Below are 112048 nucleotides of genomic sequence, written 5' to 3'. Positions count from 1 at the left end.
ACGGGCGGCTGGAGCGGCATGTCGGCGCGCAGCCCGCTGTTCACCGCGCACTGGACGACCGCGTCGAGCCCGACCATCCCCAAGGGCTTCCCGTACTGGACGTTCTGGCAGTACACCGACTCCGGTTCGGTGGGCGGGATTTCGGGAGCCGTGGACCGCGACCGGTTCAACGGTGACTCCACCCGGCTGCTGGCTCTGGCCAACAACACCTGAGACACCGGCCGGTAAGAGGGCGGCCACAGGGTGCGGGCTCCGGCCCGCCCCCTGTGGCCGCCCTTCCGTCTCAGCGGGTCCCGGCGAGCCACTCCTTGTACGAGGTGGGGGCGATGCGCGCACCGGGCCCCGCGATCAGCACATCGCCCTCCACCTCCGCGAACATGCCCGCCCGGTCGTCCGTGACGACGGTGCGGCGGTCGCCCCGAGCGGCCAGCGTGAGGCGCCCGAGCTCGTCGAGGGGGTAGACGTCGGGCCCGGCCACGTCGACCGTCCCGTTCAGGGGCGCGCCGGTAGCGGTGTCCGCGAGGGCGGCGACCACGTCGGCCGTCGCGATGGGCTGGACGCGTGTGGCGGGGAGCCGGACGGTTTCCTCGTCGGAGGTCCACGACATGACGGCGTCCATGAACTCGAAGAACTGCGTGGCCCGCACGATGGAGTACGCGGCGGGCCCGTTGCGCAGCAGCTCCTCCTGGAGCGTCTTCGCCCGGTAGTAGTCCAGTTGGGGCACCCGGTCGACACCGACGATCGACAGTACGGCCTGGTGCCGTACGCCGGCCTGCTCACCGGCCGTCAGCAGGTTCCCCATCGTCGTGCGGAAGAAGTCGTGGGACGCCGCGTCGAACGTGGGCGAGTTGGTGACGTTGACGACCGTCTCCGCGCCGGCGAGCGCCTCATCCAGGCCCTTGCCGGTGAGCACGTCGACACCGGTCGACAGGGAGGCGGGTTCCGCGGTGTGCCCGGCCTCACGCAGCCGCGACACGAGCTGGGAGCCGATCAGTCCGGTACCGCCGATGACCGTGATCTTCATGGACGAGCCTTCCGTGAGCCAGGGGTGGCCGGCCGCCACCGTAAGCCCCGGAGTCCCGGCCGCACGTGCCGTAACCCGGCCGTCCGGCAGCTCATGACCCGTACGGCTCAGCGCAGGATGCCGGCCTGCCGGGCGGCCCGCAGCCAGGACGGGAACTCCGACAGCAGGCGGTCGTACAGCTCCTGGTCGGAGACCTGCTCGATATCGTCCACGGCGAAGAAGCCGACGTTGTCCACCCTGCGGCCGGGCATGGTGTCGAACCGCTCCAGCACTCCGTACTGCGCCTGGCCGAGGCCGATGAACTGCCAGAAGACGGGCTCCTCGACCGCCGCGCGCAGCTCGCGCTCGATCTCGTCGTTGCGGTACACACCGCCGTCGGAGAAGAACAGGACGAGCGTGGGTGCGGGCACCGGATGGGCGCGCACGAAGTCCCGGACCTCGGCGATGACCTTCTGCTCCTCGTTCTGGATGCCGACCGCGCGCATGTCCACCTGCCCGGGGACCAGTCCCTTCGGGGACCTCTTCCGCCCGAAGAGGCTGATCTGGCCGACCCGCACGTGCAGCCGCAGCCACTCGGGCAGTTCGCCGATGGTCAGGTCGGGCAGCCGGGCCGGGTTCGACGCGAAGGTCCACGCCTGCATCTCGCCGTCGTCGTCCAGCTGCGCGGCGACCGCCGCCATGCGCTCGGCGACACCCGCGACGGTGCCGCGCGCGTAGAGGGTGCTCATCGAGCCGGAGGCGTCGAGGACGAGGATCACCCGGGCGGTCAGCCGGTCCAGGCCGTGCTTGCCGAGGCTGACGGCCACCTGCTGCTTGCGCAGCGAGAGGCGCTTGCGCATGTCGACCGGCAGGTGCTCCTCGCCCCTGGTGAGGCGCGGCGCTCCCCCGCCGGCAGGAGCGGCGGCCGGTGGCGTACCGGGTTCGTCCACGGTGATACCGAAGTCCGTGGCCAGGCCGGCGAGCCCGCTCGCGTACCCCTGGCCCACGGCCCGGAACTTCCAGCCGCCGGCCCGCCGGTAGAGCTCTCCGCACACGAAGGCGGTCTCCGGGCCGGCCGCCATGTCGAACCGGGCCAGTTCCGCCCCGGGACCCGCGTCCAGCAGCCGCAGACGGAGACCGGGCACCTGCCCGAACGTGCCGCCGTCCGCCGAGGCGCACAGGGCGATCCGGTCCGCCTCGGGGCCCAGCGCGGCCAGATCGGCCTCCAGCGTGTCGGAGCCGGCCCCCTTGCCCAGGTGGCGGACGGTCCCGGAGACGTGCCGGGGCTGGTTGTAGAAGACGAAGTCGCCGTCCGAGCGGACCCGGCCGTCCGCGCCCAGCACCAGCGCGGAGGCGTCGACGTCGGGCACGCCGGGCCCGGCCGTCCAGCTCAGCACGGCCCGGACGGCGGATGGGGCCACGGGCATGTTGGCGCCCTTGCTCAGTGTCGTCACGACGCCCAGTCTGCCTGCCGGTGCTCCGCGCGGGTAGCCGCGGGCTGCGACGGAGGGAGTACGGGCGTTCAGCCGGCGAGGGCCGCGTGGATCTGGCGGGTCGTCTGCGCGGCGACACGCGGATCGGTGGCGGAGTGGAAGGTGTAGGCGTTGAGCCCGGTGGCCAGGGCCCAGCCGCGCCCCCGCGTCCAGGTCGCGTCGTCCGGGCCGAGCGCCGCACGGAAGGCGGCCCGGCTGTCCGCCGACAGCAGGGTGTGGGCGATCATCATGTCGCAGGCCGGGTCACCGAGGCCGAGTCCGCCGAAGTCGATGACCGCGCTGAGGCGGCCGTCGCGGGTCAGCAGGTTTCCGGTGTGGAAGTCGCCGTGCACCCAGACCGGGGGCCGGTCCCAGGCGGGGGCGTCCAGTGCCGCGTCCCACACCTTCGTCATGGCCCCGGCGTCGAACACACCGTCCAGCGCGGCGATCGCCGCGCGCGTCGCGTGGTCCCGGCTGCGCAGGGGCTCGGTGCTGCGGTCGATGTCGGAGGTGAGCGGGAACCCGCCGGGCTCGAAGCGTTGCAAGGCCGTCAGGAATCCGGCGAGCGCCGCGGCGGCCTCGCGCGAGTCGCCCAGGGCCTCGGCGGTGGCGGGCTCGCCGTCCAGCCAGCGGGTCACCGCCCACGGCCACGGGTACCCGAAGCCCGGCTCCCCCACCGCGACCGGCGCGGGGACGGGCAGCGGGAGGTGCGGGGCGAGCCGGGGCAGCCAGGTGAGCTCCTTACGGGCCTGCCCGATCGCACCGGCGTAGCGCGGCAGCCGCACGGAGAGCTCGCGGCCGAGCCGGTGGATCACATGGTCCGAACCGGCCTGCGCGAGCTGTTCCAGCGGCAGTCCGGCCCATTGCGGGAACTGGCTGTCGACCAGCCGCCTGACCAGTGGGGTGTCGATCGCGGGGCGGTCGCTCGTGGATGCCAACAACGGTTCCCTGTCCTCGGCCCACTGCGCGCGGCGGGCGGTCCGGACCATCACACGGCCCCGCACGCCGGACTGTCGAGCCGTTTTCCGGACCGGCCGGGCCGCGCCGCCCGGCTGTTTCCGGTCAGGGTGTCAGAATCGCGCCATGGCTCAGCACGCATCGGATCACGGCTACCTCCTGGACAACCAGCAGTCGGAGGCGGGCATCCGCTTCGGCGCGCTCTCCGAACTCTTCGACCCGGTGACGTTCCGCCATGTCGACCAGCTGGGCATCGGACCCGGTATGCGGTGCTGGGAGGTCGGTGCGGGCGGGCCGTCGGTGCCGCTCGGTCTGGCCGAGCGGGTCGGCCCGGACGGGGCGGTGGTCGCCACCGACATCGACGTGTCCTGGACCGAGGGGGTCGCCGGCGCCGTGATCGAGGTGCGGGCCCACGACGTGGCCGCCGACCCGCCGCCGGAGGGCGGCTTCGACCTGGTGCACGCGCGGTTGGTCCTGGTGCACGTCACCGACCGCGCGGAGGCGCTGCGCCGGATGGCCGGGGCGCTGCGGCCGGGCGGCGTGCTGCTGCTGGAGGACGCGGACCCGGGGTTGCAACCCCTGCTCTGCCCGGACGAGTCGGGGCCCGAGCAGCGGCTCGCCAACCGGCTGCGCTCGGGCTTCCGGTCGCTGATGGCCGGGCGCGGCGCGGACCTGGAGTACGGCAGGACCCTGCCCCGGCTGCTGCGCGAGTCGGGTCTCGAGGACGTCCGGGCGGACGCGTACTTCCCGATCACCTCGCCGGCGTGCACGGTCCTGGAGGCGGCGACGGTGCGGCAGATCCGTGGCCGGCTCGTGGGCGCGGGGCTGGCCACCGACGAGGAGGTCGACCGCCATCTGGCCAACGTCGAGACCGGCCGCCTCGATCTCGCGACCGCGCCGATGATCTCCGCGTGGGGGCGCCGTCCGCGGCAGGCGTGACCCCGCTGCGGGCGCGTCAGGCGGCCGCCTCCGCGCGCGCCAGGAGAGCCGGGAGCCCGGAGAGGAGCGGGGCCTCGCCGCATGCCGACGCGACGACCACCTCCTCCAGCGCCCACAGGTGCGCCCTGATCCTGGGCGGCGGGAGGTAGGCGGTGTCGGCGGTGAGCATGACGGCGAGGACGCCCTCCTCCTCGGTGACGTGCACGCAGTAGCGGCAGCCCAGCTTCTCCTCGGTGGCCGGGAAGCCGAAGGCGGTACGGGCCCGTGCCGCGCGCAGCTCCTCCGCGCCCGCCGGCGGGCCCTCGTCCGGCGGGCGTACGTGGAGCCGCTGGTCGTTGTAGCAGCAGTACGGGTGTACGGCGGTGCCGCGCTCCCGGCCGACCCGTTCGCGCAGGGCCTCCCAGGCGACCGGGTCGTAGGACGCGGCCCGGTAGCCCGCCAGGGCGGCGCGCCACGCCACGGGGAGGAGGTCCGTGAACCGTTCGGCGCCGGCCGTGTCGAGCAGGAACGGCGCGTCCTGGGAGAGCATCGCGACCAGGTCCCGCCGGTCCTCGGCGGCCCGGTTGGCGACGATGGGCATCATCGCCGCGGCCGGGTGTCCGCCTTCGGCCGCGACCAGGGCGGCCAGGGCGGTCATGAGGACCGTCGATCCGCTGATCCGGTGCGCGGCCGCGAGCGTGTCCGTCGCCCTCATCAGCGCCTCGGACACCAGCCGGCCGCTCCAGAACCGGGGTGTGCGGGGTGCGGCGGTCTGCCGGGGGAACATCGTCGGCGGCATGGTCCGGTAGAAGCTCTCCCAGTGGGCGAGGGCCCGCTCGCTGCGGCGTACACCGGCCGGCCCGTGCTGGAACCGGGCGAGGTCGAGGGGGTTGGTGCGCGGGGGCCGCCCGGCCGAGCCCCGGCGCACCAGCAGCCGCAGGTCGCGTACCACCTGCCCGGCGGCGTGGCCGTCGGCCGCGAGGTGGCAGAGCACGAGGGCCGCGTGCGTCACCCGGCCCCGGTGGCAGACGGCGCCGACGCGCAGCGGCCACTCCCGCGCGTAGTCGAAGCGGGTGGCGGTCATCTCGTCCAGCAGAGCGCGTGCGGTGGCCTCGGCCCGGTCGGGGTCGGGCTCGTCCACCACGGTGACCGGCAGGGCCCCGCAGTCGGTGAGCGACTGGCGGGGAGCGCCGTCCTCGCCCTCGTACAGCCGGGTGCGCAGCGCCTCGTGGCGTTCGAGGAGGGCGGTGAGCGCGGTGGCGAACCGGGGCAGGTCCGTGACCCGTCCGCGCTCCCCCAGCGGGAGAAGGCGCCCGATGTTGAAGTAGACGTCATTGGGCGCGGTGCGCAGAATCGCGTTCCAGATCGCGCGCTGGCCCCAGGTGAGGGGGGCCGTGCCCGCTCTGTCGCCCGCGAAGGGGATGTGCAGGGTGCGGGCGGTGGCGAGACCGTTCATCCCGTCACCAGCCTGGCCGCCAGAGTGTCGACGCTCTCCTGGTAGAACGCCGGGTCGGCCAGGTCGAGTTCGATGCCGTACTCCTCCTCCAGGGTGTCGGCGAGCCGGAGGAACGCCAGGGAGGTGACGCCGAGTTCGGTGAGGGTGCCCCGGGCGGTGAGGATCTCGGCCGCGGCGAGCTGCCCGTCCATGGCGTCGCTGATCAGCCGGGCGAGCCGCGCGCGTTCTTCGGTGGCCGGGTCCTGGGCGGTGCTCAACTGTCCTCCTCGCCGGCCAGCCGGCGGCGCAGGCTCAGGGGCCTGATGTCGGGCCACACCCGGTCGACGTGGGCCACGCACTCGTCCTCGGTGCCGGTGAACCCCTCCGGTCGCCAGCCGGCGGGCAAGGGGGTGCCGGCGGGCCAAAGGGCGTGCTGTTCCTCGTCGTTGACCGCCACCAGATAGCGGAGGGAAGGCGTGTTCACTGGTTCTCCTCGATGAGTGCGGCGACGCACGCGGCGACGCCGTGGACGGTGGGGCTGTCGAAGAAGACGTCGAAGGGCACGGCGACGCCGTACTCGTTGCGGATGCGCCCCGCGATGGCGGTGATGGTCAGGGAGTGGCCGCCCAGATCGAACAGGTCCTCGTCCGGGCCGAGGTCGTCGAGGTCCAGCACCTCGCGCCAGATGGCGAGGACGGTGGCGGTGACGCCCTCGTCGGCTCCCTGGGCGGGCGTTTCACGGGTCGTGGCCCGTTCACGCGGTGGTTCGGGCAGGGCGGACCTGTCGAGTTTGCCGTTGGGGGTGAGCGGCATCGCGTCGAGGAGCGCGTACGCGTCAGGCAGGGCCGCCGCGGGCAGCTTGCGAGCGAGGTGGTCGCGCAGGGCTTCGGGCGTCGGCGGTACGCCGGCCGGCGCGGGCACCACATAGGCGACCAGCCGTCCGGGCCCGCCGTCCGGGGCTTCCCGCAGCACCGTCACCGCCTGCGCGACCTGCGGGTGGCTGCCGAGGGCGGTGTCGATCTCGCCGAGTTCGATGCGGTGGCCGCGCACCTTCACCTGGGTGTCGGACCGGCCCGCGAAGGCGAGGCGGCCGTCGGCGGTGAGCCGGACGAGGTCGCCCGTGCGGTAGAGGCGGGCGCCGGGCGGGCCGAACGGGTCCGGGACGAAGCGGGAGGCGGTGAGTCCGGGGCGGCCCCGGTAGCCGTGGGCGACACCGTCGCCGCCGATGTACAGCTCGCCGGTCAGCCCCTGCGGCAGCGGTTCGAGGCGGGCGTCCAGGACGTAGGTGCGGGTGTTGGCCAGCGGGCGGCCGATGGTGACGGGGTCATCGGGTCCGAGCTCGGTGGCCGTGGACCAGACCGTCGTCTCGGTCGGACCGTACACGTTGACCAGCCGGCCGACGGCGGTGCGCAGTTCGCGGGCGAGGGCGTCGGGCAGGGCCTCTCCCCCGGTCAGGGCCACCAGGTCCGGTGCCTGGAGCCCGGCGGCGAGCATGGTGCGCCAGCCGCTGGGGGTGGCCTGTACGTGAGTGAGGCGGTGCCGTGCGACGAGTGCGGTGAGCGCGGTGCCGTCGCGGTGACGTCCCTCGGGGACGAGGACGACGGTGCCGCCCGTGACCAGGGGGAGGAAGAGTTCGACGGTGGAGATGTCGAAGGACAGCGAGGTGAGTCCGAGCCAGCGGCTGCCGGTCCCGGTGCCTGTGGTGTCCCGCAGGGCCGCGAGGAGGTTGGCGAGCGCCGCGTGCGAGACCTCTACGCCCTTGGGCACACCGGTGGAACCGGAGGTGTACAGCACGTACGCGGGGTCCGTGAGAGAGGGCGGCGCGGGCGCCGCCGGGACGTCGGGGAGCCTTTCCAGGTCCTCCCGTCCCGGGTCGGAGGCGGTCTCCAGAGTGATGCCGGAGTCGGCGCGGAGGAACGCCAGGCGCTCCGCGGGGTGGTCGGGGTCCAGCGGCAGGTAGGCGGCACCGGCGGTGAGCGTACCGAGGGCGGCGACGATCTGGGCGGCCGAGCGGGGCAGCGCGATGCCGACGAGGGCACCGGGGCCGGCCCCCTGGGCGCGCAGCCGGTGGGCGCGGCGGCGGACGGCCGCGTCGAGTTCGGCGTACGTGAAAGCGGTGTCGCCCTCGATGACGGCGACGGCGTCCGGGGTGGCGGCGGCCTGGGCGGCGAACATCTCGGGCAGGGTGGCGGGAGCGTTGCCCGGGGCGTGGGTGGTGTCGGCGAGCAGCGTCGTGCGTTCCCGGGGCGGCAGGACCGGCAGGCGGCCGAGGGCGGTGTCCGGTGCGGCCAGGGCCCCGTCGAGGAGGGTGAGGAAGTGCTCCAGGACGCGGGCGGGCGCCTCGCTCTCGAAGGCGGCGGTGCGGTGCTGGAGGCTGCCTTCCAGGCTGTCGGGGGCGTCGACCAGCTGGAGGTGGGCGATGTTGCGGGCGGTGTGCGCGAAGCCGGTCCACTCGGTGCGCACATCGAGGCCGGGGCCGAAGTCGGCGGGCCGCGAGGTGTCGCGCCGGCGGTAGCTGAGGGAGACCGCGCAGAGGGCGGTGCGGGGGGTGAGCCCGCGCACCGCACGACTGAGGGGGACGGTGCGGTGGGGGTAGAGGGCGCGCAGCCCGGCCCGGACCGCGTGGGCGAAGTCCGCGAAGGCGAGTTCCGGGCGCGGGTCGGTGAAGAGGGGCAGTTCGTTGACGTGCAGGCCGGTCTGCCGGGGCCCGCCGGGCACGCGGGTGGAGAGTTCGATCGCGGTGGCGGGGGCGGTGTTGCCGTACCGCAGCAGCAGGGTGTGCCAGGCCGCCGCGAGGAGTTCGAACCGGGTGACGCCGAGCGTCGCGGCGACGGTCACCAGGCGGGCGTGCCACTCCCCGTCGCGCCGGAATCCGCGGGCGCTGCCGGGGGCCGGGGCGACGGGGTCCGCGTGGTGGGCGGTGAGGCCGGGGAGGGCGGGCGCGGGGCTGTCGTGCCAGCGGCCGGCCCAGAAGCGGGCCGCGTCGTGGACGGCCGCCTCGGAGACGGGCGGCGGGGGTGCCGGCGCCTCGGCCGCGGAGAGCGGCCGGCCCTCCCCCGTCACCGCCCGGTACGCCCGGGCCAGCCCGGTGACCAGGAGGTCCTTGGACTCGCCGTCGAAGACGAGGTGGTGGGTGACCACGAGCAGCAGATGCCGGTCCGGGGCGGTGGTGAACAGCGTGGCGCGTACCAGGGCCTCGCCCGGCCCGAAGCGGGCGGCGGTCTCCTCGTCGCGGAGTTTGCGGAGGTCGCCGGGTGTGGCGGTGACCGGCCGCAGGGGCGGGACCTCGCCCGGGAGCAGGTTCGGCCCGGCCGGGTCGGTCCGGGATGCCAGCACCGGGGTGGCCCGCACGTATGCGTCCCAGGCCGCCGCCAAAGCCGCCGGGTCCAGGGTGCCTTGGAAGTGCAGGGCCAGGCTGAGGTGGTACGCCGTGCCGGTGTCGAGGGTCTGCTCGGTGACCCAGAGCCCGTGCTGGGCCGGGTCGAGCGGAGCCGGTGCTTCGTAGGAGGGGGTGGTCATGGGGTCGCCTCGTCGTCCAGGAGCCGGTGGAGTTCACGTTTGAGGACCTTGCCGCCCTCGTTGCGGGGCAGGGTGTCGCGGAAGAGGATCCGGGCCGGCAGTTCGTGCACGGCGAGCCGGTCGAGCAGGAAGGACCGCAGCCGGGGCAGGTCCGGTTCGCCTTGCCGGGGCACGACGACGGCGGCGACCACGCTGCCGAGTACGGGGTGCGGGATGCCGAAGGCGGCCGCGTCGGCGATGTCCGGGTGGGCGTGGAGCGCGTTCTCGACCTGGATCGTGGACACCTTGTGGGCGCCGGACTTGATGACGTCGCGCTCCCGGTCGAGCAGGTGCAGGTAGCCGTCCGCGTCGAGCCGCCCGATGTCCCCCATGCGCACCCACCGGCCCCGGAAGACCTCGGCGCCCGCGTCGGGGGCGCCCAGGTAGGCGCGGGGCGCGGTGGGTGAGCGCAGCCAGATCTCGCCGGGTTCGCCGGGGGCCGCCGGGCGCCCTTCGGCGTCGGTGACGCGCAGGTGGTCGAGTGAGGCGGGCCGGCCGGGTGAGTCGGGGTGTGCGGGGTCGTAGAGCAGGGTGATCTGGGCGGGCGCGGCCTCGGTCGAGGTGTAGTAGTTGACGATCTGCGCCCCGGGGAACGTCTGCGACAGCCGCAGCGCGACGGGGTGCGGGAGTGCGGCCGCCGTCGAGCCGACCAGCTTGACCGTGCTGAGGTCGCGGCGGGTGAGGGCGGTGGACGCGAGCAGTTCGATGGCGGTGGCGGGCACCAGGAAGACGCTGCCGACCGCGTGCTCCTCGATGAGCCGGGCGAACCGCAGCGGGGTGAACTGCGGGGCGGCGACACCGGTGGCGGCCGTGTCCAGGCAGTTCACGAGCATCGTCTGTCCGGCGTTGGTGCCGATCGGGAAGGCGTGCAGGAAGGTGCGCGAGTGGCGCAGGGGCCGGCGGCGTTCGTCCAGGGTGCAGCCGTGGGCGAGGTTGGCATGGGTGGCCCGGACGCCCTTGGGGAGGCCGGTGGTGCCCGAGGTGTAGAGGTACTGCGCGGGGGCGGACGGCTCCGGCAGCGGCGGTCCGTCCCCGGCACCGGTCCCGATGTCCTCGACAGTGGCCCGCCACACCTGTGCCGGCAGCCGGGGCGGTCGCCCGCCCTCGGCGTGCAGGACGCCCGCGCACCGGCCGTCCTCGACGATGTGTGCGGTGGCGGCCGGGGCCAGCCGGTCGGACAGGGGTACGGCGATGCCGCCCGCCCACTGCACCCCGCAGTAGGCGACCGCGTATTCGGTCCACTCCGTACTGCCGTAGCGCAATCCGACCGGCTCGCCGGGTCGCAGGCCACGGGCGAGCAGGCCATGGGCGAGGGCGGCGGCCCGGTCGCGCCAGGTGCCGAAGTCCAGGGCGCGCGGCCCGTTGCGGAGGGCGACGCGGTCCGGGTGGAGGGCGGCGCGGTGGACCAGCAGCTCGATCAGGGAGCGCGGGGGCGCGGCGGGGCTCACCGGTCCGCCCCCGCGGGAACGGGCGCGGAAGCGGCGAGGGCGGCGGCGCGCTCCCGGAGGCCGATGAGGTCGTCGGGCTCGGCGTCCGGCACGTCTCGGTCGAAGCGGGCGAGGACCGGCAGCCGGAGGGCCAGGGCGACCAGCGCCAGCATGATCACGCAGCACAGCAGGTACATCAGCCCGATCCCGCGCCCCGGCCCCGTGCCCAGCACCCGTCCCACGCTGCCGGCGAGCGCCCCGTCGTCGGCCAGCAAGGGGTCGAACAGCCGGGCGCCCAGGGGCGCGACGAGGCCGTGGCCGATGGGCAGGGTGGACCAGGCGACCATGGTGTTCAGGGCGAAGACGCGGCCGTGGAAGCGCTGCGGGACCTTCACCTGGACGATGGTCGAGTACACCCCGTTGACGAGGGCGATGGCGCAGGACATCCCGAAGGCCCCGGCTCCGATGACCCAGAGGTCGGCCCGCAGCCCTGTCACCGCCCCGGCCAGGGCGAACGCCCCGGCCAGCGCGAGCATACCGCGCACCCGGTGTCTGCGGGGCCCGCCCCACACCCCCATGATCAGCCCGCCCGCGACGGCCCCGGCCCCGCCCGCCGTGGCGACGGCCGCCGCCCCGTCGAGGGTGTCGAAGGACAGCACCAGGGGCGTCACCAGCAGGAACAGCGGCGACAGGAAGAGGTTGAGCGCGGCGAACCACAGGAGCATCGAACGGAAGCCCCGGTGGCGCCAGGTGTAGGCGAAGCCCTGTTTGATCTCCTCGACGACCGGTTCCCGGCGGGTCCAGGGCAGGGTGCGGGGGAACCTGACGCAGACGAGTACGACGACCGCGACGACGTAACTCGCGATGTCGAGGATGAGGATGCCGCGCAGGCCGATGCCCGCCATCAGCGCAACCGCGATCAGCGGTACGACGAACTGGGCAGCCCCGAAGGCGAGTTGGACGATCCCGTTGGCGTGGCCGAGATAGCGCTTGGGGACGAGTTGCGGGATCGCCGAGCTGTACGCCAGTCGCTGGAAGGTGAGCGCGACCGAGAGGCCGCCGAGCAGCACGTACAGATACCAGGTGTCCAGTGCACCGCCGAGCAGCAGGCACAGCATGGCCACCTGGCTCAGCCCTGCCGCGACGTCGCCCGCGAGCATGACCCTGCGCCGGTCGAACCGGTCCACGACGGCACCGGCCAGCGGGCCGACGAGGATGCCGGGCAGCATCGCCACGACGGAGTACAGGGCGAACCGGGCCAGGGAGCCGGTCTCCAGCAGGATCCAGATGGGCAGGGCGAACTCCGTGAGCGCGGATCCCACGATCGACCCCAACTGCCCGATCACGACGGCGAGGAACCGCGCGGCACCCGGCGCGGGGGCGCCCGGGGCCGGCGTCTCGTCGCCGTCCGCCGGGTCCGCCCCGGTGCCGTCCGGCGGTCCGGTCTCGGCGTGGAACCACCAGGCCGCGTCCGGGGAGCGGCCGGGCAGCGTCTCGGTGGTTCCCGCGCGGATCGCCTCGTGGACCTGCGTCACCGCCTCGGCGACCTCGGCGGCCCGGTACTTCACGAAGAAGTGGCCGCCCTGGTCGATGACCGCGACCGCCGAGCGCTCGGCGAGGAGCAGCCACTCCCGGTAGCGCTCCTGGTAGAAGTCGGCGGCCGGATCGCGGTCGCCGACGAGCGACACCAGCGGGGCCCGCAGCTTCGGGGCGCCGGCCTCGACGTCCGCGATCGCCCCGGTGAAGTACTCCTCGGCGGCCTGGCTGTCGCGGCGCATGTTGCCCACGATGAACTCGGTCTGCTCCCGGTCGAGCTGGGAGGTGTCGACGCCCATCCCGGTGAGCCAGTTGACGTACACCCGGTTGCCGAGCAGTGATTCCAGGGACGCCACCTTGGAGAGGGCGCCGAGCACCCGTCCGCGCGGCTTGGCGAAGGGGAACTGCGCCCCCGCGTACACCGCTTCGAGCTCGCGGCCCGACGCCTCCAGCAGACGGGCGGTCGCCACGGCCAGCGCGGTGCCGACACCGCAGTGCCCGTACACGATCAGTGGGCCCCGGACCCGCTCGCGTATCTCGGCGGCCAGGCTCTCCGCGAGTTCCCCGAACGGCAGGTGCTCCTCCGTCACGCCGACGTCATGGCCCGGGATGGCGACGGACCACAGCTCGTAGCCCTCGGGCAGGAGATCGGCGACGGGCTGGTACACGACCGCGCTGCCGCCTCCGTACGGGACGCAGACCAGGGTGGCGCGCAGGCGTCCGGCCGGGGCCTGCGGGGTGAGACGGTGCAGCAGCCTGCGGGGGCCCCGGGCGTCCTCGGGAGTGTCCGCCAGAGCGGCGAGATCCCTGACGGTCCGGCAGGTGAACAGGTCCATCACGCTGACCGGGCGGGCGCCCGCCTCCGGGAGCAGCTTGCGGGCGCGGGCGACGACCTGGGTGGCGAGGAGCGAGTGGCCGCCCAGGTCGAAGAAGTCCTCGTCCACACCGACCTCGTCCAGCCCGAGCACATCGGCCCAGACCGTGGCGAGCACCCGCTCCGCCGGGGTCCCGGGCGCACTGGCCGCGCCGGACGTCCGGTGGATCTGCGGGGCGGGCAGCGCTCGGCGGTCCAGCTTCCCGTTGGGCGTGAGGGGAAGGGCGGGCAGGACGGTGAAGGAGGCGGGCACCATGTAATCGGGCAGCACCTGCTTGAGCGCGGTGCGCAGTTCCTGCGGGTCGGGTGCGGGCTCCTCCGCGGCGGTGACCAGGTAGGCCGCGAGGCGCTTGTCGCCCGGGGTGTCCTCGCGTACGACGACGGCCGCCTCGGTCACCGGGGGCAGGGCGCGCAGGGCCGACTCGATCTCGCCGGGTTCGATGCGCAGACCGCGCAGCTTGACCTGCTGGTCGATGCGGCCGAGGTGTTCCAGGGCCCCGTCGGGGCGGCGTCTGCCCAGGTCACCGGTGCGGTAGAGCCGTGAGCCGGGCGGGCCGTACGGGTCGGGGACGAACCGGCAGGCGGTGAGCCCCGGTCGCCGGTGGTAGCCGAGCGCGACCCCGGTCCCGGCGATGTGGATCTCACCGGGTGCGCCCGGGGGCACCGGCCGCAGTGCCCGGTCCAGGACGTAGAGGCGGATGTTGTCGACCGGGAAGCCGATGGGGACCGCGTCGGACGGCCCCTCGCACTCCCAGGCCGACACGTCGACCGCTGCTTCGGTGGGCCCGTACAGGTTGGCCAGGGAGCAGCCGGGCAGCGCTTCGTGGAAGGCGCGCGCCGTGTCGGGCGGCAGCGTCTCACCGCTGCACACGACGCGGCGCAGGGCCGTGCACCGGCCCGCGCCCTCCTCGGCGAGGAAGAGCGGCAGCATCGAGGGGACGAAGTGGGCGACGGTCACGGGCGCGGAGCGGATGAGTTCAGTCAGGTAGGCGGCGTCCTTCTGGCCTCCGGGACGGGCCAGCACGAGGCGCGCGCCGGTCATGAGCGGCCAGAAGAACTCCCAGACGGAGACGTCGAACCCGGCCGGCGTCTTCTGGAGCACGGAGTCCTCGGGGCCGATGGGGTAGCTCCGCTGCATCCACAACAGGCGGTTGACGATGGCGCGGTGGGTGTTCGGCACACCCTTGGGCCGGCCGGTGGAGCCGGAGGTGTAGATGAGGTAGGCGGGATCGTCGGGTGCCGGAGTGCTCAGCGATGCCGTGGGAGCGCTCCCGCGATGCGGATCGTCGTCTTCGAGGAAGAGGACGGCAGCCCGGCAGTCCTCGGGGACGGGGATGGAGCGCTGGGTCAGGAGCACCCGTGCGCCGCTGTCGTCCAGCATGAACGCGAGTCGTTCGGGCGGGTATTCGGTGTCGAGCGGGGTGTAGCAGGCACCGGTGCGCAGGACGGCGAGGAGCGCGGCGACCAGTTCGGGGGACCGCTCCGCGCCGACGGCGACGACGTCGCCGGGGCCGGTGCCCGCCGCGACGAGCCGGGCGGCGATTCGGTCGGCGGCGGCGTCGAGTCCGGCGTAGGTAAGGCTGCGGTCGCCCGCTGTCACAGCGGTGGCGTCGGGGGTGCGCGCGATCTGCTCGGCGATGAGGGAGACCAGGGTGGCGTCCGCCGGGACCGGCATCTCCGTCCGGTTGAAGCCCTTGGTCTCCAGGGCGAGTTCGTGGTCCGAGAGCAGGTTGATTCCGGACAGCGGCACCTCCGGGCGGTCGGCCACCGCGTGCAGCAGCCGGTCGAGGTGGGCGGCGAGCCGGGCGATGTCCTCCTCGGCGAAGAGGTCGGTGTTGTAGTTGAAGGCGCCGCGCAGCCCGTCCGGCCACTCCATGAGGAAGAGTTCGACGTCGAAACGGGTGCCCGAGGCGCGCAGGCCGTAGGCCTCCACAGCGAGCCCCGGACCGGCGGCCGCCTGGCGCCCGGTGGCATAGTTCTGGACGGCGAGCACCGCCTGGAAGACCGGGGAGCGGGAGACGTCGCGTTCCACGTGCAGCTCGGTGACCAACTGCGCGAACGGCAGTTCCTGGTGGGCGTACGCCTCCAGGCAGGTCTCGCGGGTGCGTTCCAGCAGCTCGGCGAAGGTGGGGTCGCCGTCGAGCCGGGCGCGCAGTGCCAGGACGTTGACGAACATGCCGACCAGGCCCTCGAGTTCCGGTTCGGGGCGGCCGGCGACGGGTGACCCGACGGCGAAGTCGCGCTGGCCGCTGAACCGGGCCAGGAGTTCCTGGAAGGCGGCGAGCAGCACCATGTGGATCGTGGCGCCGTGTGCCTTGCCGAGCGCGGCGAGCCGGTCGAGGAGTTCACGCTCCACCCGGAACCCGTAGCCGGCCCCGTCGAAGGTCTGCCGCGCCGGGCGGGGCCGGGCGGTGGGCAGGACGAGCGGTTCCACGCCGGCGAGCTCACCGGCCCAGTAGGCGACTTCGGCGCTGAGCGCGTCCCCGCTCAGCCGGTCGCGCTGCCACTGGGCGAAGTCGCCGTACTGAACGGGCAGTTCGGGCAGCAGGCAGCCGTCTCCCGCGACGCGGGCCGCGTAGCAGCGCAGGAGCTCGGAGATCAGGATCTCGCTGGACCAGCCGTCGCTGACGCTGTGGTGGACGACGAGCAGCAGGATGTGGTCGCGGTCGGCCACGCGTACCAGCAGGCTGCGCAGCAGCGGGCCGACGGCCAGGTCGAAGGGCTCGGCCGCCGCCTCGTCCACGAGCCGGGCCGCGTGCTCCTCGTCCCGGGCCTCCACGACGGGCAGCGGCGCGGGCGCGGGCTCGGCGATCTCCAGCACCGGGCGGCCGTCGTCGGTCACCGGGTAGCGGGAGCGCAGCGTCTCGTGCCGGGCGATGACGGTGTCCAGGGCGTGCGCCAGCGCCTCCTGGTCGAGGTCGCCGCGCAGCCTGCGTGCGACGGGGATGTTGTACGCGGCGGTCCCCGGCGCGAACTGCTCCATGAACCAGAGGCGTTCCTGCGCGAAGGAGAGCGGCGGCACGGCGCCCTCGGGTCTCCGGGGCACGGCTGGGCGGGACGCGGCGGCGCGGCCTGCCGTGAGCCGGCGGCTGAGCAGGGCGCGCTTGGCGTCGGAGAGGCCGGCGGGGGGCGTGGTGGTGTCGCTCATGACGGCGTACCGGTTCCTTCCAGGGTGGCGCCGTCCGAGGCGAGGAGGGCGGCTGCCTCCTCCTCCGACAGGGCGTCGATCTCGGCCATCAGGGCGGCCTCCACGGCCTCGGCGAAGGCGGCGACCGTGCGGTGGGTGAAGAGGGTGCGCAGGGGGACGGTGAGTTCGGCGGCGGCCCGGACGCGGGCGACGACCCGGGTGGCAAGCAGGGAGTGGCCTCCCAGGTCGAAGAAGTCGTCCAGGGCGCCGACCCGGTCGATGTCCAGCACGTCGCGCCAGATCTCGGCGACCAGCTCCTCCGCCTCGGTGCGGGGGGCCAGGTAGCTCGCGCGGAGTTCGGGACGCTGCTCGGGAGCGGGCAGGGCCGCGCGGTCCAGTTTGCCGTTCGGGGTGAGCGGCAGCCGGTCCAGCACGAGGACGGCGGCGGGCACGAGGTGGGCCGGTAGGAGCGCTCCCACGGCGCTCCGCAACTCCCCCGGATCAAGCGGCCCGGCAGCGGGAACGACGTATCCCACCAGCGTGTCGCGGTGCGCGACGACCACTGCCTCGGCCACCCCGGGCTGCGCGAGCAGCGCGCCCTCGGTCTCGCCGGGCTCGACGCGGTAGCCCCGCACCTTGAGCTGGCCGTCCAGCCGCCCCAGGAACTCCAGGGCGCCGTCGGGCCTGCGGCGCACGAGGTCGCCGGTCCGGTAGCGCCGGGAGCCGGGCGGGCCGTACGGGTCGGGGACGAAGGCGCGCGCGGTGGCGCCGGGCCGGCCGGTGTAGCCGTAGGTCACCCCGGTACCGCCGAGGAGGAGTTCGCCCGGGGTGCCGGGCGGGACCGGGCCGCCGTACTCGTCGCACACGGTGGCGGTGACGCCGCCGATCGGGGCGCCGATGGGCGGCCGGGCGCGGGTGTCCGCGTCGCCGAGGTCGGCGGTCGTGGCGATGACGGTGGTCTCGGTGGGACCGTAGGAGTTGACGAGGCGTACCCGGTCGCCGAACCGCTCGCGCCAGGCGCCCACGGCGGCGGCCTGGACCTGGTCGGCGCCCAGGATCAGCAGGCGCAGCCCGTCCGGCCAGGCGACGACGTCCGGGTCGCCCACCAGGTGCTGCCAGTACGGGGTGGGCAGGTCCATGACGGTGACGTCGGCGGTGAAGTCCTCGGTCAGCTGGTCGGGCAGGGTGGCGCCGGCGCCGGCCACCACGAGGGTGGCACCGGCCGACAGTGCGGGGAACAGCTCCTCGGCGCAGGTGTCGAAGCTGAGCGAGGCGCAGTGCAGGACGCGGTCCCCGGCGGTGATCCCGTACCCGTCGCGCATCCAGCGCACCCGCTCGGCCAGCGCCCGGTGCGGGACGACGACGCCCTTGGGCTTGCCGGTCGAGCCGGAGGTGTAGACGAGGTACGCGGGGTCGTCGGGGTGGGGCGCGGTGGGGCCGGTGGGCCTCTCCCCCGCCGGTCCGGTACCGGCGGCGTCCTCCACGTACAGCGTCCGGACGCTCCCGGGCAGCTCGGGCGGCGCGGTGTCGCGGCGGGCCAGGACGGTGCGGGCGCCGCTGTCGGCGACCATGTACGCGATCCGGGCGGGCGGGTAGTCGGGGTCCAGGGGGAGGTAGGCGGCACCGGCGCGCCAGGCGGCGAGCATCGCCACGACGGCCTGCGGTCCGCGCGGCAGCAGCACGCCCACGGTGTCCCCGCGCCGCACCCCTTCGTCGGTCAGCCGTCCGGCGAGCCTGCCCGCGCCGTGCCACAGCTCGGCGTACGAGAGCGAGTCGTCGCGCCCCCGCAGGGCCTGGCCGCCGGGGCGTTCGCGTACGGTCCGGGCGATGGCGTCGTGCACGGTGGACGGGCCCTCGGGCAGGGCGGGGCCCCGCCCTGCCGCGTCCAGGGCGGCGCGCTCGGGCTCGTCCAGCAGCGGCAGGAGGTGGACCGGGGTGTCCGGGCCGTCCGCCGCTCCGCGCAGCAGCGTCTCGAACCAGCGCGCGAGGCGGGCCACCCGGTCCCCGTCGAGGAGGTCCGTGCGGTAGCCGAAGACGGCGACCACGTCCTCGCCGTCCCGCCGCACGTCCAGGGTGAGGTCGAACTTGCAGGCCCGTATGGCGGGGTCGAGTTCGGTGCAGCCGAGACCGGCGAAGGACGCGTCGCGCAGCAGGCCGGCGTCCTGGGTGTGCACGGTGAGCATCGTCTGGAACAGGGGGGTGCGCCCGGGGTCCCGGTCCAGGCGCAGGGATTCGGCCAGTTCCTCGAAGGGGACGCGGTCGTGGGCGAAGGCGCCGAGCACCGTGGTGCGGGCCCTGCGGAGCAGGTCGGCGAAGGTGGGCGTCCCGGAGAGGTCGGAGCGCAGGACCAGGGTCCGCGAGAAGTAGCCGATGGCCTGTTCGGCGTCGGGGCCCGAGCGGCCCGCCGTGGGAACACCCACGCAGAAGTCGTGTTGTCCGGTGCAGCGGTGCAGGGTCGCCTGGTAGGCGGCGAGCAGCACCATGAACGGGGTGCAGCGCCGGGCCCGGGCCAGGGCGTCGATCACGGGCCCGGCGCCGGTGAGGAGCTGGGTATGGAAGGCGCCTTCGGGCGAGGGGTGTTCGGGGCGGGGCCGGTCGAGGGGCAGTTCGAGGGCGGGCGTGCCGTCCAGCCGTTCCCGCCAGTAGGCGAGGGCTTCGCGCGCCTGAGCCTCGTCCGCGTCCCGCTCCTGCTCGGACGGGGGCCCGGGCGGTGCGGGCAGGTCGGCGGGGCCGCCCCGGAGGTGCGCGCTGTAGTGCGCCGCCAGTTCGTCGCGCAGGACGTTGAGGGACCAGCCGTCGGCGACGATGTGATGCAGGACCACGCACAGGACGTGCTCGGTGTCTCCCGTACGGAACAGGGCGACGCGCAGCAGCGGACCCCGGGCGAGGTCGAAGGCCCGGTTCGTGCGCTCGGCGATCAGCGCTTCGAGCCGGTCGCCCGCACCGCGCAGGTCGCGGCATTCCAGGTCCACCGGGCCCGGCGCGGCCACCAGCGCGGCCGGCTCGCCGTCCTCGGCGGGGAAGCGGCTCCGCAGCGCCTCGTGCCGGGCCGCCACCGCGTCGAAGGCCGCGCGCAGGGCGGGTTCGGACAGTTCTCCGGAGAGACGAAGGACGAGAGGAATGTTGTACGAGGCGTCGTCGGGGTCCATCTGGTGCAGGAACCACAGACGTTTCTGGCCACGCGTCAGGTACGACTGGACGGCCTGGGTACTCATCCGACTCCCTCGGCGCGCACGCCGAGCGGCGTGGTGTGCGGTTGCTTCAGGTCAATGGGGACGTGCGGAGCATGTGGGGGACGGAGCGACGCGACGGCACGGGGATACCGCGGCGGCCGAACGGTCTCGCCGACGGCGAGATCCGGTCATTCACGGCTTCAGGTGTTGCGATGTTATGAACAGCACACGCGTCCGTCAATGCAAGATCTGTACACACAAACGGAGTTGTGAAATCCGACCCCTCGTCGGCTCCCGGCGGAGGAGACCACTCCCGTCCCCGGCCGGGCGTTCATCCCTTCGGCTGGATCTTGGGCACACTGTGCGCCTTTCGCGCCCTTCCGGGTGGTGAATGGGGGCGTGCGACAGCAAACCCCGGCCCGAGGAGTGTGGACCATCATGAACAACGCGGACACTGCGTCACAGAGCGTACAGACGATGTATGCCGAGCGCTTCGCCACCGATCTCACCGACAACCGTGCGGAGCAGAGGGAGCTCACCGCACAGATCGAGCGGCTGCGGACCCGCCTGGAACAGCTCAGGGCGGACGAGACCTGGCTGACCGGGATGCAGGCCGCGCTGCCGGGAGAGACGGCGCCCCCTCGGCAGCGTCGCGCGCCGCGCACCGGGGAGCAGCCCGCGGAGGACGACACCCCCGCCGGCACACCCGTCCCGGGCCCCCGGCCCGCCGGACGCGCGAAGGCGAGGCCGTCCCGGGCCAGGGCCGGCGGCAAGAAGGCGGCGCCCTCGGCCGGCGCTCCCCTGCACCAGCTCATCCGCGCCCTGATGCCCCTGGGCGAACCGCGCCTGGTGCGCGAGGTGCACGCGGATCTGACCAAGACGCACCCGGAGCGCGGCACCTCGGTACAGGTGGTGCGCAACACCCTGGAGACCCTGGTGAAGCGGGGCGTCGTGGGCAAGGGCATCCAGAAGGGCACGGCCATGTACACCGCGACCGCGCCGGCCGCGTCCCAGGGCGACGAGGCACCGGTGGCCGGCTGAGCGGCACGGGGACGTGACACACGTCCGGCCCCCGGGGAGCACGCTCCCAGGGGGCCGGACGGTGGTACTGCGGCGTCAGGCGGCCGTGATGTTCTCCGCCTGCGGGCCCTTCTGGCCCTGCGTGATGTCGAAGGTCACCGCCTGGCCCTCCTGGAGCTCACGGAAGCCGGTGGCGTTGATGTTCGAGTAGTGAGCGAAGACGTCCGGCCCGCCGCCGTCCTGCTGGATGAAGCCGAAACCCTTTTCGGCGTTGAACCACTTGACGGTTCCGCTGGCCATGCCGGTGCCTCTCAGTCGATATCGGGAGCCGCACCACGCGGTCCCATGGGTGTCCTGACCCGCCCCCTGCACAGCAAGGCGCCCGCGCCGGAGCACGGGCGGTTTCGGCGAACCACGACTTCCGGCTGTGACGCTACATGGCGAAGCCCCTCTCCACCAGAGAGCAACGACTTCGCGTCGCACCGGATGCGGGGGAAAGCCGCTGATGGGGCCGTACTCACCAGGCACCTGGGGCGGTGGTGGCGTCCGCGGCGGCGTCACCGTACCGGAGCACCGCGCCGGGACGGTCCGGCTCCGGATGGAGCAGTGCCCCCCGGGATGAAAATGGTGCGGCCGGCAGGGGGGCTGCCGACCGCACCGAGTACCGCCCCGCCTCGGCCCGGGAGACCGAGGTGGGTGGCGGAAAGAGCCAGATCAGCGGACCGTGCCGGACCGTCCGCCCCGCCAGGGGCGAAATACGGTCTGCTGGTCAAGCCCTTCCCGCCACCGTTCTGAACGGGTGCGGAATTCCGGCTGCGAACATTGCCAGGAGAGGACAGCAGGAAGACCGCACGTCAGGCGCGGGCCCACCGCCCCGAAGAGCCGCGGTCCGCTGCCTCACGCGGTCCAGCATGGAAGGTAAACAGACTGTTTTCTACGTCTAGTTTTTAGCGCTAAGCCACGTAGCGCCAATTAGGCTCACGCCCGCGCAAGCGGGCCCATACGCGGGGGATTTGATCGCATGACCAACACCGACAAGACGGCACTGCGGACACTGCTCAGAGTCCGACGTGCACTCATCGACCCCACCGGACACGGTTTCCACCGTTCGTCCCGCCAAGGGCGGCGCGCACCCGGGCTGTCGCAGCACCAGGTCGACCAGTTGCTGCACCGCACACCAGGCACCTACCGCCGGCTGGAGTCCGGCGCCTGGCCGAGGCCGGACACCGGATTCCTCCGCGATGTCGCCATGCTCTTCGCCCTCAACGAGCAGGAGTGGGTGTCACTGTGCCGGTACGCCGGGATAGGCGACCCGCCGGGCCCGCTCACCGCCCGCTCGGGCAAGGAGGTGCCGGGTGTGTGGCAGGAGGCCATCGACGGGATGACCCACCCCGCGTACATCACCGACGCCTCCTGGGAGCTCATCGCGCACAACGACGGGTTCGCGCGGCTGTTCCCCGCCGGGGGCGTTCCCACGAACACCATGCGGTGGATGCTCCTCGAACCGCAGGGCCGCGAGATGCTCATCGACTGGGACACCGCCTGGGCCCCGCTGGTCGTGCCGCAGTTGCGGGCGGCGCTGGCCAGCCGGCCCGACGACGAGGTGCTCCGCCGGCTCGAGAAGGACGTGCTGGCCGATCCGCAGTGTGCGCAGATCTGGGAGTCGGGCGGCGCGCACATCCATCCCGACGGCGACGAACGGCCCATCCGCCACGCCGTCGACGGTCCGGGGTGGGTGACGATGTGCGCGGCACAGCCCATGGCGGCCCCCGGGGCGCGCATGATCGTTCTCGTCTTCCACGCGGGCGCGCGGCGTGCGCACACGCGCGTTCCGGTCCTGCGCGCGCCGTGAACACTTCCCTCCGGCGCTCCCGCGGTGGTGTGATCAGGGCGGAACGGCCGTTTGTGGCTTAGGTTGTGGCCACCCCCACATCGCCGCCGCACCGTGCCCGCCGGAGGATGTCGTGCCTGCCTACATAGCCCGCCCCACCACCGTGTTCCCCGCCCACAAGGTGACCACCGGGGAGATCGCGGACGATATCCGCGCCCATCATCCGGACCACCCGCGGCTCGCCGCGGTCCTCCGCATCGTGGCCAACACCGGGGTGCGCAGCAGGTACTTCACCCGGCCGCTGGCGGCTCCGACCGTGTCGGGGGACGCCGGTGTCGCGGCCCGGGGGGCGGCGGCGTTCTCCGACGCGCTGGACATGGCGGAGCAGGCGGCACGGGGGGCGCTCCGGGCGTACGGGCTGGAGCCGGGTGACGTGGACGCCGTCATCACGACGCATTCGACCGGCTGGTCCGTCCCGAACATGGACATCCACCTCATCGACCGCCTGGGTCTGCGGCCGGAGGTCCGCCGGATCGCCCTGACGACGCTGGCCTGCGCGGGAGGCACCCAGGCGCTGATCCGGGCCGTCGACCTGGTGACCGCGAGACCGGGCGCGACGGTCCTGGTGGTCGCCGCCGAGGTCATCTCCGCCGTGTACAACCACCAGGACGACGCCGTCGAGCACATGATCTACAAGGTGCTGTTCGGGGACAGCGCTGCGGCGACCCTCGTCACCGACGCCCCGCTGGGCCCCGGTTTCCGGGTGGGATCCCCGGCCGACACCTACGAGCACGTCCTGCCGGACAGCCTCACCCGGTACGCCGGCCGCGTCGATCCGGCCGGATTCCACTTCGACAGCACCAAGGAGGCGCTGAGCGCGGCGGACGACGTGCTGCCCAGTCTGCTGGACTGGCTGGGCCGGTCCCCCGTGGACTTCGGGGTCATCCACCCCGGCAGCGCGCGCATCATCAGCGACACGGCGACGGCGCTCGGCCTCGACGCCCACGACACCCGGCACTCCACCGCCACCCTCGCCGACGAGGGCAACCTCGGCGGTGTCTCCGTGCTCCGCATCCTCGAGCGCACCCACGCCGAACCGCCGCCGGCCGGCGCCGCCGGGATCACCGTCGCGTACGGGCCGGGCTTCGCCACGGCCGCGCTGCGGGGGACCTGGACCGCCTGAGCGGCCGGGGCCGGGGCAAGGTGTGCGGGCTGCCCGGGATGTGACAGGGCCTGAGTCCCGGGGCCGCGCGGCAGGTAGGCTGCCCGCCGGGGTGGGCCGTAGCGCAGAGGTCGTCGCGCCTTCACGTCATGTAGGAGCACGCCGGTTCGAATCCGGTCGGCCCGCCCCGTCCTGACGCTGCGACCTGTGTCTCGCCTGACGGCCCGGCACGCACCCGGGGCCCGCCGTTCCGCTCGGCGGGCCCCGGATTCCGCGGAAACCGTCAGGCGGTGTGGAGCGTCAGCCCGTAGCGGTTCAGGATCTCGTTGATGGGCTGGTGCCAGGTCTCGCCGCCGGAGCTGCAGTCGCCCCAGCCACCCGAGGTGACACCCTGCGCCTGGTCGCCGCTGATGAAGGAGCCTCCGGAGTCACCGCCCTCCGCGCACACGCTTGTCTTGGTCATCTGGTAGACCGCGCCCTGGGCGTAGTTGACCGTGTCGTTGGTGGCGAGCACATTGCCGCAGTGCCAGTGCGAGGTGGAGCCGGAGCGGCAGATCGAGGCGCCGATCGGGGCCACGTTGGAGCCCCGGACCAGTTGGTCGGAGACGGTGCCCCAGCCGAGGACGACGGGAACAGTCCACCAGCCGCTGCCTACGCTGACCCAGGCGTAGTCGTCGCCGGGGAACGACGAACCCTGGAAGTTGCCGATGAACGAGCCGTCCCAGCCGCTGACCCCGGCACCCGCCCGGCCGCAGTGGCCGGCCGTGACGAAGCCGCCGTGGACGGAGAAGCCGATGGAGCATCGTACGTTCCCGGTGTAGTACGGGTCACCGCCCACGGTCCCGGCCGAGAAGGTGCGCGGCGCTTCGGCGGTCTGCTCGACGGTGACCGGCCCGGCCGCCCTCGCCTTCCGCACGAATGCCTGGACATCGTTGTCAGAACGCTGCGAGGCGACGACGTCCACCACGACCGAGTTGGTGCGGGGATCGACGTGCCAGCTGCTGACGCCCTGCGGGGCGTCCAGCTTGTCGAGCTTCGACTTGACCGAGTCGAGGCGCTTCTCGGTGTACGTCACCATCCGCACGGCGGCACCCGTGGCCCGTACGGCGTCCGCCTGCCGGGCGTCGGTGACGGCGACGGTGAGACCACCGGTCGCGGGGTCGAACCAGGAGCCGCCGTACGCGGCGCCCGCGGCGTGGCGCGCCATCGGCTGGAGCGCGGTGGCGGTCTTCTCCTGGGCGATCCGCGTCTTTGCCTGGCTTGCCGTCAGGCCGAGGTCGCGCTGCATGGCGGTGAGCAGGCCGTCGGATGCGGGCGCGGGTGCGGGCGTGTCGGCGGCGGAGGCCGAGGGAAAGCCCGCACCCGCCCAGGCTCCGAGGAGGAGTACGGCGGAGAGTGCGGTCCTCAAGGCTGTGGAGCGTCTCAAGGTCTTGGCCCTTCTGTTGTTCCGGCTGGGTGGGGGAGGAACAGCAGGCGTCCGAGGCGCCCTCCGTGAGAGCGCTCTCAGAGTGTGCCGTTCCGGACTGTAGCGGAGATGCTGTTAGCAGGTCCATGCCAATGACAGGGGTGACCGTACGGGCCGCCCGCCGAGCTGCCGTACTCATCCCTTGAGGGTTACGTCCTTCACCACGAGGAGCCCGACGGGTCACGTCGCGCCTGGGCGACCGGGCCGCCGCCGGCCACCGGCCTCGACGGCGGGCTGCCGGAAGAGCCCCGGGAGGTTCAGCAGGGTCCGCGAGGGCCGGGGCCGCCGCGACTGCCCCCGCCGTGCCCCCTCACGGCCGGCGCCGCGTCAGGAGCGGGCCGGCCGGTAGGTGTACGTGTCCCACAGCGCCCGCACCGCGTCGCTGTCCCGCCAGTGTCCGGAGGCCGCCGCGCGGTCCGGCGTCCCCCAGACCCTGATGCGTCCGGCGCCCGGCTCCCAGCCCGGGTCACCGGTGGCGGCGAACGCGGCCCAGGCCGAGGTCATCCGGTCCGCGAGGGCCCGGTCCTCGGGCGTCGGCGCGGCGCCGCCGATGAGGAACCGGGTGCGCTCGTCGTCCACGTTGCCGAAGGCGAAGGGCACGTCGGCGCAGTGCCAGGCACGCACTCCGCCGCCCCTGCGGTCGAACCGGGAGAGGTGGGCGCGGCCGCCCGCCGCCGCGTGGGCCTCGGCGAGCCGGGTGCTGTACTCGCCGAACATCAGGTCCCCGTACACGGCGAGGTGGACGTCGTGCGGCCCGGCACCCGGCATGAGCGCGCGGTACCCGTCGACGAGCCCGGACGGCAGGCCGAAGTCGGCGGCGAAGCGGTGCAGCCGCTCGTCCGTGGGGACCGGGACGCTGCTGCCGACGGCGTCCATCAGCCAGTACTCCTCGGTCGTGTGGCAGACGAGCAGGCCGACGTCCCGGGCGGCTCCGGAGGCGAGGAGGGCCAGCGGGTCGTCGCGCAGGAGGTGTCCGTCGGCGACCGGGCCGTAGATGACCGGGTCCCAGTGCAGCGCCCCCGAGCCGGGGTCCTCCCGGTAGTCCCCGACGACCCGGTCCGAAGCCTGCAGCAGTTCCTGCGGGGCGGCCACGGTCAGGGGTTTCCCCACGGCGGCGGCGACGCGGGCCGTGACCTGCTCGGCGAGCTCCTGGGCGAAGACGGGGCCGACCGCACTGTGCGCGATCACCCGCCGGAAGAGCCCGCGGGCGCGGTCCATCACCATCAGGCAGACCGCGGACGTCGCTCCGGCCGACTGTCCGGCCAGGGTGACGTCGCCCCGGTCTCCCCCGAAGGCGGCGATGTTGTCGCGGACCCATTCGAGGGCGGCGATCTGGTCGAGCAGGCCCCGGTTGGGCGGGCAGGCGTCGTCCGGGAGGTGGCCGAAGCCCTCGAAGCCGACGCGGTAGTTCAGGGTGACGACGACGAGGCCGGTGCGAGCCAGCGCCGTGCCGTCGAAGTCCGGTTGCGCGCTCGATCCGAAGGTGTAGGCGCCGCCGTGGATCCAGACCAGTACGGGCAGCGGGCCCGCCGCCGCGGCGGGGGTCCAGATGTTGAGGCTCAGGACGTCCTCGTCGCCGGGTGACCAGGTGGGGGCGCCGGGCAGCTCGGCGGACTGGGGCGGAACGGGCCCGAACTCCGTGCAGTCGCGGACACCGGGCCACGGGGCGCGCGGGCGTGGGGCCCGGAGGCGGTTGTCGCCGAACGGCGGCTCGGCGTAGGGGATTCCGAGGACCGCGACGACGTCGCCGTGCGGTGTACGTCCGCGTACCCGACCGCTTGCCGTCTCGTACACACCGCTGTTCGCCAACGCGTCCCGCCTGTCCTTCGATCGCGGCTCCCGGGCCGGGAGCGATGATCAGGATGGCCCACTCCCTGCGTCGACGCGATGGAATTCGACGGAAGTGATCAAGGAGTTGGTCAGCCGGCCTGTCCGATGGCGCTGCGGAGCATGGCCACGGTGGTCGCCGCCGCGGCCCGCTCCGCCTCGTCCTCCGTGGCCCGCACCCGTTCCTCCAGCAGCACCACCGCCGCCTGGAGTACGCCGACGCGCACCGGGACGGACCGCATGGCGGTCAGTACGGCCGCCGCCTGTTCGGCCGGTGTGGCCTGCGCGGCCTGCGCGGCCTGCGGAATGAGGGTGGTGATGCCGCGTCCGAGCGCGCGGTCACGAGGCGGCTGGGCCGCGGGTGTGGTCACCGGGGAATTCTGCCGCACCCGGCGCCCCGATCGGGTCAGCGACCTGGCCGCACCGGGCCGTTCTCCCGCACCCCGTCATGGACGCGGAGCAACAGGGCGGCCAACTGGGCGCGTTCATGGGCTGCCAGGGGCGCGAGGACATCGTCCTGCACGGCCAGCGCCTCGGCCTTGAGGCCGTCCAGCAGGGCCCGGCCGGCCGGTGTGACGGTGACCGTGACGCGGCGCCGGTCGGCGGTGTCGCGGGCCCGCTCCACCAGGCCGGACGCGCCGAGCCCGTCCACGATCTTCACGACGTCGCTCCGGTCGATCGAGAGCCGCGCGGCGAGTTCACGCTGCACATGGGGGCCGAAGTCGGCCAGCGCGGCGAGCACCGCCATGTGCCAGAGCCTCAGCCCGCGTTCGGCGAGGCGGTCCGCGAGCCTGCCGCGCGCCGCCTTGCCGGTCTTGGACATGAGGTACGTGGTGAGGCCCAGGAGACTGGGAGGGGTTTCGTTCATCAGGTATATCGTAGGGCCTACCCCATGATGGGTGTGCACCTACTGAAGGAGACTCCGTGGACGCGCTGCATCCCCGCCTGCTGGTCGACCGGTTCACCGACTGCTTCCGGTTCTACGACGCCGTGCTGCCGGAGCTGATCGGTGCGGTACGGGCCAGCGGCAACGCCTCGGGGCCGTACGCTCATTGGGACGTCGAGGGCCAGGGCGTGCTGGTGCTGTTCGACCGGAGCGCGATGGCGGCGGTCGCCGGTACGACCCACCTGCCCGCGGACCCGCCCCCGGCGCAGGACCGGTCGATGCTCGTCCTGCGCGTGGCGGACGTCGACGCGGGTCTGGCCGTCTGCCTCGGTCATGGCGCGGAGCCGGCCGCACCCGCGTGCGACCGCCCGGAGTGGGGGCCGGGGCTGCGCACCGCCCATGTACGCGACCCGGAGGGGATTCTCGTGGAGCTGCAGTCCTACTGACCGGTGGCGGCCGAGGTCACTTCCGCGCCCAGGCGCGCATGGCGGAGCGGGATGAGAAGTCGGCGACGTCCTTGTCGAGCGGCCGGTCGGTGTACTGGTGGATGCGCCACGACGCCTTGATGCGCGGATGGCCCGCCTTCACGTAGTCGGCGATCCAGAGCCCGTCCCCGGCGTACGACGTGGTGTCGTGGTTCAGCCAGAAGTACCGGTTGCAGTACAGCAGGACCCGGTGGTGCGGCCGCAGGCGTTTGACCTCGCGGATGAAGCGGTCCTTCTCGGCGTTGCTCGGCCGGGTGCCCTCGCCGTTCTGTTCCCAGTCGACGGCGAGCAGGTCCCCGGCCTTCTCCGGCGCCTTGCTCAGGAAGTACTCGGCCTGCGCCGTGATGTGTCCGGGCCACAGGAAGTGGTAGAAGCCGACGACGCATTCGGCGTCGCGGGCCCGTTTGGTCTGGTCGGTCAGGCGTGGATTGACGTACGAACGGCCCTCGGTGGCCTTGATGAAGACGAAGTCCACTCCGTCCGTGTCGAACGAGGACTGATGGGCGCTGACATCGACACCGTGCAGCATGGGCGCCACCTTTACAATCGGGGTGCTCTGTTCCGCTTACTTTCCCTGATCACCCGCTTCCCACCCTCACGCGAAGCACGAATGCGCGTGTGTGCCGGGGCGCGCGCTCCGGCACACACGCGCGGGCGGGCACACGCCCGTCGGCCGTCAGACGTCGAAGCCGGTGGAGCGGCTGACCTTCTCCCAGGCCAGTGTTTCGGCGCGGGAGGCGTCGAGCGCGCCGAGCACGGCGTCCGTCGCGTCGTTGCCGAGCGGCAGCCGCAGCGGGGTGTTCTCGGCGTCCAGGGCGGTCAGGATGGCGTCGGCGGCCTTGGCGGGGTCGCCCTCCTGCTTGCCGTCCGAGTCGGGCAGGCCGTTGCGGACCGGGCCGACGGTGTCGGCGTAGGCGTCCAGCGGCGCGGACTGACGCAGGGCGCCGCCGCCGGCGAATCCGGTGCGGAAGGAGCCGGGTTCGACGATGAGGACCTTGACGCCGTGCGGGGCCACCTCGGCGGCCAGGGCTTCGGACAGGCCCTCCAGGGCGAACTTCGTCGCGGAGTAGCCGCCGACGCCGGGGAAGGTGAACCGGCCGCCCATGCTGCTCATCTGGACCACGGCGCCCGAACCGTTGCGGCGCATGTGCGGCAGCACGGCCCGGACCAGGGCCGCGGGGCCGAAGAAGTGGAGGTCCATGAGGTCGCGCAGCTCGCGGTCGCTGGTCTCCTCGACCGCGCCGATGAGCCCCATGCCCGCATTGTTCACGAGCACGTCGATCCGTCCGTACCAGAGCACGGTGTCCGCGACGACGTCGGCGATGCGGGCGGTGTCGGTGACGTCGAGCCGGACGGCGACCGCGCGGTCGGGGTGCGCGGCGACGAGGGCGTCGAGCGCCTCGGGGCGGCGGGCCGTGGCCACGACGGTGTCGCCGGCAGCGAGGGCGGCCTCGGCGATGGACCGGCCGAAGCCGGAGGAGGCGCCGGTGATCAGCCAGACGCGGCCCGGGGCGTTGTCGCGGGCGGGGGTGGCGGGTGCGGCGTCCATGTCCAACTCCGTTTTGTCGTCGGCGCGTTGCGGTGATTCATTTATGTCATCCGCGTTCGCGAACGGTCCAAGACATGGATTCTTCGGAGCGATAAAGACGACTTATGATCTCGCCATGGAACTGCGCCAGCTGCACTACCTCACGGTGATAGCCGAGGAGGAGAACCTGGGCCGGGCCGCCCGCAGGCTCTACGTCAGCCAGCCGGCGCTCTCGTACGCGCTCAAGAGTCTGGAGACGGAGCTCGGGGTGAAGCTCTTCGACCGCCACGCGGGCGGGGTCTCAGCCACCTCGGCGGGGCGCGATGTGATCGCCGAGGCGCTGCTCACCCTGCGCCAGGCCGAGCGCGTCACCGCGGCGGCCGAGCGGCACACACGGGGCGAGACGGGTGTGCTGCGGGTGGGCTTCGAGGCGAGCGGGGCGGGGGAACTGACCACCAGGGCGCGGGCGGAGTTCGCCCGCCTCCATCCCGGGGTGCGGGTGGCGCCCAAGCGCTACGACTGGGGGCAGGAGGCCGACGCACTGCGGGACGGCCTCGCGGATGTGGCGTTCGTCTGGCTGCCCAACGACCTGACCGGGCTGACGTACGAACCGGTGCACACCGAGCCCCGCGTCGTCGGCCTGCCCACGGGGCACCCCTTGGCGTCCCGCGACGGCGTCTCCGTCCTGGAGGTCAAGGACGAGCCGCTGCTGTGGACGCGGCGGGCGCCCCGGCCGTGGGTGGACTGGTGGGCCGTCAACCCGCGCCCCGACGGGTCGGCCCCGGTCTGGGGGCCGACCAACGACAACGTCGAGGAGATGCTGGAGCAGGTGGCGCAGGGGTCCGCGATCTGCTTCGCACCCGAGAGCATGGCCCGCTACTACGCGCGCCCCGACCTGTCCTGGGTGCCGCTCACGGACGTCGAGCCGCTGCGCGTGGTCCTGGCCTGGGCGGACGGCGCGGACACGGCGCTGGTGCGGGGCTTCGCCCGCGTAGTGCGCGAGCTGGTCTCGGAGGCGTGACCGCTCAGTCCGCCTCGGGGGCGGCCGGCAGGCTGTCCATGAAGGAGCTGACGGAGAACACCGCGTTCCCCGCTCCGGGCGGGCCGTAACCGGGGGGCGAGCTGAGACCGAACTCGTCCATCGTCGCGCGGTACGACTCCAGGAGCCGGATGTGGTACTCCAGGGGCGCCCCGTCCGGGTTGGTCCTGCCGAGCGGGGTCGTCGGCTCCGGGCACCAGGTGGTGAAGCGCGGGGTGATGCCGTGCGACATGAAGAAGCGCAGGCCCTCGGTGGTCGAGTCGATGGCCTCCTTCACCGTGGTGAAGCCGAACGGCTCGGCCATCTCCACACCGGCCACGAAGTTCGGGATGACATTGCGCGCACCGAAGACGTCGGCGGAGTCGAGGATGCGGCGGTGCCACTCGTCACGGCCGACGTAGCGCTCCTTGCCCGGGCAGTACAGCTCGAACAGCCGCCGGTCCCACACCTCGTAGTTGGGGTGGTAGATCTGCACCCCGTAGTCGTGGAAGCGCTGGACGTCCGCCTTGGGCAGGGCCTGGGCGACGACCTTCCCGATCCAGCGGCCCGGGAAACGCTCCTCGATGGCCTTGGCGTACTGGCCGTAGAAGTCCGCCTCGTCCCGGCCGCCGATGTGCGAGGTGATGGCGCCGCCGGTGAGGGTGTACGCGGTGGAGGTCTTCGCCGTGTCGTACCGGTCGATGATCTCCAGCGCCTCCAGCACCTCCTCGACGGGCTTCACCCCGGTGTAGGGCCGTCCCGCCGCCTTGTGCTGGCGCCAGTTGTGGTTGATGTCGCAGTACTGGCACTCCTCCTTCGCGCCGAAGTACTGGCAGACGCGGAAGACCGTGAGGTAGACGAGGTAGCCCCACTGGATGGTCGGGGCGACCTCCATCACGGACTTCCCGTTGGCGAGCGTGTGCCGGTAGTAGTCGGGCATCGGGGGCAGGCCGACGTCGGAGATGCGCCTGCCGTCGAGGTAGAGCCCGAGCATCCCGTCCGCGTCCGCCGCGACGCGGTACGGGGACGCGGGGTTGACGCGCACCGAGACGACGGTGCGCCGCAGCTCGTACGGGCCGCCGGTGAGCACGATCTCCTCCGGCGGGCGGCGCAGGGCGGCCGCGCCCAGCTCGGGCAGGGTGCCGTGGTCGAAGGAGAAGATGAAGTACGACTTCGGCTTGACGTCACCGCCCTCGTTGTCGCTGAGCGCGGACTCGTCGAAGGCGACGCCGCCGCGCAGCAGGTCCTCCTTGATGACGGCCTCGCGCGGCACGTGGGGGAACTGCTCCATCAGCCGTTCGACGAGCCGGGTGCGGTCTGCGGTGCCGGGCTCGGTGCGGCTGGGATCGGTACGGCTGGGCATGTGCGGGCTCCTCGGTCGGTCGTCGACGTGTTCCGGATGCGACGTCTGTGCAACGAACCACGGCCGCGGAGCGTTCTCGTCCCCGCTGCCGGATGCGTCACTCCCCGGTACCGGATCCTATGTGACCGGTCAGTAAGGTGTGGGGGCGGGAGCCCGTCGGCCGTGCGGCCGGTCCGACGCCCGGCGTGACCGCAGCCGGCCGCGGAACGGAAGTGCTCCATGCCCCGCACCATGTCCGTGTCGGACAGCATCGTCGTGCACGCCGGTCCGCTGGAGGTGTACGCCCGGCTGAGCGACCCCACGGCCATGGGCCGCTGGAGCCCGGAGAACCTCGGCGCGCGGGTGCGGGGAGACCGCCGGGAGGCCTACGTCGGCATGGTCTTCGACGGCCGCAACAAGCGGGGGCCGGTGAGCTGGACGACGCGGTGCACGGTGACGGCGGCCGATCCGGGCAGCCGGTTCGCGTTCCGGGTCCATGCGATCGGTGCGCGGCGGCCGTTGCTGCGCGGGCCGATCGCCACGTGGGAGTACCGCTTCGAGGCGGTGGAGGGCGGCACCCGGGTCACGGAGACCTGGACGGACGACCGCCGCGCCTGGCCGGACGTCGTGGCCAACGCCTTCGACCGGGTGGCCACCCGGGGGCACACCTTCGCCGTGTTCCAACGCCGCAACATCCGCACCACGCTCGAACGCCTCAAGGCGGCACTGGAATCCCCGGAAGGCTGACGGGTCACACCGCCCAGTGCGCGGGGCGCCTCAGCGACGACGGGAGCCGGGTGGTGCCGCTCCCCCGGGCGGCGTTCACCTGCGCCTGCGTCAGGAACAGCGCCCCGGTCAGGTCGGCGCCCGACAGGTCCGCGTCCCGGAAGTCCGCGCCGATGAGGTCCGCGAGGCGCAGGTCGGCGCCGCCGAGGTCCGCCGCGATGAGGTAGGCGCCGCGCAGATCGGCGCCCCGCAGGTCCGCCTTCCTGAGCCGGGCGCCCATGAGGTCGCCGCCCCGGTGGCTGCGCCGCTTGCGACCCGGGGCCGTGGCGCGCACCAGTTCGCTCACGCGTCCGAGGAGCACGGCGACCTCGCCCCGGTGGGCGGCCACGTCGAGCTCCACCAGGGCGGGGGCGTCGAGGCGGGTCAGGGCTTCGGTCGCTTCGAGGGTGCGCCGGATCTCGCCGCGCAGGGGGCGGGCGGGGGCGAGGGCGGCCGCCTCGGTCAGGTACCAGAGCAGCTCGTGGAGTTGCCGGACGACCGGGAAGACGTCGAACATCTGCTGCGCGGTCTCCGGTGCGGCGCGCCAGTCCCGGCCCCCGAAGATGTCCACCGACACCTTCTGACCGGCCCCGAAGCAGTCGTAGACGGTGCAGCCGGGAAAGCCCTCGGTGCGCAGCCGGGTGTGGACGCCGCAGCGGAAGTCGTCCCGGAGGTTTCGACAGGGCGTGCCCGCCGCCTTGTTGACGGCGAAATCTGCGGAACGCGTGAGCGTCAGCGCGACACAGCACAGGGCGAAGCAGCTGCCGCAGTCGGCACGCAGGGTGGCACGGCCGTCTCCGTCCTGGCGTTCGGTGCCGGAGGGTCGGTCGGTGTCGGGCACGGTGGGTGGATCCTTCGGGTGCGGTCTTCGTGAGCAGCACCGGAGCCTATCGGCTTCGCGTGCGGTCCGCCGTTGTCGGTGGGGCGGCGCACACTGGCAGGAGCGCGGTACGGCGAGGAGACGGAGGGGCGCGGATGGGCGGCGGGGAGGAGAGCGGGTTCGAACCGGCGACCGGGGACGGTCCGCCGGCCACCGGGGAGGCTGAGGCGCGCGCCGCTTCGGTGCGGTCGGCGTTGGCCGGGCTGCGGCAGATCAGGCGGCTTGCGAACAGCGGCCGGGCCGACCCGGAGTCCGTGCCCGCCCCGTGGGAACTGCACCGTCCGGTACGGGCCGTGGCGCTGGCCCTGGAGGCCGCGGGGTTCCCCGCCTCGGCCGTCGGCCCGTCAGGGGAGCGTATGGCGAAGGGTTACCGGGTGACGGCGGGGGCATCACCGGGCACCGTCCGGGTGGAATGGCTGGGGCCGGCCGGGAGCGGGGCGGCGTACGAGGAGGACGGCGAGCTGCCCAGGTGCGCGGCGGCGTTGCGGGAGTTGGGCTGGACGGCGCTGCTGTACCGGGGACCACGCGGTCGCCGGTTTCTGGAGGTCGAGCCGCCGGCGGGTCGGCCGGACGGCCGATAGCCGCCGTGCCGTGACCGCTCGCCGGACGACGTTGTCAGACCCATGGGGGATGCTGGTGGGGTCCGACACCTCTGATCTGGAGATGCTGAGATGCACAAGGACGAACTCGCGGCGGCGCAGGCGTACGTCCGTTTACTGGAGGCCACCCGGGCGGCCCTCTCCGACCCGGACGACGCCCCGCTGTACCTGCCGTTGCTCACGTCACCGATGGAGGAGGCGGACGGGGCGCTCCGGCGCGCCGGGTTCGCCGGCAACGAGACGCGGTTCTTCGAGCTGGTCGGTTCGCTCCGGCAGAGTCTGACGGGCAGCGGCCACTGAGGGGTGCGCCGGGGCGGGCCCGCCGGCGATGCCTCAGCCTGCCTCGGGAAGTGGTGCGAGGCCGAGTTCACGGTCGCCGAGGGGCGCGAAGTGGCGGGCCACGTCCTCGGCGGTGACCTGGGCGAGTTCGGAGGGCTTCCACCGGGGGTCGCGGTCCTTGTCCACGATCTGGGCGCGGACGCCCTCCACCAGATCGGGGCCCGCGAAGGCGGCGGTCGAGACGCGGTACTCCTGGTCGAGGACCGCTTCGAGCCCGCCGAGGCGGCGCGCCCGGCGTACGGCTTCGAGCGTCACCTTGAGCGAGGTGGGCGCCTTGGCCAGGATGGTCGCTGCGGCCTGCTTGGCGGCCGGGTCCCCGTGGCCGGCGAGGCGGTCGACGATCTCCTCGACCGTGTCCGCCGCGTAGCAGGAGTCGATCCAGGCGCGGTGCGCGGCGAGCCGGCCGCCGGGGGCGGGGCGGGCGTGGTCCTTCACGGTCGCGGTGACGGCTTCGCGGGTCGTGCACCGGGCGAGGGCGGCGACGAGGTCGGCGAGCCCGTCGGCGGGCACGAAGTGGTCGGCGAGTCCGCAGAGCAGCGCGTCGGCCGCGCCGACCGGCTCACCGGTGAGCGCGAGATGCGTGCCCAGTTCTCCGGGCGCGGCTCCCAGCAGATACGTTCCGCCGACGTCCGGGACGAACCCGATCCCGGTCTCCGGCATGGCGACGCGTGAGCGCTCCGTGACGATCCGGACGGAGCCATGGGCGGAGACTCCGACACCGCCGCCCATCACGATGCCGTCCATGAGGGCGACGTACGGCTTGGGGAAGCGGGCGATCCGCGCGTTGAGCCGGTACTCGTCCCGCCAGAAGTCCAGCGAGGCGCTCCCCCCGGCCAGGGCGTCGTCGCGAACCGCTCGGATGTCGCCGCCCGCGCACAGGCCGCGGTCCCCCGCACCGGTGAGCAGCACGGCGACGACGGCCTCGTCGCTCTCGGCCGTGTCGAGCGCGTCGGCCATGAGCCGCACCATGGCGTGGTTGAGCGCGTTCAGGGCGCGGGGCCGGTTGAGCGTGAGGTGGCGGACGCGTCCCTCCGTGTGCAGCAGGACGGGGTCCTCGTGGTTCATGCGTGCGCTCCGCTCAGCCCGGGTGCCGTGCCGTCCACCCGTCGGGGGACGGTCTTCCGCTGCCATTGTGCGCGGGCCCCGGAGGGGCGGGCGGTGCGGGGTGGTCTCCGCTGTGGCAGGCGTGCCGGACCGGCCCGACAATTGAGGCACGCCGTACGGCGGACCCGCCGGACGATCCCCGGAGCTGGCATGACCGATCAGAACCGGCCACCGGTCGTCCCCGGACCGGACGGCCGGCCGGAGGGCAGGACGCCGGCCGGCGAGACGGGTACGGCGGAGCGGCTCGCCCTGAACCGGACGGGCAGTTTCGAGTGGGACCTCGAAACCTGGACCCTGGACGTGGACGAGGCCGGTCTGCTGGTCTTCGGTCTCGACCCGGACGCGTTCGACGCGCGCCCGGAGTCCCTGGCGCAGTTGCTGCACCCGGAGGAGCGTGCCCGGCTGGCCGTGACGACGGACGAGGCGCTGAAGGGCGCGGGCAGTTCTTACAGCGTGCACTTCCGGATTCCGCTCGCCGACGGCCGGGACCAGTGGACACATGTCCAGGGGCGCATCCTGCGCGATGAGCACGGGAAGGCCCGCCGCGTAATCGGTCTGGTGCGGGACGCCACGGCCGAGGTCACCCATGCGGACTTCGTGCTCGAGCTGGAGAGACGCCGGCGCCGCCAGACCGACATAGTTGAACGTACGACGAGTGCCTTGTCGCGTGCGGTGACGGTGGACGATGTGACCGCCGCCCTGACCGGTCCCGGGGGGCTGGCGAGGCTGGGCGCGGACGGGCTGGCGCTCGGGCTGCTGGACAACGCGGCGCTCGATGTCATCGCGCTGAGCGGTGAGTCCCTGGAGATCCTGGAAGACCTGAGTCCGGGCCGCCTCGACCCGAGGTTTCCGCTGGCCGACACCGTGCTCAGCGGGCGCCCCCGCTTCGTCGGCTCGCCGGCGGCGCTGACGCGGCGCTACCCGGCGCTGGAGCCGTACGTGGGCCGGCTGAAGTTCCAGGCGGCGGCCTACCTGCCGCTCGTCGCCCAGGCAAGGACGCTCGGCTGTCTGGCCCTCTTCTACCGACAGCGCACCGCCTTCACGGCCGACGAGCGCAATCTGTGCCGGGGGCTCGCCGCCATCGTCGCCCAGTCCCTCCAGCGGGCCAAGCTGTTCGACGAGGAGCGCGAGTTCGCGACCGGGCTGCAGTCCGCGATGCTGCCGCGCCGCATCCATGACATCAAGGGCGGCGAGATCGCGGTCCGGTACCACGCGGCGTGGAGCGGCCGCCAGGTCGGCGGTGACTGGTATGACGTGATCTCCCTGCCCAAGGGGCGGTTCGGAATCGTGGTGGGCGACGTCCAGGGGCACGACACGCACGCGGCGGCGATCATGGGACAGCTGCGGATCGCGTTGCGCGCGTACGCCGCCGAGGGGCATCCGCCCTCGACGGTGCTGGCCCGTGCCTCGCGGTTCCTCGCCGAGCTGGACACGGATCGGTTCGCCACGTGCGCGTATGCACAGGTCGATCTGGAGACCGGCACCGTCCGGGTCGTGCGCGCCGGCCATTTCGGGCCGCTGATCCGGCACATGGACGGCCGGGTCGGCAGCCCTCGGGTCCGCGGCGGCCTGCCGCTGGGCATCTCGACCGACTTCGGCGACGAGGAGTATCCGGAGACCCGGCTCGACCTGGTGCCGGGCGAGACGCTGGTGCTGTACACGGACGGGCTGGTGGAGGAGCCGGGCGCCGACATCGACGCGGGTGTGCGCACCCTCATCACCGAGGTCAGCGCGGGGCCGGCGGGCGCCGAGGCGCTGGCCGACCATCTGTCGGACCGGCTGTGGGAACGGTGGGGTTCCGGTGACGACGTCGCCCTGCTGGTGCTGCGCCGCAGCCCCGACCCGGGATCGCCCCGGGCGCCGAGGCTCCACCAGTACATCCACCAGGCGGACCCGGAGGGGCTGTCCGAGGCCCGGACCATCGTGCGCCAGGCCTTGACCGACTGGGACATGGCCGAACTGGCCGACGACGCCGAGCTGGTGACCGGGGAGCTGCTGGTGAACGTGCTGCTCCACACGGAGGGCGGGGCCGTCCTGACCCTGGAGGTGCTGCCGGAGCCGGTCCGCCGGGTGCGGCTCTCGGTGCAGGACCGCTCCAGCGCCTGGCCCCGCCGCCGGTCACCGGGCGAAACCGCGACATCGGGCCGGGGGCTGCTGCTGCTCGACGCCGTCTCCACGCGCTGGGGCATCGAGCCGCGGGGCGAGGGCAAGGCGGTGTGGTGCGAGATCGGACCGGGCGCGCCGCCCACCTCGCCACCCGTGCACCGGCACGCCGCGCTGCCCCCCGGGGTGCGCGGTGGAGGCACCCAACGGTGAGGGGCGCACCGCCACGTCGCGCGTGACGGTACGCCCCCCTGCCGCCTCACCCGGCCGCTATGCGCGTCCGGGTGAGGCGGAGTGCGTCAGTGCTGTGCGGTGCGGCGCTTGCGCACCGACCACATGATGCCGCCGCCGGCCAGCAGCACGGCGATGGCCGCACCACCGATGATCGGCGTGGACGACGAGGAACCGGTCTCGGCGAGGTCCGGCGAGCTGGGGCTCGGCGTCGCCGCGGCGGGCGCGGCCGACGACGGAGCGGACTCGCTCGGCTTGACGCTCGGAGCGGGGGACGCCGTGGTGGGCGTCTCGGACGGCTTCGTCTTGGACGGGCTCGGCGTCGGCTTCGACGGCGGGGTGCCCTCGCACACCGGCGCCTGCTTGATCTCGTCCTTCGAGTAATCCTCACCGTCCCCGGCCTTGACGACGAGTCGCACGTTCAGTGGCTGGTCGTGCTCCGGCAGCGCGAGCTTCTTGTCGAAGCCCTCGCCGAACTTCTCCGTCGGCAGCAGGTCCTTGCCGTCGACGGTGACGGTCACCTCGTTGGTGACACCGGCGTTGTACTGAGTGAGGTGCAGGTTCACTTCGTCACAGGTCACGACCCAGGTGGGGGTGTGAGCTGCGGCCGGACCGGCGGTGAGGACCGCGCCGGAGAGGCCGACCACCGCGGCGGCGACGAGAGTACCCGCTGCGCGCCACGATCTCCTGGGTATGGTCATGGATATTTCCTCCGCAGATGTTTCGCGCCCGTGTGGGCGGTGCAGCGCACAGTACTGCCCCCTTCCCCGCTGTGTGCACCCGCCCCACAGTCGTTTCCGCGCCCCAACCGCGCCCACACCGTCGCCGGTTGGGACATGCCGGACACGCACCGGTGCCGCGCGGCCGGTCCCGGCTCCTCGCCCCGCCTTCAGAGGCGGCGGTGCATGATGTGGAGCCCCACGAAGCCCTCGACCGGGTGGTCGAATCCTTCGGGCAGGGTGCCCAGGATGTCGAAGCCCAGCGAGCGGTACAGCCTGACCGCGGCGGTGTTGGTCTCCACCACCGCGTTGAACTGCATGGCCCGGTACCCGGCCGTGCGCGCCCAGTCGATGGTGTACTCGCACAGGGCGCGTCCGACCCCCTTGCCGGAGTGCCGGGGAGCGACCATGTAACTGGCGCCGGCGATGTGCGATCCGTTGCCCATGTGGTTCTTGTTCATCTTCGCCGTGCCGAGGACGGTCCCGTCGTCGTCGACCGCGACGACGGTCCGGTTCGGCGGCTCGAGAAGCCACCAGCCGGCGGCGTCTGCCTCCTGGAGGTCGAGGGGGTAGGTGAAGGTCTCGCCGGCGGCGACGATTTCGTGGAAGAACGGCCAGATGGCGGGCCAGTCCCCGAAGGTGGCTTCCCTGATCAGCATGGCGCACACGATGCCCGGCCCACGCGCCGATCACCAGCCATTATCCGGAGCGCCCCGCACCGGTCCGCCCTCCGGCCCGCCGGCGCCGGCCGGGCCGCACCGCACTCGGCGCGCCGCCCTGCCGCGGCGGGCGGAATCCCAGCTTCCGGGCCGCCCGCCCCCGCAGCCGGGCCAGCAACCCCGGCGGGCCCTCGGGCCGGACACGCCTGGCGGGGGACGGCGGTGCCGAAGCCTCCGGTCCGGACCCGGCAGGCTCGCCGGGCGTCGCCGCCCCGACGGGCACGCGCTGCCCCGCCGGGGCCGCCGGTCCAGCGAGCGCCCCCTCCGCCGCATCCGCCCATCCGTCCCCCGGCCGTGGCGCCGGCCGCGCCTCGCGGGCTGCGTCCAGCTCCGCGATCAGGCTGATCCGGCGCCAGAGGATCTCGTCCGGTTCGTCGGCCGCCATCAGCCGCGCCATCGTCTCGCGGCCGGCGACCGATCCTCGTCGCCCGAACACCGCCTCCGGCCTGACCCGGGTGAAGTGGGCCCGCTCGTACGGGTCGTCCACCACCTCCGCCAGCTGGACCGGGTCCAGGCCCTGGGCGACGATCGCCGCGCGGACCCACGGATCGTCGGCGAGGGCGAGCAGGCGTTCGATCCGGCGGGAGCGCCAGTTGCGCGGCCGCCGGTCGGCCCCGGCGTCCAGTCGGCTGCGCAGCCAGGGAGGGCTGTTGCCCACCAGGAGCTCGGGCGATCGGGCGGCCATCTCTTCGAGCTCCTGGGCGAGATAGACCCACACCACCGCCCGGTAGCGGTTGAGGTAGAAGGCGACGGGCGTGAGGCATCCGGCCCGGGCGAGCCGGGTGAACCGGACCGGGCTGATCTCCAGCAGCCGGGCCCCCTCGGCGGTCCCCACCGTGCGCACCCGTTCACGCAGCACGTCCGGGAAGCCGTCCTGGGCCCGCAGGCGCTCGATCTCGGCACGGCCGATCCTGGGCCGGCCGTCCGGCCCGCTCCTCACCCGGACCGCTCCCAGAAACACGGCGAGGTCGAACTCGTGCCGCTTGAGGCCGAGTTCCGTAGCGGCGCGGGCCGCACCGAACGTGCCCCCGGCTTCGTCACGCACGGTGTCGGGCTCAGGCGCCCCTCCAGGGCCCGGATCGGCCCTGAACGCCCCGTTCTGCAGCTGATTCGTCGTCGTCATGACGCCACTCCCCCGCGACTCGCGCTCACTCTCTGCAATCAGAGTAGTCCGGGGCGGTCAACCGCCGCCGAGCCTGTGGATAACTCCACCGACCCGGCGGCGGCCGGAGTGCGTCGGGCCTGGGGCCTGCGGTCAGAGCCTGTCGCCTCCCCCGCTCCCGTCCTGCCGTGAGCCCACGCCGAGGTGCTGCCCCACCCGGTTGACCAGCAGCGTCATCTCGTACGCCACCTGACCGACGTCCGACTCCGCCTCACTGAGCACGCACAGACAGCTGCCTTCCCCCGCCGCCGTCACGAAGAGCAGTGCCTCGTCGAACTCCACCATGGTCTGCCGGGCCTTTCCGGCCCGGAAGTGCCGGCCGGACCCACGGGCCAGGCTGTGCAGCCCCGACGAGACGGCCGCCAGGTGCTCGGCGTCCTCACGGGCCAGCCCGGTGCTCGCACCGGTCACCAGACCGTCGTTCGACAACACCAGGGCGTGCCGTATGTGCGCCACCCGCTTGGTGAGATCGTCCAGGAGCCAGTCGAGTCCCCTGTCCATCGCCATTGCGTTTCCTCCCCGTTCACGCGTTCCCCGTGCCTCACTCGTGGGCAAGCCTTGCGCACGGGTCACGTACGGGCAAGCACCCAACTCCCGCCACCGGCAGGGAAGCAGCCACCGCCGTTCAGCCGTAGGAGAGGTTCTCGCACGGGTCGTCGTCCGCCGACCTGGCCTCGTCGGCGATCGCGGCCGGCACCTCCGGGGTCGCGGACGCGGCGTCGGGTGCGGCCGACGGTTCGTCCGCGTAGTCCTGTCCGACGGTGACCTGGATCCCGCTTCCCGCGCCGCCGGACTCGGTGATCCGCGCACCGGGGAAGAGCCCGGCCGTGGTGCGGGCCTCGTCCCGCAGGCCGGGGCCGTACGCGACGACGGTCCCGGAGCGGGTCTGGTCCTGGGCGGTGGCCGTGCGGGTGACGGTGAAGCCGTGTGCGCGCAGGAGCCCGGCCGCCCTGGCCGCGAGTCCGGGCACCGTGGTGCCGTTGTAGACGGCGACCTGGACGCCCTTACCCGAGACGGGGGACCGCGAAGGCTTGGGAGACGCGCCGGCGCCCGCCTCGGCGTCGAGGGGACGGTCGGCCTTCAGCGCTGCCCAGAGGGCGTCGGCGTCCGGCTCCACGACCGCGACGCGCTCGCCCTCGTACCGCCAGGGGACGGTCACGAACTTGGTGTTGTGCAGGTCGATGTTCTTCATCGAGAGCGCGAAGGAGAGCAGCTTGTCGGCCGAGCCGAGCCCCGGGTCGACGGTCATCGCGTCGGTGGCGGCGTCGGCCAGCGGCAGGAGGGTCGTGGGGTTCATGCCGCGCGACTTGATCTTCTTGACCAGGGAGGCGACGAACGCCTGCTGCCTCTTGATCCGCCCCATGTCGGAGCCGTCACCGATGCCGTGGCGCAGCCGTACGTAGTCGAGGGCGCGTTGGCCCGAGACCGTCTGCGGGCCCTTCTCGAAGACGAGGGTGCCCCGGGTCGCGCGCTTGGGGTTCAGGTCGCGCTGGTACACGTCGTTCGGCAGGCACACCCGCACTCCTCCGACGGCGGAGGTCAGCGCGGAGAACCCCGCGAAGTCGATGACGACGGTGTGGTCGACGCGGAGTCCGGTCAGGTGCTCGACGGTGTTCTGGGTGCACGCCGGGTTGCCCTCGGCGGTCTCGCCCACCGAGAACGCCCCGTTGAACTGGCTGTGCTCGCGCGGGGCGGTCCAACTGCCGTCCGGTTTCCGGCAGGACGGGATGTCCACCATGGCGTCGCGGGGAACGGACACGGCCACAGCGTGTCTGCGATCGGCGTAGACATGCAGGAGGAGCACGGTGTCGGAGCGGCCGACCTCGCCGGTGGCTCCGCCCAGTCCCTTGTTCTTGCCCGACCGGGTGTCCGACCCGATGACGAGGACGTTCTGCCCGCCGGAGGAACCGGGGGGCCGGTCGCCGGAGACGCCGTCGGCGCTGAACGTGTCGATGCTGCCGGTCAGTTTCAGATACCCCCAGCCGATCCCGGCGACCAGCAGGACGAGGAAGGACAGTGCGGACACCGCCGTCCGCCGCAGACGGCTCCCCCTCCCCCCCGCCCCTGTCGCTCTGTTCCTGCTTGTCATGGGCCACCCCGTTCGTACGGCTGCCGCAGCGGCCCGCCTCCCGGCGGCGCCCGTACGGCCGTGCAGTTGTGCGGTTTTCTGGTCGTGACGTGCGGTGGCTTCGTGTGCCTCCGGTCCCGACCATCGTCAGTCGGATCCCCTCTCCCCACAGCGCCACCGGAAACATTGACCGGAAGACACCGGGAGACGGCGGGGTGAAGGGCGTCTGCCCCGCCCGCCCCGCGATGAATCGGGCCGGACGCCGCCGGCGCCCTGGGCAAATCCTCGCGTTTCCTGAAGAGTGAGGGGACAGCCGCCGTCCGCTCCGGGCGGCGGCCGGACCGCGACCGGCCGGCACGCGCGGATGGCGGTCGGTGAACCACTGGATCATTGGAGGAAGTTCATGGGTGTGACCCTGGCCAAGGGCGGCAACGTCTCCTTGTCGAAGGAGGCGCCCGGCCTGACCGCGGTGACGGTCGGCCTGGGCTGGGACGTACGCACGACGACCGGGGCCGACTACGACCTCGACGCCAGTGCGCTGCTGTGCGCGGATCACGGAAAGGTGGTCTCCGACCTGCACTTCGTCTTCTACAACAACCTCAACAGCCCTGACGGCTCCGTCCAGCACACCGGGGACAACCTGACGGGTGAGGGCGACGGCGACGACGAGTCCATCAACGTGAATCTGTCGGCGGTCCCCGCCGACGTCGCGAAGATAGTCTTCCCGGTCTCCATCCATGATGCGCAGAGCCGGGGGCAGAGTTTCGGCCAGGTGCGCAACGCGTTCATCCGCGTCGTGAACCAGGCCAACGGTGTGGAGCTCGCCCGGTACGACCTCAGCGAGGACGCCTCGACGGAGACGGCGATGGTGTTCGGCGAACTGTACCGGCACGGCGGCGAGTGGAAGTTCCGCGCGGTCGGCCAGGGGTACGCCTCCGGTCTGGCCGGCATCGCGAAGGACTACGGCGTGAACGTCTGAGGGTGACCGCCCACCGGCCCGGCTCCGCGTCAGCGGTGGCCGGGCCGGCTTCGTCCGGGCGGGCCGTCAAGCGGACTGCGCCGGCTGCCCCGCACGCCCGGCCCGGCTGATGACACTCGGCCACCACGCGCCGGGCCCGATGTCCACGACCAGTGCGGGCGCCAGCAGCGAACGGACCACCAGCGTGTCCAGCAGGACGCCGAAGGCCACGATGAAGGCGATCTGCGCCAGGAACGCGAGCGGGATCACGATCAGCGCGGCGAAGGTGGCCGCCAGCACCACGCCCGCCGACGTGATGACGCCGCCGGTGCTCACCAGGCCCCTCAGCATGCCCTGACGCGCCCCGTGCTCCAGCGCCTCCTCGCGGACCCGTGACATCAGGAAGATGTTGTAGTCGACGCCGAGTGCCACCAGGAACACGAATCCGTACAGGGGCACCGAGGCGTCCGTACCGCTGAAGCCGAAGACGTGCTCGAAGACCAGGGCCGAGACGCCCAGGGTCGCCAGGAAGTTGAGACCGACGGTGGCCACCAGCAGCACCGGCACCAGGACCGACCTCAGCAGGCCCATCAGAATCAGCAGGATGATGACGAGCACCACCGGAACGATGATGTTCCGGTCGCGCTCGGCGGTGCGCTGGGTGTCGTACTGCTGTGCCGTGTAGCCGCCGACGAGCGCGTCCGCCCCGGGGACGGCATGGACGGCGGTACGCAGCCGCTTCACCGTCTCCGTCGCCCCGTCGCTGTCCGCCGCGTCCTTCAGGGTGACGTCGACGCGGACCCGGCCGTCGACCACGAGCGGCCGGCCCCCCCCGGGCCGGCCCGAGGCCGTGACGGGCGCGGCGGAGGCCACACCGGGTGTCGCCCCGGCTGCCTCGGTGACCTCGCCGGCCCGGTCGGCGTCGGCGATGACGACGGCCGGGTTCCCGGCACCGCCCGGGAAGTGCTTGCTCAGCGTGGCCTGGGCGGAGACGGAGGGGGCGTCGTTCACGAAGGTCTCGTCCAGCGGAACGCCGTGGGACTTCAGAGTGGGGGCGAAGGCGGCGCACGCGACCAGGAGGACCGCGCAGGAGAGCCACACCTTGCGCGGGGCCCCGTCGACGCGCGCGGCGACCCGGCGCCAGATCCCGTGCCCGCCGGCCGCCTCGTCCGCGGGGCGCGGTGCGGCCGGCCAGTACGCCGCCCGCCCGCACAGGACCAGGACGGCGGGCAGGAAGGTCATCGTGCTCAGCACCGCGCAGACGATGCCGATCGCGCCGACGGGCCCCAGGGCACGGTTGTTCGTCAGGTCGCTGAGCAGCAGCGCGAGCAGCCCGAGTGCCACCGTGGCGGCGCTCGCGACAATGGCGCCGAAGGAACGGCGGAGCGCGGCCAGGGCGGCTGTCGTCCGGTCGCCGCGGAGCGCCAGCTCCTCCCGGAAGCGCGCGGTCAGCAGGAGCGCGTAGTCGGTGGCCGCACCGATCACGAGGATGGACAGGATGCCCTGGACCTGGCCGTCCACGCGGACGACGGCGTGCTCCGCGAGGACGTAGACGACGGCGCAGGCCAGCGCGAGGGCGAAGACGGCGCTGATGATGATCAGGAAGGGCAGCAGCACACTGCGGTAGACCAGCAGCAGAATCACGAGGACGGCGGCGAGCGCCACCCCGAGCAGGAGCCCGTCGATACCGGCGAACGCGTCCTTGAGGTCCGCCTGGGTGGCCGCGGGTCCGGCGATCTCGGCGCTCGTGCCCGCCACCGAACCGGCGGCGTCGCGCACCCGGTCCAGCGTGTCCGGTAGTTCGTCGCCGAGGTCGGAGCGCAGTTGCACGACGCCCGACAGGGCCTCGCCGTCCTCGGACGGCAGCGCCGGTGACGGGGTGCCGACCACGCCGGGCTTCCCGGACAAGGAGGCCAGCGCACGGGTCGCGGACGCGCGGGCGCCGTCCGGGAGTGCCCCGTCGTCGCCGGTCCAGACGACGATGGCGGGGACGGTCCCGGCCCGCTGGAACTCCTTCTGCTCGTCCGCGACCTGGGTCGACTCGGCGCTGCGCGGCAGGAACGCCGCCCGGTCGTTGGTCGCCACCTCGCCGAGCTTTCCGGCGTACGGGCCGAGTGCCCCGCCGATTCCGAGCCAGACGACAAGCAAAGCTACGGGGACGAGCCAGCGCACTACGCGGTACCTCGGTGGGGGCTTCATCGCTTCCTCAGGGGTCGACACATGACACACATGGCCCGAAGTCTCTCTGCCATTCATTATCTCAATGATCGAGAGATATTACTGTAGAGGCATGCGCACCGCAGACGAGAGCCCGGACAGAGGCACGGACGACGGGCCCACGGGCCTCCAGTCGTTCGCTGTGCTGCTGCGCCGTATGAACAGCGAGTTCAACCGCATCGCACATGAATTCGCCCAGGCCCAGGGTCTGCACCCGACGGATGTGCAGGCCCTCGTCGCCATCCTCGACGCGGACCGGGGGGAGGGCGGCCGCACCATGACACCGGGGCGGCTGCGTGAACAGCTGGATCTCACCTCGGGGGCGGTGACTGCGTGCCTGGACCGGCTGGAACGCGCGGGACACATCCGGCGGGTACGGGACAGCAGCGACCGGCGCGTGGTGCACGTGCACTACGCGGCCGCCGCGAAACATGTGGCCCGTGACTTCTTCAAGCCGCTGGCGGCGGGCACGGAAGCGGCGCGGAGGCAGTTCGCCGACGATGAGCTGCGTGTCGTGCTCCGCTTCCTTGAGGCGATGAACGAGGAACTGGCCCAGCTGCGCCGCACCGAACCGCGCGCGTAGGGCCGGCGCCCGCGGTCACTCCGCGACGGTCTCCGGCCGCTCGAGATCACGGACCGGGCAGCCGCGCACCCCGGGGGTGGGGAACGTCCCCAGGGCCGCCACCTCGTATCCCCCGGGGTAGCCCTTGATCTCAGGATTCTGCCGCGCGTAATGCGGCGTCGTGCGCGGCGGCAGCAGGCGTACGGCGCGTGCGCGCAGTCGCAGCGCGCCCCGGGTCAGGCTCCGGGCCACGGGCGCCGGACGCTCGTAGCGGAAGGCGCGCAGCAGCGGGTCGTCCAGGAGCGCGAGACTGGCGCCGCGAACGAGCGGTGCGAGGGGGCGGGGATACCAGGAGGCCATCAGATCCAGCGTGGCGTCGGAGACCGAGCGCGCGCCCTCGTCCCAGCCGAAGTGGGCGTCCTCGTAGGTGTCGAGGGTGCGCTCGAAGTCCTCGTACGTCTGCGGCAGGTCCTTGATCCCCATGCGGGCGCCGAGCGTCCTGTAGTACGCGGCGAACGCGCGCAGCTCGTGGTCGCACAGCCGGCGCCAGCCGTAGGCGTCGAGCCACCGCTTCGGGGTGACGACGAAGGTGCACAGGACGTAGCGCATGTCGTCGTTGCTGATGTCGTAGGCGGCGTGCATCCGGTTGATCCGGCGCAGGGCGGTGCGCCCCGGGTCGCTGTCGAAGCCGTGCTCGACGACGGTGTCCAGGAGCAGAGCGGTGTCGTCGTAGCGCTTCTGCGAACGGCCCGTCAGTTCGGCTGTTTCGGCGAGGAGTCGGCCGATGCTGGGGACGGCATAGGTGCGGTAGAGGGCGAGTTCGAGGGCGCGGGTGATGTCCCAGGGGAACTCGTAGGTGACGGTGATCCGGTAGATCTCCAGGAAGTCCCGCTCCGGATCGAGGCGTTGGATCTCCTTCAGCCGGTCGTAGCGCTTCACCGCACCGTCCCCCTTGTCCAGGTCGAGTGTCCCAGCCTACGTCCGGGGGCAGGACGGTGAGTACGCGCGACGCACGCGCGTTGACGTGTTGACGGAAGGCGGGGTCCCCATGACCGCGATATTCGGCGTTCTGCGCAGAGCCGTGACCACGGGCCGCCGGGCCGGCCGCCCCGGGACAGTCCCCGTGGCGGCCGGGCGCAGGCAGCACAACCTCTTCGAGGCGGCGGCCGTGTTCGTCGCGGCATCGGCCGAGGACGACGAGGAGCGGATGGACGAGGCGAGCGGCTGGGTGTCGCCCGAGCAGCTCTCCTTCGGTGTCAGCGAGCTGGCCTGCCGGGCGGTGATCGCCCTGGCCCGTGCACGCGACGCATCGCCGCAGGTGGTGGCACGAGAACTGCTCGGCCTGTCCGACGCCTGATCCGGGCGGAGCGGAGGGGACGCCCCGTGGGACATCCGTCCTCGTCAGGGCCTCGACGGCGGGGTTACCCACTGGTTAGGGTGCGCCGACGGAAATCATGACGGACGAGGAGAACGCAGTGACCGGGACGGACGACGCAGTCGCCGACGACGACGCGCTGTATGTGCTGACCGCGGTCCTGCTGACGCCCGCGCAGTTCCCGAGCGTGCTCGGCGACGACTATCCGGCGGCGTGCGCGGCGCTGGGCCTCGAACCGTACGCGGAGGGGTTCGGGCTGGTCCTGGGCCAGGACTCCGACGGCGCCCGGTGGACCGTCGTCGTGGACGACGTCTCCCTGGTGGCGGTGGCGATCGCGTCGTGGGACTGCGGGATGGAGTACGACCTGTCGCCGGACGACGAATCGGTGGTCTGCGCGCTCCCCGGCTGGCCGCTGGCCGTGGCCGTCGCCGCGCCCGGGGTGCCGGCCCCGCACGACCCGGACCCCGATCCGGAGGCCGACGGGGAGGACCCGGTCCCCCTGTCCCCTCCCGACACCGATGTCTGGGGGCCCGCCCAGCGCCGCCTGGGCGCGGACGCCATCGCCTCGCAGTGGGCCGCCTGGCGCGAACAGCTGGACGACGCGCCGGGTTCCGCCCCGGAGGGCGGGGAGGCCGGGGCGGCCGCGGAGGGGAACGACGCGGAGGCCGCGGGAGAGACCACGGCTCCCGGCACCGAGGCGGCGGAGGCCGGCATCGCCCCGGACGGCGCATCGCGGTCGGCGGCCCCCGTGGGGCACCCCGGCATCCGGCGGGCCCTGGCCGAGGCGCGCGGCTATCTGGACGATCCGCCGCCGCCGGGCCGCGTCCGGTCCTCGTTCGCGCCCGGGGACGCCCGGATGATCCGGGCCGACGGCCCCGGCTGGTCGATGGTGGCCAGGACCGACGACCTGGCCTTCCTGCTCCTGGACGACGTCCCAGGCGAGATTCTCCCGGTCAGGCGCGGGCCCGAACTGCCCGGTCTCCTCACAGCCCTGGACGCCCTCGCCGTACGCCCCGTCTGATCCCGCCGACGGGACGACCGCCGGCGGAGCAAGACCGGGCCGAGCGGGATCAGACGCGATCGAGCGGGCGGTGCGGCTCGGCAGGAAGCTCGGCCGTGACCGGGTCTCCGGGCCTTACCACGCCGCCGGCCTTGACGACGCTCATGATGCCGGCCTTGCGGACGATGTTCCCCGCCTCGTCCCGGCCGACGACCTGCTTGAGGAGGCCGCCCTGGAAGTTGTCGATCTGGGCGCACGGATTGCGCAGCCCGGTCACCACGACCACCGCCTCGTCGCCGAGATGCAGCAAGGTGCCGACGGGCAGGCCCAGCAGATCGATCCCCCGGGTCGTGATGTTCTCCCCGATGTCACCGGGCGCCACCTCGAAGCCCAGCGCACGGACCTCGTCGAACAGCTCCTCCTGGATGAGGTGGACCTGGCGCAGATTCGGCTGCGTCGGGTCCTGGGCCACCCGGGAGCGGTGCTTGACCGTGACCCCCGCGTGCACGTCGCCCTCCACGCCGAGGCCGGCGAGCAGGGTGACGCTGTCGCGGTTGGGCTTGGTGAAGCTGTAGGTCTCGTTCCTGCTGACGGCGGTCACGGTGCCCATCACGGCGGATACCCCTCTCAGCGGTCGGCCCTCAGCGGCCGATCTCCTTGCGGGTGATCCTACGGAGCCGTCGGCGCTGGCGGGGGTCCAGGGCGAGATACGCGAGCGTGGGAACGCCGACGAGCACGAGCAGGGACAGCCAGAACCCGATGAACGGCATCAGGACGACCGCAACGACGACTCCCCCGATGGCGATCTTGGCGCTGTTCGACATCGTCCGTACCTCCTCCGCGGCCCGTGGCCGCCTCTGATGGTGAGAACGTCCGCGCGCCCTCATCGGTTCCTGTTTCCCGCTCCCTCCTGCGAGGAGCGCCCGGTCACCGCAGCGGCGCACCGACCTCGTGCATATGGGTGAGGGCCTGCCGGTAGGACTCGACGAGTCCGGTCTCCGTGTACGGCAGGCCGATGGCCTCGCAGTGGGCCTTGACCAGGGGCTGGACCAGGCGCAGGTGCGGCCGGGGCATGCTCGGGAAGAGGTGGTGCTCGATCTGGTAGTTGAGGCCGCCGAGGAACCAGTCGGTGAGGACCGCTCCGCGTACGTTGCGCGAGGTGAGGACCTGGCGCCGGAGGTGGTCCCAGCGGTCCCCGTCGGGGTCGGGCATCTCCATGCCCTTGTGGTTCGGGGCGAAGGCCATGCCGAGGTGGAGTCCGAAGAGCGCGTGATGCACGAGCGCGAAGACGACCGCCTTGCCCGGGGACATGACGGTGAGGAGGAGGGTGGCGTAGAGGCCGAGGTGCGCGGTGAGCAGGAAGGCGGACAGGGCGCGCTCGCGCAGGGGCTGCCGCTTCAGGTACTGGAACCCGGAGACCTTCAGCGCGATGCCTTCGAGGAGCAGCATCGGGAAGAACAGCCGGGCCTGGTTGCGGGTGAGCCAGCGGGCGAAGCCCTCGCGCTGCGCGGCCTGCTTCTGGGTCCAGACGAGGGCGCCCACACCGACGTCGGGGTCCTTGTCGATGTGGTTGGGATTGGCGTGGTGGCGTACGTGCTTGTCGTTCCACCACGCCTCGTTCATGCCGAGCAGCAGGTTGCCGTGGAAGAGGCCGATCACACGGCTGACCTTGCGGTTGCCGGTTATCTGGGCGTGCCCCGCGTCGTGTCCCACGAATGCGGTACGGGCCCAGAGGAGCGCCAGGGGCAGGGCCAGCGGCAGCACCCACCAGGTGTTGCCGAGGAGGACGATGCCGGTGACCACGGCCGCCAGGGCGAGCAGGTTGACGGTGATACCGGCGGCGTACCAGCCGGTGCGCCGTTCGAGGAGTCCTTGCGCCTTGGCGTCTCGCAGCAGCGGCGCGAAGTCGCTTCCTGGGCTTCGGGCGCCGTCACGCGTGCGTTCCGCTGCGGCAAGGGTGGCCGTGGCCTGTGGCATGGTGTCTCCGGTCTCGAATCCGCTCCGACCTCAGGAAACGTACGGTTCACGGGGTGCTCGGAGCCATGGCGCCACCACCCGGGGCATGGTGGTGCCAGCACCCGCCCGGAGTGGGGGGCCGACTGCACCGGCAGCCGCGGCCGTACCACGGCGTGGCGCACCTCACACGAACCAGCGGCTCCCGGGCGCGGAAGTTGGGGTACCCTCGGCGACCTCGGTCGGCTAGTCAAATTTGAGGAATCTGACATCGCTGTGCACAGCCCCTCCTCCGCTTCCCTCTCCGAAATCTCCCCACTCGCCGGCTGTTCCGTGGTCTTCCTGCCGGGGGACCCCTCCCGCACCGGACACCTCGCTTTCTGGCACCCCGACGGCAGCGGCCCGCCCGAAGGCCCCGGCGAGCCCGGCACGCTGACGGTCGCCGACCCCGACGGACTGCCGTACGGGGTGCCGGCGCGCGTGCTGTCCGTCATCGACGGGCTGCCCCTGCTCACGCGTGCGCGGGCGGCGGCGCACGCCTCCTCGGCGGTGGCTTTCTGGGGCGCGGCCGGGCTTCTCGCCCTGCAGTTCGCCGCCCGGGGCCTGCTCCTTCCGGGGCTGAGCGCGACGGACCACGACAGTTGGCGGTCCGGGCCACTGACCCCCGACGACCTGATGCGCGTCCGTACCCTGGCCGCCTCCATGCCCCCCACCGCCCACGCCGTGCCCGTCGACGCGGCGGCCCGGCCGCTGCTCCTGCCCGAACCGGAAAGCCTGGTACGGGCGTTCCTCGACGCGGTCGCCGACTCGCTGCCCAGGACCGCCGCCGCGCCGCTCGCCGCTGGGGGGCCGGCGTTCACCGCGTGGGAGCCGCAGCGTCTGCCCGGCCACCGGGCCTGGGCCGCCGATGTCGCGGCGGGCCACGATGCGGGGGTCCGGCTGTCGCTGCGCGTGGAGGTGACGGGGCTCGACCGGGGCGAGGGGCCGGGTACCGGGCCTTCGTTCCGCGTGGTGCCGCAGATCCACAGTGTCAGCGACCCCGCCGTGGTCGCCGACGCCGCCGAGGTGTGGGCGGGCGGTGGCCCGGCCGCGGAGGCGTTCGGGCAGCGCGCCCGGATGGACACCCTGCTGATGCTGCGCCGGGCCGCCCGGGCCTGGCCGACGCTCACTCCGCTGCTGTCGGCGGCCGTGCCGGACGCGGTGGAGCCGGCCGACGAGGAGATCACCGAACTCCTCGGACCCGCCGCACGGGCGCTCGCCGCGACGGGCGTCCAGGTCCACTGGCCCCGGGAGCTGACCGCCCGCACGCTCACGGCGCGCGCGGTGATCGGACCGGACGGCAAGGAGGCGGACGCCGACGCGCCCAGGGGTCTCGCGCGTACCGCGTCGGATGCCGCGCCGCTGCTGTCGTCCGATGCGCTGCTGACCTTCACCTGGTGGTTCGCCCTCGGCGACCAGCAGCTCAGCCGTGAGGAGCTGGACCGGCTGGCCGAGGCGGGCCGGCCGCTGGTGCGGCTGCGCGACCAGTGGGTGCTCATCGACCCCGACGAGGCGCGGCGGGCCCGGGAGACGCAGGACCGGAAGGTCTCCCCGATCGACGCGCTGGGCGCGGCGCTGACCGGTTCCGCCGAGGTGGACGGGCGGCGGGTCGAGGTCCGGGCCACCGGCTGGCTGGAGCGGCTGCGCGAGCGCGTCGCCGACCCGGCCCGGCCGGACGGCGGCGGGGAGCCGGCGGTCGGTCAGCCGGCCGCGCTCACCGCGACCCTGCGGGGCTATCAGCTCCGGGGTCTGAACTGGCTGCACACCATGACCTCGCTCGGGCTCGGCGGATGCCTCGCCGACGACATGGGGCTCGGCAAGACGATCACCCTGATCGCGCTGCACCTGCACCGCCAGACCCTTGACGGAGGTGCCGGGCCCACGCTCGTGGTCTGCCCGACCTCGCTGATGGGCAACTGGCAGCGCGAGATCGAGAAGTTCGCCCCCGGCACCCCCGTCCGCCGCTTCCACGGCGCGGCCCGCACCCTGGACGACCTGGCACCGGACGGGTTCGTACTCACCACGTACGGGACGATGCGGCTGGACGCGCCGAAGCTCGCCGCGGCGCGGTGGGGCATGGTCGTCGCGGACGAGGCGCAGCACGTGAAGAACCCGTACTCGGCGACGGCCCGGGCGCTGCGGACCCTCGGCGCCGGGGCGCGGGTGGCCTTGACGGGCACCCCGGTGGAGAACAACCTCTCCGAGCTCTGGGCGATCCTCGACTGGACGACACCGGGGCTGCTGGGGCGGCTCGGCACCTTCCGCACCCGGTACGCGCGGGCGGTGGAGGGCGGGGACCCGGCGGCGGCCGAGCGGCTGGGCGCGCTGGTCCGGCCGTTCCTGCTGCGCCGGCGCAAGTCGGACCCCGGCATCGCGCCGGAGCTGCCGCCGAAGACGGAGACGGACCGGGCGGTGTCGCTGACACCCGAACAGGCGGGGCTGTACGAGGCGGTGGTGCGGGAGACGCTGGTGGCGATCGCCGAGGCCGACGGCATGGCCCGGCGCGGCCTCGTGGTGAAGCTGCTGACCTCGCTCAAGCAGATCTGCAACCACCCGGCGCAGTACCTCAAGGAGGACGAACCGCGCATCGCCGGCCGCTCGGGGAAGCTGGAGCTGCTCGACGAACTCCTGGACACCATGGTGGCGGAGGGCGCCGGGGTGCTGGTCTTCACCCAGTACGTCGCAATGGCCCGGCTCCTCGAACGGCATCTGGCGGCGCGCGGCATCGGCACGCAGTTCCTGCACGGAGGAACACCGGTCACCGCTCGGGAGGACATGGTGAACCGGTTCCAGGCGGGCGAGGCACCGGTGTTCCTGTTGTCCCTGAAGGCCGCGGGCACGGGACTCAACCTGACCCGGGCCGCTCATGTGGTGCACTTCGACCGCTGGTGGAACCCGGCGGTCGAGGCGCAGGCCACCGACCGCGCGTACCGGATCGGGCAGACGCAGCCGGTCCAGGTCCACCGGCTGATCGCCGAGGGGACGATCGAGGACCGGATCGCGGACATGCTCGCCCGCAAGCAGGGGCTGGCCGACGCGGTGCTCGGCTCCGGCGAGAGCGCCCTGACGGAACTCAGCGACGCGGAGCTGGCGGATCTGGTGGAGCTTCGAGGGGGGACGCGATGAGGGACGGATACGAGGCCGAGGAATTCGCCGACGGCGGCGGCGAACGGGAGGACGGGGCAGCCCAGGAGCGCACCTTCGCCGCCCTGCCCCCGGCGCCAGGACGCGGCTTCGCCGCTTCCTGGTGGGGGAAGGCGTGGCTCAAGGCGCTGGAGGACACCGCTCTGGACCTCCGGCAGCTGAAGGCGGGGAGGCGCGTTGCCCGGGAGGGCGGGGTCGGCGCCGTTTCCGTGCGCCCCGGCCGTGTCACGGCCGTGGTGCGTGAGCGGGACGGGAGCACCTACCGCAGCGATGTCCTGCTCCAGGAGCTGGACGAGCAGAAGTGGGACCGTTTCCTGGGCATGGCGACCGAGCGGACGGGGCACATCGCGGCGCTGCTCGACCGGGAGATGCCGCCGCACCTGGTCGAGGACGCCGCGGCGGCCGGCGTGGATCTGCTCCCGGGGATCGGCGACCTGGAACCACGGTGCACCTGCGAGGCGTGGGACCACTGCCCGCACACCGCCGCCCTCTGCTATCAGGTGGCGCGGCTCCTGGACCAGGACCCGTTCGTGCTGCTGCTGATGCGGGGGCGCGGCGAACGGGTGCTGCTGGACGGGCTCCAGGAGCGGATCGCGGTGGCGGCCGGGGCGCCGGACGTCACGGCCGGGGCCGGGGACCCGGCGCCGGACCCGGGCACGAGCGGCGTACCGGCGGAGCAGGCGTACGCCACCGGCTGCATCCTGCCCGCACTGCCGGCTCCTCCGGCGCTTCCGGGCGAGCCCGGCCCCGCCCCCTCGCTGGACACGGAGACGGACCCCGAGGCGGGCGTGGACCCGACGGCGCTGGAGATGCTGGCGCGGGACGCGGCGGCCCGGGCGCACCGGATGCTCGCCGACGCCCTGGCGCCCGGTCATGAAGGTCGCGCGGTGCCCGAGGGACTGACGGTGCGCCAGGACGCGGTCAGGCTGGCCGCCGAGGCGCGCCCGGAGCCGTGGATCGCCCACCGGCTGGCGAGCGGCGCGGGGACGACGCGCGCCGGGCTCCCCGCCGCGGTCGCGGCCTGGCGGTACGGTGGGGCGACCGCGCTCGCCGTGCTGGACGAGGACCGGCCCCTGGACGGCGAGGCGCTGGCCCGGGCCAGGACTCGGCTGGCCGAGGCGTGGGAGGAGGACGAGGCGCCCCGGCTGCGGGCCGAGCGCAACCGTTGGACATCGGCGGACGGCGGCCTCCAGCTCCGCTACGGACCGGACGGGCGCTGGTATCCGTACCGGAAGGAGCACGGTCAGTGGTTCCCGGCGGGTCCGTCCGACGACGATCCGGCAGCCGCCTGGGCGGAGACCCAGGGCGCCTGACGGCGTGTCGGCTGCACCCGAACGTCCCCTGCATGGCAAGGATTTGGGCGTCTGCCGTCTTTCGCGGCATGCGCGGCGCCCGTACGGTGGGGCCCGCACTCGGCGCCGCGCCTTCCGTATTCCTGCCCCTCTCACCCCCCACAGGAGTTCGCATGGAACGCAGAAGAATCCTTCAGGGCGCCGCGATCGCGGCGGCGGGAGCGCTGCTGCCCGCCTCTGTCCGCGCCGCTGCCGCGACGACGGGTGCCACGGATTACCCGGAGGCGCACTGGGTTCCCGCTTCGGCGTCCAACTACACGGCCTCTTCGCGCCCTTCGGCGTACCCCGTGCAGTACGTCATCGTCCACGTCACCCAGGAGACGTTCTCCGAGACGCTGTCCATCTTCCAGAACCCGGCGAAGCAGGTCTCCGCGCACTATGTGGTGCGCTCGGGCGACGGGTACGTCAACCAGATGGTGCGCGAGAAGGACATCGCCTGGCACGCGGGGAACTGGGACTACAACACCCGCAGCATCGGCATCGAGCACGAGGGGTGGGTGGACCGGCCCGTGTACTTCACCGACTCCATGTACGAGCAGTCGGCGCTGCTCACGGCCAATATCTGCGACCGCTACCGGATTCCCAAGGACAGGGCCCACATCCTCGGTCATGCCGAGGTGCCGGGCACCGACCACACCGACCCGGGCCCGAACTGGGACTGGGTCCGCTACATCCGCCTGGTCAATCTCCTCGGCGCGGGCTGACCGGGCTGCGCACGAAGAGGATCCCCTGCACGTCGCCGTCGGGCGCGCTGTAGACATGGGGTGCGTCGGCCCGCCACCGGGCCGATGCACCGGGCCCGACGGTGCCGAGGTCGTCGGGCGGCCCGACGACGGCGGTGCCGGCGAGGACCATCAGGCTCTCGGACGTGCCCGGCACATGGGCCTCCGACTCCTGCACCGCGCCGGCACGGATGGTCACCCGGAACACGTCGGTGACCGCTTCCCCGTCCTCGTACCGCTCGATGAGCACGGCGGTGACGGCGCTGCCGGAGACGCGCGCCGGCTGCCGGGAGGAGACTCCGTCCGGCGACGGGTCGCTCAGGACCGCGCTGAGGGGGCGGCCGAGGGCGGTGGTGAGGGCGTACAAGGTCTCCAGCGTGGGGTTGCGCCGGCCGCTCTCCAGCTCCGAGAGCGTGCCCTTGCCGACCCCGGAGCGCCGCGAGAGCTCCGAGAGCGACACGTCCATGCCGTGCCGCAGGGCTCGCAGCCTGCGCCCCACGTCCTCGTTCAGCCCCATCGCCGTCCGCCCGCTCGACCATCCGGTTGACGGGCACCGGCCCGCGTCTCTAGTGTTCCACAAACAGAACGTTCCGTATACGGAACGCCCGGCAACTCCCCCGGAAGTGGCTCACTGATGTCCGCGTTGACCCGCATACGTTCGGCCGCGCCCCCCTCCGCCGTGGTGGCCGGGCTGATCGCCGTGATGGTGGGGGTCACCAGCTCCGCCGCCCTGGTCTTCACCGCCGCCAAGGCCGCGGGGGCGGACGCGCGGGAGATCTCCTCCTGGATGCTGGCGCTCGGCGTCGGACTGGCATGCACCTGTGCCGGTCTGTCGCTGCGCCACCGGGCACCGGTGGTGACCGCCTGGTCGACGCCCGGCGCGGCCCTGCTGACGACCGGTCTGAGCGGGGTGTCCATGGCGCAGGCCGTCGGCGCGTTCATCTTCTCGGCGCTGCTCATCGTGGTGAGCGGCGTCACGGGCTGGTTCGCCCGGGTCATGAACCGCATCCCCGTGCCGCTCGCCGCCGCGCTGCTCGCCGGGGTCCTGCTCAGGTTCGGCACCGGCCTGTTCAGCACCATGCACCAGAGCTTCGCGGTCGCGTTCCCGATGTTCGTGATCTACCTGCTGGGCCGCCGCCTGCTGCCGCGGTACGCGGTGCTGCTGGCGCTGGCCGCGGGGGTGGCGGCCACCCTGTTCACCGGCGGCTGGCGGACCGGCGAGGTCCAGCTGTCCCTGGCCACACCGGTCTTCACCGCGCCCGAGTTCGACTGGAAGGTGCTCGTCAGCGTCGGCGCGCCGCTGTTCGTCGTCACCATGGCCTCGCAGAACCTGCCCGGCGTCGCCGTGCTGCGCGGTTCCGGCTACGACGTGCCGGTTTCCCCGCTGATGACATGGACCGGCGCGGCCAACGCCGTGCTGGCGCCCTTCGGGGCGTTCGGGCTCAACCTCGCCGCCATCACGGCCGCCATCTGCACGGGCGACGAGGCGCACCCGGACCGCGACAAGCGCTATCTGGCCGCGGTGTGGGCGGGGTTCTTCTACCTGTGCGTGGGGCTCCTCGGTGCGACCGTCGCCTCGCTGCTGACCGCCATGCCGCACGAACTCGTCATGGCGATCGCGGGGATCGGGCTCCTCGCGACGATCGAGTCCTCGCTGGCCACCGCGCTCGCCGACAAGGCGTCGCGCGAGGCGGCCCTCGTCACCTTTCTCGCCACCGCTTCGGGCCTGACGCTGCTGGGGATCGGCTCGGCGTTCTGGGGCCTGCTGGCCGGCCTCGTCACCAGCGCGATCGCCGCGGTGGCGCGCCCCCGGAGCGAGGAACCGGCACCGGAGCGGCGGCCCAGCGGACTCCCCGTGCGCTGACCGGTCCCGTGCCGCTGGGGCACACTGTCCCGTACGTGGAACACAGTTGCCCCGGGCACCGGTCGCGGGTTGGGATGGTTCCATGCAGAAAGCGGTATCCCCACCCTCCGCCGAATCCCTGGCACCCTTCGACCACCTGGACCACCGCTACCGCGGCGAACACCCGGTCCGCACCCTCGCGCTCCTCTTCCGCCCGGACCGGGGGCGACTGGCTCTCGCCGTCGTCCTCTTCACCGTGAAGCACAGCCCCATATGGCTGCTTCCCCTGATCACCGCCACCGTGCTGGACGTGGTGGTCCAGCACGGCCCGGAGTCCGAGCTCTGGAAGGCCACGGGCCTCCTGCTGTTCATCCTCGTCCTGAACTACCCGCTCCATCAGTGGTACGTGCGCTGCCTCGGCGGCAGCATCCGCCGCATGGGCATCACCCTGCGCTCCGCGCTCTGCCGCCGGATGCAGCAGCTGTCCGTCGGCTACCACGCCCGGGTCAGCTCAAGCGTGCTCCAGGCCAAGGTGGTCCGTGACGTCGAGGCCGTCGAGCAGATGGTGCAGCAGAGCGCCGACATGGGGCTCGGGGCCGTCGTGACGCTGGTCGGCGGGCTCGTCGTCATCGGCATCCGGGTCCCCTCGTTCCTGCCCGTCTTCCTGGTCGTCGTCCCCGCCGCCGGGTTCCTCGTGATGAAGCTGAGGGGCAGGCTCCGCAGCCACAACGAGTCCTTCCGGCGCGAGGTGGAACAGCTGTCGTCCCGGGTCGGTGAGATGACCACCCTCATCCCCATCACCCGCGCCCACGGCCTGGAGCGGACCGCGCTGGGGCGCGTGGACGGCTCCCTGCGGCAGGTGTTCGCCGCCGGCCTGCGCCTGGACATGCTCAACGGCCGGTTCGGCTCGCTGGCCTGGGTCCTGCTCAACACGCTGGGCGTGCTCTGCCTGACCGGGTCCGCGCTGGTGGCGTACCACGGCTGGCTGGCCGTCACCGCCGGTGACGTCGTCATGCTGAGCGCCTTCTTCACCGTCCTGACCGGATCGGTGACCACGCTGCTCGGCCTCGCGCCCATTCTCACCAAGGGCCTGGAGTCGGTCCGTTCGGCGGGCGAGGTCCTCCAGGCACCCGACCTGGAGCACAACGCGGGCAAGGCCCAGGTGGAGCAGGTCACCGGGCGCATCGACTTCGAGGCGGTCTCCTTCGCGTACGAGGACGAGCGGCCCGCCGTCGAGGGGTTCACGCTCTCCGCGCGGCCCGGCGAGACGATCGCCCTGGTCGGCGCGTCGGGAGCGGGCAAGTCGACGGTCCTCAATCTGCTCATCGGGTTCATCCGGCCCACCGCGGGGCGCATCCTGCTGGACGGCACCGACATGGCCGGGCTCGATCTGCGCAGCTACCGGCGGTTCCTCTCGGTCGTGCCGCAGGAGTCGATCCTCTTCGAGGGCAGCATCCGCGACAACGTCACGTACGGGCTCGGGCACACCGACGAGGCCACGCTGCTGAGCGCCCTGGAGGACGCCAACGCCATGGAGTTCGTCCGCCGCCTGCCCCAGGGCCTGGACACGGTGGTCGGTGAGCGCGGCGCCCGGCTCTCGGGCGGCCAGAAGCAGCGGCTCGCGATCGCCCGGGCGCTGATCCGCGATCCGCGGGTCCTGGTGCTCGACGAGGCCACCTCGGCGCTGGACAACCGCTCCGAGGCGCTGGTGCAGGAGGCGCTGTCCCGGCTCGTGCACGGCCGCACCGTCTTCGTCGTCGCCCACCGCCTCTCCACCATCCAGGGCGCCGACCGCATCGTGGTCATGGAGGGCGGCCGGATCGCGGAGGCCGGCACGCACGAGGAGCTGCTGAACCGCCACGGCGTGTACGCGGGCCTCCAGCCGGCGTTCCCGTGATCACGGAAGGGGCCCGGCCGCTCCCGGGCCCCCCGTTCACCAGTCGTGGACGGTCCCGTCCCGGAGCCGGTTGACGGGCAGATAGGTCTGCTCGTACGGGTGGGCCGCCGCGAGCTCCTCGTCCAGTTCCACACCGATTCCCGGGGCCTCCCCGGGGTGCAGGAAGCCGTCGGTGAAGGTGTACGCGTGCCGGAACACCTCCTCGGTGAGGGCGTTGTGGCCCGAGTACTCCTGGATACCGAAGTTGTGGACGGCGAAGCCGAGGTGGACGGCGGCGGCCATCCCGACCGGGGAGATGTCCTCGGGCCCGTGGACCGCGCTCTTGATCTGGTACTGGGCGGCGAAGTCGAAGAGCTTGCGCAGCGGGGTGACCCCGCCGAAGTGGGTGACCGCGCTGCGCACGTAGTCGATCAGCTGCTCGGTGATCAGCGTCTGGTAGTCGTACACCGTGTTGAAGACCTCGCCGAGCGCGAGGGGCGTCGTCGTGTGCCGGCGTACGAGCCGCAGGGCCTCCTGGTTCTCGGCGGGGGTGCAGTCCTCCAGCCAGAACGGGCGGTACGGCTCCAGGTCCTTGCCGAGCCTGGCCGCCTGAACGGGCGTGAGCCGGTGGTGGGCGTCGTGGAGGAGCGGTATCCCGGCGCCGAACTCCGCACGTACCGCTTCGAACACGGCCGGGGTGTGGCGCAGGTAGGCGTCCGTGTCCCAGTCCTCGACCAGAGGGCGCGCCTGCTGGTGCACGACGGGCGCGCCGTGCTCGTCGGTGGCGTGCACCCCGTAGACGGCCTTGAGACCGGGGATGCCCGTCTGGATGCGGACGGCGGGGTAGCCCTCGGCCAGCCGCTGCCGCACGGAGTCGAGGAGTTCGGGGATGTCGCGGCCGTTGGCGTGGCCGTAGGTGGCGAGGCGGTCGCGCGAGGCGCCGCCGAGCAGCTGGTAGAGCGGCAGCCCGGCGGCCTTCGCCTTGATGTCCCACAGGGCGACGTCGACGGCGGCGATCGCGGCCATGGTGACGGGGCCGCGCCGCCAGTACGCGCCCCGGTACAGGTACTGCCAGGTGTCCTCGATCCGGTGCGGGTCCAGGCCCGTGAGCAGGGGTACCACATGGTCGGTGAGGTAGCTGACGACGGCGAGCTCCCGGCCGTTGAGCGTGGCGTCGCCGAGACCGGTGAGACCTTCATCGGTCGTCAGTTTCAGCGTCACGAAGTTGCGGCCGGGGCTGGTGACGACGACCTGTGCGTCGGCGATCCTCATGGTGGCTCTCTTTCGGGCCGGCGGACGGCCGCCCGTCGCCCTGACCGGGGGCCGCCCGCTGCATAGAGTGACGTGCGTGATGGAGCGTGAGGATACGGGACGGACGGACGGGCGCCGGGCGGGCTATCCGGCGGCTGCGGTGGTCTTCGCCATCGGCATGGCCGGCACCACGCTGCCGACCCCGCTCTACGGGCTCTACCAGAAGGAGATCGGCTTCTCCGAGCTGATGGTGACCGTCGTCTTCGCCGTGTACGCGGTCGCGGTCATCTCCGTGCTCCTGGTGGCGGGCAACTACTCGGACAAGGTGGGCCGCAAGCCGGTGCTGCTGGCCGCCATGGGCCTGTCCGCCGCGAGTGCGGGGTGCTTCCTGCTGGAGAGCGGGCTGCCCCTGCTCTTCGCCGGCCGGGTGCTGTCCGGCGGCGCGGCCGGGCTGCTGAGCGGCGCGGCGACGGCTGCGGTCATCGAGCTGGCGGGCCCGGGGCAGAAGGCGCGCGCAGGGTTCGCCGCGACGGCCGCCAACATGGGCGGCCTGGGCTGCGGCCCGCTGCTCTCCGGCGTGCTGGCCGAGTACACGCCCTGGCCGCTGTCCCTGCCGTTCTGGGTGCACCTGGGTCTGGTCGCCGTGGCGTGCCTCATCACGTGGCGGCTGGCGGAGACGGTGGCCGAGCCGCGCCGGTGGCCCCGGCTCGAACCGCAGGGCGTCGGGGTGCCCGCCGAGGTGAAGGGCGTGTTCGTGCCGGCCTCGCTGGCCGCCTTCGCCGGTTTCGCGCTGCTCGGCCTGTTCACGGCGGTCGCGCCCAGCTTCGCGGCCCGAACGCTGGACGTGCACAACCTGGCGGTGACGGGCGCGGTGGTGTTCTCGGTCTTCTGCGCCTCGACGGTCGGGCAGTGGCTGGCCCCGCGCGTCGGGGCGCGTCGCGCACTGCCGCTGGGCTGCGCCGTGCTGATCGCCGGACTGCTGCTCGTCGCCTCCTCGTTGCTCGCGAAGTCGCTGGTGCTGCTCGTCCTGGGCGCCGTCTGCGGGGGCATCGGGCAGGGGCTCGCCTTCCGGGCCGCGCTGACGCTGGTGAGCGAGGCGGCCCCCGCCGAGCACCGGGGCGGCACGATCTCGGCGTTCTTCGTCGTCGCCTACACGGGGATCTCCCTGCCGGTGGTGGGGGTGGGCGCGCTGGCGACCGCGGTCGGGCTGCGGGATGCCGGGCTGGTCTTCACAGGCTGCGTGATGCTGCTGGCGGCGGTGTCGGGGACGTACGCGGCTCTGCGCACGCCGTCCGAGGGCTGACGGGCGGCGCGGACGCCCACCACGGAACGGACGAATTCCCCCATTCGGGCTATATTTATATTTTCTTAGACTATTCCCTTCACTGGGCTCGGGGATCCGTTCCGACCACGAGGAAGGTGCGTCCGATGACCGCTTCCACCCGAGTCCGCCGCCTGCTGGCCGGCGCCGCAGCGACCGGCCTGCTCGCCGGCGGAGCCGCCCTGGGGACCGCCGGGACGGCGCAGGCCGCCCCGGCCCCCGCACCGGCCGCCGTATCCGCCGCGACCCACCACCACGGCCATTGCACCTGGCAGGAGGGCCACTGGCAGAAGCAGTGGGTCAAGGGCCACTGGGCGAAGCAGTGGCACAAGGGCCACTACGCCGACCACAAGGTCTGGCACCCCGGACACTACGACCGGCACGGGCACTGGAAGCCCGGTCACTGGACCCACCACACCCAGTGGGTCAAGGGCCACTGGACCAAGGTCTACGTCCCCGGCCACTGGGACACCCACTGGGTGAAGGGGCACTGGAACTGCCCCGGGTGAGCGGCCTCAGCCGCACTCCTTCCCGTTCAGCGTGAAGGAGTCCGGATCGGCGGCCGGCGCGCCGTTCGCCTGGAACCCGAACGAGGCGCTGCCGCCCGCCGGGACCGAGCCGTTGTGGCCGGCGCTCTTGACCGTGACCCGGGTGCCGCTCTGCGTGGCGGTCGCGTTCCACGCGTTGCTGACGCTCTCGGCGCCCTGGAAGTCGAAGGCCAACTGCCATCCGTCCAGCGGCGTCGACCCGATGTTCTTCACCGTCACATCGGCGGTGAAACCCGTGCCCCATGCCTGGCTGACCCGGTAACTGACGTCACAGGCCCCCGGCTCGGGGTCCGGCGTGTCCGTCGGACCGGGCGTGTCCGTCGGATCGGGCGTCGGGGAGGGGTCGGGGGTCGTCGTCGGGTCGGGCGTGTCCGTCGGGTCGGGGTCCGGCCCGGGGTCCGTGCCGTCGGGTGCGCTCCCCCACTGGGGCGCCGAACCCTCGAGCAGCACCATGTGCGGGGCGTCGACGGGCGTGCCGCCCGGGGTCGTCGCCGTCGACGGGTAGGACCAGTCGTTCGACGGGTCCCAGGCGCCGGCGGAGCTGATCCGGAACTGCACCTCCTTGCGGTATGCGGACTGGCCGGCCGGCGCGATGTCCGTACCCGAGCAGTCCACCGCGGCGTAGTAGACGTCGCCCGCCACATGCGTGGGGCCCGTCACCTCGCCGCACTGGTTGTAGTTGGTGGTGAAGCTGATGTCGTCGGGTGCGACGCCCGGCTCCAGCGTGAAGTAGTAGCGCACCGAGGCGTCGGTGAGCGCGCGGGCGGGCCAGGCCGACCGGTTGATCAGGTACGCCTTGATCTCGGTGAAGTTGGCGCCGGTCGCGTTCACCGACGCCTGGACGGACATCTCCGGCCCGTCCGGCTCCTCCGGCTGCGGGAAGTTCGCGAGCGGGGCCCCGCCGTACTCCGCGTAGAGCCGGGCCAGCGCTCCGGTGAACGCGGCGTTGTAGTCGGTGGCGACCTCGTTGTTGACGTAGTTGCCGCGGTCGTCCGTGTAGGAGTCGTCGGGAGCGCTCGGGCCGCCCACCAGCGCCCCGTACAGCGTGTGGCGGCTCTCCACCGGGTTGTTCATCTGGTCGGTCCACGAACCGTGGGCCGTACGGTGGTGCGGCTTGGTCGGCGGGTTCTCGCCGAAGCCGACCACGTAGCTCGATCCGCGCGGGTTGTCCCCGAGCGCGTAGTTGATCTGGCGGACCGCGAAGTCGTGGTACCTGGCCTTGCGGGTGGTGTCACCGGTCAGCCAGTCGGAGTAACTCAGCGCGGCGAAGGCGGTGTTCGCGGCGTACCTGAGCGAACCCCAGCTGTCCAGCACGGCCTGGCCGCCGGGTGAGTAGGGCACCCGCTGCCCGTTGACGCCGACCGTCCACCAGTCCAGCCAGCGGTTCGCGTCGTCGATGTACTTCTGCTTGCCCGTCAGCTGGGCGAGCAGCACGTAGGCCCCGTAGGAGGTGTCGTCCCAGGAGAGCGTCCAGCGGTAGGACCGGGTGCTGGACTGCGGCTCGGTGGAGAGGCTGTCGTAGTACGACTCGGCCTTGGCGAGGTACGTGGTGTCGCCGGTCGCCTTGTACAGCCAGATGGCTCCCCAGACGAGCTCGTCCTTGTACCCGCTCCAGGAGTTGTAGTAACTCTGCGCGTCGGTGATGCAGTCGCTGTACTTGCCCCGGTAGGTGTCGGCGAAGGTGTACAGCTGCTTCGCGTGGGTGAGCAGCTTCGCCGCGTACGCCGGGTCACTGTCGGAGAACACCATCGAGGAGGAAGCCAGGGCCGCGGCCGTCTGACCGGCCAGGTCGCTTCCGGGGCACGAGGCGTCGATCTTGTACGCCGGGCGCTTCATCGGCATCACCTCGGCGGGGCCCCACCACTTGTGGTCGTCGCCGCCGTTGCCGACCTGCCCGTACAGCACATTGGGCGAGGGGTGGGCCTTCAGGAGGTAGTCGTCCACGAAGCGCAGGTTGTTCCGCAGGTACGGCAGCTGGCCCGAAGCCTGGTAGGCCGCCCTCTGCTCCGTACCGCCCCAGGCGAGCATGGTGGCCGAGTAGGCCATGGGGAGGCCGAACTTCACATGGTCCCCGGCGTCGTACCAGCCGCCCGTCAGGTCCAGGCCGGCGTCCTTGCCGTCGTCCAGCGCGGAATCGCCGCGCCAGGAGACGCGGTTGGTGTCGGGCAGCCTGCCGGACTGCTGGGCCTCGTAGAAGAGGACCGACTTCTGCAGCGCCTCGCCGTAGTCGAAGGCGGGGGCGGCCGCCGCACCGGCCGGCAGGGACAGTGGGAGCAGGAGGCCGGCGCCGACGGTGAGTGCCAGGGCGACGGCTCCGAGGGGGCCTGGTCTTCGGGACCGCCTTCGCAGGGCGGGGAGGGTGAGCGAGCGCAACGGACTTTCCCTTCGTCACGTCGGTGGGGGTGCCGGGTGTGTGCGGGGTGCGTGCGTGACCCATGAGGCGTGGGAGCGCTCCCAAGGGCGTTGCTCATGAAGCCAGTTCCGGCGGGAACTGTCAACGGTTGCGGCACGCCCGCTTCAGCGTGAGGGCCGGCCCGAAACACCGCATCGGCCATGAGCGCGACGGACACGCCGGCGGATCTGCCAAAGGCCCCGGCACGCACCGCCGCCGCGGAGCGCCCGGCAGCACAGCCGATCAGCCGGCCGGCACCCGCTCCGACGGCCACGGCGGCGGTGGCGGGTCTGCGGGCGCCGAAGAGCCGCGGTGCCTCATCCACGCACCGGACGAGAGCGACGGCCCGGCGGGGATCGAGCACATGGCCCCTGCGGAGGCCCGACAGCTCCCGGCCCCGCGGGGCCGGCCGTCCGGGGTCAGATGCCCGGCACGTCCCCGCCGTCGGCCGGGGCGGCCTCGTTCAACGCGAACCAGGCGGTCTTCCCCTCCGGCTCGGGCCGTACGCCCCACTGGTCGGCGAGGATGTCCAGCAGGAGCAGGCCGCGGCCCGAGGAGGCGAGCTCGCCCGGGGTGCGCTGGTGGGGCAGTTCGTCGCCGCGGTCCATGACCTCGACCAGCAGTCGGCGCGAGCCGGTCTCGCCGGACAGCGTGGCGTTGAGGGCGCCGTCCTGGTCGGTGTGCACGAGGACGTTGCCGAGGAGTTCGGTCGCCAGGAGCACGGCGGTGTCGATCTGGTCCGGGCGCGCCCAGTCGTGCAGCAGCGCCTTGAGCTCGGCGCGGGCCTCGGCCAGCCCCTCGCCCTGGTCCTGGCCGACGGTGAGCATCAGCCGGCGCTGGCTGACGTCGGCGCGGGCGTGGATGGCGTCGCGGCGCAGCAGCAGAAGGGCGATGTCGTCACCGTCGCGTGCGACGGCTTCCTGCCGGGCGCCGGGGCCGGGCTCGACGACGGCCGCCATGAGCCGGTCGGCCATGCCCTCCAGGTCGTCGGCGGGGCCGGGCGAGAACGCGTCGCGCACCCGTACCCAGCCGGTGTACATGTCGTGGCCGCCGTTCTCGATGAACCCGTCGGTGCACAGCATGAGGATCTCGCCCTCGTGCAGGCGCACGACGTCGACGGGGTAGTCCTCCTCGCCGGGCATCAGTCCGAGTGGCAGCCCGCCGCTGACGTGTTTGAGGACACACGTGCCGTCCGGCATGCGCAGGACGGGGTGCGGGTGGCCCGCGCGGGCGATGAGCAGGTCACCGGTGGACGGGTCCGCCTCGATGTAGAGGCAGGTCGCGAAGCGGTCCTCGTCCAGGGTGGTCAGGAAGCGGGAGGCGCGTGCCAGGACCGCGTCGGGGCCGTGGCCCTCGGCCGCGTACGCGTGCACGGCGGTACGCAGCTGGGCCATGAGCCCCGCGGCGTGCACGTCGTGGCCCTGCACGTCGCCCATCACGACGGCCATCCGGCCGTTCGGCAGATCGATGGTGTCGTACCAGTCACCGCCGACCATGAGGCCGCCGCCGGTCGGCACGTAGCGGGTGGCGACGCTGAGCCCGGTCAGGGCCGCGCCGGCGGTGTGCATGCTGCGGCGCAGGCCCCGGGAGAGTTCCAGTTCGGCACGGCTGGCCCGGGCCCGCTCGAGGACCTGGGCGATCATGCGTCCGGTGACGGTGAGCAGGGCGCGCTCGCTCGCCGTGAAGTCGAGGGGGGCGCGGAAGGCGGCCAGCCAGACCCCGACGACCCGGCCGGCGGTCACCAGGGGCAGGAAGGCCCACGCCTCACGTCCCTTGCGCGCGGACAGGTGCCAGGTCGCCGGGAATCGGCGGCGGTAGTCCTGTGGGGAGCCCAGGTAGACGGCGCGCCCGGTCCTGGCCACCTCGGCGGCCGGGTAGCCGGTGTTCATGGGCATGCGGAACCCGCGGCCCGCACCGCCGGGCCGGAATCCGTACTGCCCGATGGCGGTGAGGTTGCCCTCGGCGATTCCGAAAACGCACTGGCCGTCCAGCGGGAAATCGGGAGCGTAGAGGCCGGCGGCGAGTTTCAGGGCCTCGTCGAGGGTGTCGGCGGCGGCGACCGCGTGTCCGGCGGAGAGCAGCAGGGAGTCGCGGCGTCTGGCCTCTTCCGGCGTTCCGTCGGCCCGGGTCGCGCTCTCGGGCCCCGGGGGGAGCGCTGGATCGGGGCCGGGCGCCTGCATCCGGTTCAGCGCCTCGATCTGGTCCAGCTCGGCCTCGAACGCGTCGGTCGGTGGCTCATGCCGTTCACCACCCATCCGGCTTCCCTTCGTCCCGATCTCGTCGGCGGCTGTTCGTTCCATGCTCCGACGGGAGAGCCGGGTCCGCAGTGCGAGACGTCCCGCGCCGCCCCCGGAGTGTGCCGGACGGGTGGTGCGGGTCGGGCCGTCCGCGCGGACCGCCCGGGGTCGCCGGCGGGTCGGGAAGCGGTCGGACGTAAGCCCTGGCCGGGACGGTTCGTGGGCTAGCGGTACGCCGGTGACCTGCGGATATCGCTGAAGTCGATGGCCCGGTCGGCCTCCCGCATGGTCTCCTCAGCCACCCGGCGCACCTCGGCCGGTACATCCCCGTGCTCCTCCACGAGACCGGCGTAGATCGGTGCGTCGGTACTGTCTGTGAAACTCACGTCGAACTGCCTCAATCGGTTGTGTCTGCCGTGGTCCGGCCGGAAACAGGGGCCGATTCTACGCAGGTCCGCTGCCGGGCCCGCACGGGGCACCAGAAGTTTGACCTCAAGTTCGCTTGAGCTTCTAGCGTTCTCCTCACACCCCGGTCCGCACCGGCGCCGGGGCCGTACCGATCCGTCCTGCCCCGGAGGCACCCGTATGAGCATGGAAGTCACTGCGTGGTCGTCGCTGCACAGCGCGATCAACGCGCAAGCGGACCGCCGCCCCTTCTCCCGGGCCACCGTGCGCCGGATCGCCTCGTTCGCCCGCCCGCGCCGGCGTCAGCTCTACCGGTTCCTGCTGCTCAGCGTGGTCACCGCGCTGCTGGCCGTGGCGACGCCGATGCTGGCGGGCCGGGTGGTCGACGCGATCGTGCAGGGGAAGGAGAGCGGCACGGTCGTCCGTCTCGCCCTGCTGATCGCCGTGATCGCCGTGGCGGAGGCGGGGCTCGGGCTGCTCACCCGGCTGCTGTCGGCCACGCTGGGCGAGGGGCTCATCCTGGATCTGCGCACGGCGGTCTTCGACCATGTGCAGCGCATGCCGGTCGCCTTCTTCACCCGGACCCGGACAGGGGCGCTGGTGAGCCGGCTCAACAACGACGTGATCGGCGCGCAGCGGGCGTTCAGCAACACCCTGTCCGGGGTGGTCTCCAATGTGGTCACGCTGGTGCTGACACTCGCGGTGATGCTGACGATCTCCTGGCAGATCACGCTGCTCGCTCTCGTGCTGCTGCCGGTGTTCGTCGTGCCGGCCCGGCGGATGGGTTCGCGGATGGCGCGCATGCAACGCGAGGCGGCCGGGCACAACGCGGCGATGAGCACCCAGATGACCGAGCGGTTCTCGGCGCCGGGCGCGACCCTGGTGAAGCTCTTCGGCCGGCCCGCCGACGAGTCCGCCGAGTTCGCGGCGCGGGCAGGGCGGGTACGGGACATCGGCATCCGTACGGCGATGGCGCAGTCCACGTTCATCACGGCGCTGACCCTGGTGTCCGCGCTGGCCCTGGCCCTCGTCTACGGGCTGGGCGGCTACTACGCGCTGCACGGCAGCCTGGAGCCGGGCGCGGTCGTGACGCTGGCGCTGCTGCTCACCCGGCTCTACGCCCCGCTGACGGCGCTGGCGGGCGCCCGGGTCGAGGTGATGAGCGCGCTGGTGAGCTTCGAGCGGGTCTTCGAGATCTTGGACCTCACACCACTGATCGCCGAGAAGCCGGACGCCCGTAAGGTGCCCGAGGGGCCGGTGTCCGTGGAGTTCGACGGGGTCTCCTTCGGCTACCCGTCCGCCGACAAGGTGTCGCTGGCCTCGCTGGAGGAGGTCGCGACGCTGGACTCCCGGGGCGGCTCGCGGGTGCTGCACGACGTCTCGTTCCGGGCCGAGCCCGGCCGCATGGTCGCCCTGGTCGGCTCGTCGGGCGCCGGCAAGTCGACCATCGCCCAGCTGCTGCCCCGGCTCTACGACACCGACGAGGGAGCGGTACGGCTGAACGGCGTCGACGTACGCGATCTCACCGCCGAATCGATCCGTGAAACGCTCGGCATGGTCACCCAGGACGGACACCTCTTCCATGACTCGGTGCGCGCGAACCTCCTGCTGGCCAGGCCCGGTGCCACCGAGGACGAGATCTGGGACGCGCTGCGGCGCTCCCGGCTCGACGGTCTGGTGGCGTCGCTCCCCGACGGGCTCGACACGGTCGTGGGCGAGCGCGGCTACCGGCTCTCCGGCGGTGAGCGGCAGCGGCTGACGATCGCCCGGCTGCTCCTGGCCCGGCAGCGGGTGGTCATCCTGGACGAAGCGACCGCGCACCTCGACTCCACGTCCGAGGCGGTCGTGCAGGAGGCCCTCGCCGAGGCCCTGGAGGGCCGCACCGCCGTGGTGATCGCGCACCGGCTGTCGACGGTGCGGGCCGCCGATCTGATCCTGGTCGTGGAGGAGGGCCGGGTGGTGGAACGGGGTACGCACACCGCGCTGCTGGAGGCGGGGGGCCGGTACGAGGAGCTGTACCGGACGCAGTTCGCCTCGCCGGAGGCGACGGGCGATCAGCAGGAGCCCGTCGGGTCGGCCTGACACGAACGCCCCCGGTCCGAGCGGACCGGGGGCGTTCGGAGCGGGAGGCGCTCAGTCGTTGTCGGTCTCCTGGTGGGTGACCGAGCCGTTGGACGCGTCGATGTCGAAGGTCGTCTTCTTCCAGTCCTTGGTCACGACATCGGTCTTCCAGACGAGGGTGCCCTGGTCGTCGTCGTCCAGATCGAGGGAGGTCACCGTCCCCTGCTGCTTCGCGGTGGCGGCCTTCGCCGCCTGCTGCGCGGTCTGCTTCGCCTGGGTGATCCGCTTGGCCGTCTTGGCCTTGTCCGAGGTGCTCTGGTCGGTGTCTTCGGACGAGCTGACGACCTTGCCGGAGACGGCGTCGATGTGGACCTTGTGCTTGGTCCCGGTCTTCGCGGCGACGGTCGCGACCCACTGCGGGGCGCCGGTCGCGGCGCTGCCCGTCGGCGAGGGACTGCCGGTCGGCGAGGGACTGCCGGTCGGCGAGGGGCTGCCGGTGGGAGACGGGCTTCCCGTGGGAGAGGGGCTGGGGCTCTCGTCGTCGGCCGCGTCCTTGGCGCTCTTGAGTTCGAGCTCGACGAGCTTGCCGCCCTTGACCTCGCCCTCGGCCGTGGTGATGGCCTTGTCGTAGGTGACCTTGGTGGCGGAGACCAGCTCCTTGCGTTCCTGCTGGTCCTCGGTCAACTGGCCCGGCGAGGAGCTGCCGGTGGGCGACGGACTCTTCGTGGCCTCGGGCACGGCGCGGGCCGCCTCCGAGGTCTTCGTGCTCGCGGACGTGCTGCCGCCGTCCTGGCCGCAGCCGGTCAGCAGGGCCGCGGTGACCACGACGCAGGCGACGCCGGCGGCGCGCACGCGGTGGGCTCGGAGGAATCCGGTGTTCTTGGAGGGGGAGTCACATGTCATGCCCGCATGCTTAACCGCCACGCGGCCCCGGCATGTGGGATCAACGGGCAGTGTCACCCGATCGACCGCCATCCCGGCCCGGCCCCGCGTGTCGTCGGGGATCGGGGGGATTTCGTGCACGCCGGGCGAAGATGCGACGACAGTCCGAATTCCCTGGTGACGCGGGTCGCGATCCGGCCGCATCGGTGCGAGCCTGGATGCATGACCTGGGCGTCCTGGACAACACGCGGAGTGTATTCGGGGCACGGCGGCGTGCTCACCGAGGAGGTCGGGCCGCTGTCCGGTGACCTGACCATCCACACCACTTGGGCCGAGGGCACGGCACAGATCACCGTGCAGTACACCGATGCGGCCGACTGGTTCACCATGGCGGGCAGCCCCGTGCCCTGTCCGTCGGAGGAGGCGAGCCGCGCGTTGCACGCGGCCGCCGTCGAGGCGGTCCGGCAGGGTTCGGCGGCGACGGTCCCCGTACCGCAACCCGGCCCCGAACAGGCCGCGGGCTCGGAGTGACCGGCCCCGTACGGGTACGGGACCGGTCACCGAGGTGTTCCGCGCGTACGGTCAGGGCCTGATGCCGCTGACGACGTCGGCGGTGGCGGTGATGCCGTCCTGGATCGTGGGGGCCATGCTGGTGCCCGCGAGGAGGAATCCGAGCATTCCGCACACCAGCGCGTGCGAGAGCTTCATTCCGCCGTTGCGGAGGAAAACCACCGCGAGAATCAGCAGAAGCAGCACCACTGAGATCGAAACTGCCATGGCCAACCTCCTCCGCCGCGCCTGATTTGCGGCATTCGGCGTCAGTGTGGCGCAGGGCGCGGGCCGTCCGGCGCATCAGCGTGTCCGCCAAACGGGTAGGTCTTGGGTCGGGGCCGCCGAAGCGGGGAAGAGGGGGGCCGCGCAGGGGGACGCGGGACTTCCCGCGCCCCCCTGTGGTGAAACCTCAGGGCGCCGGCAGTTCCATGAGCACGGCGACGGTGTCCCGGTGGCGGCCCGCCGTGCCGTACGCGGTCGCGTCGGCCTTGGCCCGCTTCAGATAGAGGTGCGCGGGGTGCTCCCACGTCATCCCGATCCCGCCGTGCAACTGCACGCACTCCTCGGCGGCGTGGACCGCGACCTTCGAGCAGTACGCCTGTGCGACGGCCACCGCCAACGGCGTGTCGGGACTGCCCGTGGCCAGGGCGTCGGCGGCGTTCCGAGCGGCGGCCCGGGCCGAGACGACCTCCAGCCAGAGCTGCGCCATGCGGTGTTTGAGCGCCTGGAAGGAGCCGATGGGCCGGTTGAACTGGTGGCGCTCCCTGGTGTGCCGCACCGTCTCGGTGAGGCACCACTCGGCGAGTCCCAGCTGTTCGGACGCGAGCAGCCCGGCCCCGGCCAGCAGCCCCCGGTCCAGCGCGCGCCTGCCGGCCCCGGCGTCCGCGAGTCGGGTCCCGGTGGCACCGTCGAGCGTGACGGTGGCGAGCGGGCGGGTGAGGTCGAGCGCGACGAGCGGTTCGACGCGTACGCCGGGCTCGTCCGTGGCGACGGCGTACAGGCCGTCCGCCGCGGGGACCAGGAGCACGTCGGCGACGGCCGCGTCGGCGACGGGGCCGAGCGTCCCCTCCAGGGCGCCGGTCGCCGCGGACGCCCGCACGCCCGCCGAGTCCGCCGAAGCGGCCGCGAACGGCACGGCCACCACCGCGACCCGGCGTCCCTCGGCGAGTGCGGCGAGGAGTTCCGCGGCCGGCCCGTCCTGCGCGCCGAGCGCCAGCAGCGTCTCGGTGGCGACGACGGAGCTGGTCAGGAACGGCGCGGGCGCGACGCTGCGGCCCAGCTCCTCCAGGACGACGGCGGCCTCGCGGTGCGTGGCGCCCTGGCCGCCCAGCTCCTCGGGCACGAGGAGTCCGGCGGCGCCGATGCCGGTGGTGAGCGCCTTCCACAACTGCGGGTCGTACGGCGTGTCGGACTCGGTGCGGGCGATCACCGACGGCGCGTCGGCCCGGTCCGCGAGCAGGGAGCGGACCGCGGCGCGCAGGTCCTCCTCGGCCTCGGAGTAAAGGAGGTCGGGGGCCTGGCCGGCTTCGGTCTGTGCGGTCATCGGGAGAGGTCCTTCCAGGCGACGTCCTTGTCGTTGCGGGGCTCGGAGGGGAGACCGAGTACACGCTCGGCGACGATGTTGAGCAGTACCTCGCTCGTACCGCCCTCGATCGAGTTGCCCTTGGAGCGGAGGTAGCGGTAGCCGGCGTCGCGGCCGGTGAAGTCGACCAGCTCGGGCCGCCGCATGGTCCAGTCGCTGTAGAGCAGGCCCTCGTCGCCGAGGAGTTCCACTTCGAGGCCGCTGATCTCCTGGTTGAGGCGGGCGAAGGCGAGCTTCATCCCCGAGCCTTCGGGTCCCGGCTGCCCGGCGACGAGCTGCTGGCGCAGCCGCTCTCCGGTGAGCCGGGCGACCTCCGCCTCGACCCACAGGGTGAGCAGGCGCTGGTGCAGGTCGTGGGTGCGCAGGCCGGGCCGTTCGCGCCAGGTCCTGGCGACCGGGCCGATCATGCCGCCTTCGCGGGGGATGCGGGAGCCGCCGATGGAGACCCGCTCGTTCATGAGGGTGGTCCGGGCGACCTTCCAGCCCTCGCCGACGGGCCCGAGCCGGTGGCTGTCGGGGATGCGCACCCCGGTGAGGAAGACCTCGTTGAACTCGGCCTCGCCGGTGATCTGACGGAGTGGCCGGACCTCGACGCCGGGGTCGGTCATGTCGCAGATGAAGTAGCTGATGCCCCGGTGCTTGGGCGCGTCGGGATCGGTGCGGGCGATGAGGATCGCCCAGCGCGCGAGGTGGGCGCTGGAGGTCCACACCTTCTGCCCGTCGACCGCCCAGTCCTCGCCGTCGCGTACCGCGCGGGTGCCGAGGGCCGCGAGGTCGGAGCCCGCCCCGGGTTCGCTGAAGAGCTGGCACCAGACCTCTTCCCCCACCCACAGGGGACGGAGGAACCGCTTCTTCTGCTCGTCGGTGCCGAAGCCGAGGATGGTCGGGGCCGCCATGCCGAGCCCGATGCCGATGCGGCGCGGGTCGTTGTCGGGGGCGTTCGCGGCGGCGAGCTCGGCGTCGACCACGGGCTGGAGCGAGCGCGGGGCGTCCAGGCCGCCGAGCCCGGCCGGGTAGTGCACCCACGCGAGTCCGGCGTCGAAGCGCGCCTTGAGGAAGTCGGTGCGCTCGGTCGTCGCCGGGGGGTGCGCGGCGAGCAGTTCGCGGGTGCGGCAGCGCAGTCCGGCGGCGTCGGGTGCGGTCATCGGGCGGCTCCTGACGGGAGGACGACGATACGGCCGGTGCTGGTGCCGTCGGCGACGCGCTGGACGGCGGCCGCCGCCTCGTCCATCGCGACCCGCTCGCTGATCAGCGGTTTGATGACGCCTTCGGCGGCGAGCCGGGTCAGCTCCCGGTGGCAGTCGCGTACGGCCTGCGGGTCCTTGGTGTTGTAGAGGCCCCAGTGGAGCCCGAGAACGGAGTAGTTCTTCACTAGGGGGTGGTTGAGCGCGGGGCTGGGAATCGTGCCGGAGGCGAAGCCGACGACGACGATGCGTCCCTCGAAGGCGATGCACTTCACGGACTTGGCGTACGCGTCGCCGCCGACCGGGTCGTAGACGACGTCGGCGCCCCGGCCGCCGGTGAACTCCTTGACCGCCGCGACGATGTCCTCGGTGCGCCGGTCGATGACCAGGTCGCAGCCGAGCGCGACGGCGGTCTTCGCCTTCTCGGGTCCGCCGACGACTCCGATGACGGTGGCCCCGGCGGCCTTGCCGAGCTGGACGGCGGCGCTGCCGACCCCTCCGGCGGCAGCGTGCACGAGCAGGGTTTCCCCCGCCTGCAGCCGGGCGCGCCGGTGGAGTCCGAACCAGCCGGTCTGGTAGCCGATGTGCAGGGCCGCGGCCTCCGCGTCGTCCAGCGAGTCCGGGGCGTCCAGCAGGGCCGCCTCGTCGGCGACGACGTACTGGGCGAGGCCGCCGTGCGGCAGGGCGGGGGTGGCGAGCACCCGGCGCCCGTCCTCGGTGCGGCCGCAGATCTCGACGCCCGGGGTGAACGGCAGCGGCGGCCGTACCTGGTACTGGCCCCGGCAGAGCAGCGCGTCGGGGAAGTTGATGTTCGCCGCGAGCACCTCGACGCTCACCTGCCCGTCGCCGGGCACCGGCCGGTCCGTCTCCTCCAGCCGCATCACCTCACTCGGCTCGCCGTTCCGGTGCACTCGCCATGCCTGCATGAGGGGCCTCCACAACACTGTCGGCATTACCACTGCTCCGGCGCATACTAAGCGGTCGCTTGCCCCTGTGGGAACTACCTGCGGACAACGGTCCCGAACACGGTCGTGCGCCCGGCGGCGTCGATGGCGGTGTACGCGCCGTGCGGCGCGCCCACGGTGGGCCAGGCGCCGTACGCAACTGGATGTCGGCGGCGCTCTCGGGAGCCGGACGGCCGCAGCGCCGTCACCGAGCCGACCGGCCGCGCGGCAACGAGGTCCACCACGAGCGGCTCATCGTCCCCGGCCGCACGCGCGCCCCGGTACACGGTGCCAGGGTCGCCGTCGGCCGCCGCGCGCGGCGAGGAGCCGGTGGCGGCGGGCGGGTTGCCGGTCACCGCGCCGTCCGTGGTCGCGACCTGGAATGCGCGGACCACGACCCAGCTGCTCTGCCCGGCCGTCGCCCGGGCCCGCGCAGAGCGCGCCTTCGTCCCGGCGGGCGGGGCCGCCAGGACATCGGGCCTGCCGGAGAGGTCCGCGAGCGTCTGACAGGTCCTGCGGTCCGCCGAGTACTCCCGGACGCCCTCGTGGACGTGTTCGTCGGTGCTGCCCGGCTCGGATGTTCGTCTTGTGCTCGCCGTAGTGGTCGAGCTGGTCGACCTCCAGGGTGTTTCCTGTGCGGCAGGGCCTGGCGCAGGGTCTGCGCGGCGTAGCAGGTGCCGGTGGTGTCCTTGCCGGCGAGCACGATCCGGCCCGCGACGATCCCGAGGGCGTAGCCCTCGGCGGGCAGTGCGGCGGCCCCGTCGGGCTTCTGCGCGGCGAGGGCGGCGTCACCGGCGTACACGGTGAGTCTGCCGGGGGCGGGTGGCTTGGCGCGGACGACGTGTTGGGCGCCCGCCTCGCGCAGGGCCGTCTCCACCACGTCGAGCCCGTCCCCCGTCCCGCCGGCGACGAGAGTGACGACAACATCACTGCGCGGACCTGCGGTTTTGCATCCGACTCCCGTGAACGACTACCGGGCGAAGAGTTCGAACGGGACGGCCGGACGCCCTCCGAAACGGTCTGCGGCGGCTTCGGCGTTGCCGGTGAGGAACGTGCGGCAGTACGTCTCCGGGTCCTCGTCCGTGAGGACTTCGATGTACGTGCGGTGGGCCAGGAGGGACTGCACCGACCGCTCCAGACCGGCCGTCGCGTCCACCGCGTGGGTGGGCGCGGACGACCCCGCCACGGCCACCCAGCGCACGCCGTCCCACGGTTCGAGACCCTGCTCCGCCAACTCCGGGAAGATCCAGCGGTTGCCCGCGTCGGCCGCCGCGTCGAGCGTGGCGCGGCCGACGGCGCGATGGTCGGGCGTGTTCCACGCGACGCCGCCCCAGGTGTCACGATGGTTGAGCGTGATCACCAGCTCGGGACGGTACCGGCGGACGGCCGCCGCGATGTCCCGGCGGAGCGGGATCCCGTATTCGATCACCCCGTCGCGATGGTCCAGGAACTCGACGCGGGAGACGCCGACGGCCGCCGCGCTCGCGCGCTGTTCCCGCTCGCGCAGGGGCCCGCACTCCTCCGGCCCGAGGGTGTCGATCCCGGCCTCACCCCTGGTCGCGAGGAGATACGTGACCTCGCGTCCGGCATCGGTCCAGCCGGCCACCGCTGCCGCGCAGCCGTACTCCAGGTCGTCGGGGTGTGCGACCACGGCGAGCGCGCGCCGCCAGTCCTCGGGCATGGGCTTCAGCTGCTCGGTCATATCCGCAGGCTAACCGGCAAGGCGAGGGTGAGACCCGTGACACGACGGACTTCGATACCCAGGGGGGTATCGTTGGCCGTCCGGGGCAGGAGAGAGCGAGATCTGCCCCGTCCCCCGGTGAACGAAAGGAACACAGCTCGTGACCAGCCCCGTATCCCTCTCCCCCGCCCAGGCGGCCGCCCGGCTCACGGAGTTCACCGTGATCGACGTACGCGCACCCGGCGAGTACGCGGCGGGGCACGTGCCGGGGGCGGTGAACATACCCCTCGACCGGCTCGACGAGGCGCTGCCCGCGCTCAAGTCCGCCTCCGCCCGCGGCGCGCTGCTCCTGGTCTGCGCCTCGGGCAACCGCTCCACGCGTGCCTGCGGCATCCTGTCGTCGGCCGACATCGACGCGGCGACGCTCAGCGGCGGCACCTCCGCCTGGGAGAGCGAGGGCCACGGCCTGGAGCACCCGGTGGACGCGCGGGCCACCTGGCCGATGGAGCGCCAGGTCCGGCTGGCGGCCGGCTCCCTCGTAGTGGCCGGGCTGCTGGCGGGCCTCAGGTACCCCGCCGCGCGCTGGCTGTCCGCCGGTGTCGGCTCCGGGCTCGTCCTCTCGGCGGTCACCGACACCTGCGGGATGGCTGCGGCCCTGTCGAAGCTCCCGCACAACCGCGCGCCGCGCTCGGCGGCGAACCTGAAAGCGACGCTGGACGCCCTCCAGGGCTGAGGCACCGCGGGGCCGGTCCCGTACAACCGACCGCGGACGACGTGCGTCAGACCTCGTCGCGGACCAGCGCGAGCAGCCGGTCCAGTACACGGGGTCCGCCCGCGCGCAGCCCGTCGTGCTCGAACTCGTCGGTCACCCAGGTGCGCAGCCCCCGGATCGCGGCGGCCGTGCGCAACGCGTGGGCGGTGTCCACGTACATGTCGTCGTGGTAGACGGCGGCGGCCACCGGGACCTCGTTGCCGGCCAGGCGCTCGGGGTCGTACAGCGGCTCCCAGTCGGTGCGGGCGGCGAGGAGCCCGGCCGTCTCGCGCAGCGGGCGCAGCGCGGGGTCCACCTCGAAGTGCCACGGGTGGATGGACTCCCCCGTGAACAGGACCGGCCCGTCACCCGCGAGGGCCGTCGCGGCGTCGAACTGCGGGAACTCGGCGCGGACCCGCTCGGCGGCCCAGTCCGTGGGGCGCCCGCCCTGGCCGTAGATGGCCTCGTGCATGAGGGCGTACAGGGGGTGTCCGGCGAACGAGGTCGCCGCGCGCACGGCCTCCTGGAAGGTGTCGGACAGCTCGGTGCCGTGCGGGGTGCGGACGAAGGCGTTCTCCAGCAGGTAGTGCAGCTGGTGGCTGCCGCTGCCACCGCCGAGCATGATGCCGAGGGACTGGAAGGTCTCGGGCGTCAGCCGGTGCCCGGCGCTCTCGGGGCGGTGCTCCGCGAGGTGAGCGGTGATCTCCCGGGCGCGTTCGACGTCCTGCGGGTAGCGGGCGTAGTGCGCGGCGACCTTCCGCTCGATGCGGGGGTACGCGGCCCGGTAGACGTCGTCCGCGTGGGCGTCGAGGGAGGGCAGACCGCCGGTGATCAGGACGGTGTCCAGCCCCTCGGGGGCTGCCGAAAGGTAGCGGACGGCGCAGAAGCCGCCGAAGGACTGGCCGAGAACGGTCCAGGGCGCGCCGCCGGTCAGCCGCGGGCGGATGAACTCGCAGTCCCGCACGATGCTGTCCGCGCGGAAGTGGCCGAGGTAGTCGGCCTGCTCGCGCGGCCCGCCCCGCAGCGGCAGGGTCTGCCGGTTGGCGGGGGTGGACAGGCCGGTGCCGCGCTGGTCGAGCAGGAGCACCCGGAATTCCCGCACGGCCCGCCCGAGCCATGCCTCGGCGCCGGTGAAGCGCCGGGCGCCGAAGCCGGGACCGCCCTCCAGGTAGAGCAGCCAGGGCAGCTCCCGGCCGGTCTTGGAGGCGGCCACGATCTCCCGGCCGAAGACCTCGATCTGCTCACCGCCGGGGTCGGCGTGGTCGAGCGGGACGGTGAAACGGTGGTCGGTGAGGACGAGGCCGGGCTGCCGGTAGCTGTTCAAGGGGGCTCCTGGATCGGACGGTTCCCGGACAGTTCAGCACACCGGTGTGCCCCGGACGGTCGCGGCCCGTGTGCGGCCGGGGCACCGGGCTCCTAGCGTGCTCTCATGATCCGGTTCGAGCAGGTCGGCAAGGTCTATCCGGACGGCACGACCGCGGTCGACGCGCTGTCCTTCGAGGTCGCCGAGGGAGAACTGGTCACCCTGGTCGGCCCGTCGGGCTGTGGCAAGACGACCACGATGATGATGGTGAACCGGCTGATCGAACCCACCGCGGGCCGCATCCTCGTGGACGGCCGGGACATCGCGAGGACCGACCCGGTGAAGCTGCGCCGCGGGATCGGCTATGTCATCCAGCAGGTGGGGCTCTTCCCGCACCGGACGGTCCTCGACAACACCGCGACCGTGCCGGCGCTCGTCGGCTGGAAGCGGTCCAGGGCCCGCGAGCGGGCGGCCGAGCTGCTGGATCTGGTGGGCCTCGACCCGTCGGTGTACGGCTCCCGCTACCCGGCGCAGCTCTCCGGCGGTCAGCGCCAGCGCGTCGGCGTGGCGCGGGCGCTCGCTGCCGACCCGCCGGTGCTCCTGATGGACGAGCCGTTCGGCGCGGTGGACCCGGTGGTGCGCGAGCGGCTGCAGAACGAGTTCCTGAAGCTCCAGTCGAGGGTGAGGAAGACGGTCCTGATGGTCACCCACGACATCGAGGAGGCCGTCCGGATGGGGGACCGGATCGCGGTGTACGGGCAGGGGCGCATCGAGCAGTTCGACACGCCGGCCGCGGTGCTCGGTTCGCCCGCGACTCCGTACGTGGCGGAGTTCGTCGGCGCGGACCGGGGGCTGAAGCGGCTGTCCGTCACCGCGATCGAACCGGCCGACCTGGAGCAGCCGCCGGTGGCCCGCCTGGACGAACCGGCGGGGGTGGCGGCGGCCCGGCTGGGCGCGGCCGGCGCGCGCTGGGCGGTCGTGCTGAACGAGGCGGGCGAGCTGCACGGCTGGGTGGCGGCGGACGCGCTGCGGATCGCCGGGGACCAGGGAACGGTGGGCGAGCTGGCCCGCCGGATGGACGCGTGGGTGCCGGTGGGCGCGCCGTTGAAGCGGGCGTTCAGCGAGATGCTCCAGCGGGACGCGGGGTGGATCGCGGTGCTGGACGGGGCGCGGTTCCTCGGCGTACTGACCCCGGCGAAGCTCCACGAGGCCCTGCGGCGTTCGGTGGACGCGGACGCGCAGGGCGTGGGGCGCGATGAGGTGCGGTTCGACTCGGTGGCGGATGCCTGAGGACGCGCCCCGGCGGCCGGTCAGGCGTCCGCGGCGTACTGCCAGAAGTCGCGCATCGGCAGCGGCGGGGTGGGGCCGGTCATCTCCAGCTGGGTGAGCAGGATCGCGGCCGTGCCGGTGGCCGGGACGATGTGCGCCGTGGTGCCGGTGCCGCCGACCCAGCCGTAACGCCCCGGCACGTTCCACGGGGCGGTCGTGTCGACGTCCACCGAGCCGCCGAAGCCCCAGCCCTGCCCCTCGGTGAACAGCCCGCTGGCCTCACGCTGCGCGGGGGTCAGGTGGTCCGTCGTCATCTGCCGCACGGACGCGGGCGTCAGGAGGCGCCGGCCCTCCAGTGTGCCCTCGCCGAGCAGCATGCGGGCGAAGGCGTACAGGTCGTCCGCGGTGGAGACCAGTCCGCCGGCCCCGGACGGGAAGTCCGGCATGGCGCTCCACTGTCCGGCCGGGGCGTCGACCAGCTCGACACCGCCGTCCGCGCCCGGCCGGAACAGACCGGTGAAGCGGCCGAGCTTCTCCGCCGGGACCGCGAAGCCGGTGTCGTTCATGCCGAGCGGCGCGAAGATCCGCTCGGCGAAGAACTCCGGCAGCGGCTGCCCGGCGACCCGGGCGACGAGCACGCCCAGGATGTCGGAGCAGGTGTTGTACAGCCACTCCCGGCCCGGCTGGGAGAGCAGCGGGATGCGCGAGAGCGTGTCCATCCAGGCGTCCGGGGGAAGGACGCCGCGCGGCTGCGGCGAGCCCTGCTTCAGCTCGTCGAAGAGGAGGCGGACGGCGGGCAGGGAGAAGTCGGACGGGAATCCGTACCCGGCGCGGGATGTCAGGAGGTCGGACAGGGTGATGGGGCGTGACGCCGGGACCACGTCGTCCGCCGGGGCGTCCGGGGTGCGCACGACGACGGGCTCCGCCAGCTCGGGCAGCCAGGGGGCGACCGGGTCGTCCAGCGCGATCCGCCCGTCCTCGACCAGCGTCATGACCGCGGCGGCCGTGACCGGTTTGGTGAGGGAGGCGATCCGGAAGACCGAGTCCCGGGCCATCGGGGTGCCGTCGTCCGTGCCGGCGCCGCCCACCGCCAGCACCTCCGCGCGCCCGTCGCGCGCCACCAGGCCCACGGCGCCGGGCACCGGTCCGTCATGGACGTGCTTCTCCAGAACTTCGCGCAAGGTGCTCATCGCTCCGCCTTCTCCTGGCTTGGCTGATCCGGGCGTGCCGAAGGGCTGACCGGTGTCGCGGTGCGGACTCATCGGCGGGCGCGGGACGACTTCCGGTCTCACTTCCCGTCACCGGGAGTGAGGTGTTCGGAGCGCAGGTAGGCGCGGGCCACGTCCTCGGGGAGCCGTCGCCAGCTGTCGACCTGTTCGTTGAGCCGGGCCAGGTCCGCGGTGGTGAGGACGGTGTTCAGCCTGCCGAGGGCCTTGCGCACGCCCTCGCCGCCGGCGCGGGCCCGGTTGACGACGGGGACGAGGTAGTCGGCGTTCTGGAGGTGCTTGTCGTCGGCGAGGAGGACGAGACCGAAGTCGTCCAGGGTGGCGTCGGTGGTGGTGGTCAGCACCATCTGGTCGCGGCCGCTCTGCACGGCCTGCTTGGCCTGCGTGGTGCCGACGCCCTTGGGGTCGACGGCGGTGATGTCGATGCCGTACGTCTTCTTCAGCCCGGGCGCGCAGTACGGGCGCTGGACGCACTCGTCGCCGGCGGCGAGGCGTACGGGCAGTCCCGAGCGGCCGAGGTCGCTGAGCGTCCTGAGGTGGTGCTCGCGCGCGTAGGCGGCGGTGACGGCGAACGCGTTCTGGTCCACCGCCCTGCCGGGGTCGAGGACGGTGAGCCCGCGTGGCGCGGCCAGGCTGCGCAGGGCCTTCATCGTGGCGGCGAGGTCGGGCGAGCCGACGGAGGCGGCGTCGGCGCCGTGCTCCTTGGCGCCCAGCCAGTCGGCGAAGGTGGCCGCGTATTCGGGGACCACGTCGATCTGGCCGTTCTCCAGAGCGGGTTCGTAGATCTCCCGGTTGGTGACGGAGATGATCTTGGTGGAGTATCCGGCGTCGTCCAGCAGCAGGGCGTACATCTGGGCGAGAAGGTCGCTCTCGGTGAATCCCGCGGAGCCGATGGTCAGGTGCTTGCTGTCGCCGGGCGGGGCGGTGACCGCGCCCTGGTTCTCCAGCGTCGGTCCGGTGGTGCAGGCGGTGGCCGTCAGCAGCAGGAGCGCGGCGAGGGGGCGGGCGGCCCTCTCCCGGAGCCCCGCCCTCACGCGGTCTCCTCCGCCGTGCGCAGCCCGAACCGCCGCGGCGCGAACCGCTGGGCCGCCTCGAAGACCCCCTCGACGACCAGCGCGAACACGGCGACCAGGACCGCTCCGGCGACCACCTGCGGGGTGGAGGCGAGGTTGAATCCGGCGGTGATGATGCGGCCGAGCCCTCCGCCGCCCGCGAGGGCCGCGATGGTGGCCGTGGCGACGAGCTGGACGGCGGCGATGCGCACCCCGGTGAGGATGAGGGGCAGGGCGAGCGGTGCCTCCACCTGGAGGAGCAGTTGGCGGCCCGTCATGCCCATGCCCCGGGCGGCCCGGACGACGTCCCGGTCGACCTCGCGCATGCCGACGTACGCGTTGGTGAGCAGCGGGGGCACGGCGAACAGGACCAGCGCCACCACCGTCGGGCCCTCGCCCCAGCGGCCGACCGGGGTGAGCAGGAGCAGCACCAGGACGGCGAACGTGGGCACGGCGCGCCCGACGTTGGAGATGTTGACGGCGAGCGCGCCGCCCCGGCCGAGGTGGCCGAGGAGCAGGGCGACGGGCAGCGCGATGAGACAGCTGATCAGCAGGCAGACGGTGGTGAGGTAGAGGTGCTGGCCGAGCCGGGCCCAGATGCCGTCCTGGCCGTGCCAGTGCGCGGCGGTGGTGAGCCAGGACCAGGCGTCCGCCAGGGTGTTCACGACCGGCTCCTCGTCCACGGGGTGAGCAGGCGTTGCAGCAGCAGGAGGAGCAGGTCGGCGGCGACCGCGATGACGACGCACAGGACGGACGCGGTGAGCACCTGGGCCTTGAAGTACGTGTTCATCCCGGCGTAGATGAGGTTGCCGAGCCCGCCGTAGCCGACGATCGCCCCGATGGTGACCAGGGAGACCGCGGAGACGGTGGCGATCCGCAGACCGGCCATCGCGGCGGGCAGGGCGAGCGGGAGCTCCACGGCGACGAGCAGCCGTAGGGGGCCGTAGCCCATGCCGCGCGCCGCCTGCCGGGTCTCCTCCGGGACGGCGCGCAGCCCGGCGAGGACGTTGCGTACGAGCAGGGTCAGCGAGTAGAGGACGAGGCCCGCGACGACGAGCGAGGCCGAGAGCCCGTACACCGGCAGCAGCAGGGAGAACAGGGCGAGCGACGGGATGGTGTAGAGGATCGTCGTCACGCCGAGGACGGGCCCGGCGGCCCAGTGCCAGCGCCGTGCGGCGAGGGCGAGCGGCAGCGCGAGGACGAGCCCGATGAGCACGGACACCGCGGTGAGCTGCACGTGCTGCAACGCCGCTTCCCAGAGGATGTGGCGGCGGCTGCTGAGGTAGGCACCGCAGACCCACTCGTTGCGCGCGAGGCAGTCGTCGGGGGGCGCGGTCACCCGTCCATTGCAGCCCGCACGGCCGGGACGCGCGCGTCCGGGTCGTCCGATCGGGCCACCGCGCCCACGGGTCAGGAGGCGGAGGCGGCCTTGTCGAGGATTGCGGCCAGTTCGTCCGGGCGGGAGAACATCGGCCAGTGGCCGGTGTCCATGGTGATCAGCTCCCACCGCTCGCTCGCCAGCAGCCGGGCCACGTCCTCGCCCGGTTCCGGTCCGTCGAGGAGGCACTTGATGTACGTCGCGGGCAGCTCGCGGAGCGGGCGGTCCAGGACGGCCGGGTCGGCCAGGGCGGCACCGGGGTGTGGCGTCGCGCCCTTCCGGAACCGTGCGATCTGCTCGCCGGTCAGCTCCTGGCCCTCGAATTCATCGGCTTCCGGGACGGCCCAGAGGCCGCCGTTCGCGTCGAGCTGCCCCTGGAGCGCGGCCGGCCCCTGCCACCACGCGGAGACGAACGACTCGCCGTCGGCGGGGACGGAGGCGTCCACGAAGACGACTCGGGCCAGCCGGCCGCCCAGGCGCTCGGCGGCCTGTCCCACGGGGATGCCGGAGTAGCTGTGGCCGACCAGGACGACGTCGCGCAGGTCAAGGCGTTCCACCTCCGCGACGATGTCGGTCACATGGGTCTGCCGGCCGACCGGGCGCTCCCGTTTCCCGCCGAGCCCGGACAGGGTCAGCGGGTGGGCGCCGTGCCCGGCCGCGCGGAGCGCCGGCACCACCTCGTCCCACGCGGACTCGTCCAGCCAGGCACCTGCCACCAGTACGAAATCTGTCATGGCCGGACCCTAGCGGTGAGGTCCGACAACGCCGTCGGACCACGTCCGCGCCGCCCCTCGCCCCTGCCGGCGCACGGAGTTCCAGGATCCCCAGGACACGCCCGCCCCGGCGCGGGTTCTCCTCCTCGAAGGACCGGCCGCGCACCAGGGTGGGACAGGGGCCGACCCGGTCGGTCTCCGCGAGGAACGCCGCCTCGGCGCGGCCGTCGAGCAGCCGCAGGCGAAGCCGTTCGCCGCGGGCGGGCTTGGCTCGCGCCCACTCCCTACGCTCCTCGACCGAAGCGCGTACCGCCTCGGCGTCGCCGACGTCCACGGCCTGGATCACCACGGGCAGTCCCGGATGGCCGTGGGCCGGGGCGCCTCGGCGGTGGACGCGCCGAGCGTGTCGCGGCCGGCCGGTGACACCTCATGGTGAGGGTCCGCCCCCTGTCGGCCGCGGAGATGGGGGCGCGGTGCAAGCGGATCGGCCGGGAGACGGCGGGCCGACCGGCCGGGCGGGCGGCAGGAAGCGCGTCGGGGCGGGCACCATCGCGGTGTCCACCGCAAGACGTAGGCGTATTGTCCGCATATGGGCAATGTCGGCCCCGCCACGGATTCGGCGGAGGAGCGTCTGGACGCGGCGGTGGCGTGTGCCGTGCGGGAGACGGGCGCCGCCGTGGCGATGCTCTATCTGCTGCCGCCCGGCGGATCGACGCTCCGGCTGACCGTGCTCGCGGGGATCCCGCCGGAGATCGCGGACCCCTGGCTCCGGGTGCCGCTCTCCGCGCCGATGCCGGTGTCGGACGCGGTGAAGGACCGGCAGCTGGTGTGGCTGGGCAGCCAGGAGGAGCTGGCCAGGCGGTATCCGCGCCCGGCGCTCGTCCTGCCGTACCGGTTCGCGCTGGCCGCCGCGCCCGTCGCGGACGGGACCGGGGTGCACGGCGGACTCGTCCTGCTGTGGCCCGGCTCCCACGCGGCGCAGCTGACGCCGCCGGAGCGTGCGGCGATCGGCCACTGCTGCCGCGACGCCGCGCGGGTGCTCCACGAGGCGCGGGAGCGGGGCCGCCCGGTGAACGCGGGCACGGGCCCGCGGGTCCTGCCCCCGGTCACCGCTCCGCCGCCCGCCCACACCGAGGCGGTCGCCGCGGCGGACTTCGTGGGCCGGCTGCCGGGCGGCTGCTGCACGCTCGACATGCACGGGAGGATCACCTATCTCACAAAGACCGCTGCCGAGCTGGTCGGAGGGCGCGTCGAGGACCTGGTGGGGACGCTGCCCTGGGAGTCGCTGCGCTGGATGGCCGATCCGCTGTTCGAGGACCAGTACCGGGGCGCGATCATCAGCCGGGAACCGATGTCCTTCGCCGCCCTGCGGCCTCCGGACCAGTGGCTGTGCTTCCGCCTCTACCCGGACGCGTCCGGCATCAGCGTGTACATCACACCGGTCACCGGCCCGCACGCCTCGGCGCTCCCCACCGCCACGGGCGCCGTCGCCTCGCCGAGCGCCCCGGGACGTGCCGTAGCCCTTTACCACCTGATGCACCTGGCCGCGACGCTCACCGAGGCCGTGGGCATCCAGGACGTGGTCGAGCTGATCTCCGAACAGTTGGTGCCCGCCTTCCGCATCCAGGCACTCGCCGTACTGACCGTGGCGGAGGGGCGGCTGCGCATCGAGGGGCACCGGGGCTTCAGCGACGAGCTGATGGAGTGCTTCGAGGGCGCGCCCCTGACGTCCGGCGCTCCCGTGGCACACGTGCTGAGCACCGGCGTGCCCGCTTTCTACCGGACCTTTGACGAATTCCGCCGCGACTTCCGGCCCGCCTCGCTCCAGGAGGGCCTGGCCGCGTGGGCGTTTCTGCCGCTGTTCGCCTCCGGGCGCCCGGTCGGCACGCTGGTGTTCGGCTACGACCGCACGCGCCCCTTCGAGCCGGAGGAGCGGGCGCTCCTCACCTCGATCGCCGGGCTCATCGCCCAGGCGCTGGACCGGGCCCGCCTGTACGACACCAAGGAGCGGCTGGCCCACAGCCTCCAGGCCCATCTGCTCCCCCACACCCTGCCCCGGATCGGCGGACTGGACGTGGCCGCCCGCTATCTGCCCGCCACCCGCGGCATGGGCATCGGCGGCGACTTCTACGACGTCATCCCGCTCGACGCCACCACAGCCGCCGCAACCATCGGCGACGTGCAGGGCCACAACGTAACGGCCGCCGCGCTCATGGGGCAGGTACGCACGGCGGTGCACGCCTCCGCCGGCGCACCGCCCGCCGAGGTCCTGGCGCGCACCAACCGGCTGCTCTCCGACCTCGACGCCGACCTGTTCACCAGCTGCCTCTACATCCACCTGGACCTGGCGGGCCACCGCGCCCTGCTGGCCACCGCGGGCCATCCGCCGCCGCTGCTGCGCCACCCCGGCGGGGAGACGGAGGTACTGCGGCTGCCGCCCGGTCTGCTGCTCGGCATCGACCGGGACGCCCGCTACCCGACGACCGAGATCCCGCTGCCGCCGGGTGCCGCGCTCGCGCTGTACACGGACGGGCTCGTGGAGGTGCCGGGCACCGATCTCGACCGGTCGACGGCGGCGCTGGCCGACCAGTTCGGCCTGCACACCGGCCGCTCGATGGAGGCCGTCGCCGACAGCCTGGTCCAGTACGCGAAGGACGTCACACCGGGCAGCGACGACATCGCGCTGCTCCTCATCGAGGCACTGAGAGGCGCGGGCGGCTGAGGCACGGCCGCTCGCCGGTGGTGCCCGGGCTCCCGGCACCCGCCGTCCCCGGCCCGGAACGGGGTGCGTGTCCGCCGATTTGCGCGGGCCCGGCGAGCGCGGTTGATTGGAATGAGGTACGCGCGTCGCCCGGCGAGAGACGGGGGACCGCCGTACGTGGTCCTCGATATGGGGTGAGTCCCGTGCTGTTCGCCGACCGGACCGACGCGGGCCGGCGGCTCGCCGAAGCCCTCCGTCCTCTCGCGCAGAGCGATCCCGTCGTACTGGGCCTCCCCCGCGGCGGTGTGCCGGTGGCCTTCCGTGTCGCGCAGGAGCTCGGCGCCCCGCTGGACGTCATCGTGGTCCGCAAACTGGGCGTCCCGCGCCACCCGGAGCTGGGCTTCGGGGCCATCGGGGAAGGCGGCGTCCGGGTCATCAGCGACGACATCGTGCGCCGGGCCGGCGTTCGGGACGCCGACATCGCGGCCGTACAGGAGGCGGAGGACGTCGAACTGCGGCGCCGGGCGCGGGAGTTCCGGGGCGACCGGCCGCGCGTCCCCCTCGACGGTCGCACCGTGGTCCTCGTGGACGACGGGATCGCCACCGGCGCGACCGCGCTCGCCGCCTGCGCGGTGGCCCGGGCACAGGGCGCCGCACATGTGGTGCTGGCGGTGCCGGTCGCGCCGCCGTCCGCCGCGGCCCGGCTGAGGGAGGAGGCGGACGAACTGGTCTGCCTGTCGTCGCCGGCCGGGTTCTCGGCGGTCGGCGAGTGGTACCGGGACTTCGGCCAGACGCCGGACGAGGAGGTCGTCGCGCTCCTGGCCCGGGCCGCGCGGCAGACCGGGCCCCGGCTGACCAGCGACGTGCTGGTGGAGGCCGGCGGGGTCGACCTGCCCGGCACCCTGACCCCGGCCGGCGACTCCGGGGCGCTCGTGCTCTTCGCCCACGGCTCCGGGAGCAGCCGGCACAGCCCGCGCAACCGGTCGGTGGCGTCGACGCTGAACCGGGCCGGCCTCGGCACGCTGCTGTTCGACCTGCTCACCGCCGACGAGGAGGCGGAGGGCGGTCATGTCTTCGACATCTCGGCCCTCGCCGGCCGCCTGGTGGACGCCGCCGCCTGGGTACGGGGCCGTGCGCCCGGGCCCCTCGGCATCTTCGGTGCGAGCACGGGCGCGGCCGCCGCGCTCCAGGCGGCGGCCGTCATGGGCGCGGACCCGGACACGGGCATCGGGGCGGTCGTGTCGCGGGGCGGACGGCCGGATCTGGCGGGGGCCCGCCTGAGCGAAGTCCTCTCCCCCACCCTGCTGCTCGTGGGGAGCCGGGACACCGAGGTGCTGGACCTGAACCGCCGGGCGCGGGCGGCGCTGCGCTGCGAGAGCCGGCTCGACGTCGTCCCGGGCGCGACGCACCTGTTCGAGGAGCCGGGCACGCTGGACGAGGCGGCCGAGCGGGCGCGCGCCTGGTTCCTCGGCCATCTGTCCGGCACGGGGACCTGACCGTACGCCTCAGGAGGCACCCGCTCACCGGTGCGTCGACGCGCCCTTGAGGATCTTGTCCACCGCGTTGCGGGGGCCGTGCACCGCGATCCCCACCAGGTCCAGCCCGTCTTGGTGCACTACGCGCGGCGTTCGAGCACTCCGCGTACGAAAGCGGCCTGACCCGCGTGCTGGAGGTCGTCCGACAGGACGCTGACCAGCCGCACCCCCAGCGTGACGGGCGGGTCCCACCCCTCGTCCACGACGCGGCCCAGCGCCTGGCCGTCCAGGCCGCGGATGTGGGCGAGCGTGTTCTCGTGGACGGCGTCGTAGTAGCCCAGGAGCAGATCGGCCGAGCCCACGCGGACGGCCGCGACCTCCTCGCTGCTCTGCCCGTAGCCGGTGGCGTCGGTGGGGAGGGGCAGATCGAAGCGGCCGGCCCAGCCCTGGGCGGTCCAGACCTGTTCGGTGCCGGCCGCGTCCGCGATGTGGTCGTCCTGGACGCGGGTCAGGTGCCATACGAGCCAGGCGATCGAGTTGGCGTCGTCGTCGAGCCGGGCGTGGAGGTCGTCGGGGCCCAGGCCCTCGACGGCCGCGTGCACGGTCTCCTGGATGCGGGTGTACCCATCGGTCAGGATGTCGGTGACGTTCATGCGTTCAACCATGGCCGTTCCCCTTCCCGCGCGCGGCCACCGACACGCGCGGGGGCGGGCGTCGGCGGGGACGTCCCCACCGACGCCCGCCCCGCCCTCAGCTGTAGATCCCGAACTCCCAGAGGGAGTAGCCCCATGCCGTGCCCCGCTGGGTGAGATCGAGCTTCACATAGCGGGCGGTCTGCGCGATGTCGAGGTCGTCGGCGTCACCGTTCCCGGTGGTCGTGGTGTACACCGACCGCCAGGAGTTGCCGTCGTCCGAGACCAGCACCTCGTAGGACTTGGCGTACGCCGGGTCCCACACCAGCTGGAGGTGGCGGAACGACTTCCGCTCGCCCAGGTCGACCTGGATGGACTGCGCATCGCTCCAGTCGCTGGCCCACCGGGTGTCCAGCCGTCCGTCGGTGGCCATCGCCGCGGTGCAGGGGCAGCCGCTGCTGCCGGCCTGGGCGGAGGTGGCGGTCGCGGGGCGTCCGAGCGCGATGTCGGTCCCGCCGACCGGGGGCACCACGACCTTCACCGATTTGGTCTCGATGCCGGCGTTGCCGTGCCCGTCCTCGGCCTGGATGTACACCTTCCACACCCCGAGCCGCGCGGGCGCGGTCACCGCGAAGGTGCCGTTGCCGGTGGACCGCCAGGTGGCTTCGACCAGGGCCTTGTTGCCGGTGGCGTAGTTGCCGCTGAGGTAGATCGTGTACGTGACCGGGTCGTTGTCCGGGTCGCGAATGTCGGCGCGGACGGTGAACTCCTGGCCCGCGGGGGCCCCGCCGGCGTTCTGCACCGTCATGCCGCTGATGACGGGCGGGGTGTTGTCACCGGCGGTGGAGCCGCTGTACGCCTTCTTCAGGGCGTAGTAGGAGAGCCGCTTCTTGCCGTCCGGCACCACGTTGAACCAGACGCCGCCGAAGTCGTGCTCGGTCCCGTAGTGGAAGAAGGTGGCGCCGAGCGCGACGCCCTGGTGGGCGGTGACGCAGTTCCACGCCTTGGTGTAACCCTCGGCCTTCTGTACGTCGGTGGGCTCGTCCGGGACCCCGTTGGCGTCGTCCGGCACCTCCCACTCACCGGCCGGACCGCCCTCGGTGATGATGTAGGGCTTGGTGTAGCCGCCGGCCTCCCAGGCGGTGCGGACCCCGCAGATGTCTCCGTAGGAGTTCATGGAGTACAGGTCGAGGTCGGGGGCGTTGCGCTTGTAGTAGGGCCAGGCACCGGTCCAGGCGTCGGTGGACGTCACCGGGTGGTCCGGGTCGAGGGTGTGGATCTTCTTCGCGACGTCGTTGACGAAGCCGGTGTACGCGTTGCGCTGCTTCTCCAGCTCGTCACCGCTGTAGCAGTTCTGCAGCCCGAGGACCGACTCGTTGCCGACGTTCCACATGAGCACACCGGGGTGGCTCTTGTACGTGTCGACCCACTTGGCGAACTCGGTGAGCGACGAGGACTTGTAGGCGTCGTCGGTGAGGTAGTCGACGCAGCCGCCGCTGCCCGGGCCGCCGCCGGGCTGCAGCCAGAAGCCGCTGACCACGCGGATACCGTTGGCCGCCGCCGCGTCGAGCAGCGGCTTGGAGGTGCCGTCGGTGCCCCAGGTCCGGATGGTGTTGACGCCCATGGACTTCAGGTCGGGCATGTAGCGCGCCGCGTCGTTGACGGACGGTCCCCAGGTCAGGCCCTTCACCGTGTACGGCTTGCCGCCGACGGTGAGCTGCCAGTTGCCCTGCGACCCGGTGACGCGGACGGCGCCGCCAGTGCCGGGGTCCGGGTTGGTGGAGCCGGTGGTGCCGTACACCTGGAACTCCCACAGGGAGTAGCCGTAGCCGCCGGCGCGGGCGGTGCCGTGCATCCTGACGTAGCGGCCGGAACCGCTGACCGCGAGGTCGTCGGTGCCGCCGTCGCCGTTGGTGACGGTCTTCAGGGTGCGCCAGTCGGAACCGTTGTCGGACGCCTGGATCTCGTACGCCTTGCCGAAGGCGGACTCCCAGGTCAGGACGACCCTGCTGAGGTCGGCGGCGGCGCCCAGGTCCACCTGGAGCCACTGGGGGTCGCTCCACGCGCTGGCCCAGCGGGTGCCGGTGAGGTTGCCGTCCACGGCGGCCGAGGCCGCGTAGCCGGCGCCCTCCGACGAGGACGCGGTGGCGGTCTTCCCCTGCGACAGCAGGGACTCCGCGGCCCGGGCACCGGGCGCGGCCAGCATGACCAGCGACGAGGCGACGAGGGCGAGAAGGGTGATCAGCAGCGTGCCCGCGCGGGGTCTCGCGGGCAGGGCCGAACCGGCTCTGTGCACATTCTCTCCTGGCGGAAGAGTGCGGGACGGGGGTCCCGGGGGCGAGTGGGAGAGCGCTCTCCCAGGAGAGTGGCGTGTACTCGTCCAGCTGTCAACGATCAGGACGCACCGGGTTCAGCGCCATGGGCCCGGAGTGCTACGGAACGAGGTTCCCCCTGGGCTCGGCAGGCCGCTCCTGCCGCCCGCCGACCCCTGCGGCCCGCGCCGCGGCGTGCAGCGAGCGCAGGGCCAGCAGGAGGAACCCGATGTCATCGAGGTAGACCGGGTCCGGCAGCAGGTCGACCGGCGACACGGTGTACAGCACCGCCGCCCAGACCAGCGCCTTGTTGTGCAGCGGGACACCGGCCTCGGCCAGCAGTTTCCTGGCCTTCAGGACCCGCACCAGCAGGACGCCGGCAGCGGCCAGCATGAGCAGCCCGAAGACCGCGCCGACGATGATCCAGGTCTTGGTGTCCATACTTCATCCTGCCTTATCCGACTTATCCGGAGCGGTGCGTCCGGTGCCGGGTGCGGCGCTTCAGGGCGCGCCGCTCGTTCTCCCCGAGACCACCCCACACCCCGGCGTCCTGGTTGTTCTCCAGGGCCCACCGCAGGCATTCCTGCTGTACGGGGCAGCGTCGGCACACCGCCTTGGCCTCCTCGACCTGGACGAGCGCCGGGCCGCTGCTCCCGATGGGGAAGAACAGGTCCGGGTCCTCGTCGCGGCAGGCCGCGTGCATGCGCCAGTTCTCCATGGACTCTCACTCCTGACGATCGTGTGCGTCGCGTTTGCCTCGGTACGCTGCGGGTGACCGGCATTTCGCCCCCGAAACACCGGGTGACCCTTCCTTCGCGTCCTCTTCACGTCCCTCGGAGCTGCGAGGGCGGCGGCTCAGGGGCGATCATGGGAGACGGCGGGCCTGCGTCGGGCACGGTGACGGCTGGGAAGGATCGTCCGTGGGCGGCACTGATGACATGCGGATCGGCTGGGGCGAAGCCCGCCGGCCGGGCGGGCGCCGGGCCTCCGAGAGCGGTCTGCTCGACGTCCTCGGGGTCGCCGCGCTCGTCCTGGACGCCCAGGGCCGCATCGTTCTGTGGAGCCCGCAGGCCGAACGGCTGCTGGGGTACTCCGCCGAGGAGGCGCTGGGCGAGTTCGCCGCCCGGGTGCTGGTCGCCGAGGAGGACTTCGAGCTGGTGCTCCGCCTCTTCGGCCAGGTGATGGGGAGCGGCGAGGCATGGGCCGGGGTCTTCCCCGTACGGCACAAGGACGGCACCAGCCGGCTGCTGGAGTTCCGGAACATGCGGTTGCAGGACGACCGGGGTGACTTCTACGCGCTGGGGCTGGCGGCCGACGGAGAGGTGCTGCGCCGGGTGGAGCGGGACCTCGCGCTGTCGGTGGGCCTGGTCGACCAGTCGCCGATCGGCCTCGCGGTGCTGGGCCCCGATCTGCGCTTCCTGTCCGCCAACGCCGCGCTGGAACGGATGGACGGCATGAGCGCCGCGGAGCACCTGGGGCGGCCGATGGGCGAGGCGCTGTCGTTCCTGGGCCCCGACGGCCTGGAGGCGGCCGCGCGGGAGGTCCTGGACAGCGGTGTGCCGCAGGTGTCGCGCCAGGTGGTCGGCCACTCCCCCGCCGCCCCGGACAGCGACCGCGCCTGGTCGGTGTCGCTGTACCGGCTGGACGACTCCGCGGGGCGGGTGCTGGGCATCGCCGCATCGCTGATCGATGTCACCGACCGCTACCGCGCGGCGGCCGAGGCGGAGCGGGCCCGGCAGCACCTCGCCCTGATCGCCGACGCCTCGGTGCGCATCGGCACCACGCTCGACCTGGAGCAGACGGCCCGGGAGCTGGCGGAGGTCACCGTGCCGCAGCTCGCCGACGTCGCCGCGGTGGACGTGCTGGACAGCGTCCTGAAGGGGCGCCCCGGGTCGACCGACGGCCCGCTCCTCATCCAGGCCCTGGCCGTCGTCGCCGCCCGGCCGACGCCCGTGGTGGAGGCTGCCGACCCACCGGGCCGGGCCGCCCGCTACGGCGCCGACCGCCTTATCACCCGGTGTGTGCGGACGGCGCGGCCGGTGCGGGAGCCGTATCTCGACGCGGAGAAGCTGGCCCGGGTGGCCCGCGACGAGCGGTCGGCCGCCCTGCTGGCCGAAGCGGGCGCGCACTCGTACCTGGCGGTACCGCTCATCGCGCGGGGCGAGGTGCTGGGGGCGATCGACCTGATCCGTACGGACAACCCGCTGCCGTTCACGGCGGAGGACGAGGCGCTGGCCGCCGAGCTGGCGGCCCGGGCCGCCGTCGGCATCGACAACGCCCGCCTCTACCGCCAGCAGCAGGAGACCGCGCTGACGCTTCAGCGCAGCATGCTGCCGCGCAACCATCACGCCCCGGCGGGCCTCGACGTGGTGTCCCGTTACCGGCCGGCCGCCTCGCGTTACGAGGTCGGCGGGGACTGGTTCGACGTGATAGGGCTGCGCGACGGCGGGACCGCCCTGGTGGTGGGCGATGTGATGGGCAGCGGGATCAACGCGGCCACCACGATGGGGCGGCTGCGCACCGCCACCCAGACGCTGTCCCGGCTCTCCCTGGAGCCCGCCGAGGTGCTGGGGCACCTGGACGAGATCACCGCCGGCCTGGACCCGTGGTTCGCGACCTGTGTCTACGCCGTGTACGACCCGGGCGCCGGGCGGTGCCGGGTGTCCACGGCCGGGCATCTGCCGCCGGTGCTGATCCCGGTGGGCGGTGAGCCGGTGCTGCTGGATCTCCCGCCCGGGGCGCCGCTGGGGGTGGGCGGGGTGCCGTTCAGCGACGTCACGGTCCCGCTCGGCCCGGGCGACCGGCTGGTCCTGTACACGGACGGCCTGGTGGAGACCCGGGAGGACGACATCGACAGCCGCCTGGCGACGCTGCTGGAACTCCTGCGCACTCCGGACGCGTCGCTCGACGCGACGTGCGACCGGCTGCTGCGCGCGCTGCGGGACCCGGACGGCCACGACGACGTGGCGCTGCTGATGGCCCGGGTCCACACGTGACGGCGGCGTGGGATCAGTGCGCGCACCTGCGCCGGGTACGGCACTGGGCTGTGGCGCGTACGCGGTTGCCGCCGGCGCCGAGGAAGCCCAGGCCGATGCCCAGCATCCAGGAGTCCTTGGCGAGCGCGATCCCGTCCTGCGTCGGCCGGAGGCTGCCGGGTTCCCGCATGCCGGGGGTCCGCAGATAGAGGCCGAAGAGACCACCGGAGAACCCGGTGAGAAGCAGCCCGGCGAGCCGGGTCGGCACGAAAGGCGCCAGCAGGGTGGCGCCGACCGCGATCTCGGAGCAGGCGAGCAGCCGGGTGAACCGGGCGGGCTCCAGCTTGCCGAGGAACGGATAGGCGTTGCTGGCCATACCGTGCAGCCCCTGGGCGGTCCCCTCGTCGGCCTTGAGCTTGCCGAGGCCGGAGTTGAGGATGAAGGCGCCGGTGGCGAGGCGCGGCGGGATGTCGCGCGGTTCGGGCAACAGCATCATGACGTGAGCCTCCGTGGCACAGGTAGTCGGCCCCCGGTCGAGCCTAGCCAGCGGGGGTGCCGGGCGCGCGTCGAGCGGCCGGACCGGTGGCCGATACTGGGCGCGGCGGGTACGCGAGAGGGGGCTCAGTGGTCCAACAGCCAACGGAATACGACATCGTGGTGGTCGGCGGGAGCGGGGTGGACACGATCGTCCGCGTCGATGCCCTGCCGGTCCCCCTGGCCGACTCGGTGATGGTCGGCCCGATCCAGGAGTGGCCCGGCCAGACCGGTGGGAACGTGGCGCTCGGCGCGCGTGCGCTGGGGCTCGACGTGGTGTTCCTCGACTGCGTCGGCGACGACTGGACCGGTGCGCAGGTGCGCGAGCGGCTGGCGAAGGGCGATGTGGAGTTCCACGCGGTCATCTCCCCGGCCGGGACGCGGCGGGCGGTGAATCTGGTGGACGCGACGGGGCGGCGGATGTCGTTCTACGACGCGCGGGACCCGGAGGAGCTGCGGATGCCGCGGGAGTTCTACCTGCCCCGGCTGCGGCGGGCCCGCCATGTCCATCTGTCGATCACGCACTTCACCCGGTTCCTGTACGACGACATCGAGGCGCTGGGGGTGCCGGTCTCCACGGATCTGCACGACTGGGACGGACGAAGCGACCACCAGCGGGAGTTCGCCCTCCGGTCCGATCTCGTCTTCTTCAGCGCGGCGGCGGCCGGGGAGCGCGCGCCCGCGCTGATGCGGGAGGTCCTGCGCGAGGGCCGGGCCACGACGGTGGTGGCCACGGCGGGCGCGGAGGGCTCGTACCTCCTCACCCGCGACGGCGGCGACGAACCGGTGCACATCGCGGCGGCCGCGCCGCCGGCGCCCGTGGTCGACAGCAACGGAGCGGGCGACGCGTTCGTCACCGGCTTCCTGTACGGCAGGCTGGAGGGGCGTGAGCCGTCGGAGTGCGCCCGGCTGGGGGCGGTGGCGGGTGCCTTCGCGTGTACGGCTCCGGGCTCGACGGCCATGATCGGCCGGGCGGAACTGCTCGGCACGTAGAGAGGCCCGCGTGTGGCGCGGGTGCCCCGGCCCGGGGCACCCGCGCGCGTCAGGGTCTCCGGCAGGACGGCGCGGGCCCACCTCCCGCGCCTCGGACGCCACGGGGTGCGGGGGTGCCGTCTCGCGACGCCTGCCGCGCCGGCTCAGAACGGTACCGTCAACTGCGCCTGCACGTGCGCGTGCAGGACCCCCGCCATATCGGTCGTGCCGTCACCGAGCAGCCATTGGATCTGCAGGCCGTCCATCAGCGCGATGAGCTGCTGCGCCGCCTCCCGCGGGTCGATGCCCTCGCGCAGCACGCCCTTCTCGCGCGCCTCGGCGTACGAGACCGCCGTGGACAGCACCGAGCACCGGTACCGCTCCACGAAGTAGGCGTGGGCCGGGTGGTCGGCCGAGGTGGCCTCGGCGGACAGTACGCAGAACAGCTCGACTATGCCGCGCCGCTCCGCGTTGAGCGCCGCGAGTCCGACCAGCCGGCGCAGCCGGTCGACGCCGGTGGGGCGACCCGCCTCCAGCCACTGGCCGTCCACGGCGTCGCGGTGTTCCAGGACGGCGAGCAGCAGGGATTCCTTGGTCGGGAAGTGGTGCAGCAGTCCGGGATGCGAGATGCCGCAGCGGGTGGCGATCACCCGCAGCGAGGCGCCCCGGTAGCCGGCCTCACCGAACATGGCCATGGCCTGGTCGAGGATCTCCCCGCGCTTGGCCCGGCCCTTCGCGTATCCACGCCGCTCATCGCCGGTCACTCGGCACGCTCCCCGGTCGTCTCGGCAGCCCCGCCGCATGTGTTCGCATCCTACTTACTTACCACTAGGTCGGCATTCGGCGTACGGTGGTCCCCGGAGTGCACAGCCTCCGCATACCGCCCGATGAGAACGTCGCCGACGTCGTGAAAGGAAAGCCCGTGGGCTCCTCCCTGCCCTATCTCGACCCCCGCCTGCCCATTCCGGAGCGCGTCTCCGATCTGCTGGGCCGGATGACGCTGCCCGAGAAGGTCGGCCAGATGCTCCAGCTGAACGCCAAGGACGGGGTACGGCAGCACATCGAGGACATGCACGCCGGCTCCATCCTGCACGCCTCGCCCGAACGCGTCCTGGAGGCCGCCGAGCTGACCCGCCGGACCCGGCTGGGCATCCCGCTCCTGGTCGCCGAGGACTGCATCCACGGGCACTCGTTCTGGGAGGGCGCCACCATCTTCCCGACGCAGCTGGGGATGGCCGCGAGCTGGGACCCGGAGCTGCTGGAGCGCGTGGCACGGGCGACCGCCGTCGAGGTGGCCGCGACCGGGGTGCACTGGACGTTCTCGCCGGTGCTGTGCATCACCCGGGACCTGCGCTGGGGGCGGGTCAGCGAGACGTTCGGCGAGGATCCCTTCCTCATCGGCGAGCTGGCGTCGGCGATGGTGCGCGGCTACCAGGGCGAGGGGCTGGACGACCCGACGGCGATCCTGGCGTGCGCCAAGCACTTCGCGGGCTACTCCGAGACCCAGGGCGGCCGGGACGCGAGCGAGGCCGACATCTCGCGCCGAAAGCTGCGCTCCTGGTTCCTGCCGCCGTTCGAGCGGGTCGCCAAGGAGGGCTGCCGTACGTTCATGCTCGGCTACCAGTCGATGGACGGCGTCCCCGTCACCGTCAACAACTGGCTGCTCAACGAGGTGCTGCGCGGCGAGTGGGGCTACACCGGCACGCTGGTGACCGACTGGGACAACGTCGGGCGCATGGTGTGGGAGCAGAAGGTGTACCCCGACCACACCCAGGCGGCGGCCGCCGCGGTCCGGGCGGGCAACGACATGGTGATGACCACGCCCGACTTCTTCGAGGGGGCGCAGCAGGCCGTGGCGGCCGGGCGACTCGACGAGGCGGACATCGACGCGGCGGTCGCGCGCATCCTCACGCTCAAGTTCGAGCTGGGCCTGTTCGAGAACCCGCGCCACCCCGACCGTGACCGGCAGCAGGCGGTCATCGGCAGCGCCGGGCACGCCGAGCTGAACCTCGAGGTGGCCCGCCGCTCGCTGGTGCTGCTGGCCAACGACGGCACCCTGCCCCTGGACGGCGGCTACGCGGCCGGGGCGGACGGGCGGGCGGTCGCGGACGCCGGTGCGGCGCCGCGTACGGTCGCCGTGATCGGCCCCAACGCCGATGACGCGCAGACCCAGCTCGGGGACTGGGCGGGCTCCTCCGGTCAGGCGGACTGGCTGCCGGACGGCCACCCGCGCGCCATGATCCGTACCGTCCTGGACGGCTTCCGGGAGCATGTGCCCGCCGGCTGGACCGTCACCCACGCGCGCGGCGCCGGCATTCTGACGGTGGGCCCGGACCCGGAGGGGGCCTTCTTCCCGGACGGGCAGCCGCGCCCCGAGATCGTCGTCCCGTGCGAGCCGTCCGGCGACCTGATCACGGAGGCGGTCGCCGCGGCCGAGGCGGCCGACCACGTCGTCGCCGTGGTGGGCGACCGCATCGAGCTGATCGGTGAGGGGCGCTCGACCGCGACCCTGGAGCTGATCGGCGGGCAGATCGCGCTGCTGGACGCGCTCGCCGCGTCGGGCAAGCCGTTCACCGTGGTCGTCATCGCCTCGAAGCCGCTGGTGCTGCCGCCGTCCGCGTACCGCGCGTCGGCGATCGTGTACGCCTTCAACCCGGGCATGCAGGGCGGCCGTGCGGTGGCCGAGCTGGTTCTCGGCCTCGTCGAGCCGTCCGGGCGGCTGCCGGTGTCCTTCGCGCGCCACGCCGGGCAGCAGCCGACGTACTACAACCAGCTGCGCGGCCAGCACGGTTCGCGGTACGCGGACCTGACCCAGCGGCCCGCCTTCGCCTTCGGCGAGGGCCTGAGCTACACGACCGTCGCCTACACGGACCTGGAGGTGCTGACCGACGTCCTGGGGGCGGGCGACACGCTGCGGGCGCGCGTCACGGTGAGCAACACCGGCGGGCGTCCCGCGCTGGAGACCGTACAGGCGTACGTGAGTGACCTGGTGACGTCCGTGACGTGGGCGGAGAAGGAGCTGAAGACCTACCGGCAGATCCGGCTGGAGCCGGGTGAGTCGCGCGAGGTGACGATCGAACTGCCGGTGGCCGCGTGCGCCCTGGTGGACGCCGAGGGTCGTCGGGTCGTGGAGCCGGGTGCCTTCGAGCTGCTCGTCGGGCCGTCGTCGCGCGACGACGCCCTGCTGCGGGCGGGCTTCACCGTCAAGGGCTGAACGGTCGGTCAAGGGCTGACCGGTCGCGGGAGCGGCCTGCCCGGTCCTCAGGGGCCCGGCCGGCCGCTCCCGCGCAGCCGTTCCAGGTCCGAGGGGCGGACCTGGATGACGAACAGCGCGATCAGGGCGGCGGCGACGGCGAAGGCCGCAGCGGCCAGGAACGCGGTGGAGACGCCCGCTGCCAGGACCTGGTCGCCCCAGGGGCCGGGGAGCTGTCCGGTTTTGCGGAACCGGGCGAGCTGCGCCGGTGTCGCCTCGGCCATGAACCTGGGGACCTGGTCGGTCGCCTCGTTGCGGCTCGCCGTACCGAAGACGGTGACCAGGATGGACAGGCCGAGCGATCCGCCCACCTGCTGCGTGGTGTTGAGGATTCCGGAGGCCGCGCCCGACTCGTGCGGTTCGACTCCGGACAGGGCCATCAGCGTCAGCGAGACGAACTGCAGGCCCATGCCGAGCCCGAACACCAGGATCGGTCCCAGCAGGCTGCCCAGGTACGAACTGTGGACGTCGGTCTGCGTGAGCCAGCCGAGCCCGCCGGCGGCGAGGATCGCGCCCGTCACCATGAAGGGCTTGGGGCCGAAGCGGGGCAGCAGCTTCGAGGTGAATCCGGCGCCGATCGCGATGATGACGCTGACCGGCAGGAAGGCGAGGCCCGTGCGCAGCGGGCTGAAGCCCAGGATGTTCTGGACGAACAGGGTCAGGAAGAAGAACATCCCGAACATCGCCGCCGCGAGGCTCAGCATGATCCCGTAGGTGCCGGCCCGGTTGCGGTCGCGGAACATCCACAGCGGGGTGATCGGCTGCCGGGACCGGCTCTCGACGGCGATGAACAGGCCGAGCAGCACGACGGCCGCGGCGAACGCGAGCAGGGTCAGGGTGTCGCTCCAGCCCTCCTCGGAGGCCCGGATGAATCCGTAGACGAGGGAGACCATGCCCACCGTCGCGGTGAGGGCGCCCAGGACGTCGAAGTGACCCGGGTGGCGCTCGGACTCCTGGATGTAACGGCGGGTCGCCAGCACGATCAGCACGCCGATGGGCACGTTGACGAAGAAGATCCACCGCCAGTCCAGCCACTCGACCAGCACACCGCCCGCGAGCAGACCGATGGCGCTGCCGCCCGCGGAGACGGCCGCGAACACGCCGAAGGCCCTGTTGCGTGCGGGGCCTTCGTGGAACGTCGTCGTGATCAGGGCGAGCGCGGTCGGTGATGCGATCGCGCCGCCGACGCCCTGCAGGGAGCGGGCGGCGAGCAGTTGCCAGGATTCCTGGGCGAGTCCGCCGAGCAGGGAGGCGATGACGAAGAGGGCGACGCCGGCCGTGAAGACCCGGCGCCGCCCGAGGATGTCGCCGATCCGACCGCCGAGGAGGAGCAGGCCGCCGAAGGTGAGGGTGTACGCGTTGATCACCCAGGACAGGTTCTCGGTGGAGAAACCGAGGGATGTCTGGATGTGCGGCAGGGCGATGTTCACGATGGTGATGTCGAGGACCACCATCAGTTGGCACGAGCAGATGACCAGCAGGGCTATGGTGCCGCCGCGGTCCCTCCGAGGGGTTGCGGTGGCTTGCGGGAGTGTCGCGTGGGAGCCGGTCATGGGTTCGTTGCCGCTGGTGCGGTGGGGTGAACGTGGTCGTTCACCCCACCGACGTTAGACCTGGGTGAGAGTCGTCGCGAATCGATCTCCGGGGGCGCCTGCGGCGGGCCTTGTCCCCTCCCCGCCCCTTCCCGGAACCGGGGCTCCGCCCCGGACTTCGCGCCTCGAACGCCGGCGGGGCCGGATTCCTCGTTGTGCTCTCACTCGAACGCGGCTGCCGCCTCCCGCAGTGCCTGGGCCACCGCCTCCGGGGAGTCCGGGCCCGGGTCGCCCGGGGTGTAGGTCACCGAGCGCAGGCGGCCCTGGAAGGGGAAGGCGCGGTGGCGTTCGAAGAGGGGCCAGGAGATGGGGGACTTGCGGTCCACGCCGACGCTGATGCCCTGGAAGGGAGCCATGCCGATGAGCTGGTGGACGCTGGGCGGGGTGCCCCGGGTCTCCCCGTCGGCCTCGATCCGGAAGCTCCAGCGCAGGCCGCGCTCGGCGGTGGCGACGAGCCGGACCGTGTGCTCTCCCGGTGCGAGCGGGCCCGCGTCCGTCTCGTGGAGCACGCCGTACTCGTTGTACGCGAAATGCAGGCGGCCGTCCTCGACGTACAGGCTGTAGCCGCCGCCCTGGTCGCCGTGCGAGACGAGGACGCCCTCGCCCGCGTCGTCGATCGCGACGGTCACCTCGAAGGAGCACAGGGAGACCAGCCGGGAGGAACGGTAGCGCTCCAGTTCGGGGGTGCCGGGCAGCAGGGTGAGGGGGCGTGACAGGCGGCTTTCGGCGGGGTTGCGGCGGGCCAGGGCGCCGCTGCCGTCGGAGAGCGGGAAGACACCGTTGCGCCAGGCGGCCTTCTCCCAGGCCGCCGAGAGTTCCTTGACCAGAACGGGGTGTTCGGCGGCCAGGTCGTGGATCTCGGTCGGGTCGGTCCTGATGTCGTAGAGGGCCCACTCGGAGTCGTCGTAGGGGGCGCCGGGGCGGTGCAGGGTGACGAGTTTGCGGCCGTCGCGGTAGTAGCTGCGGTTGCCGGTCATCTCGCAGTACTGCTCGGGGTGGGTGGAGAGGTGTTCCGGGTCGGCGAGTACGGGGGCGAAGGTGACGCCGTCCGGTTCCTGGAGCGGGACCCCGCGCCGGCGCTCAGGGCGTTCCAGGCCCGCGAGTTCGAGGAGGGTCGGGGCGATGTCGGTGACGTACTGGTACTGCGGGCGCGTGCCCGGGGTGAGGCGGCCTTCACGGGCGCCCCTCGGCCAGGACAGGACGAAGGGGACGCGCACCCCGCCCGCGTACGTGTGACCCTTGTAGAGCCGGAACGGTGTGTTGGAGGCCATGCCCCAGCCGCGCGGGTAGTGCACCAGGCTGCGCGGGCCGCCGATCAGCTCGGGGTCCCGGTCGACGTCGGGCGTCCAGTCCTCGGGCAGCGCGGGGTGGTGGACGAAGCGGCTGAAGTAGGAGCGGGTGCCCTCGGCGCCGCCCTCGCCGGTGCCTCCGTTGTCGGAGGTGAAGACGATGATGGTGTTGTCGAGCTCCCCCAGCGCTTCCAGGGTGGCGGTGAGCCGGCCGAGGTTCTGGTCGATGTTGTCGACCAGTGCCGCGTACACCTCCATGTAGCGGGCGTACAGGCGCTGCTGCTCCTCCGTGAGGCTGTCCCACGCGGGTACGTCCTGCCCGGCCTCGCTGTTGCGTGCGGGGAGTTCGGTGCCTGGCGGGAAGAGTCCGTCGGCGATCTGGGCGGCGAAGCGGCGCTCGCGCAGCGCGTCCCATCCCTCGTCGTAGCGGCCCCGGTGGCGGGCGATGTCCTCCTCCTTGGCCTGGAGCGGGCCGTGGACGGCGTTGTGCGCGAGGTAGAGGAAGAACGGTTTGTCGGGGTCGTGGGCGCGCAGCGACTTCACCATGGAGATGGCCTGGTCGGTGATGTCGTCGGTGTAGTAGTAGTCGTCGGGGAACTCGTCGATGTCCAGCGGGCTGTTGTCGCGGACGAGTTGGTGCGGGTGGAAGAGGCTGGTGAGCCCTTCCAGGACGCCGTAGTACTGGTCGAACCCCTTGCGCAGCGGCCAGTTGTCGCGGTCGTCGGCGGCGTTGGACGCGGAGTCGCGGACCAGGTGCCATTTGCCGACGGCGTACGTGGCGTAGCCCGAGTCGTGGAGGAGTTCGGCGAGGGTGGGGATGTCGTCGGCGATCTCCATGCCGTAACCGGGGAAGCCGGGGTCGGAGTTGGCGACCATGGCGTAGCCGACGCGGTGCGGGTTGAGTCCGGTCAGCAGGGCGGCGCGGGCCGGGGAGCACAGCGGCATGGTGTGGTAGTTGCTGAGCCGTACGCCGCCCTCGGCGAGGGTGTCGAGGACGGGGGTGGGGATCTCGGAGCCGAACGGGCCGATGTCGCTGTAGCCCATGTCGTCCACGAGCACGACGACGATGTTCGGGGCCCTCTCCCCCGGTGTCCGGGGCGCCGGCCAGGCCGGCTCGGAGGCGGCGAAGGTGCGGCCGATGCGGCCGGGGAAGCCGTCGTAGGGGTCGCGGCGGGTGGTGGTCATCGGCGGGCGGCTCCGTCTCGGTTCGGGGTGGGGCGGGTCATGCGAGGGCCGCCGTCTTCTCGGCGTGCTCGGGCCGGACCGTCGGGGGTACGGGTTCGGGCGCGGCGGCGAGCAGGGCGCGGGTGTACGGGTCGCGGGGGTGCTCGCACACCTCGTCGGCGGTGCCGGTCTCCACGATCCGGCCCCGGTGCATGACGGCGATGCGGTGGCTGATCTGCCGGACGACCGCGAGGTCGTGGGCGATGAAGACGAGGGAGAGCCCCAGGTCGCGCTGGAGGTCGGTGAGCAGGCCGGTGATCTGGGCCTGGACGGACACGTCGAGCGCGGAGACGGGTTCGTCGCAGATGAGGACGGACGGTGCCGGGGCGAGCGCGCGGGCGATGCCGATGCGCTGGCGCTGGCCGCCGGAGAAGGAGCGCGGGTGGCGTCCGGCCACGGCGGGGTCCAGGCCCGCCAGCTCCAGGAGCTCCGCCACCCGCTCGCGGCGCGCCTCGCGGTCGCCGATGCCGAACGCGACGAGGGGTTCGGCGACGATCTCGCCCACGGTCATGCGCGGGTTGAGCGAGGCGTAGGGGTCCTGGAACACCATCTGTACCTGGCGGCGCACCGCGTGCAGCGCCCGGCGCGAGGGCCGGGTGATGTCCTCGCCGCGCAGCCGCAGGGTGCCGCCGTCGCAGGTGTGGGCGTGGGCGAGGACCCGGGCGAGGGTGGACTTGCCGGAGCCGGACTCGCCCACGATGCCCAGCGTCTCGCCCTCCCTGAGCCTCAGCGACACCCCGTCGAGCGCGGGCACCCCGCGTCGCCGGGCGCCGCGCCCTCCGTACGTTTTGGTGAGGCCGTCCGCCTCCAGGACGACCGCGCCGGGCGCGGGGCGGTCGATGCGGACGGGCGGTGCCGGGGCGGGCAGGGGCTCGGTGCGTCCGGCGGCGGGAAGGCAGGCGACCCGTACGCCGTCGGCCACCCGTGCGAGCGGCGGGGTCTGCGTGCGGCAGCGGTCCTCGGCCAGGGTGCAGCGGTCGGCGAAGGCGCAGCCGTCCCCGAGGAGCGTGAGGTCGGGCGGGCTGCCGGGGATGCCGGTGAGCCGGGTCCCGGACGGGGTGGCGAGACGCGGCACGGCGGCCAGGAGTCCGGCGGTGTACGGGTGACGGGGGCGGGTGAGCACTTCGGCGGTGGGCCCGTCCTCGACCACGGTGCCGCCGTACATGACGAGGACCCGTTCGCAGGCGCGGGCGACGACGCCCATGTTGTGGGTGATGAGGACGAGGGCGGTGCCGGTCTCGCGGTTGAGGTCGCCGAGCAGGGTGAGGATCTGGTCCTGGACGGTGGCGTCGAGTGCGGTGGTCGGCTCGTCGGCGAGGAGGACGTCGGGTTCGCCGGCGAGGGCCATGGCGATGAGGATGCGCTGGCGCTGGCCGCCGGAGAACTGGTGCGGGTAGTCGTCGGCGCGGCGGTGCGGGTCGGGGATGCCGACCCGGTCCAGGAGTTCGACGGTGCGGGCGCGGCGGGCGGCCTTGTCGTGGTTTCCGTGGGCGCGCAGGGCCTCGTCGATGTGGCGGCCGGCGGTGAGGACGGGGTTGAGGGCGGTCATCGGGTCCTGGAAGACCATGCCGATGCGGGCGCCGCGCACCGCGCGCAGGTCGGCGTCGGCGGCGGCCAGGTCGCGGCCGTCCAGCCGGACCGTGCCGGTGGTGATGCGGCCGGTGCCGGGCAGCATGCGGTTCAGGGCGAGCGCGGTGGTGGACTTGCCGGACCCGGACTCGCCGACGACGGCCAGGGTCTCGCCCCGGCGCAGGGTGAAGGAGACCCCGCGCACGGCGCGCAGCGGTGACCCGTCGGGGGCGGTGAACTCGACGCCGAGGTCGCGGACCTCCAGCAGCTCGGGGGCGGTCATCGGCGTATCTCCCGGTTGAGCGCCTCGGCGATGAGCGAGAGTCCGAGGACGAGCGCGGTCACGGTGATCAGGGGGCCCGCGGCGAAGTGCGGGGACTGGGCGAGGTAGGGCATGGACTGGCTGAGCACCGCGCCGAGGGTGGGTTCGGGCGGCCGGACGCCGACGCCGAGGAAGCTCATCGCGCCCTCGATGAAGACGGCGACGGTCAGCGAGACGGCGATCTGCACGACGAGCGGGTCGGCCGCGTTGGGCAGGATGTGCCGGATCAGCACCCGGCGGCCCGAACCGCCGCCGACCCGGGCGGCGGTGACGTACTCGCGTTCCCGCTGTACGAGGACGCCGCTGCGCAGCAGCCGGCCGAAGACCGGTATCTCGGCGAGGGCGATGACGAGCACGACGGGGATGCGTCCGGGGCCGAGGATCGCGGTGACGGCGAGCGCCAGGATCAGCCCGGGGAACGCGAGGAGCAGGTCGAAGACGCGCTGGACGACGGTGTCGGCGATGGGGTGGGCGGCGGCGGCCAGGGCGAGCAGGCAGCCGAGCGCGGCGCCGGCGGGCACCGCGAGCGTGATGATGCCGAGGTCGGTGCGGATGCCGTACAGCACCCGGCTGAGCAGGTCGCGCCCGAGGTCGTCGGTGCCCAGGAGGTGTCCGGGCGCCCCGGGTCCCGCGAGGCTCTGGCCGCTCTGGTCGGTGGGCCCGTGCCCGGCGAGCAGCGGTGCGAGGAGTCCGGCGAGGACCACCGCGCCGACGAGGACGAGGCCGGTGCGGGCGCGCGCGGTGGACAGGGCGGTGCGGTAGGGGTGGCGGGGGCGGGCCGTGGCGCCCGGCTTGCGGGCGGCCGGGGGCGGCGCGGCGGTGAGGAGGTCGGTCGTCTGGGTCATGGGTTACTCCCACCTGATCCGGGGGTCGAGCCAGGCGTACACGAGGTCGGTGAGCAGCTGGACGAGGACGAAGACGGCGACCAGGAGCAGCAGGAGGTCCTGGACGACCGGGTAGTCGCGGCGCTGGAGGCCCTGTTCGGCGAGCTGTCCGAGGCCGGGCCAGGCGAAGATCGCCTCGACCAGGACGGCCCCGCCGAGCAGGTTTCCGACCTGCATGCCGAGCAGGGTGACGACGGGCGGCAGGGCGTTGGGCAGGGTGTGGCGCCACAGCAGGCGGCGCGGGGCGATCCCGGCGGCGGTGGCGGTGCGGATGTAGTCCTCGGCGAGGCCGCGTTCGATGCCGTCCTTGAGGTAGCGGCCGAGCACGGCGGCGCTGGGCAGGGCCAGGCAGAGCGCCGGCAGCACGAGGTACTGCGCGGCGAGGTCCGGGGCGGTCAGGAAGGCGACCCGGCCGCCGGGCGGCAGTACGGGGAGCGCCACCGCGAAGACCAGGACGAGCAGCACGCCGCTGACGAACGGCGGCACGGCCAGGGCGGCGGTGGTGATCACGCGCACGGCCCCCGTCAGCCACCGGTTGCGCGAGGTGGCCCCGACCACGCCGAAAGCCGTACCGAGCACGATCACGAACAGGAGGGCGGCGAGGGTGAGTTCGGCGGTGGCGCCGAGGCCGTCGCCGATGAGGTCGGCGGTCTGTCCGCCGATCGCGTACGAGGGTCCGAGGTCGCCCTTCAGGAGCGAGCCGGTCCAGTGGGCGTACTGCGAGAGCAGGGGCGCGTCGAGACCGAGCCGTTCGCGGATGGCGGCGACGGTCGCCGCGTCCGCGTCGGGTCCGGCGAGCGCGGTGGCGGGGTCGCCGGGGACCAGTCTGAGGATGGCGAAGATCAGGAAGGAGGCGGCGACCAGGACGAGGAGGGCGGACGGCAGCCGCCGGAGCAGGTAGCTGCGCATGTCACACCAGGTAGGCGTTGTCGAGGTTGAGGTAGGAGAACTTGTTGAGCGTGACGCCGTGCAGCCGGGCTGCGGATACCTGGAGCTGTCCGCGCACCACGAGGTCGATGAGGAACGCCTCGTCCAGCAGGATGGAGGAGATCTTCTGGTGCAGGGCGTTGGCGGCGGCCGTGTCGGTCTCGGGCTCGGTCCAGGCCTCCCGTACGACCTTGGTGTAGGCGGTGGAGCGGTACTTGGAGGTGTTCTTCGCCTCGTTGAAGGGGTACGCGCTGACGGCCAGGGTGGACGGCTGCACCTGGGCGAATCCGTGGCCGAGGGACCACAGTGCGGGCATGCCCTGCGAGATCAGCTTCTTCTGCGCGGTGGCGCCGTCGGTGGGCTGGAGCGTGACGTGGACGCCGACCTGCTTGAGGTCGTACTGGATGGACTCGGCGATGGCGGTCTCGCCGGGCAGCGCGATGTGCAGCATGGGCAGGTCGAGCCTGGTGTGTCCCGCGGACTTCAGGAGTTGCCGGGCCTTCGCGGGGTCGTGCGTGTAGTGGGTGCGGTTGGCCTCGCTGTACGCGGGTGAGGACTTGGGCCAGGGTGCGGCGGAGGCGAGGCCGTACCCGCCGAGGGTCTGGTCGACGAGCCGGTCCCGGTCGACGGCCCAGGCGAGCGCCTGGCGGACGGTGCGGTCGGTCAGCGGGGCGACCGTGGTGTTGACGCCCAGGTAGACGGCGCCGGCGCCGGTGTCGTAGTCGCTGATGGTGAGCCCGTGGTCGGCCTTGACGACGCCGAGGCTCTTGCCGGGCACGTCGAAGGAGAGCTGGGACTGGCCGGAGCGCAGGGACGAGATCAGCGCGTCGGCCTGGGCGATGACCCGCAGCTCGACCCCGTCGAGGTAGGGGCGGCCGGGCTGCCAGTACGCGTCGTTGCGGGTGAGGCTCAGACCTGAGCCGGGGCTCCACTTCTTCAGCTTGAACGGGCCGGTCCCGATGAGCTTCTTCCCGGCGACGGCGTCCTCGACGCTCTCCGAGTCCGTGATGATCATGAACTCGAACAGGTCGAAGAGGTTGTTGACCGGGTGCGCCAGCTTGAGCACCAGCTCGTGGTCGCCGCGCTTCTCGAACCGGGTGATGGTGGCCGCCGTGCTGCGCAACTGGGCTGCTCGCAAGGGGTTCTGAAGGTTCTTCACCGCGAAGATCACGTCGTCGGCGGTGAACGTGCGGCCGTTGTGGAAGGTGACGTCGTCGCGCAGCCGTAGCGTGATGCTTCGCCCGTCCTTGGCGTACGTCCAGGAGGAGGCGAGCTCGGGTTTCGGGTGGAGGCGGTCGTCGTAGCGGGTGAGGGTGTTGTAGATCAGCCGTTGCTGGAGTGACTGGCCGCTCTGCGCGAACAGCAGGGCGGGCGTGAAGTCGGCGTTCACCGCGACGTTCAGCACGCCGCCGCGCCGGGGTGCCGCGCTCGCCCCCTGCGGGGCGGACGAGGTGTCCGACACGGCCGAGCGGCAGCCCGCGAGGCCCAGTCCGAGGAGCAGGGCGCCGCCGCCCGCGGCGCGCAGCGTGGAGCGCCGGGACGGTCCAAGGGGCGTGAGGGGGTACAGCTCGGTCATCGATGCCTGCCTGTGACGGTGGGAAAAGGGGAGGGAGGAGCGCGCGGCGGAGCACGTACGCGCATTCGTTCCGCTGCGGGAGGAATGGAGCTGACGGGATCACGCTGCGCGAAAGGCGCACCGGACCGGGGCCGTTGTGGCGGCCTTGCGGAATCGGCGCGGATAGGCGTGAAGAGCTCACGCGACGCACGAAAGCGGGGGAAGCCGGACGGAGAAAGGATTGCCGGGTCTCAGCGGGTTGTTGTCACCCGTGAGAGGTCAACGGGGCGGGGCCGTGGGGCCGTACCGCCGCGGTCCGGGTCAGCGGCGAACGGCACAGACCGCGCTGGCCTGTCGACAGAGGTCGACGTGCCTGCGGGAGACGAGGCGCTTGTCCGGGTTCACGGGAGCAATATGACAGCGGCCTCACTGGGCGGTCAACCTGCGTTGTCCGCATCCTGGTACGAAGTCCTCTGCGCACCGCGTCGGCCGGCTACCGCATCGAGACCGTGAGAGGGCTCCTGAACAGGGGGTTCAGGACGACCGAACCGGCCGCGACCGGGAGAACGGCCGTCCCGGCATGCGGACTGACGATGCGGTCGGGGTCCTGGCAGACGTGCGAGTGGTCGACGGCGGCGCCCCTGATCTCCTCCAGGTACTCCGGGTTGATCAGGCTGGCGTGCTCGGTGACGACCACCAGGTCGGGGTTGAGGATGTCGAGCAGCAGGGCCGTCGCGCGGCCGACCGCGCGGGCCCGCTCGCGCAACAGCCGGTCGGCGCGCCGGTCGCCGGCCGCCGCCGCGTCCACCACCAGAAAGGCGTCGGGCCAGGGCACGATGCCGCGCCGCACGGCGGTCCGCGCCATTGCGGTGTTCGAGGCGGTCGCCTCCAGGCAGCCGGAGCGCCCGCAGGGGCAGAGCACCGTGGAGTCCGGCACGGGCAGGTGGGCCACGTCACCGGCGCCGGACCCGGGCCCCTGGTGCACGACACCGGTGATCCCCAGGGCCGCGTCGACCACGTTGCCGATGAACAGGTGGACCAGGCTACGCCGCGCTTCGGGGCGGCCGAACAGGATCTCGGACTGCGCGACGGCCCGGGCGTGGTTGTCGACGCGTACCTCCAAACCGTCCAGGCCACGGGCCAGTTCGGCGGCAAGGGGGCGGCCGGCCCAGCCGAGCGTGGCATGCCGCACGGCCGTTCCCGAGCCCGGGTCGACCCAGCCGCCGAGGGCCGCACCCACCCCCAGCAGCGGCCGGTCGCGCCGGACGTCGTCCAGGAAGGCGCGCAGCCCGCGCACGATCCTGGGCGGCAGGTCCCCGGCCCCGATGCCGTCGTGCGGGAAGGAGCGCCGGTCGAGCAGCCGGCCGCGCAGGTCCAGCAGGCCGAACGTCGACGCGGGCACCCCGATGTGCACCCCGGCGACCAGGGGCCCGTCGCTCCCGCCGGTGTGCAGGTCGACCGGGATCTGCGGCCGGCCCACCCCGTTTCCGGCGCTCAGCTCGGGCAACTCCCGTACCAGGCCCAGCCGTACGAGATCGGTGCACTGGCGTGACACGGCGGCCTGGCTCAGCCCGGAGCGGTCGGCGATCGTCCGGCGGGCGACGGGGCCGTGGTCGAGGACGGTGCGCAGCACGGTGGCGGCGTTGGTCTCGCGCCTTCCGTCACCGGTCGCGCGGAAGAGGCGGGGGGCGGCGGTCATGGGGGCCTTCCTTCGGTCCTGCGCCATGGGGCGCTCGCAACGTTACGGCGGCGTGAATTCGCACGGGGCCGGTGACCGGGCCCGGGGGCGGCGCCCGCGCACTGCTGGGGCGACAGGGTGAACTCGCAGGCCGGCAAAGGTTTTCGGGCGTCCGGCGAGGATGTCCGGCGACCCCGTGCAGGCGCCGATTGAACCACTGCCGGACGCCTGGCGGGGTGCCGGCGGGCGCTTGACGTACCCGGCGGGGCGCTGCGAGTCTCCGGGACATGTTCGCGACGGCACTCACCGATGCGCGGCCCGCCCGCGCCGGCCGCCCCGCCCCTCGACCCGGGTGTCCGGGCCGCTGTACCGCCGCCTGACCTCACCGGCGTACCCACCGCACCGCGCTCCCTCTCCGGAGCCGGCCACCCCGCGCATCCTCGCTCCGGGCAGAGCACCGTCTCCGCCTGTGGGCGCATCCCGCCCCAATTAATTCCGCTCAACAATTAACCCGCTCGCCACCGGCCGCGCCCTGTGCCCGGCCGTGACGGGCCTCTCCTCGAAGGGAATCCCCCATGTCTTCCACCACCACCGCCCCCGCCGTCACCGTCCAGCAGCTCGGTGGCCGCATCGGCGCGGTCATCTCCGGTGTACGGCTCGGCGGCGACCTCGACCCGGAGACGGTCGCCGCCGTCCGGGCCGCGCTCCTGGCCCACAAGGTCGTCTTCTTCCGGGAGCAGGACCACCTGGACGAGGACAGCCACGAGGCGTTCGGCCGGCTGCTCGGCACGCCGGTCGCCCACCCGACCGTGCCGTCCGCCGACGGGCGCTATTCGCTGGGCATCGACTCCGACCACGGCGGCCGGGCCAACCAGTGGCACACCGATGTCACCTTCGTCCCCGCCTACCCGGCCTTCTCCATCCTGCGGGCCGTCGTGATCCCCCCGTACGGCGGCAACACCCTGTGGTCCAACACGGCCGCCGCCTACGCGGAGCTGCCCGAGCAGCTGCGCACCCTGGCGGACGGGCTGCGGGCCGTCCACTCCAACGACTACGACTACGCGGCGGTGCGGCCCAACGCCCTGCCGGAGGCACTTCAGCAGTACCGCGAGGTGTTCACGTCGACCAAGTTCCTCACCGAGCACCCCGTGGTCCGCGTGCACCCCGAGACCGGCGAACGCGTGCTGCTGCTGGGCAACTTCGTTCAGCGGATCAGCGGGCTGACCGGGCGTGACTCGCGGGCCCTGGTCGACCTGTTCCAGTCGCACATCGAGCGCCCGGAGAACACCGTGCGCTGGGACTGGCAGGTGGGCGACGTGGCGATCTGGGACAACCGCGCCACCCAGCACTACGGCGTGGACGACTCCGACACCCACGAGCGCAAGCTCCGCCGCGTCACCATCGACGGCGACGTGCCGGTCGGCGTCGACGGCCGCTCCTCCACCCTCATCAGCCCCGAGGCCGTGCCGGACCCGTCCTTCGGCATCCCGTCCGGCGCCTCCACCACCGAGGCGCCGGCCGCGTGAGCGAGCACCCCACTCCCCCGGCGGGCGGTGCCCAGGCCCCCCCCCCCCGGGCGCCCCCCCCCGGGGGCGGCGGCCGCCCCCCCCCCCCGCCCCGGGGCCCCCCCCGGGGGGCCGGCACCCCC

Annotated in this window: 95 protein-coding genes, 1 tRNA gene and 2 pseudogenes (1 of these 98 cut by a window edge); 33 read left to right on the top strand and 65 right to left on the bottom strand. The window is 73.0% G+C overall.

Going from position 1 to position 112048, the window contains the following annotated elements; genetic code table 11:
* Positions 1–213 carry the 3' portion of a GH25 family lysozyme gene (locus ACLQ2N_RS21285; RefSeq protein ID WP_425815313.1) on the top strand. It extends 681 nt beyond the left edge of the window, so only the last 213 of its 894 coding nucleotides appear in the window; the start codon falls outside the window, past its left edge; the stop codon is at positions 211–213.
* A 70-nt stretch (positions 214–283) separates the two neighbouring features.
* Here ACLQ2N_RS21285 and ACLQ2N_RS21280 read toward each other — a convergent pair whose 3' ends face one another.
* From ACLQ2N_RS21280 to ACLQ2N_RS21270, 3 genes are all read right to left on the bottom strand, one after another.
* A complete protein-coding gene (locus tag ACLQ2N_RS21280; protein WP_425815310.1) occupies positions 284–1024 on the bottom strand; it encodes an SDR family oxidoreductase in 741 nt (246 codons plus the stop codon).
* A 107-nt stretch (positions 1025–1131) separates the two neighbouring features.
* Positions 1132–2457, bottom strand: coding sequence for a VWA domain-containing protein (locus ACLQ2N_RS21275; RefSeq protein WP_425815308.1), 1326 nt, complete (start codon positions 2455–2457; stop codon positions 1132–1134).
* Between the two features lie 68 nt (positions 2458–2525).
* Positions 2526–3464, bottom strand: coding sequence for an aminoglycoside phosphotransferase family protein (locus tag ACLQ2N_RS21270; protein ID WP_425815306.1), 939 nt, complete (start codon positions 3462–3464; stop codon positions 2526–2528).
* Positions 3465–3558: 94 nt separating this feature from the next.
* On the opposite strand from ACLQ2N_RS21270, the gene ACLQ2N_RS21265 reads away from it, so the two are divergent.
* Positions 3559–4371, top strand: a complete 813-nt coding sequence (locus ACLQ2N_RS21265; RefSeq protein ID WP_425815304.1) for a class I SAM-dependent methyltransferase — start codon at positions 3559–3561, stop codon at positions 4369–4371.
* A gap of 16 nt (positions 4372–4387) precedes the next feature.
* Here ACLQ2N_RS21265 and ACLQ2N_RS21260 read toward each other — a convergent pair whose 3' ends face one another.
* The 7 genes from ACLQ2N_RS21260 to ACLQ2N_RS21230 are packed head-to-tail and all read right to left on the bottom strand — an operon-like array spanning position 4388 to position 19522.
* Positions 4388–5806, bottom strand: a complete 1419-nt coding sequence (locus ACLQ2N_RS21260) for a condensation domain-containing protein (protein WP_425815302.1) — start codon at positions 5804–5806, stop codon at positions 4388–4390.
* A complete protein-coding gene (locus ACLQ2N_RS21255; protein ID WP_425815300.1) occupies positions 5803–6063 on the bottom strand; it encodes an acyl carrier protein in 261 nt (86 codons plus the stop codon). Before ACLQ2N_RS21255 ends, ACLQ2N_RS21260 begins: the two co-directional genes overlap by 4 nt.
* Positions 6060–6269: an MbtH family protein gene (locus ACLQ2N_RS21250; protein WP_425815298.1), complete on the bottom strand. Its 210-nt coding sequence runs from the start codon at positions 6267–6269 to the stop codon at positions 6060–6062. Before ACLQ2N_RS21250 ends, ACLQ2N_RS21255 begins: the two co-directional genes overlap by 4 nt.
* Positions 6266–9304: a non-ribosomal peptide synthetase gene (locus ACLQ2N_RS21245; RefSeq protein WP_425815296.1), complete on the bottom strand. Its 3039-nt coding sequence runs from the start codon at positions 9302–9304 to the stop codon at positions 6266–6268. Before ACLQ2N_RS21245 ends, ACLQ2N_RS21250 begins: the two co-directional genes overlap by 4 nt.
* Positions 9301–10791, bottom strand: a complete 1491-nt coding sequence (locus tag ACLQ2N_RS21240; RefSeq protein ID WP_425815294.1) for a class I adenylate-forming enzyme family protein — start codon at positions 10789–10791, stop codon at positions 9301–9303. Before ACLQ2N_RS21240 ends, ACLQ2N_RS21245 begins: the two co-directional genes overlap by 4 nt.
* On the bottom strand, positions 10788–16328 hold the full coding sequence (locus ACLQ2N_RS21235; protein WP_425815292.1) for an amino acid adenylation domain-containing protein: 5541 nt from the start codon (positions 16326–16328) through the stop codon (positions 10788–10790). Before ACLQ2N_RS21235 ends, ACLQ2N_RS21240 begins: the two co-directional genes overlap by 4 nt.
* Positions 16325–19522 carry an amino acid adenylation domain-containing protein gene (locus tag ACLQ2N_RS21230; RefSeq protein ID WP_425815290.1) on the bottom strand — a complete coding sequence of 1066 codons (3198 nt, stop codon included), beginning with the start codon at positions 19520–19522 and terminating at the stop codon, positions 16325–16327. Before ACLQ2N_RS21230 ends, ACLQ2N_RS21235 begins: the two co-directional genes overlap by 4 nt.
* A 396-nt stretch (positions 19523–19918) precedes the next feature.
* Between ACLQ2N_RS21230 and ACLQ2N_RS21225 the strand changes: the two genes are divergently transcribed.
* A complete protein-coding gene (locus ACLQ2N_RS21225) occupies positions 19919–20521 on the top strand; it encodes a hypothetical protein (protein WP_425815288.1) in 603 nt (200 codons plus the stop codon).
* A gap of 75 nt (positions 20522–20596) precedes the next feature.
* Here ACLQ2N_RS21225 and ACLQ2N_RS21220 read toward each other — a convergent pair whose 3' ends face one another.
* Positions 20597–20800: a cold-shock protein gene (locus ACLQ2N_RS21220; RefSeq protein WP_018552900.1), complete on the bottom strand. Its 204-nt coding sequence runs from the start codon at positions 20798–20800 to the stop codon at positions 20597–20599.
* A gap of 721 nt (positions 20801–21521) precedes the next feature.
* On the opposite strand from ACLQ2N_RS21220, the gene ACLQ2N_RS21215 reads away from it, so the two are divergent.
* From ACLQ2N_RS21215 to ACLQ2N_RS21205, 3 genes are all read left to right on the top strand, one after another.
* Positions 21522–22352 (top strand): helix-turn-helix transcriptional regulator, encoded by an 831-nt coding sequence (locus tag ACLQ2N_RS21215; RefSeq protein ID WP_425815286.1) that lies wholly within the window; start codon positions 21522–21524, stop codon positions 22350–22352.
* Between the two features lie 112 nt (positions 22353–22464).
* Entirely contained in the window at positions 22465–23514 is a 1050-nt protein-coding gene (locus ACLQ2N_RS21210; protein ID WP_425815284.1) for a PhlD, read from the top strand.
* A 92-nt stretch (positions 23515–23606) separates the two neighbouring features.
* A tRNA-Asp gene (locus tag ACLQ2N_RS21205) sits at positions 23607–23679 on the top strand.
* Positions 23680–23776: 97 nt separating this feature from the next.
* Here ACLQ2N_RS21205 and ACLQ2N_RS21200 read toward each other — a convergent pair.
* From ACLQ2N_RS21200 to ACLQ2N_RS21185, 4 genes are all read right to left on the bottom strand, one after another.
* Positions 23777–24919 carry a S1 family peptidase gene (locus ACLQ2N_RS21200; protein ID WP_425815282.1) on the bottom strand — a complete coding sequence of 381 codons (1143 nt, stop codon included), beginning with the start codon at positions 24917–24919 and terminating at the stop codon, positions 23777–23779.
* A gap of 366 nt (positions 24920–25285) precedes the next feature.
* On the bottom strand, positions 25286–26767 hold the full coding sequence (locus tag ACLQ2N_RS21195) for a carboxylesterase/lipase family protein (protein WP_425815280.1): 1482 nt from the start codon (positions 26765–26767) through the stop codon (positions 25286–25288).
* 110 nt (positions 26768–26877) lie between these two features.
* Positions 26878–27156, bottom strand: a complete 279-nt coding sequence (locus ACLQ2N_RS21190) for a hypothetical protein (protein WP_425815278.1) — start codon at positions 27154–27156, stop codon at positions 26878–26880.
* A 35-nt stretch (positions 27157–27191) separates the two neighbouring features.
* Positions 27192–27653, bottom strand: a complete 462-nt coding sequence (locus ACLQ2N_RS21185) for a MarR family winged helix-turn-helix transcriptional regulator (RefSeq protein ID WP_425815276.1) — start codon at positions 27651–27653, stop codon at positions 27192–27194.
* 56 nt (positions 27654–27709) lie between these two features.
* On the opposite strand from ACLQ2N_RS21185, the gene ACLQ2N_RS21180 reads away from it, so the two are divergent.
* Positions 27710–28117 (top strand): glyoxalase/bleomycin resistance/extradiol dioxygenase family protein, encoded by a 408-nt coding sequence (locus ACLQ2N_RS21180; RefSeq protein WP_425815274.1) that lies wholly within the window; start codon positions 27710–27712, stop codon positions 28115–28117.
* 16 nt (positions 28118–28133) lie between these two features.
* Here the strand turns inward: ACLQ2N_RS21180 and ACLQ2N_RS21175 are convergent, their stop codons facing one another.
* Positions 28134–28685 (bottom strand): glycoside hydrolase family 25 protein, encoded by a 552-nt coding sequence (locus ACLQ2N_RS21175; protein WP_425815272.1) that lies wholly within the window; start codon positions 28683–28685, stop codon positions 28134–28136.
* Positions 28686–28832: 147 nt separating this feature from the next.
* On the bottom strand, positions 28833–29705 hold the full coding sequence (locus ACLQ2N_RS21170; protein ID WP_425815270.1) for an oxidoreductase: 873 nt from the start codon (positions 29703–29705) through the stop codon (positions 28833–28835).
* A gap of 115 nt (positions 29706–29820) precedes the next feature.
* On the opposite strand from ACLQ2N_RS21170, the gene ACLQ2N_RS21165 reads away from it, so the two are divergent.
* The gene (locus ACLQ2N_RS21165) at positions 29821–30705 is read left to right on the top strand and encodes a LysR family transcriptional regulator (RefSeq protein WP_425815268.1); all 885 of its coding nucleotides are present in this window, start codon (positions 29821–29823) and stop codon (positions 30703–30705) included.
* 4 nt (positions 30706–30709) lie between these two features.
* On the opposite strand, the gene ACLQ2N_RS21160 is transcribed toward ACLQ2N_RS21165, so the two are convergent.
* Positions 30710–32065: a radical SAM protein gene (locus ACLQ2N_RS21160; protein ID WP_425815266.1), complete on the bottom strand. Its 1356-nt coding sequence runs from the start codon at positions 32063–32065 to the stop codon at positions 30710–30712.
* 219 nt (positions 32066–32284) lie between these two features.
* Here ACLQ2N_RS21160 and ACLQ2N_RS21155 point away from each other — a divergent pair, with 219 nt between their 5' ends.
* On the top strand, positions 32285–32791 hold the full coding sequence (locus ACLQ2N_RS21155; protein WP_425815264.1) for an SRPBCC family protein: 507 nt from the start codon (positions 32285–32287) through the stop codon (positions 32789–32791).
* 4 nt (positions 32792–32795) lie between these two features.
* Here the strand turns inward: ACLQ2N_RS21155 and ACLQ2N_RS21150 are convergent, their stop codons facing one another.
* Positions 32796–33650 carry a pentapeptide repeat-containing protein gene (locus tag ACLQ2N_RS21150; protein WP_425815262.1) on the bottom strand — a complete coding sequence of 285 codons (855 nt, stop codon included), beginning with the start codon at positions 33648–33650 and terminating at the stop codon, positions 32796–32798.
* 134 nt (positions 33651–33784) lie between these two features.
* Between ACLQ2N_RS21150 and ACLQ2N_RS21145 the strand changes: the two genes are divergently transcribed.
* Together ACLQ2N_RS21145 and ACLQ2N_RS21140 are read left to right on the top strand one after the other, a co-directional pair.
* Positions 33785–34270, top strand: coding sequence for a hypothetical protein (locus tag ACLQ2N_RS21145; protein ID WP_425815260.1), 486 nt, complete (start codon positions 33785–33787; stop codon positions 34268–34270).
* 90 nt (positions 34271–34360) lie between these two features.
* Positions 34361–34588 carry a hypothetical protein gene (locus tag ACLQ2N_RS21140; protein WP_425815258.1) on the top strand — a complete coding sequence of 76 codons (228 nt, stop codon included), beginning with the start codon at positions 34361–34363 and terminating at the stop codon, positions 34586–34588.
* Between the two features lie 33 nt (positions 34589–34621).
* On the opposite strand, the gene ACLQ2N_RS21135 is transcribed toward ACLQ2N_RS21140, so the two are convergent.
* The gene (locus ACLQ2N_RS21135) at positions 34622–35692 is read right to left on the bottom strand and encodes an enoyl-CoA hydratase/isomerase family protein (RefSeq protein WP_425815256.1); all 1071 of its coding nucleotides are present in this window, start codon (positions 35690–35692) and stop codon (positions 34622–34624) included.
* A 189-nt stretch (positions 35693–35881) separates the two neighbouring features.
* On the opposite strand from ACLQ2N_RS21135, the gene ACLQ2N_RS21130 reads away from it, so the two are divergent.
* Positions 35882–38047 carry a SpoIIE family protein phosphatase gene (locus ACLQ2N_RS21130; protein WP_425815254.1) on the top strand — a complete coding sequence of 722 codons (2166 nt, stop codon included), beginning with the start codon at positions 35882–35884 and terminating at the stop codon, positions 38045–38047.
* Between the two features lie 86 nt (positions 38048–38133).
* On the opposite strand, the gene ACLQ2N_RS21125 is transcribed toward ACLQ2N_RS21130, so the two are convergent.
* The 5 genes from ACLQ2N_RS21125 to ACLQ2N_RS21105 all read right to left on the bottom strand — a co-directional run bounded on the left by ACLQ2N_RS21125 (position 38134) and on the right by ACLQ2N_RS21105 (position 42691).
* Positions 38134–38766, bottom strand: coding sequence for an LAETG motif-containing sortase-dependent surface protein (locus ACLQ2N_RS21125; protein ID WP_425815252.1), 633 nt, complete (start codon positions 38764–38766; stop codon positions 38134–38136).
* A gap of 188 nt (positions 38767–38954) precedes the next feature.
* Positions 38955–39443 (bottom strand): GNAT family N-acetyltransferase, encoded by a 489-nt coding sequence (locus ACLQ2N_RS21120; protein ID WP_425815250.1) that lies wholly within the window; start codon positions 39441–39443, stop codon positions 38955–38957.
* A 40-nt stretch (positions 39444–39483) separates the two neighbouring features.
* A complete protein-coding gene (locus ACLQ2N_RS21115) occupies positions 39484–40626 on the bottom strand; it encodes a DUF6397 family protein (RefSeq protein WP_425815248.1) in 1143 nt (380 codons plus the stop codon).
* 132 nt (positions 40627–40758) lie between these two features.
* Positions 40759–41172: a roadblock/LC7 domain-containing protein gene (locus ACLQ2N_RS21110; RefSeq protein WP_425815246.1), complete on the bottom strand. Its 414-nt coding sequence runs from the start codon at positions 41170–41172 to the stop codon at positions 40759–40761.
* A 118-nt stretch (positions 41173–41290) separates the two neighbouring features.
* Positions 41291–42691: an LCP family protein gene (locus ACLQ2N_RS21105; protein ID WP_425815244.1), complete on the bottom strand. Its 1401-nt coding sequence runs from the start codon at positions 42689–42691 to the stop codon at positions 41291–41293.
* A 445-nt stretch (positions 42692–43136) separates the two neighbouring features.
* Between ACLQ2N_RS21105 and ACLQ2N_RS21100 the strand changes: the two genes are divergently transcribed.
* The gene (locus tag ACLQ2N_RS21100) at positions 43137–43712 is read left to right on the top strand and encodes a TerD family protein (RefSeq protein ID WP_425815242.1); all 576 of its coding nucleotides are present in this window, start codon (positions 43137–43139) and stop codon (positions 43710–43712) included.
* A 66-nt stretch (positions 43713–43778) separates the two neighbouring features.
* Here ACLQ2N_RS21100 and ACLQ2N_RS21095 read toward each other — a convergent pair whose 3' ends face one another.
* Positions 43779–45890, bottom strand: a complete 2112-nt coding sequence (locus ACLQ2N_RS21095) for an MMPL family transporter (protein ID WP_425815240.1) — start codon at positions 45888–45890, stop codon at positions 43779–43781.
* A 91-nt stretch (positions 45891–45981) separates the two neighbouring features.
* Between ACLQ2N_RS21095 and ACLQ2N_RS21090 the strand changes: the two genes are divergently transcribed.
* Positions 45982–46491, top strand: a complete 510-nt coding sequence (locus ACLQ2N_RS21090) for a MarR family winged helix-turn-helix transcriptional regulator (protein WP_425815238.1) — start codon at positions 45982–45984, stop codon at positions 46489–46491.
* Between the two features lie 15 nt (positions 46492–46506).
* Here the strand turns inward: ACLQ2N_RS21090 and ACLQ2N_RS21085 are convergent, their stop codons facing one another.
* On the bottom strand, positions 46507–47409 hold the full coding sequence (locus ACLQ2N_RS21085; RefSeq protein ID WP_425815236.1) for an oxygenase MpaB family protein: 903 nt from the start codon (positions 47407–47409) through the stop codon (positions 46507–46509).
* Between the two features lie 109 nt (positions 47410–47518).
* Between ACLQ2N_RS21085 and ACLQ2N_RS21080 the strand changes: the two genes are divergently transcribed.
* Both ACLQ2N_RS21080 and ACLQ2N_RS21075 read left to right on the top strand, forming a co-directional pair.
* Entirely contained in the window at positions 47519–47827 is a 309-nt protein-coding gene (locus ACLQ2N_RS21080) for a hypothetical protein (RefSeq protein ID WP_425815234.1), read from the top strand.
* Between the two features lie 118 nt (positions 47828–47945).
* The gene (locus tag ACLQ2N_RS21075) at positions 47946–48866 is read left to right on the top strand and encodes a hypothetical protein (RefSeq protein ID WP_425815232.1); all 921 of its coding nucleotides are present in this window, start codon (positions 47946–47948) and stop codon (positions 48864–48866) included.
* A gap of 49 nt (positions 48867–48915) precedes the next feature.
* Here the strand turns inward: ACLQ2N_RS21075 and ACLQ2N_RS21070 are convergent, their stop codons facing one another.
* The 3 genes from ACLQ2N_RS21070 to ACLQ2N_RS21060 form a co-directional block, all read right to left on the bottom strand.
* On the bottom strand, positions 48916–49446 hold the full coding sequence (locus tag ACLQ2N_RS21070) for an MOSC domain-containing protein (RefSeq protein WP_425815766.1): 531 nt from the start codon (positions 49444–49446) through the stop codon (positions 48916–48918).
* 40 nt (positions 49447–49486) lie between these two features.
* Positions 49487–49669 carry a hypothetical protein gene (locus ACLQ2N_RS21065; RefSeq protein WP_425815230.1) on the bottom strand — a complete coding sequence of 61 codons (183 nt, stop codon included), beginning with the start codon at positions 49667–49669 and terminating at the stop codon, positions 49487–49489.
* 103 nt (positions 49670–49772) lie between these two features.
* Positions 49773–50822, bottom strand: a complete 1050-nt coding sequence (locus tag ACLQ2N_RS21060) for a fatty acid desaturase family protein (RefSeq protein WP_425815228.1) — start codon at positions 50820–50822, stop codon at positions 49773–49775.
* Between the two features lie 252 nt (positions 50823–51074).
* Between ACLQ2N_RS21060 and ACLQ2N_RS21055 the strand changes: the two genes are divergently transcribed.
* The 3 genes from ACLQ2N_RS21055 to ACLQ2N_RS21045 all read left to right on the top strand — a co-directional run bounded on the left by ACLQ2N_RS21055 (position 51075) and on the right by ACLQ2N_RS21045 (position 56037).
* Positions 51075–53963: a DEAD/DEAH box helicase gene (locus ACLQ2N_RS21055; protein WP_425815226.1), complete on the top strand. Its 2889-nt coding sequence runs from the start codon at positions 51075–51077 to the stop codon at positions 53961–53963.
* Complete coding sequence (locus tag ACLQ2N_RS21050) at positions 53960–55294, top strand: SWF or SNF family helicase (RefSeq protein WP_425815224.1); 1335 nt, start codon at positions 53960–53962, stop codon at positions 55292–55294. Before ACLQ2N_RS21055 ends, ACLQ2N_RS21050 begins: the two co-directional genes overlap by 4 nt.
* 152 nt (positions 55295–55446) lie before the next feature.
* Entirely contained in the window at positions 55447–56037 is a 591-nt protein-coding gene (locus ACLQ2N_RS21045; RefSeq protein WP_425815222.1) for an N-acetylmuramoyl-L-alanine amidase, read from the top strand.
* On the opposite strand, the gene ACLQ2N_RS21040 is transcribed toward ACLQ2N_RS21045, so the two are convergent.
* Entirely contained in the window at positions 56015–56572 is a 558-nt protein-coding gene (locus ACLQ2N_RS21040) for a helix-turn-helix domain-containing protein (RefSeq protein WP_425815220.1), read from the bottom strand. The genes ACLQ2N_RS21045 and ACLQ2N_RS21040 overlap by 23 nt on opposite strands.
* A 117-nt stretch (positions 56573–56689) precedes the next feature.
* Between ACLQ2N_RS21040 and ACLQ2N_RS21035 the strand changes: the two genes are divergently transcribed.
* Both ACLQ2N_RS21035 and ACLQ2N_RS21030 read left to right on the top strand, forming a co-directional pair.
* On the top strand, positions 56690–57919 hold the full coding sequence (locus tag ACLQ2N_RS21035; protein ID WP_425815218.1) for a benzoate/H(+) symporter BenE family transporter: 1230 nt from the start codon (positions 56690–56692) through the stop codon (positions 57917–57919).
* Between the two features lie 82 nt (positions 57920–58001).
* Positions 58002–59795 carry an ABC transporter ATP-binding protein gene (locus ACLQ2N_RS21030; protein WP_425815216.1) on the top strand — a complete coding sequence of 598 codons (1794 nt, stop codon included), beginning with the start codon at positions 58002–58004 and terminating at the stop codon, positions 59793–59795.
* 36 nt (positions 59796–59831) lie between these two features.
* Here ACLQ2N_RS21030 and manD read toward each other — a convergent pair whose 3' ends face one another.
* On the bottom strand, positions 59832–61046 hold the full coding sequence (manD, locus tag ACLQ2N_RS21025) for a D-mannonate dehydratase ManD (protein ID WP_425815214.1): 1215 nt from the start codon (positions 61044–61046) through the stop codon (positions 59832–59834).
* Positions 61047–61125: 79 nt separating this feature from the next.
* Between manD and ACLQ2N_RS21020 the strand changes: the two genes are divergently transcribed.
* Together ACLQ2N_RS21020 and ACLQ2N_RS21015 are read left to right on the top strand one after the other, a co-directional pair.
* Positions 61126–62328 (top strand): MFS transporter, encoded by a 1203-nt coding sequence (locus ACLQ2N_RS21020; protein WP_425815764.1) that lies wholly within the window; start codon positions 61126–61128, stop codon positions 62326–62328.
* Positions 62329–62453: 125 nt separating this feature from the next.
* Positions 62454–62855 (top strand): hypothetical protein, encoded by a 402-nt coding sequence (locus ACLQ2N_RS21015; RefSeq protein ID WP_425815212.1) that lies wholly within the window; start codon positions 62454–62456, stop codon positions 62853–62855.
* Positions 62856–62861: 6 nt separating this feature from the next.
* Here the strand turns inward: ACLQ2N_RS21015 and ACLQ2N_RS21010 are convergent, their stop codons facing one another.
* The 3 genes from ACLQ2N_RS21010 to ACLQ2N_RS21000 all read right to left on the bottom strand — a co-directional run bounded on the left by ACLQ2N_RS21010 (position 62862) and on the right by ACLQ2N_RS21000 (position 67909).
* A complete protein-coding gene (locus ACLQ2N_RS21010) occupies positions 62862–65267 on the bottom strand; it encodes a glycoside hydrolase family 9 protein (protein WP_425815210.1) in 2406 nt (801 codons plus the stop codon).
* A gap of 438 nt (positions 65268–65705) precedes the next feature.
* The gene (locus ACLQ2N_RS21005; protein WP_425815762.1) at positions 65706–67541 is read right to left on the bottom strand and encodes an ATP-binding SpoIIE family protein phosphatase; all 1836 of its coding nucleotides are present in this window, start codon (positions 67539–67541) and stop codon (positions 65706–65708) included.
* 206 nt (positions 67542–67747) lie between these two features.
* Positions 67748–67909 (bottom strand): hypothetical protein, encoded by a 162-nt coding sequence (locus ACLQ2N_RS21000; RefSeq protein WP_164402861.1) that lies wholly within the window; start codon positions 67907–67909, stop codon positions 67748–67750.
* A gap of 199 nt (positions 67910–68108) precedes the next feature.
* Between ACLQ2N_RS21000 and ACLQ2N_RS20995 the strand changes: the two genes are divergently transcribed.
* Positions 68109–70010: an ABC transporter ATP-binding protein gene (locus ACLQ2N_RS20995; RefSeq protein WP_425815207.1), complete on the top strand. Its 1902-nt coding sequence runs from the start codon at positions 68109–68111 to the stop codon at positions 70008–70010.
* A gap of 51 nt (positions 70011–70061) precedes the next feature.
* Here ACLQ2N_RS20995 and ACLQ2N_RS20990 read toward each other — a convergent pair whose 3' ends face one another.
* Positions 70062–70892: a PepSY domain-containing protein gene (locus ACLQ2N_RS20990; RefSeq protein WP_425815205.1), complete on the bottom strand. Its 831-nt coding sequence runs from the start codon at positions 70890–70892 to the stop codon at positions 70062–70064.
* Positions 70893–71093: 201 nt separating this feature from the next.
* Between ACLQ2N_RS20990 and ACLQ2N_RS20985 the strand changes: the two genes are divergently transcribed.
* A complete protein-coding gene (locus ACLQ2N_RS20985) occupies positions 71094–71402 on the top strand; it encodes a hypothetical protein (protein WP_425815203.1) in 309 nt (102 codons plus the stop codon).
* A gap of 51 nt (positions 71403–71453) precedes the next feature.
* On the opposite strand, the gene ACLQ2N_RS20980 is transcribed toward ACLQ2N_RS20985, so the two are convergent.
* The 7 genes from ACLQ2N_RS20980 to ACLQ2N_RS20950 form a co-directional block, all read right to left on the bottom strand.
* Positions 71454–71648, bottom strand: a complete 195-nt coding sequence (locus tag ACLQ2N_RS20980) for a hypothetical protein (RefSeq protein WP_143616949.1) — start codon at positions 71646–71648, stop codon at positions 71454–71456.
* 184 nt (positions 71649–71832) lie between these two features.
* Entirely contained in the window at positions 71833–72966 is a 1134-nt protein-coding gene (locus ACLQ2N_RS20975) for an acyl-CoA dehydrogenase family protein (protein WP_425815201.1), read from the bottom strand.
* Positions 72963–74150, bottom strand: a complete 1188-nt coding sequence (locus ACLQ2N_RS20970) for an acyl-CoA dehydrogenase family protein (protein ID WP_425815199.1) — start codon at positions 74148–74150, stop codon at positions 72963–72965. The genes ACLQ2N_RS20975 and ACLQ2N_RS20970 overlap by 4 nt, the downstream gene beginning before the upstream one ends.
* Positions 74147–75115 carry an NADPH:quinone oxidoreductase family protein gene (locus tag ACLQ2N_RS20965; protein ID WP_425815197.1) on the bottom strand — a complete coding sequence of 323 codons (969 nt, stop codon included), beginning with the start codon at positions 75113–75115 and terminating at the stop codon, positions 74147–74149. Before ACLQ2N_RS20965 ends, ACLQ2N_RS20970 begins: the two co-directional genes overlap by 4 nt.
* A gap of 74 nt (positions 75116–75189) precedes the next feature.
* A complete protein-coding gene (locus ACLQ2N_RS20960; protein WP_425815195.1) occupies positions 75190–75528 on the bottom strand; it encodes a hypothetical protein in 339 nt (112 codons plus the stop codon).
* Positions 75486–76010 (bottom strand): glycoside hydrolase family 20 zincin-like fold domain-containing protein, encoded by a 525-nt coding sequence (locus ACLQ2N_RS20955; protein ID WP_425815760.1) that lies wholly within the window; start codon positions 76008–76010, stop codon positions 75486–75488. The genes ACLQ2N_RS20960 and ACLQ2N_RS20955 overlap by 43 nt, the downstream gene beginning before the upstream one ends.
* Positions 76011–76103: 93 nt before the next feature.
* Positions 76104–76835 (bottom strand): PIG-L deacetylase family protein, encoded by a 732-nt coding sequence (locus ACLQ2N_RS20950; RefSeq protein ID WP_425815193.1) that lies wholly within the window; start codon positions 76833–76835, stop codon positions 76104–76106.
* Between the two features lie 139 nt (positions 76836–76974).
* Between ACLQ2N_RS20950 and ACLQ2N_RS20945 the strand changes: the two genes are divergently transcribed.
* Positions 76975–77547, top strand: a complete 573-nt coding sequence (locus tag ACLQ2N_RS20945; RefSeq protein ID WP_425815191.1) for a rhodanese-like domain-containing protein — start codon at positions 76975–76977, stop codon at positions 77545–77547.
* Between the two features lie 46 nt (positions 77548–77593).
* Here ACLQ2N_RS20945 and ACLQ2N_RS20940 read toward each other — a convergent pair whose 3' ends face one another.
* On the bottom strand, positions 77594–78889 hold the full coding sequence (locus ACLQ2N_RS20940; RefSeq protein ID WP_425815189.1) for an alpha/beta fold hydrolase: 1296 nt from the start codon (positions 78887–78889) through the stop codon (positions 77594–77596).
* Between the two features lie 105 nt (positions 78890–78994).
* Between ACLQ2N_RS20940 and ACLQ2N_RS20935 the strand changes: the two genes are divergently transcribed.
* A complete protein-coding gene (locus ACLQ2N_RS20935) occupies positions 78995–80158 on the top strand; it encodes an ABC transporter ATP-binding protein (RefSeq protein ID WP_425815187.1) in 1164 nt (387 codons plus the stop codon).
* A gap of 20 nt (positions 80159–80178) precedes the next feature.
* Here ACLQ2N_RS20935 and ACLQ2N_RS20930 read toward each other — a convergent pair whose 3' ends face one another.
* The 6 genes and pseudogenes from ACLQ2N_RS20930 to ACLQ2N_RS20905 form a co-directional block, all read right to left on the bottom strand.
* A complete protein-coding gene (locus tag ACLQ2N_RS20930; protein ID WP_425815185.1) occupies positions 80179–81327 on the bottom strand; it encodes a serine hydrolase domain-containing protein in 1149 nt (382 codons plus the stop codon).
* A 98-nt stretch (positions 81328–81425) separates the two neighbouring features.
* Positions 81426–82397 carry an ABC transporter substrate-binding protein gene (locus tag ACLQ2N_RS20925; protein WP_425815183.1) on the bottom strand — a complete coding sequence of 324 codons (972 nt, stop codon included), beginning with the start codon at positions 82395–82397 and terminating at the stop codon, positions 81426–81428.
* Positions 82394–83080 carry an ABC transporter permease gene (locus ACLQ2N_RS20920; protein WP_425815181.1) on the bottom strand — a complete coding sequence of 229 codons (687 nt, stop codon included), beginning with the start codon at positions 83078–83080 and terminating at the stop codon, positions 82394–82396. The genes ACLQ2N_RS20925 and ACLQ2N_RS20920 overlap by 4 nt, the downstream gene beginning before the upstream one ends.
* The gene (locus ACLQ2N_RS20915) at positions 83077–83754 is read right to left on the bottom strand and encodes an ABC transporter permease (protein ID WP_425815179.1); all 678 of its coding nucleotides are present in this window, start codon (positions 83752–83754) and stop codon (positions 83077–83079) included. Before ACLQ2N_RS20915 ends, ACLQ2N_RS20920 begins: the two co-directional genes overlap by 4 nt.
* A gap of 71 nt (positions 83755–83825) precedes the next feature.
* Positions 83826–84527: an alpha/beta fold hydrolase gene (locus tag ACLQ2N_RS20910; protein WP_425815177.1), complete on the bottom strand. Its 702-nt coding sequence runs from the start codon at positions 84525–84527 to the stop codon at positions 83826–83828.
* 175 nt (positions 84528–84702) lie between these two features.
* Positions 84703–84840: pseudogene (locus ACLQ2N_RS20905) on the bottom strand (PadR family transcriptional regulator); the annotation flags it as partial.
* A 255-nt stretch (positions 84841–85095) separates the two neighbouring features.
* On the opposite strand from ACLQ2N_RS20905, the gene ACLQ2N_RS20900 reads away from it, so the two are divergent.
* The gene (locus ACLQ2N_RS20900; RefSeq protein WP_425815175.1) at positions 85096–87228 is read left to right on the top strand and encodes a SpoIIE family protein phosphatase; all 2133 of its coding nucleotides are present in this window, start codon (positions 85096–85098) and stop codon (positions 87226–87228) included.
* 182 nt (positions 87229–87410) lie between these two features.
* Positions 87411–88703, top strand: coding sequence for a phosphoribosyltransferase family protein (locus tag ACLQ2N_RS20895; RefSeq protein ID WP_425815173.1), 1293 nt, complete (start codon positions 87411–87413; stop codon positions 88701–88703).
* A gap of 24 nt (positions 88704–88727) precedes the next feature.
* Here the strand turns inward: ACLQ2N_RS20895 and ACLQ2N_RS20890 are convergent.
* From ACLQ2N_RS20890 to ACLQ2N_RS20870, 5 genes and pseudogenes are all read right to left on the bottom strand, one after another.
* Positions 88728–88829: pseudogene (locus ACLQ2N_RS20890) on the bottom strand (DUF2000 family protein); the annotation flags it as partial.
* Positions 88823–89335: a mycothiol transferase gene (locus tag ACLQ2N_RS20885; protein ID WP_425815758.1), complete on the bottom strand. Its 513-nt coding sequence runs from the start codon at positions 89333–89335 to the stop codon at positions 88823–88825. The gene ACLQ2N_RS20885 and the pseudogene ACLQ2N_RS20890, both read right to left, overlap by 7 nt.
* Before the next feature lie 97 nt (positions 89336–89432).
* Positions 89433–91610 carry a discoidin domain-containing protein gene (locus tag ACLQ2N_RS20880; RefSeq protein WP_425815171.1) on the bottom strand — a complete coding sequence of 726 codons (2178 nt, stop codon included), beginning with the start codon at positions 91608–91610 and terminating at the stop codon, positions 89433–89435.
* A gap of 136 nt (positions 91611–91746) precedes the next feature.
* Entirely contained in the window at positions 91747–92067 is a 321-nt protein-coding gene (locus ACLQ2N_RS20875) for a YkvA family protein (protein WP_425815169.1), read from the bottom strand.
* A gap of 22 nt (positions 92068–92089) precedes the next feature.
* Positions 92090–92344: a WhiB family transcriptional regulator gene (locus ACLQ2N_RS20870; RefSeq protein WP_425815167.1), complete on the bottom strand. Its 255-nt coding sequence runs from the start codon at positions 92342–92344 to the stop codon at positions 92090–92092.
* Between the two features lie 220 nt (positions 92345–92564).
* Between ACLQ2N_RS20870 and ACLQ2N_RS20865 the strand changes: the two genes are divergently transcribed.
* Complete coding sequence (locus ACLQ2N_RS20865) at positions 92565–94622, top strand: SpoIIE family protein phosphatase (protein WP_425815756.1); 2058 nt, start codon at positions 92565–92567, stop codon at positions 94620–94622.
* Positions 94623–94635: 13 nt separating this feature from the next.
* Here the strand turns inward: ACLQ2N_RS20865 and ACLQ2N_RS20860 are convergent, their stop codons facing one another.
* On the bottom strand, positions 94636–95097 hold the full coding sequence (locus tag ACLQ2N_RS20860; RefSeq protein ID WP_425815165.1) for a hypothetical protein: 462 nt from the start codon (positions 95095–95097) through the stop codon (positions 94636–94638).
* A gap of 128 nt (positions 95098–95225) precedes the next feature.
* Here ACLQ2N_RS20860 and ACLQ2N_RS20855 point away from each other — a divergent pair, with 128 nt between their 5' ends.
* Complete coding sequence (locus tag ACLQ2N_RS20855; protein ID WP_425815163.1) at positions 95226–96128, top strand: carbohydrate kinase family protein; 903 nt, start codon at positions 95226–95228, stop codon at positions 96126–96128.
* 143 nt (positions 96129–96271) lie between these two features.
* On the opposite strand, the gene ACLQ2N_RS20850 is transcribed toward ACLQ2N_RS20855, so the two are convergent.
* A complete protein-coding gene (locus ACLQ2N_RS20850) occupies positions 96272–96871 on the bottom strand; it encodes a TetR/AcrR family transcriptional regulator (protein ID WP_425815161.1) in 600 nt (199 codons plus the stop codon).
* Between the two features lie 158 nt (positions 96872–97029).
* Here ACLQ2N_RS20850 and ACLQ2N_RS20845 point away from each other — a divergent pair, with 158 nt between their 5' ends.
* Entirely contained in the window at positions 97030–99321 is a 2292-nt protein-coding gene (locus tag ACLQ2N_RS20845) for a glycoside hydrolase family 3 N-terminal domain-containing protein (RefSeq protein WP_425815159.1), read from the top strand.
* 47 nt (positions 99322–99368) lie between these two features.
* Here the strand turns inward: ACLQ2N_RS20845 and ACLQ2N_RS20840 are convergent, their stop codons facing one another.
* From ACLQ2N_RS20840 to ACLQ2N_RS20805, 8 genes are all read right to left on the bottom strand, one after another.
* Positions 99369–100913: an MFS transporter gene (locus ACLQ2N_RS20840; RefSeq protein WP_425815157.1), complete on the bottom strand. Its 1545-nt coding sequence runs from the start codon at positions 100911–100913 to the stop codon at positions 99369–99371.
* Positions 100914–101113: 200 nt separating this feature from the next.
* Positions 101114–103426 (bottom strand): arylsulfatase, encoded by a 2313-nt coding sequence (locus ACLQ2N_RS20835; RefSeq protein ID WP_425815155.1) that lies wholly within the window; start codon positions 103424–103426, stop codon positions 101114–101116.
* Between the two features lie 37 nt (positions 103427–103463).
* Entirely contained in the window at positions 103464–105317 is a 1854-nt protein-coding gene (locus ACLQ2N_RS20830; RefSeq protein ID WP_425815153.1) for a dipeptide ABC transporter ATP-binding protein, read from the bottom strand.
* Positions 105314–106201 carry an ABC transporter permease gene (locus ACLQ2N_RS20825; protein WP_425815151.1) on the bottom strand — a complete coding sequence of 296 codons (888 nt, stop codon included), beginning with the start codon at positions 106199–106201 and terminating at the stop codon, positions 105314–105316. Before ACLQ2N_RS20825 ends, ACLQ2N_RS20830 begins: the two co-directional genes overlap by 4 nt.
* Positions 106202–106204: 3 nt before the next feature.
* A complete protein-coding gene (locus ACLQ2N_RS20820) occupies positions 106205–107149 on the bottom strand; it encodes an ABC transporter permease (RefSeq protein WP_425815149.1) in 945 nt (314 codons plus the stop codon).
* 1 nt (position 107150) lies between these two features.
* Positions 107151–108743, bottom strand: a complete 1593-nt coding sequence (locus ACLQ2N_RS20815) for an ABC transporter substrate-binding protein (protein WP_425815147.1) — start codon at positions 108741–108743, stop codon at positions 107151–107153.
* Positions 108744–109043: 300 nt separating this feature from the next.
* Entirely contained in the window at positions 109044–109127 is an 84-nt protein-coding gene (locus ACLQ2N_RS20810; RefSeq protein ID WP_361031313.1) for a putative leader peptide, read from the bottom strand.
* Between the two features lie 88 nt (positions 109128–109215).
* Positions 109216–110421, bottom strand: a complete 1206-nt coding sequence (locus ACLQ2N_RS20805; RefSeq protein WP_425815145.1) for an ROK family protein — start codon at positions 110419–110421, stop codon at positions 109216–109218.
* A gap of 554 nt (positions 110422–110975) precedes the next feature.
* Here ACLQ2N_RS20805 and ACLQ2N_RS20800 point away from each other — a divergent pair.
* On the top strand, positions 110976–111926 hold the full coding sequence (locus ACLQ2N_RS20800) for a TauD/TfdA dioxygenase family protein (RefSeq protein WP_425815143.1): 951 nt from the start codon (positions 110976–110978) through the stop codon (positions 111924–111926).
* Positions 111927–112048 lie beyond the last annotated feature (122 nt).

It is taken from the genome of Streptomyces sp. DT224 (assembly GCF_049844595.1).
Taxonomy (GTDB): Bacteria; Actinomycetota; Actinomycetes; order Streptomycetales; family Streptomycetaceae; genus Streptomyces.
This window is presented reverse-complemented; position numbering and strand designations above follow the sequence as displayed.

What these genes read in the sequence shown, in the direction of transcription:
- ACLQ2N_RS21185 (WP_425815276.1), bottom strand. Translation starts at nt 27,653, where the DNA reads ATGAACGAAACCCCTCCCAGTCTCCTGGGCCTCACCACGTACCTCATG.
- ACLQ2N_RS21215 (WP_425815286.1), top strand. Translation starts at nt 21,522, where the DNA reads ATGACCAACACCGACAAGACGGCACTGCGGACACTGCTCAGAGTCCGA.
- ACLQ2N_RS20820 (WP_425815149.1), bottom strand. Translation starts at nt 107,149, where the DNA reads ATGCGCAGCTACCTGCTCCGGCGGCTGCCGTCCGCCCTCCTCGTCCTG.
- ACLQ2N_RS20990 (WP_425815205.1), bottom strand. Translation starts at nt 70,892, where the DNA reads ATGACATGTGACTCCCCCTCCAAGAACACCGGATTCCTCCGAGCCCAC.
- ACLQ2N_RS20970 (WP_425815199.1), bottom strand. Translation starts at nt 74,150, where the DNA reads ATGACCGCACCCGACGCCGCCGGACTGCGCTGCCGCACCCGCGAACTG.
- ACLQ2N_RS20800 (WP_425815143.1), top strand. Translation starts at nt 110,976, where the DNA reads ATGTCTTCCACCACCACCGCCCCCGCCGTCACCGTCCAGCAGCTCGGT.
- ACLQ2N_RS21120 (WP_425815250.1), bottom strand. Translation starts at nt 39,443, where the DNA reads ATGCTGATCAGGGAAGCCACCTTCGGGGACTGGCCCGCCATCTGGCCG.
- ACLQ2N_RS21035 (WP_425815218.1), top strand. Translation starts at nt 56,690, where the DNA reads ATGTCCGCGTTGACCCGCATACGTTCGGCCGCGCCCCCCTCCGCCGTG.
- ACLQ2N_RS21065 (WP_425815230.1), bottom strand. Translation starts at nt 49,669, where the DNA reads ATGTCGAACAGCGCCAAGATCGCCATCGGGGGAGTCGTCGTTGCGGTC.
- ACLQ2N_RS20815 (WP_425815147.1), bottom strand. Translation starts at nt 108,743, where the DNA reads ATGACCGAGCTGTACCCCCTCACGCCCCTTGGACCGTCCCGGCGCTCC.
- ACLQ2N_RS20875 (WP_425815169.1), bottom strand. Translation starts at nt 92,067, where the DNA reads ATGGACACCAAGACCTGGATCATCGTCGGCGCGGTCTTCGGGCTGCTC.
- ACLQ2N_RS20980 (WP_143616949.1), bottom strand. Translation starts at nt 71,648, where the DNA reads ATGGCAGTTTCGATCTCAGTGGTGCTGCTTCTGCTGATTCTCGCGGTG.
- ACLQ2N_RS21040 (WP_425815220.1), bottom strand. Translation starts at nt 56,572, where the DNA reads ATGGGGCTGAACGAGGACGTGGGGCGCAGGCTGCGAGCCCTGCGGCAC.
- ACLQ2N_RS21265 (WP_425815304.1), top strand. Translation starts at nt 3,559, where the DNA reads ATGGCTCAGCACGCATCGGATCACGGCTACCTCCTGGACAACCAGCAG.
- ACLQ2N_RS20825 (WP_425815151.1), bottom strand. Translation starts at nt 106,201, where the DNA reads ATGACCCAGACGACCGACCTCCTCACCGCCGCGCCGCCCCCGGCCGCC.
- ACLQ2N_RS21175 (WP_425815272.1), bottom strand. Translation starts at nt 28,685, where the DNA reads ATGCTGCACGGTGTCGATGTCAGCGCCCATCAGTCCTCGTTCGACACG.
- ACLQ2N_RS21125 (WP_425815252.1), bottom strand. Translation starts at nt 38,766, where the DNA reads ATGACCATACCCAGGAGATCGTGGCGCGCAGCGGGTACTCTCGTCGCC.
- ACLQ2N_RS21160 (WP_425815266.1), bottom strand. Translation starts at nt 32,065, where the DNA reads ATGCCCAGCCGTACCGATCCCAGCCGCACCGAGCCCGGCACCGCAGAC.
- ACLQ2N_RS21270 (WP_425815306.1), bottom strand. Translation starts at nt 3,464, where the DNA reads ATGGTCCGGACCGCCCGCCGCGCGCAGTGGGCCGAGGACAGGGAACCG.
- ACLQ2N_RS21130 (WP_425815254.1), top strand. Translation starts at nt 35,882, where the DNA reads ATGACCGATCAGAACCGGCCACCGGTCGTCCCCGGACCGGACGGCCGG.
- ACLQ2N_RS21100 (WP_425815242.1), top strand. Translation starts at nt 43,137, where the DNA reads ATGGGTGTGACCCTGGCCAAGGGCGGCAACGTCTCCTTGTCGAAGGAG.
- ACLQ2N_RS21225 (WP_425815288.1), top strand. Translation starts at nt 19,919, where the DNA reads ATGAACAACGCGGACACTGCGTCACAGAGCGTACAGACGATGTATGCC.
- ACLQ2N_RS21245 (WP_425815296.1), bottom strand. Translation starts at nt 9,304, where the DNA reads ATGACCACCCCCTCCTACGAAGCACCGGCTCCGCTCGACCCGGCCCAG.
- ACLQ2N_RS21135 (WP_425815256.1), bottom strand. Translation starts at nt 35,692, where the DNA reads ATGAACCACGAGGACCCCGTCCTGCTGCACACGGAGGGACGCGTCCGC.
- ACLQ2N_RS20835 (WP_425815155.1), bottom strand. Translation starts at nt 103,426, where the DNA reads ATGACCACCACCCGCCGCGACCCCTACGACGGCTTCCCCGGCCGCATC.
- ACLQ2N_RS20935 (WP_425815187.1), top strand. Translation starts at nt 78,995, where the DNA reads ATGATCCGGTTCGAGCAGGTCGGCAAGGTCTATCCGGACGGCACGACC.
- ACLQ2N_RS20965 (WP_425815197.1), bottom strand. Translation starts at nt 75,115, where the DNA reads ATGCAGGCATGGCGAGTGCACCGGAACGGCGAGCCGAGTGAGGTGATG.
- ACLQ2N_RS20805 (WP_425815145.1), bottom strand. Translation starts at nt 110,421, where the DNA reads ATGACCGCCGCCCCCCGCCTCTTCCGCGCGACCGGTGACGGAAGGCGC.
- ACLQ2N_RS20885 (WP_425815758.1), bottom strand. Translation starts at nt 89,335, where the DNA reads ATGAACGTCACCGACATCCTGACCGATGGGTACACCCGCATCCAGGAG.
- ACLQ2N_RS21145 (WP_425815260.1), top strand. Translation starts at nt 33,785, where the DNA reads ATGGGCGGCGGGGAGGAGAGCGGGTTCGAACCGGCGACCGGGGACGGT.
- ACLQ2N_RS21090 (WP_425815238.1), top strand. Translation starts at nt 45,982, where the DNA reads ATGCGCACCGCAGACGAGAGCCCGGACAGAGGCACGGACGACGGGCCC.
- ACLQ2N_RS21110 (WP_425815246.1), bottom strand. Translation starts at nt 41,172, where the DNA reads ATGGCGATGGACAGGGGACTCGACTGGCTCCTGGACGATCTCACCAAG.
- ACLQ2N_RS20870 (WP_425815167.1), bottom strand. Translation starts at nt 92,344, where the DNA reads ATGGAGAACTGGCGCATGCACGCGGCCTGCCGCGACGAGGACCCGGAC.
- ACLQ2N_RS21045 (WP_425815222.1), top strand. Translation starts at nt 55,447, where the DNA reads ATGGAACGCAGAAGAATCCTTCAGGGCGCCGCGATCGCGGCGGCGGGA.
- ACLQ2N_RS20865 (WP_425815756.1), top strand. Translation starts at nt 92,565, where the DNA reads ATGCGGATCGGCTGGGGCGAAGCCCGCCGGCCGGGCGGGCGCCGGGCC.
- ACLQ2N_RS21260 (WP_425815302.1), bottom strand. Translation starts at nt 5,806, where the DNA reads ATGAACGGTCTCGCCACCGCCCGCACCCTGCACATCCCCTTCGCGGGC.
- ACLQ2N_RS21005 (WP_425815762.1), bottom strand. Translation starts at nt 67,541, where the DNA reads ATGGGTGGTGAACGGCATGAGCCACCGACCGACGCGTTCGAGGCCGAG.
- ACLQ2N_RS21020 (WP_425815764.1), top strand. Translation starts at nt 61,126, where the DNA reads ATGGAGCGTGAGGATACGGGACGGACGGACGGGCGCCGGGCGGGCTAT.
- manD (WP_425815214.1), bottom strand. Translation starts at nt 61,046, where the DNA reads ATGAGGATCGCCGACGCACAGGTCGTCGTCACCAGCCCCGGCCGCAAC.
- ACLQ2N_RS21235 (WP_425815292.1), bottom strand. Translation starts at nt 16,328, where the DNA reads ATGAGCGACACCACCACGCCCCCCGCCGGCCTCTCCGACGCCAAGCGC.
- ACLQ2N_RS21115 (WP_425815248.1), bottom strand. Translation starts at nt 40,626, where the DNA reads ATGACGACGACGAATCAGCTGCAGAACGGGGCGTTCAGGGCCGATCCG.
- ACLQ2N_RS21155 (WP_425815264.1), top strand. Translation starts at nt 32,285, where the DNA reads ATGCCCCGCACCATGTCCGTGTCGGACAGCATCGTCGTGCACGCCGGT.
- ACLQ2N_RS20910 (WP_425815177.1), bottom strand. Translation starts at nt 84,527, where the DNA reads ATGACAGATTTCGTACTGGTGGCAGGTGCCTGGCTGGACGAGTCCGCG.
- ACLQ2N_RS21060 (WP_425815228.1), bottom strand. Translation starts at nt 50,822, where the DNA reads ATGCCACAGGCCACGGCCACCCTTGCCGCAGCGGAACGCACGCGTGAC.
- ACLQ2N_RS20900 (WP_425815175.1), top strand. Translation starts at nt 85,096, where the DNA reads ATGGGCAATGTCGGCCCCGCCACGGATTCGGCGGAGGAGCGTCTGGAC.
- ACLQ2N_RS21030 (WP_425815216.1), top strand. Translation starts at nt 58,002, where the DNA reads ATGCAGAAAGCGGTATCCCCACCCTCCGCCGAATCCCTGGCACCCTTC.
- ACLQ2N_RS21050 (WP_425815224.1), top strand. Translation starts at nt 53,960, where the DNA reads ATGAGGGACGGATACGAGGCCGAGGAATTCGCCGACGGCGGCGGCGAA.
- ACLQ2N_RS20930 (WP_425815185.1), bottom strand. Translation starts at nt 81,327, where the DNA reads ATGAGCACCTTGCGCGAAGTTCTGGAGAAGCACGTCCATGACGGACCG.
- ACLQ2N_RS21230 (WP_425815290.1), bottom strand. Translation starts at nt 19,522, where the DNA reads ATGAGTACCCAGGCCGTCCAGTCGTACCTGACGCGTGGCCAGAAACGT.
- ACLQ2N_RS21080 (WP_425815234.1), top strand. Translation starts at nt 47,519, where the DNA reads ATGACCGCGATATTCGGCGTTCTGCGCAGAGCCGTGACCACGGGCCGC.
- ACLQ2N_RS20975 (WP_425815201.1), bottom strand. Translation starts at nt 72,966, where the DNA reads ATGACCGCACAGACCGAAGCCGGCCAGGCCCCCGACCTCCTTTACTCC.
- ACLQ2N_RS21220 (WP_018552900.1), bottom strand. Translation starts at nt 20,800, where the DNA reads ATGGCCAGCGGAACCGTCAAGTGGTTCAACGCCGAAAAGGGTTTCGGC.
- ACLQ2N_RS21280 (WP_425815310.1), bottom strand. Translation starts at nt 1,024, where the DNA reads ATGAAGATCACGGTCATCGGCGGTACCGGACTGATCGGCTCCCAGCTC.
- ACLQ2N_RS20995 (WP_425815207.1), top strand. Translation starts at nt 68,109, where the DNA reads ATGAGCATGGAAGTCACTGCGTGGTCGTCGCTGCACAGCGCGATCAAC.
- ACLQ2N_RS20830 (WP_425815153.1), bottom strand. Translation starts at nt 105,317, where the DNA reads ATGACCGCCCCCGAGCTGCTGGAGGTCCGCGACCTCGGCGTCGAGTTC.
- ACLQ2N_RS20985 (WP_425815203.1), top strand. Translation starts at nt 71,094, where the DNA reads ATGACCTGGGCGTCCTGGACAACACGCGGAGTGTATTCGGGGCACGGC.
- ACLQ2N_RS21165 (WP_425815268.1), top strand. Translation starts at nt 29,821, where the DNA reads ATGGAACTGCGCCAGCTGCACTACCTCACGGTGATAGCCGAGGAGGAG.
- ACLQ2N_RS21015 (WP_425815212.1), top strand. Translation starts at nt 62,454, where the DNA reads ATGACCGCTTCCACCCGAGTCCGCCGCCTGCTGGCCGGCGCCGCAGCG.
- ACLQ2N_RS20860 (WP_425815165.1), bottom strand. Translation starts at nt 95,097, where the DNA reads ATGATGCTGTTGCCCGAACCGCGCGACATCCCGCCGCGCCTCGCCACC.
- ACLQ2N_RS21095 (WP_425815240.1), bottom strand. Translation starts at nt 45,890, where the DNA reads ATGAAGCCCCCACCGAGGTACCGCGTAGTGCGCTGGCTCGTCCCCGTA.
- ACLQ2N_RS21140 (WP_425815258.1), top strand. Translation starts at nt 34,361, where the DNA reads ATGCACAAGGACGAACTCGCGGCGGCGCAGGCGTACGTCCGTTTACTG.
- ACLQ2N_RS21170 (WP_425815270.1), bottom strand. Translation starts at nt 29,705, where the DNA reads ATGGACGCCGCACCCGCCACCCCCGCCCGCGACAACGCCCCGGGCCGC.
- ACLQ2N_RS20840 (WP_425815157.1), bottom strand. Translation starts at nt 100,913, where the DNA reads ATGACCGGCTCCCACGCGACACTCCCGCAAGCCACCGCAACCCCTCGG.
- ACLQ2N_RS20950 (WP_425815193.1), bottom strand. Translation starts at nt 76,835, where the DNA reads ATGACCGAGCAGCTGAAGCCCATGCCCGAGGACTGGCGGCGCGCGCTC.